At 41.3% G+C, this 115,343-nt stretch carries 103 protein-coding genes, 3 tRNA genes and 1 other RNA gene; 37 read left to right on the top strand and 70 right to left on the bottom strand.

Annotated elements, in window-relative coordinates:
- Nucleotides 1-336: 336 nt before the first annotated feature.
- The gene (locus tag MTN96_RS25890) at nt 337-1,194 is read right to left on the bottom strand and encodes a tetratricopeptide repeat protein (RefSeq protein ID WP_248533135.1); all 858 of its coding nucleotides are present in this window, start codon (nt 1,192-1,194) and stop codon (nt 337-339) included.
- A gap of 94 nt (nt 1,195-1,288) precedes the next feature.
- On the opposite strand from MTN96_RS25890, the gene MTN96_RS25885 reads away from it, so the two are divergent.
- Nucleotides 1,289-2,602, top strand: coding sequence for a M20 family metallopeptidase (locus MTN96_RS25885; RefSeq protein WP_248533133.1), 1,314 nt, complete (start codon nt 1,289-1,291; stop codon nt 2,600-2,602).
- 22 nt (nt 2,603-2,624) lie between these two features.
- Here MTN96_RS25885 and MTN96_RS25880 read toward each other — a convergent pair whose 3' ends face one another.
- The 4 genes from MTN96_RS25880 to pomA form a co-directional block, all read right to left on the bottom strand.
- Nucleotides 2,625-4,565 carry a DNA topoisomerase III gene (locus tag MTN96_RS25880; protein WP_248533131.1) on the bottom strand — a complete coding sequence of 647 codons (1,941 nt, stop codon included), beginning with the start codon at nt 4,563-4,565 and terminating at the stop codon, nt 2,625-2,627.
- 51 nt (nt 4,566-4,616) lie between these two features.
- Nucleotides 4,617-5,126 (bottom strand): hypothetical protein, encoded by a 510-nt coding sequence (locus MTN96_RS25875; RefSeq protein ID WP_096042163.1) that lies wholly within the window; start codon nt 5,124-5,126, stop codon nt 4,617-4,619.
- Between the two features lie 202 nt (nt 5,127-5,328).
- Complete coding sequence (locus MTN96_RS25870) at nt 5,329-6,249, bottom strand: flagellar motor protein MotB (RefSeq protein WP_004586875.1); 921 nt, start codon at nt 6,247-6,249, stop codon at nt 5,329-5,331.
- Between the two features lie 2 nt (nt 6,250-6,251).
- Entirely contained in the window at nt 6,252-7,019 is a 768-nt protein-coding gene (pomA, locus tag MTN96_RS25865; protein ID WP_004586874.1) for a flagellar motor protein PomA, read from the bottom strand.
- 315 nt (nt 7,020-7,334) lie between these two features.
- Here pomA and MTN96_RS25860 point away from each other — a divergent pair, with 315 nt between their 5' ends.
- The 4 genes from MTN96_RS25860 (at nt 7,335) to MTN96_RS25845 (ending at nt 12,737) form a co-directional block, all read left to right on the top strand.
- Nucleotides 7,335-7,577, top strand: a complete 243-nt coding sequence (locus MTN96_RS25860; protein WP_004586873.1) for an exodeoxyribonuclease VII small subunit — start codon at nt 7,335-7,337, stop codon at nt 7,575-7,577.
- 2 nt (nt 7,578-7,579) lie between these two features.
- The gene (gene ispA, locus MTN96_RS25855; RefSeq protein WP_248533129.1) at nt 7,580-8,467 is read left to right on the top strand and encodes a (2E,6E)-farnesyl diphosphate synthase; all 888 of its coding nucleotides are present in this window, start codon (nt 7,580-7,582) and stop codon (nt 8,465-8,467) included.
- Nucleotides 8,468-8,569: 102 nt separating this feature from the next.
- Entirely contained in the window at nt 8,570-10,432 is a 1,863-nt protein-coding gene (gene dxs, locus MTN96_RS25850) for a 1-deoxy-D-xylulose-5-phosphate synthase (RefSeq protein ID WP_096042164.1), read from the top strand.
- A 193-nt stretch (nt 10,433-10,625) separates the two neighbouring features.
- Nucleotides 10,626-12,737, top strand: a complete 2,112-nt coding sequence (locus MTN96_RS25845) for a hypothetical protein (protein WP_248533137.1) — start codon at nt 10,626-10,628, stop codon at nt 12,735-12,737.
- Nucleotides 12,738-12,787: 50 nt separating this feature from the next.
- Here the strand turns inward: MTN96_RS25845 and MTN96_RS25840 are convergent, their stop codons facing one another.
- The 14 genes from MTN96_RS25840 to MTN96_RS25775 all read right to left on the bottom strand — a co-directional run bounded on the left by MTN96_RS25840 (nt 12,788) and on the right by MTN96_RS25775 (nt 29,000).
- Nucleotides 12,788-15,874, bottom strand: a complete 3,087-nt coding sequence (locus MTN96_RS25840) for a ligand-binding sensor domain-containing diguanylate cyclase (RefSeq protein WP_029773767.1) — start codon at nt 15,872-15,874, stop codon at nt 12,788-12,790.
- A gap of 37 nt (nt 15,875-15,911) precedes the next feature.
- A complete protein-coding gene (locus MTN96_RS25835) occupies nt 15,912-16,397 on the bottom strand; it encodes a phosphatidylglycerophosphatase A (protein WP_054983487.1) in 486 nt (161 codons plus the stop codon).
- Complete coding sequence (thiL, locus tag MTN96_RS25830; protein ID WP_054983488.1) at nt 16,394-17,368, bottom strand: thiamine-phosphate kinase; 975 nt, start codon at nt 17,366-17,368, stop codon at nt 16,394-16,396. Before thiL ends, MTN96_RS25835 begins: the two co-directional genes overlap by 4 nt.
- A 94-nt stretch (nt 17,369-17,462) precedes the next feature.
- Nucleotides 17,463-17,873 (bottom strand): transcription antitermination factor NusB, encoded by a 411-nt coding sequence (gene nusB / locus MTN96_RS25825; protein WP_004586866.1) that lies wholly within the window; start codon nt 17,871-17,873, stop codon nt 17,463-17,465.
- A 15-nt stretch (nt 17,874-17,888) separates the two neighbouring features.
- Nucleotides 17,889-18,353, bottom strand: a complete 465-nt coding sequence (gene ribE / locus MTN96_RS25820) for a 6,7-dimethyl-8-ribityllumazine synthase (RefSeq protein ID WP_004586865.1) — start codon at nt 18,351-18,353, stop codon at nt 17,889-17,891.
- Between the two features lie 101 nt (nt 18,354-18,454).
- Nucleotides 18,455-19,567, bottom strand: a complete 1,113-nt coding sequence (ribBA, locus tag MTN96_RS25815; RefSeq protein WP_055254705.1) for a bifunctional 3,4-dihydroxy-2-butanone-4-phosphate synthase/GTP cyclohydrolase II — start codon at nt 19,565-19,567, stop codon at nt 18,455-18,457.
- 29 nt (nt 19,568-19,596) lie between these two features.
- The gene (locus tag MTN96_RS25810) at nt 19,597-20,250 is read right to left on the bottom strand and encodes a riboflavin synthase (protein ID WP_054983490.1); all 654 of its coding nucleotides are present in this window, start codon (nt 20,248-20,250) and stop codon (nt 19,597-19,599) included.
- 16 nt (nt 20,251-20,266) lie between these two features.
- Entirely contained in the window at nt 20,267-21,400 is a 1,134-nt protein-coding gene (ribD, locus tag MTN96_RS25805) for a bifunctional diaminohydroxyphosphoribosylaminopyrimidine deaminase/5-amino-6-(5-phosphoribosylamino)uracil reductase RibD (protein ID WP_004586862.1), read from the bottom strand.
- 2 nt (nt 21,401-21,402) lie between these two features.
- Complete coding sequence (nrdR, locus tag MTN96_RS25800) at nt 21,403-21,852, bottom strand: transcriptional regulator NrdR (protein WP_004586861.1); 450 nt, start codon at nt 21,850-21,852, stop codon at nt 21,403-21,405.
- 365 nt (nt 21,853-22,217) lie between these two features.
- Nucleotides 22,218-23,474: a serine hydroxymethyltransferase gene (gene glyA, locus MTN96_RS25795; RefSeq protein ID WP_024031685.1), complete on the bottom strand. Its 1,257-nt coding sequence runs from the start codon at nt 23,472-23,474 to the stop codon at nt 22,218-22,220.
- Between the two features lie 270 nt (nt 23,475-23,744).
- Nucleotides 23,745-25,028, bottom strand: coding sequence for a threonine synthase (thrC, locus tag MTN96_RS25790; RefSeq protein WP_004586859.1), 1,284 nt, complete (start codon nt 25,026-25,028; stop codon nt 23,745-23,747).
- An 11-nt stretch (nt 25,029-25,039) separates the two neighbouring features.
- Nucleotides 25,040-25,975: a homoserine kinase gene (gene thrB / locus MTN96_RS25785; RefSeq protein WP_029773773.1), complete on the bottom strand. Its 936-nt coding sequence runs from the start codon at nt 25,973-25,975 to the stop codon at nt 25,040-25,042.
- 9 nt (nt 25,976-25,984) lie between these two features.
- A complete protein-coding gene (thrA, locus tag MTN96_RS25780) occupies nt 25,985-28,402 on the bottom strand; it encodes a bifunctional aspartate kinase/homoserine dehydrogenase I (RefSeq protein WP_004586857.1) in 2,418 nt (805 codons plus the stop codon).
- A 229-nt stretch (nt 28,403-28,631) separates the two neighbouring features.
- Nucleotides 28,632-29,000: a response regulator gene (locus MTN96_RS25775; RefSeq protein ID WP_024031682.1), complete on the bottom strand. Its 369-nt coding sequence runs from the start codon at nt 28,998-29,000 to the stop codon at nt 28,632-28,634.
- A gap of 371 nt (nt 29,001-29,371) precedes the next feature.
- Between MTN96_RS25775 and MTN96_RS25770 the strand changes: the two genes are divergently transcribed.
- Both MTN96_RS25770 and rdgC read left to right on the top strand, forming a co-directional pair.
- On the top strand, nt 29,372-31,129 hold the full coding sequence (locus MTN96_RS25770; RefSeq protein WP_029773775.1) for a HAMP domain-containing sensor histidine kinase: 1,758 nt from the start codon (nt 29,372-29,374) through the stop codon (nt 31,127-31,129).
- A gap of 83 nt (nt 31,130-31,212) precedes the next feature.
- On the top strand, nt 31,213-32,121 hold the full coding sequence (rdgC, locus tag MTN96_RS25765) for a recombination-associated protein RdgC (RefSeq protein WP_004586854.1): 909 nt from the start codon (nt 31,213-31,215) through the stop codon (nt 32,119-32,121).
- A gap of 81 nt (nt 32,122-32,202) precedes the next feature.
- Here the strand turns inward: rdgC and MTN96_RS25760 are convergent, their stop codons facing one another.
- A complete protein-coding gene (locus tag MTN96_RS25760) occupies nt 32,203-33,042 on the bottom strand; it encodes an HDOD domain-containing protein (protein ID WP_004586853.1) in 840 nt (279 codons plus the stop codon).
- A gap of 275 nt (nt 33,043-33,317) precedes the next feature.
- On the opposite strand from MTN96_RS25760, the gene MTN96_RS25755 reads away from it, so the two are divergent.
- Complete coding sequence (locus MTN96_RS25755; RefSeq protein WP_029773776.1) at nt 33,318-35,018, top strand: hypothetical protein; 1,701 nt, start codon at nt 33,318-33,320, stop codon at nt 35,016-35,018.
- A gap of 44 nt (nt 35,019-35,062) precedes the next feature.
- Here the strand turns inward: MTN96_RS25755 and MTN96_RS25750 are convergent, their stop codons facing one another.
- The gene (locus MTN96_RS25750; protein ID WP_004586851.1) at nt 35,063-35,467 is read right to left on the bottom strand and encodes an HIT domain-containing protein; all 405 of its coding nucleotides are present in this window, start codon (nt 35,465-35,467) and stop codon (nt 35,063-35,065) included.
- A gap of 112 nt (nt 35,468-35,579) precedes the next feature.
- On the opposite strand from MTN96_RS25750, the gene MTN96_RS25745 reads away from it, so the two are divergent.
- Nucleotides 35,580-37,805: a S9 family peptidase gene (locus tag MTN96_RS25745; RefSeq protein ID WP_248533127.1), complete on the top strand. Its 2,226-nt coding sequence runs from the start codon at nt 35,580-35,582 to the stop codon at nt 37,803-37,805.
- A 143-nt stretch (nt 37,806-37,948) separates the two neighbouring features.
- Nucleotides 37,949-39,586 (top strand): methyl-accepting chemotaxis protein, encoded by a 1,638-nt coding sequence (locus MTN96_RS25740; protein ID WP_248533125.1) that lies wholly within the window; start codon nt 37,949-37,951, stop codon nt 39,584-39,586.
- A gap of 220 nt (nt 39,587-39,806) precedes the next feature.
- Here the strand turns inward: MTN96_RS25740 and MTN96_RS25735 are convergent, their stop codons facing one another.
- Both MTN96_RS25735 and dinB read right to left on the bottom strand, forming a co-directional pair.
- Nucleotides 39,807-41,342: a leucyl aminopeptidase family protein gene (locus tag MTN96_RS25735; RefSeq protein ID WP_248533123.1), complete on the bottom strand. Its 1,536-nt coding sequence runs from the start codon at nt 41,340-41,342 to the stop codon at nt 39,807-39,809.
- Between the two features lie 239 nt (nt 41,343-41,581).
- Nucleotides 41,582-42,634, bottom strand: a complete 1,053-nt coding sequence (gene dinB, locus MTN96_RS25730) for a DNA polymerase IV (protein WP_024031675.1) — start codon at nt 42,632-42,634, stop codon at nt 41,582-41,584.
- Between the two features lie 473 nt (nt 42,635-43,107).
- Here dinB and MTN96_RS25725 point away from each other — a divergent pair, with 473 nt between their 5' ends.
- The 3 genes from MTN96_RS25725 (at nt 43,108) to MTN96_RS25715 (ending at nt 45,681) form a co-directional block, all read left to right on the top strand.
- Entirely contained in the window at nt 43,108-43,530 is a 423-nt protein-coding gene (locus MTN96_RS25725; RefSeq protein ID WP_004588512.1) for a thioesterase family protein, read from the top strand.
- Nucleotides 43,531-43,596: 66 nt separating this feature from the next.
- On the top strand, nt 43,597-44,649 hold the full coding sequence (locus MTN96_RS25720) for an aldo/keto reductase (protein ID WP_248444290.1): 1,053 nt from the start codon (nt 43,597-43,599) through the stop codon (nt 44,647-44,649).
- A 108-nt stretch (nt 44,650-44,757) separates the two neighbouring features.
- Nucleotides 44,758-45,681: an ABC transporter substrate-binding protein gene (locus tag MTN96_RS25715; protein ID WP_374275937.1), complete on the top strand. Its 924-nt coding sequence runs from the start codon at nt 44,758-44,760 to the stop codon at nt 45,679-45,681.
- Here the strand turns inward: MTN96_RS25715 and MTN96_RS25710 are convergent.
- The 6 genes from MTN96_RS25710 to MTN96_RS25685 form a co-directional block, all read right to left on the bottom strand.
- Nucleotides 45,638-46,252 carry a fumarylacetoacetate hydrolase family protein gene (locus MTN96_RS25710; RefSeq protein WP_055254728.1) on the bottom strand — a complete coding sequence of 205 codons (615 nt, stop codon included), beginning with the start codon at nt 46,250-46,252 and terminating at the stop codon, nt 45,638-45,640. The two genes, MTN96_RS25715 and MTN96_RS25710, sit on opposite strands and share 44 nt — an antisense overlap.
- A 15-nt stretch (nt 46,253-46,267) precedes the next feature.
- Entirely contained in the window at nt 46,268-48,238 is a 1,971-nt protein-coding gene (locus MTN96_RS25705; protein WP_029774157.1) for a response regulator, read from the bottom strand.
- Nucleotides 48,239-48,299: 61 nt separating this feature from the next.
- Complete coding sequence (locus MTN96_RS25700; RefSeq protein WP_024031669.1) at nt 48,300-48,761, bottom strand: response regulator; 462 nt, start codon at nt 48,759-48,761, stop codon at nt 48,300-48,302.
- On the bottom strand, nt 48,762-50,246 hold the full coding sequence (locus MTN96_RS25695) for an ATP-binding protein (protein WP_138577593.1): 1,485 nt from the start codon (nt 50,244-50,246) through the stop codon (nt 48,762-48,764).
- A 27-nt stretch (nt 50,247-50,273) separates the two neighbouring features.
- A complete protein-coding gene (locus MTN96_RS25690; protein WP_004588505.1) occupies nt 50,274-50,489 on the bottom strand; it encodes a hypothetical protein in 216 nt (71 codons plus the stop codon).
- A 212-nt stretch (nt 50,490-50,701) separates the two neighbouring features.
- The gene (locus tag MTN96_RS25685; protein WP_024031667.1) at nt 50,702-52,042 is read right to left on the bottom strand and encodes a sigma-54 dependent transcriptional regulator; all 1,341 of its coding nucleotides are present in this window, start codon (nt 52,040-52,042) and stop codon (nt 50,702-50,704) included.
- A 238-nt stretch (nt 52,043-52,280) separates the two neighbouring features.
- Here MTN96_RS25685 and MTN96_RS25680 point away from each other — a divergent pair, with 238 nt between their 5' ends.
- Nucleotides 52,281-52,799 (top strand): NUDIX hydrolase, encoded by a 519-nt coding sequence (locus MTN96_RS25680; protein WP_054983507.1) that lies wholly within the window; start codon nt 52,281-52,283, stop codon nt 52,797-52,799.
- 182 nt (nt 52,800-52,981) lie between these two features.
- Entirely contained in the window at nt 52,982-54,358 is a 1,377-nt protein-coding gene (locus MTN96_RS25675) for an NAD-dependent succinate-semialdehyde dehydrogenase (protein ID WP_248533121.1), read from the top strand.
- A gap of 155 nt (nt 54,359-54,513) precedes the next feature.
- Here MTN96_RS25675 and MTN96_RS25670 read toward each other — a convergent pair whose 3' ends face one another.
- On the bottom strand, nt 54,514-54,846 hold the full coding sequence (locus MTN96_RS25670) for a hypothetical protein (protein ID WP_248533119.1): 333 nt from the start codon (nt 54,844-54,846) through the stop codon (nt 54,514-54,516).
- Nucleotides 54,847-55,225: 379 nt separating this feature from the next.
- Between MTN96_RS25670 and MTN96_RS25665 the strand changes: the two genes are divergently transcribed.
- Nucleotides 55,226-55,846, top strand: coding sequence for a hypothetical protein (locus tag MTN96_RS25665; RefSeq protein ID WP_248533117.1), 621 nt, complete (start codon nt 55,226-55,228; stop codon nt 55,844-55,846).
- 166 nt (nt 55,847-56,012) lie between these two features.
- On the opposite strand, the gene MTN96_RS25660 is transcribed toward MTN96_RS25665, so the two are convergent.
- The 3 genes from MTN96_RS25660 to MTN96_RS25650 form a co-directional block, all read right to left on the bottom strand.
- The gene (locus MTN96_RS25660; RefSeq protein ID WP_248533115.1) at nt 56,013-57,092 is read right to left on the bottom strand and encodes an endonuclease/exonuclease/phosphatase family protein; all 1,080 of its coding nucleotides are present in this window, start codon (nt 57,090-57,092) and stop codon (nt 56,013-56,015) included.
- A 23-nt stretch (nt 57,093-57,115) separates the two neighbouring features.
- Nucleotides 57,116-57,478 carry a hypothetical protein gene (locus MTN96_RS25655; protein ID WP_248533113.1) on the bottom strand — a complete coding sequence of 121 codons (363 nt, stop codon included), beginning with the start codon at nt 57,476-57,478 and terminating at the stop codon, nt 57,116-57,118.
- Nucleotides 57,479-57,554: 76 nt separating this feature from the next.
- Nucleotides 57,555-57,803: a TIGR03643 family protein gene (locus tag MTN96_RS25650; RefSeq protein ID WP_054983514.1), complete on the bottom strand. Its 249-nt coding sequence runs from the start codon at nt 57,801-57,803 to the stop codon at nt 57,555-57,557.
- Nucleotides 57,804-57,921: 118 nt separating this feature from the next.
- Between MTN96_RS25650 and MTN96_RS25645 the strand changes: the two genes are divergently transcribed.
- The 3 genes from MTN96_RS25645 (at nt 57,922) to MTN96_RS25635 (ending at nt 61,417) form a co-directional block, all read left to right on the top strand.
- The gene (locus tag MTN96_RS25645) at nt 57,922-58,614 is read left to right on the top strand and encodes an ABC transporter substrate-binding protein (protein ID WP_248533111.1); all 693 of its coding nucleotides are present in this window, start codon (nt 57,922-57,924) and stop codon (nt 58,612-58,614) included.
- An 11-nt stretch (nt 58,615-58,625) separates the two neighbouring features.
- The gene (locus tag MTN96_RS25640) at nt 58,626-59,282 is read left to right on the top strand and encodes a YoaK family protein (RefSeq protein ID WP_055254741.1); all 657 of its coding nucleotides are present in this window, start codon (nt 58,626-58,628) and stop codon (nt 59,280-59,282) included.
- Between the two features lie 74 nt (nt 59,283-59,356).
- Nucleotides 59,357-61,417, top strand: a complete 2,061-nt coding sequence (locus MTN96_RS25635) for a TonB-dependent receptor (protein ID WP_248533110.1) — start codon at nt 59,357-59,359, stop codon at nt 61,415-61,417.
- Nucleotides 61,418-61,432: 15 nt separating this feature from the next.
- Here MTN96_RS25635 and MTN96_RS25630 read toward each other — a convergent pair whose 3' ends face one another.
- The gene (locus MTN96_RS25630; protein ID WP_248533108.1) at nt 61,433-62,215 is read right to left on the bottom strand and encodes a helix-turn-helix domain-containing protein; all 783 of its coding nucleotides are present in this window, start codon (nt 62,213-62,215) and stop codon (nt 61,433-61,435) included.
- A 101-nt stretch (nt 62,216-62,316) separates the two neighbouring features.
- On the opposite strand from MTN96_RS25630, the gene MTN96_RS25625 reads away from it, so the two are divergent.
- A complete protein-coding gene (locus MTN96_RS25625; RefSeq protein ID WP_248533106.1) occupies nt 62,317-63,519 on the top strand; it encodes an MFS transporter in 1,203 nt (400 codons plus the stop codon).
- Here the strand turns inward: MTN96_RS25625 and MTN96_RS25620 are convergent.
- The 6 genes from MTN96_RS25620 to MTN96_RS25595 form a co-directional block, all read right to left on the bottom strand.
- Nucleotides 63,516-63,740: a hypothetical protein gene (locus MTN96_RS25620; protein ID WP_096740073.1), complete on the bottom strand. Its 225-nt coding sequence runs from the start codon at nt 63,738-63,740 to the stop codon at nt 63,516-63,518. The two genes, MTN96_RS25625 and MTN96_RS25620, sit on opposite strands and share 4 nt — an antisense overlap.
- A 273-nt stretch (nt 63,741-64,013) precedes the next feature.
- Nucleotides 64,014-64,460: a RidA family protein gene (locus MTN96_RS25615; RefSeq protein ID WP_064386364.1), complete on the bottom strand. Its 447-nt coding sequence runs from the start codon at nt 64,458-64,460 to the stop codon at nt 64,014-64,016.
- Between the two features lie 15 nt (nt 64,461-64,475).
- Nucleotides 64,476-64,886, bottom strand: coding sequence for a GFA family protein (locus MTN96_RS25610; protein WP_029771733.1), 411 nt, complete (start codon nt 64,884-64,886; stop codon nt 64,476-64,478).
- 30 nt (nt 64,887-64,916) lie between these two features.
- Nucleotides 64,917-65,528, bottom strand: a complete 612-nt coding sequence (locus MTN96_RS25605; protein WP_248533104.1) for a TetR/AcrR family transcriptional regulator — start codon at nt 65,526-65,528, stop codon at nt 64,917-64,919.
- Nucleotides 65,529-65,630: 102 nt separating this feature from the next.
- The gene (locus MTN96_RS25600) at nt 65,631-66,920 is read right to left on the bottom strand and encodes a M20 family metallopeptidase (RefSeq protein ID WP_248533102.1); all 1,290 of its coding nucleotides are present in this window, start codon (nt 66,918-66,920) and stop codon (nt 65,631-65,633) included.
- A gap of 19 nt (nt 66,921-66,939) precedes the next feature.
- Nucleotides 66,940-68,373 carry an amidohydrolase family protein gene (locus MTN96_RS25595; RefSeq protein ID WP_248533100.1) on the bottom strand — a complete coding sequence of 478 codons (1,434 nt, stop codon included), beginning with the start codon at nt 68,371-68,373 and terminating at the stop codon, nt 66,940-66,942.
- Between the two features lie 135 nt (nt 68,374-68,508).
- Here MTN96_RS25595 and MTN96_RS25590 point away from each other — a divergent pair, with 135 nt between their 5' ends.
- Entirely contained in the window at nt 68,509-70,578 is a 2,070-nt protein-coding gene (locus MTN96_RS25590) for a bifunctional 2',3'-cyclic-nucleotide 2'-phosphodiesterase/3'-nucleotidase (RefSeq protein ID WP_248533098.1), read from the top strand.
- 59 nt (nt 70,579-70,637) lie between these two features.
- Here the strand turns inward: MTN96_RS25590 and MTN96_RS25585 are convergent, their stop codons facing one another.
- Together MTN96_RS25585 and MTN96_RS25580 are read right to left on the bottom strand one after the other, a co-directional pair.
- The gene (locus MTN96_RS25585; RefSeq protein WP_248533096.1) at nt 70,638-72,377 is read right to left on the bottom strand and encodes an alpha-amylase family glycosyl hydrolase; all 1,740 of its coding nucleotides are present in this window, start codon (nt 72,375-72,377) and stop codon (nt 70,638-70,640) included.
- Nucleotides 72,378-72,397: 20 nt separating this feature from the next.
- Nucleotides 72,398-73,366: an aldo/keto reductase family oxidoreductase gene (locus MTN96_RS25580; protein WP_248533094.1), complete on the bottom strand. Its 969-nt coding sequence runs from the start codon at nt 73,364-73,366 to the stop codon at nt 72,398-72,400.
- Nucleotides 73,367-73,521: 155 nt separating this feature from the next.
- On the opposite strand from MTN96_RS25580, the gene MTN96_RS25575 reads away from it, so the two are divergent.
- On the top strand, nt 73,522-74,361 hold the full coding sequence (locus MTN96_RS25575) for a LysR family transcriptional regulator (protein ID WP_308200735.1): 840 nt from the start codon (nt 73,522-73,524) through the stop codon (nt 74,359-74,361).
- Nucleotides 74,362-74,365: 4 nt separating this feature from the next.
- Here MTN96_RS25575 and MTN96_RS25570 read toward each other — a convergent pair whose 3' ends face one another.
- The gene (locus tag MTN96_RS25570; RefSeq protein ID WP_248533090.1) at nt 74,366-74,686 is read right to left on the bottom strand and encodes a LysR substrate-binding domain-containing protein; all 321 of its coding nucleotides are present in this window, start codon (nt 74,684-74,686) and stop codon (nt 74,366-74,368) included.
- Nucleotides 74,687-74,829: 143 nt separating this feature from the next.
- Between MTN96_RS25570 and MTN96_RS25565 the strand changes: the two genes are divergently transcribed.
- From MTN96_RS25565 to MTN96_RS25540, 6 genes are all read left to right on the top strand, one after another.
- Nucleotides 74,830-75,744 (top strand): LysR family transcriptional regulator, encoded by a 915-nt coding sequence (locus MTN96_RS25565; RefSeq protein ID WP_138577623.1) that lies wholly within the window; start codon nt 74,830-74,832, stop codon nt 75,742-75,744.
- A 108-nt stretch (nt 75,745-75,852) separates the two neighbouring features.
- The gene (locus MTN96_RS25560; RefSeq protein ID WP_248533088.1) at nt 75,853-77,808 is read left to right on the top strand and encodes a TonB-dependent receptor domain-containing protein; all 1,956 of its coding nucleotides are present in this window, start codon (nt 75,853-75,855) and stop codon (nt 77,806-77,808) included.
- A 322-nt stretch (nt 77,809-78,130) separates the two neighbouring features.
- Nucleotides 78,131-78,598 (top strand): DUF4405 domain-containing protein, encoded by a 468-nt coding sequence (locus MTN96_RS25555; protein WP_248533086.1) that lies wholly within the window; start codon nt 78,131-78,133, stop codon nt 78,596-78,598.
- Nucleotides 78,598-78,891 (top strand): hypothetical protein, encoded by a 294-nt coding sequence (locus MTN96_RS25550; protein WP_138577629.1) that lies wholly within the window; start codon nt 78,598-78,600, stop codon nt 78,889-78,891. Before MTN96_RS25555 ends, MTN96_RS25550 begins: the two co-directional genes overlap by 1 nt.
- A gap of 78 nt (nt 78,892-78,969) precedes the next feature.
- Nucleotides 78,970-79,689 (top strand): GDSL-type esterase/lipase family protein, encoded by a 720-nt coding sequence (locus MTN96_RS25545; RefSeq protein ID WP_248533084.1) that lies wholly within the window; start codon nt 78,970-78,972, stop codon nt 79,687-79,689.
- Entirely contained in the window at nt 79,686-80,459 is a 774-nt protein-coding gene (locus MTN96_RS25540; RefSeq protein ID WP_248533082.1) for a polysaccharide deacetylase family protein, read from the top strand. The genes MTN96_RS25545 and MTN96_RS25540 overlap by 4 nt, the downstream gene beginning before the upstream one ends.
- A 254-nt stretch (nt 80,460-80,713) precedes the next feature.
- On the opposite strand, the gene MTN96_RS25535 is transcribed toward MTN96_RS25540, so the two are convergent.
- A tRNA-Leu gene (locus MTN96_RS25535) sits at nt 80,714-80,798 on the bottom strand.
- Nucleotides 80,799-81,104: 306 nt separating this feature from the next.
- On the opposite strand from MTN96_RS25535, the gene MTN96_RS25530 reads away from it, so the two are divergent.
- Nucleotides 81,105-81,605: an RDD family protein gene (locus MTN96_RS25530; protein WP_004588476.1), complete on the top strand. Its 501-nt coding sequence runs from the start codon at nt 81,105-81,107 to the stop codon at nt 81,603-81,605.
- A 297-nt stretch (nt 81,606-81,902) separates the two neighbouring features.
- Here the strand turns inward: MTN96_RS25530 and lptG are convergent, their stop codons facing one another.
- A complete protein-coding gene (lptG, locus tag MTN96_RS25525; protein ID WP_031289389.1) occupies nt 81,903-82,970 on the bottom strand; it encodes an LPS export ABC transporter permease LptG in 1,068 nt (355 codons plus the stop codon).
- Nucleotides 82,967-84,079 (bottom strand): LPS export ABC transporter permease LptF, encoded by a 1,113-nt coding sequence (gene lptF / locus MTN96_RS25520; RefSeq protein ID WP_024031637.1) that lies wholly within the window; start codon nt 84,077-84,079, stop codon nt 82,967-82,969. Before lptF ends, lptG begins: the two co-directional genes overlap by 4 nt.
- A gap of 308 nt (nt 84,080-84,387) precedes the next feature.
- On the opposite strand from lptF, the gene pepA reads away from it, so the two are divergent.
- From pepA to MTN96_RS25505, 3 genes are all read left to right on the top strand, one after another.
- Nucleotides 84,388-85,899 carry a leucyl aminopeptidase gene (pepA, locus tag MTN96_RS25515; RefSeq protein WP_029772475.1) on the top strand — a complete coding sequence of 504 codons (1,512 nt, stop codon included), beginning with the start codon at nt 84,388-84,390 and terminating at the stop codon, nt 85,897-85,899.
- Between the two features lie 268 nt (nt 85,900-86,167).
- Nucleotides 86,168-86,614, top strand: coding sequence for a DNA polymerase III subunit chi (locus tag MTN96_RS25510; RefSeq protein ID WP_248533080.1), 447 nt, complete (start codon nt 86,168-86,170; stop codon nt 86,612-86,614).
- Nucleotides 86,615-86,669: 55 nt separating this feature from the next.
- Nucleotides 86,670-89,522, top strand: coding sequence for a valine--tRNA ligase (locus tag MTN96_RS25505; protein ID WP_121637037.1), 2,853 nt, complete (start codon nt 86,670-86,672; stop codon nt 89,520-89,522).
- 105 nt (nt 89,523-89,627) lie between these two features.
- Here the strand turns inward: MTN96_RS25505 and MTN96_RS25500 are convergent, their stop codons facing one another.
- Nucleotides 89,628-90,869 carry an outer membrane protein transport protein gene (locus MTN96_RS25500; RefSeq protein WP_248533078.1) on the bottom strand — a complete coding sequence of 414 codons (1,242 nt, stop codon included), beginning with the start codon at nt 90,867-90,869 and terminating at the stop codon, nt 89,628-89,630.
- A 281-nt stretch (nt 90,870-91,150) separates the two neighbouring features.
- Here MTN96_RS25500 and MTN96_RS25495 point away from each other — a divergent pair, with 281 nt between their 5' ends.
- Entirely contained in the window at nt 91,151-91,474 is a 324-nt protein-coding gene (locus MTN96_RS25495) for a hypothetical protein (protein WP_029772472.1), read from the top strand.
- On the opposite strand, the gene MTN96_RS25490 is transcribed toward MTN96_RS25495, so the two are convergent.
- Both MTN96_RS25490 and MTN96_RS25485 read right to left on the bottom strand, forming a co-directional pair.
- Nucleotides 91,434-92,660 (bottom strand): HD domain-containing phosphohydrolase, encoded by a 1,227-nt coding sequence (locus tag MTN96_RS25490; RefSeq protein ID WP_248533076.1) that lies wholly within the window; start codon nt 92,658-92,660, stop codon nt 91,434-91,436. The two genes, MTN96_RS25495 and MTN96_RS25490, sit on opposite strands and share 41 nt — an antisense overlap.
- A gap of 151 nt (nt 92,661-92,811) precedes the next feature.
- Nucleotides 92,812-92,886: transfer RNA gene (locus tag MTN96_RS25485), tRNA-Arg, on the bottom strand.
- Between the two features lie 234 nt (nt 92,887-93,120).
- Between MTN96_RS25485 and MTN96_RS25480 the strand changes: the two genes are divergently transcribed.
- The gene (locus tag MTN96_RS25480) at nt 93,121-93,303 is read left to right on the top strand and encodes a hypothetical protein (protein WP_024031630.1); all 183 of its coding nucleotides are present in this window, start codon (nt 93,121-93,123) and stop codon (nt 93,301-93,303) included.
- Here MTN96_RS25480 and MTN96_RS25475 read toward each other — a convergent pair.
- From MTN96_RS25475 to MTN96_RS25465, 3 genes are read right to left on the bottom strand one after another with little or no spacing between them, the layout of a single operon-like run.
- Nucleotides 93,300-94,106: a phosphotransferase gene (locus tag MTN96_RS25475; RefSeq protein WP_248533074.1), complete on the bottom strand. Its 807-nt coding sequence runs from the start codon at nt 94,104-94,106 to the stop codon at nt 93,300-93,302. The two genes, MTN96_RS25480 and MTN96_RS25475, sit on opposite strands and share 4 nt — an antisense overlap.
- A 3-nt stretch (nt 94,107-94,109) precedes the next feature.
- A complete protein-coding gene (gene pnuC, locus MTN96_RS25470; protein WP_004588465.1) occupies nt 94,110-94,727 on the bottom strand; it encodes a nicotinamide riboside transporter PnuC in 618 nt (205 codons plus the stop codon).
- Between the two features lie 41 nt (nt 94,728-94,768).
- On the bottom strand, nt 94,769-95,020 hold the full coding sequence (locus MTN96_RS25465) for a hypothetical protein (protein WP_004588464.1): 252 nt from the start codon (nt 95,018-95,020) through the stop codon (nt 94,769-94,771).
- Between the two features lie 98 nt (nt 95,021-95,118).
- Between MTN96_RS25465 and MTN96_RS25460 the strand changes: the two genes are divergently transcribed.
- A complete protein-coding gene (locus MTN96_RS25460) occupies nt 95,119-95,358 on the top strand; it encodes a DUF2960 domain-containing protein (RefSeq protein ID WP_004588463.1) in 240 nt (79 codons plus the stop codon).
- Between the two features lie 14 nt (nt 95,359-95,372).
- Here the strand turns inward: MTN96_RS25460 and alr are convergent, their stop codons facing one another.
- The 9 genes from alr to rpsF form a co-directional block, all read right to left on the bottom strand.
- Complete coding sequence (gene alr, locus MTN96_RS25455; RefSeq protein WP_024031627.1) at nt 95,373-96,452, bottom strand: alanine racemase; 1,080 nt, start codon at nt 96,450-96,452, stop codon at nt 95,373-95,375.
- A complete protein-coding gene (dnaB, locus tag MTN96_RS25450; protein ID WP_004588461.1) occupies nt 96,452-97,831 on the bottom strand; it encodes a replicative DNA helicase in 1,380 nt (459 codons plus the stop codon). The genes alr and dnaB overlap by 1 nt, the downstream gene beginning before the upstream one ends.
- 113 nt (nt 97,832-97,944) lie before the next feature.
- Nucleotides 97,945-98,883 carry a DUF4097 family beta strand repeat-containing protein gene (locus tag MTN96_RS25445; RefSeq protein WP_248463210.1) on the bottom strand — a complete coding sequence of 313 codons (939 nt, stop codon included), beginning with the start codon at nt 98,881-98,883 and terminating at the stop codon, nt 97,945-97,947.
- Between the two features lie 9 nt (nt 98,884-98,892).
- Nucleotides 98,893-99,369 carry a hypothetical protein gene (locus MTN96_RS25440; RefSeq protein ID WP_248444372.1) on the bottom strand — a complete coding sequence of 159 codons (477 nt, stop codon included), beginning with the start codon at nt 99,367-99,369 and terminating at the stop codon, nt 98,893-98,895.
- Entirely contained in the window at nt 99,362-99,910 is a 549-nt protein-coding gene (locus tag MTN96_RS25435; RefSeq protein WP_248533072.1) for an RNA polymerase sigma factor, read from the bottom strand. The genes MTN96_RS25440 and MTN96_RS25435 overlap by 8 nt, the downstream gene beginning before the upstream one ends.
- Before the next feature lie 210 nt (nt 99,911-100,120).
- Complete coding sequence (rplI, locus tag MTN96_RS25430; RefSeq protein WP_004588457.1) at nt 100,121-100,573, bottom strand: 50S ribosomal protein L9; 453 nt, start codon at nt 100,571-100,573, stop codon at nt 100,121-100,123.
- 35 nt (nt 100,574-100,608) lie between these two features.
- Nucleotides 100,609-100,836, bottom strand: a complete 228-nt coding sequence (gene rpsR, locus MTN96_RS25425; protein WP_002962753.1) for a 30S ribosomal protein S18 — start codon at nt 100,834-100,836, stop codon at nt 100,609-100,611.
- Nucleotides 100,837-100,848: 12 nt separating this feature from the next.
- Complete coding sequence (gene priB, locus MTN96_RS25420; protein WP_004588456.1) at nt 100,849-101,166, bottom strand: primosomal replication protein N; 318 nt, start codon at nt 101,164-101,166, stop codon at nt 100,849-100,851.
- Between the two features lie 43 nt (nt 101,167-101,209).
- Complete coding sequence (gene rpsF, locus MTN96_RS25415) at nt 101,210-101,551, bottom strand: 30S ribosomal protein S6 (protein WP_004588455.1); 342 nt, start codon at nt 101,549-101,551, stop codon at nt 101,210-101,212.
- 395 nt (nt 101,552-101,946) lie between these two features.
- Here rpsF and MTN96_RS25410 point away from each other — a divergent pair, with 395 nt between their 5' ends.
- Entirely contained in the window at nt 101,947-103,146 is a 1,200-nt protein-coding gene (locus MTN96_RS25410; protein WP_248533070.1) for an alpha/beta hydrolase-fold protein, read from the top strand.
- A 283-nt stretch (nt 103,147-103,429) separates the two neighbouring features.
- On the opposite strand, the gene MTN96_RS25405 is transcribed toward MTN96_RS25410, so the two are convergent.
- Genes MTN96_RS25405 through MTN96_RS25390 form a run of 4 tightly spaced genes read right to left on the bottom strand, consistent with a single transcriptional unit; the run spans nt 103,430 to nt 107,698 of the window.
- Complete coding sequence (locus tag MTN96_RS25405; protein WP_248533068.1) at nt 103,430-104,596, bottom strand: FAD-dependent monooxygenase; 1,167 nt, start codon at nt 104,594-104,596, stop codon at nt 103,430-103,432.
- Nucleotides 104,593-105,780 (bottom strand): 2-octaprenyl-6-methoxyphenyl hydroxylase, encoded by a 1,188-nt coding sequence (ubiH, locus tag MTN96_RS25400; RefSeq protein ID WP_248533066.1) that lies wholly within the window; start codon nt 105,778-105,780, stop codon nt 104,593-104,595. The genes MTN96_RS25405 and ubiH overlap by 4 nt, the downstream gene beginning before the upstream one ends.
- Nucleotides 105,781-105,795: 15 nt before the next feature.
- Entirely contained in the window at nt 105,796-107,118 is a 1,323-nt protein-coding gene (pepP, locus tag MTN96_RS25395; RefSeq protein WP_248533064.1) for a Xaa-Pro aminopeptidase, read from the bottom strand.
- Between the two features lie 25 nt (nt 107,119-107,143).
- Nucleotides 107,144-107,698, bottom strand: coding sequence for a UPF0149 family protein (locus MTN96_RS25390; protein WP_004589599.1), 555 nt, complete (start codon nt 107,696-107,698; stop codon nt 107,144-107,146).
- Nucleotides 107,699-107,891: 193 nt separating this feature from the next.
- On the opposite strand from MTN96_RS25390, the gene ssrS reads away from it, so the two are divergent.
- Nucleotides 107,892-108,075, top strand: a non-coding RNA gene (ssrS, locus tag MTN96_RS25385) — 6S RNA.
- Nucleotides 108,076-108,204: 129 nt separating this feature from the next.
- On the opposite strand, the gene MTN96_RS25380 is transcribed toward ssrS, so the two are convergent.
- From MTN96_RS25380 to MTN96_RS25360, 5 genes are all read right to left on the bottom strand, one after another.
- Entirely contained in the window at nt 108,205-111,288 is a 3,084-nt protein-coding gene (locus MTN96_RS25380; protein WP_004589597.1) for an efflux RND transporter permease subunit, read from the bottom strand.
- Nucleotides 111,285-112,601, bottom strand: a complete 1,317-nt coding sequence (locus MTN96_RS25375) for an efflux RND transporter periplasmic adaptor subunit (protein ID WP_248452333.1) — start codon at nt 112,599-112,601, stop codon at nt 111,285-111,287. Before MTN96_RS25375 ends, MTN96_RS25380 begins: the two co-directional genes overlap by 4 nt.
- On the bottom strand, nt 112,591-114,006 hold the full coding sequence (locus MTN96_RS25370; RefSeq protein WP_248533062.1) for a TolC family protein: 1,416 nt from the start codon (nt 114,004-114,006) through the stop codon (nt 112,591-112,593). The genes MTN96_RS25375 and MTN96_RS25370 overlap by 11 nt, the downstream gene beginning before the upstream one ends.
- 222 nt (nt 114,007-114,228) lie before the next feature.
- Nucleotides 114,229-114,861, bottom strand: a complete 633-nt coding sequence (locus MTN96_RS25365) for a putative quinol monooxygenase (protein ID WP_248533060.1) — start codon at nt 114,859-114,861, stop codon at nt 114,229-114,231.
- A 411-nt stretch (nt 114,862-115,272) separates the two neighbouring features.
- A tRNA-Phe gene (locus MTN96_RS25360) sits at nt 115,273-115,342 on the bottom strand.
- Between the last annotated feature and the right edge of the window lies 1 nt (nt 115,343).

The following is a 115,343-nucleotide window of genomic DNA, read 5'->3' as shown; positions in this document are numbered from 1 at the left end:
ATTTTTTTGTCAACACTTAATTTTGTTAAACTTGAAAGTTTTTAAAACTAAGTTTTACTCGACTCACTAAGTGGTTTGCTTGCCTCGCTTAGCGTTGACTGCTCTGCCGTCTCAGTGGGGTCGCATTATAGGGAGAACGGATTTTTACGCAAGCGTTTTTTGATAAAAACTATAAATAAAAGCTCTTTCGTGCATTTTTCACTCTAAAGAGCCAAAAGCAGTACAAAAAACAAACTAAACCTATACACAAAGGCCAGTTTGTTTTAAATATAGCGATGTATAAAACGCAAAAAGCACCTATAAGGTGCTTTTAAGTTAATTTATTAACTGCGCGTATTAATACAAAATACTATAAAGCTTTCTTCTGTATTTCGCTGCAAGTGCATCGCCATCTGGTAGAGAAGCGATAATTGCTAAAAAGCTTGCTTTAGCGTCATTAAAATTAAGATCCTTTTTAAGTACGCTGAACAGTGTTTCGAGTGCTTCTTCTTTTCGTCCTGCATCATTTAGCAATTGGCTTAGCTCTATTTTCAGGTCTAAGTCATTTGGGTACTTTTCTACTTGAGATTGCTTTTCTTTTATCTCTGGCGAGTCGGTAGCTTCTAGAGCCGCTTCGCATTTAGCTTTTATATTATGAAAATAAGCATCTCGCTCTTGGGCGTCAATGGTATCAATGAGTGCTTGCGCATCATCTAACTTGTGTATTTGAATGCATATATCGGCTAACACAAGCTTTATACGTGCGTTTGCACTGTCTATTTCATACGCTTGCTTTGCGTAATTAAATGCAGCATTTAGGTCTGACTTTAATAATGCTTGTTTTGCTTGTTCAAGAAGTAGGTCCTGTTGCGCTGGTAAATGCTTACTCAGGGCTTCGCGAATTTGCGCGTCTGTTTGTGCACCCGCTAATAAATCTACTGGAGCTGAATCTTTTAACAATACAAGTGTAGGTAATGTTTGCAAGCCAACCTGCTGCGCTAATTGCGAGGCGAGTGCTTGTTCTGCGTCACAATCAAGATTAGCCACTACAATATGGTCTTTATATTGCGTAGCTAAATTTTCTAATATACCGATTTGGCTAATACACTCAGGGCTTTGTGGGGAGTGGAAGTTAAGCAGCACCAACTTTTGTTGTGATGTTTCACCGAGTACTTGCTGAAGGTTTTGTGCGTTGATACTAACTATGTTGCTCATTGAATTAATTGCCATATTCATTTATTTAGGTTTTTATATGGAGACGAACATAATAAATACAAGTATTAAATACTTTCAAATAATGAGGGAAAACATGAAAATCACCTATCTAGCCGCAGCATTTATGATAGCAAGCCCACTTACTTACGCTAAGTCACTAAGCTTAGATTTAACTAAGAGTATGCCAGCTATTGAAAAGTTTTACCTCGACTTACACCAATCTCCAGAGCTTTCATATCACGAACAAGAAACTGGCAAAAAAATAGCATCGCAATTAACAAACCTTGGGTTTGACGTAACAGATAATGTGGGCGGCTACGGTGTGGTAGGGATTTATAAAAATGGCACCGGCCCTACAATAATGATTCGTACTGATACTGATGGCCTACCAATCACAGAGCAAACCGGTAAACCTTATGCATCTAAAGTACAAGTGACCAACGAGCATGGGAATAAAGTAGGTGTAATGCATGGCTGTGGCCACGATATACATATGAGCTCGTTTATTGGTACTGCTGAGCAACTTATTGCCCATAAAAATAAGTGGCAAGGAACGTTAATGATGGTTGCTCAACCTGCAGAAGAAGTTGGCGGTGGAGCAAAAGCCATGTTAAGTGAAGGCTTATTTAGTAAATATGCTAAACCTGATCATGTTATTGCGCTGCATGTTAGTGCCAGCGTGCCTGCGGGTAAGGTATCAATGAAAAATGAATACACCATGGCAAGTGTTGATTCAGTAGATATAACTATAAAAGGTAAAGGCGGACACGGCGCCTACCCACACACTACCGTAGACCCTGTAGTTATTGCGGCGCGTACGGTATTAGCATTACAAACAATCACAAGCCGCGAGCTTTCTCCACTTGAGCCTTCCGTTGTGACTGTGGGCTCTATTCATGGTGGCTCAAAGCATAATGTGATTTCCGATGAAGTAAAACTACAGCTTACGCTTAGAAGCTACAACCCAGAGGTACGGACGGCGCAAATAGCAGCAATAAAACGTATTACAGCGGGTATTGCTCAAAGTGCTGGCCTTACTGAGTCACACTACCCTGTTGTTCATGTTCATGAAGATGAATCTATTCCATCTACTTACAATAACCCTCAGCAAACTAATCTTGTTAGGAGTGCTATTGCTGATGCAATTGGCGAAACTAATGTACTTGAGACAAAAGCGGTTATGGCTGGTGAAGATTTTGGGCTGTACGGTAGAACTGATGAAAACGTTCCTATTACGTTATTTTGGTTAGGTGGAGTAAACCAGCAGCAATATATAAATGCGATGAAAAGTAACCAAACACTTCCCTCATTACACTCAAGTAAATTTGCGCCAGATTATAAAGTAGCATTACCGACCGGTATAAAAGCCATGAGTAACGCTGCAGTCGCGTTATTTAATAAAAAATAAGCCATATTTGAGAGCTCAGCGATTAAGTGGTTGCTGAGCTCTTTTTATAATTTGATTTTTTAAATGGTGCTTTTTTACCACCCTTAGCAAAGCGCTTTTTAGGCGGTGTTTTAGGCAGCTTTGAAAATACATGGCTATCACAACTAGCTGCTTGCTGTACAAAACCTTCAAGCTCCACCAGCAGTGGTTGTAAAAATTGTTGGTAGCTCATTGCTTGTTGAGCAATGTTGCCTAAACTCGCCTCCCATTTAGCGGTCAAATCGGGGCTAGCTAAACCCTCTGGTAAAACACTAATAAGTGCCAAGCCTGTTTGTGTAGCTTTAATTGATTTACCTTCGCGCTTTAAAAAACGACGCCTAAATAATAATTCAATAATGCCTGCGCGGGTTGCCTCTGTTCCTAGCCCATCGGTCTCTTTGAGTATTTTTTTAATTTGTGAGTCTTTTACATAACGACTAATGCCGGTCATGGCACTTAGCAATGTTGCATCAGTAAAATGAGACGGTGGCGTAGTGTGTTTTTCTACCACTTCACCTTTAGTGCAGTTAAGCGCCATGCCTTTTGTTAAATGAGGCAAGGTTGCTTCATCTTTTAGCTCGGCTTTGCCCATTAATACCTTAAACCCTAAGCTTACATCTTGCTTTGCATTGGCTTTAAATAAACCTCCCGCAATTGTTACCTCTACTTTAGTTTCGTTATAAATGTAATCGGGGTAAAACTGAATTAGGTAATGCCTGCTAATAAGTTGATATACTTTTGCTTCATCAGCCGCCAAAGTCGCTGTTTTTAGTTGTTTAGCGGTAGGTACAATTGCATGGTGTGCAGCCACTTTTGCATCGTTAAAACATTTGCTGCGTTTTTTAGCGTCTGCCCCATTCACAAACTCAGTATTTTGACCGCCATTAGCTGCAATTGCTTTTAAAATTGCAGGCGCATCTAAATGATGCTCTTTAGGCAAATAACGATTATCAGAACGAGGGTAAGTAATTAACTTATGACGCTCATAGAGCGTTTGGCAAATATCGAGTACTTGCTGAGCTGCCATACCAAATGCCTTAGCAGCATCTATTTGCAGTGCTGATAAATTATAAGGCAGCGGCGCGCTTTGTTTTTTTTGTTTTTGTTCAAGTGCTGTAACCTCGCCTGGTTGATTGGCTATTCGCGAGGCGACGTTTTCGGCTAATGCATTATTTAAAACGCGGCCCTCTTCATCTTGGTACGGCTCGCAGGCTTTGCTTGGTACCCATTTGGCCACAAAGCTTAGCTGCTCTGGGGTTATTAAATGCGCCAACACTTCATAAAATGGTTTTGACACAAAGTTAGCTATTTCGTTATCCCGGTTAACCACTAAACCTAAAATTGGAGTTTGTACGCGACCCACCGACAACACATTGCCAAAGCCTGCTTTTTGTCCCGCCAGCGTATAAGCACGCGTAAGGTTCATACCAAATAGCCAATCTGCACGTGAACGCGCAAGCGCCGATACACTAAGCGGAATAAATTCACGATTTGAACGCATAGTAGTAAGCGCTTTTTTTACCGCCGCTAAATTTAAATCACTTATAAGTAAACGTTGAATGCTTTGCTTTTTGGTTTTACTTATTTTGGCTTGCTCTATGACTTCATCAACCAACAATTGGCCTTCGCGATCGGGATCCCCCGCATGCACGAGTACTGATGCCTGCTTAATTAGCTTTTTTAAAATAGTTAATTGCTTACGCGTTTTCGTTTTTGCCTTGAGCTGCCATTGCTGTGGCACTATGGGAAGGTGTTCAAATTGCCACTTTTTAAAACGCGCATCATAATCATCAGGCTCAGCTTGCTCAAGTAAGTGCCCTATACACCACGAGACACAGTCACCATTAGCCACTTCTATATAACCATCGTGTTTTTTATGTGGTTTTGGCAATGCATCAGCAATAGCTCTGCCAAGTGATGGCTTTTCTGCGATATAGAGTTTCATTGGGAGTTGCTCACTAACTGTTTATATGAACAGTAGTTTAGCACAGCTATTTTAGGGGGAGGGAGTTTTATATTTACTACTAATCTGGTCTTCTTTGTTTTTAACTAAAATATAAATAAGAGGGAGGTAACATACTACTACAGTAGAAATATTAATCAGAGGTAAAAGAGTTTTATACATTAAAGTACTATAGGATAAATCCCATAAATGGCGATCTACAACTCTGAACAACTGTAAAGTTGGGGCCATTACAACCACAAGTTGCCCTAATACACATTGCCATAAATAAACTTTATCTTTTAAGCCTAGATAAGCAATTAATGCCATCCAAGCAATATCATTAAAAGCCCAAATGACGTACCTGTAAATGTTAATATCTTTATCAAACGTTTTTAAAGGCTCATATATAAAAGCACCAAATAAGAAAAAAGCACTCGTGATACAAACAAACCTGAGTGCTAAATAATCTTTTCGTAGAAAAAAAATAACTATAGCTGGAAGTAAAAACAAAACCCAGCTGAGCTCAATAAATGCATATAACTCATTGAACCATCTAAACATAGTTAATCATTAGTCTTATCATCGTCACCACCAGAACCATTTCCCGGCATATAGCAATATTTATCGATTATTTTCACAGAAACACCATTACATATGTTAAAGAAATGTACTTTAAGCTAAAATAATGAACTTGCCAAGATACTTAGGCGATTAAGTACCTTAAAAAGAAACTTAATTAGAGAAATTAGCGCCCGCTACTCGCCTAGCGCACATCAATAGGGTCTGACTCTTTAGCCTTACCTTGTAAGATTGATATTTCTACTCGGCGATTTCTACGCCTATCTTCGTTTGAATCATTCGGAACAAGTGGACGAGTATCAGCACGCCCTACGACCATCATACGGTTTTTATCAAACCCTTGTACCGTTTGTAATTCGCTTGCTACTGCTACAGCACGCTTTGACGATAAGTCCCAGTTATTAATATACAACTCGTTAGAAACCTGAAAATCATCGGTGTGACCCGATACCGTAATTTCTCCAGGTACATCTTTTAATAACTCACCAATATCTTGAATTATGGGCTTAAACTTAGGTTGTAAAAAAGCACTGCCAGAGGGAAATGAGCCATTTTCACGGATACGAATAATGATTTGCTGCCCTAAAGATTCAAGCTCGATTGCACCGTCGATAATTTGTTTTTCGAGCTGTTGTGCTATTTTTTTCACTAACTCGTTAGTTTGTTCTTGATCGGCGGCTGAAGTTGCTTGCTCTGAAGATTGCTGCTGCGATGTACTACGTGACTCGCCACCACGCTTATCGCCACGTTGCTCTTGTCTACCACCAGCAGAGCTTTCATCACCCGCTTGAAACTCTAACATTTGCTGGGTCATTTCAACCGTTTGTTGCTGAATGGTTTCTATCGGGGTAGGTTCAGGCTTACCAGGGGTAAATTCCATAGCAATAACCGAGGTCCCTTTAGGGATATCTTTTACTTCTATTTTGTTTTGCACACCAAATGCAAACTTCATCGAGCCTGCTATTTGCTTAAATTTAAGTACATCCATTTCTGAAAACGCGAGCAAAAGTACAAAAAAGCACATTAAAAGCGACATTAGGTCGGCAAATGTTCCCATCCAAGCAGGCAAACCTGGGGGTGGGCATTTGCACTCTTGATCAGACATGGTTACTCCTCGGTATCTACTTTGCGCTTAGACTCAGCAAGGTAGTTTTTCAAAATACCTTCAATTACTTTCGGGTTTTGGCCATCTTGAATACCTAAAATAGCATCCAGTATTAGACGCTGATTCATGGCTTCTTCGTCTTTACGAAGCTCCAGTTTTACCTGAATAGGAATAGCCACTACATTTGCTAAAAATGCACCATATAAAGTAGTTAATAATGCCACCGCCATTGCGGGGCCAATGGCTTTAGGGTCATCCATGTTAGATAACATAGCAACTAAGCCTATTAACGTTCCTATCATACCCATTGCAGGGGCTATATCGGCAAGTGACTTAAATAAACCGGCGCCCAGTTCGTGACGAGTTGTGGTTAAAGAAATGTCTTTTTGAAGCGTGGCACGAACTACATCAGCATCGTGGCCATCAACGAGCATATCTACACCTTTGCGCATAAAAGGGTTTGGTATTTCGGCTTCTTCGAGGGCTAAAAACCCCCCTTTACGGGCTGAATCAGCAAGTTCAACTGCTTTTTCAATCAGCTCTTCTGGCGATTCGATTTTAAACATAAATGCTTTACCAACAACCTTACCTATGCCCAAAAACTGCGACAAGGTAAAGTTTGATAACACAATAAATAGTGAGCCACCAAATACAATTACACTAGAAGGCGCATCGGCAAACATCCCCATTTCACCGCTACTACTCATAAACATGGACATGACAATTAAACCAATTGCGCCAAGGATCCCAATTATGGTTGCTAAATCCACATTTCCTCCAAAGTATTATACTTTGTTATTCAAACTTTTATTATTAACTGCTTATCGGCAAGATACTGAAATACTTAAGCCATTTTTGAAAAAAGTGTAAAACACTGTGTTTGGCCTAATTTTAGATCAAGATACCCTACTCGCCTAGCGACTGATTAATTTTATTGTACACAGTGAGCACTAATACGCATCTTATACATGGTAAAAATACGATTTAAACTGATATAACTCAAAAAACAACGATCATCCTTTGACCTAGTTTAGCATTCCCCCTAAAATTGGCTCCTAAATTTATCATGCTGGCTGAAATTAAACATGGCGACTAAAAAACCTGAAAACCTAAGTTTTGAACAAGCACTCGAAGAACTATCAACCATTGTCGGTGAAATGGAACAAGGTGATTTATCGCTTGAACAGTCGTTAAAGCAATTTGAGCGTGGTATAGCCTTAGCTAACGCCTCAACGGGTAAGTTACAACAAGCAGAACAAAAAGTGTCTATTTTGATGGGTAATGACGAAAAAGCAGCGCTTACTTCATTTAACAACGATATGGAATAACCGTGAGCATACAAGAAAAAATAGAATGTGCTCAACAAGATGTCGTAAAGACCCTGCAACAGTACTTTGATCAACCCCTTGATACTGCACACACAGTAAAAGAAGCTACGCAGTACGGCTTATTTAACGGTGGCAAGCGTTTACGCCCCTTTTTAGTCTACGCAAGTGGTGAAATGCTCGGAGCTAATAAGCAAGATTTAGATATTCTTGCTGCTGCTATTGAGTGTATTCATAGCTACTCGTTGGTGCACGATGATTTACCAGCCATGGATGATGACGACCTTCGCCGTGGACGCCCAACTTGCCATATAGAGTTTGACGATGCGCATGCAATTTTAGCAGGCGATGCACTACAAACATTAGCCTTTGAACTTATCTCGGCTCACAATTTCACCTGCAGCGCATCAACACAAGTAAAAATGATCAGCGCACTGGCTAAAGCATCGGGGCTTGAAGGCATGGTAGGCGGGCAAGGGCTAGATATTGCAGCCACAGATAAAGTGATTACAGTACAACAGCTTGAACGAATTCATAAATTAAAAACGGGTGCCTTAATCAACTGTGCCATTACATTGGGTGCATTATGTAGCGAAAAAGCAGACAAACAAACCTTAGAAAACTTACGTGTTTTTGGGTATGCTATAGGGCTGGCATTTCAAGTGCACGACGACATTTTAGATGTTGAAGGTGACACATTTACTTTAGGTAAGCCACAAGGCTCTGATTTAGCTGCTAATAAAGCAACTTATCCGGCCCTATTAGGTATGCAAGGTGCCAAGCAAATGGCGCAAAATTTAATAGGACAAGCGCATCAAGCATTAAACAAAATAGATGCTGATACCTCTGTTCTAGCGGCGCTGGCAAACTACCTGATTAAACGTGACCATTGAGTGTTACATATACGTATTGCCATTTAGCACTGACATTATTACTCAACAGCGGTAACAACTAATAAGTTAGCACCGGTGTTAGCGAAGGATAAAATAAATACCATGACACTTGATAGTAGCAAGTATCCATTACTTAACTTGGTTGACGAACCAGCCCACTTACGCGATATAGCGCAAGATAAACTCCCTGCGTTTAGCAACGAGTTACGAGACTATTTACTCAACTCTGTTTCGCAAAGTAGCGGCCATTTAGCGTCTGGTTTAGGAACTGTTGAGCTTACCGTTGCTCTACATTATGTGTATAACACACCAGAAGATCGCCTTGTATGGGATGTAGGCCATCAAGCATACCCGCATAAAATTTTAACCGGTCGACGCGATTTAATGCATACAATTCGTCAAAAAGACGGATTACATCCATTCCCTTTTCGTGAAGAAAGCCAATACGATACCTTTAGCGTAGGCCATTCAAGCACCTCTATTTCGGCAGCACTTGGTATGTCTATTGCGGCTCAAAAAGAAGGCAAAGGCCGCAAAACTGTTGCCGTTATAGGCGATGGTGCCATTACAGCAGGTATGGCATTTGAAGCCATGAACCACTTAGGCGATGTAAAATCTGACATGTTAATCATTTTAAATGATAACGAAATGTCGATTTCTGAAAACGTCGGTGCGTTAACTAATCACTTTGCGCGTATTTTATCTGGCAGCTTTTACACAAATATTCGCGAAGGCAGTAAAAAGTTACTCTCTGGCGTGCCTCCTGTTAAAGAGCTTGCCAGTAAAGTAGAAGAGCACCTAAAAGGAATGGTTATTCCAGGTACCTTTTTTGAAGAACTAGGTCTTAATTACATTGGCCCAATTGATGGCCACGATGTAAATATGCTCGTAGATACACTGCGTAATATGCGTAATTTAAAAGGGCCTCAGCTTTTACATATAAAAACCCAAAAAGGAAAAGGCTATAAACCCGCAGAAGCTGATCCTATTGGCTATCACGGTGTGCCAAAGTTTGACCCTAATACATCAAGCTTACCTAAATCTAAACCTGGTGCCGCCACTTTCTCTAAGGTGTTTGGTGATTGGTTGTGTGATATGGCCGAGCAAGATAAAAAATTAATGGCTATTACCCCGGCAATGCGTGAAGGCTCAGGTATGGTGCGTTTTTCAAAAGAGCACCCAGAGCAGTATTTCGATGTAGCCATAGCAGAGCAGCACGCTGTCACATTGGCCGCCGGTTTTGCCTGTGAAGGGTTAAAGCCCGTTGTAGCTATTTACTCGAGCTTTTTACAACGTGCGTATGATCAACTTATCCATGATGTTGCACTGCAAAACTTACCTGTGCTTTTTGCTATAGACCGCGCTGGTATTGTAGGCGCCGACGGCGAAACACACCAAGGTGCGTACGACTTAAGCTTTATGCGCTGTATTCCCAACATGGTTATTATGGCCCCAAGTGATACTAACGAGTGCCGCCATATGCTTTATACCGGTTATAAGGCTAATTGCCCTGTAGCAGTTCGCTACCCTCGTGGTAGTGCCGGTACTGCCGATATTCAAAGCGAAATGACGCTACTAGAAATAGGCAAAGCCAATACCATTAAACAAGGCGCTAAAATTGCTATTTTATCCTTTGGTACTTTGCTTGAAAACGCGCAACTTGCTGCAAGTGAGCTAGGTGCAACGCTAGTTAATATGCGCTTTATTAAGCCACTTGATACAAGTTTATTAGATGAGCTTAGCCAAACTCATGATGTAATAGTAACGCTTGAAGACAACGCTATTTGTGGTGGCGCAGGCTCAGCGGTTAATGAATATTTAGCAGCGCAAAAAGCCAACCTAAAGGTGCTTAACTTAGGTATTCCTGATGAATTTATTAAGCACGGCACACAAGCGCAAATGCACGATGAAATGGGCTTAGGCGAACAAGGCATTTTAAATTCAATAAAATCGTTTATCGCTTAATTATTTTTGCTAGCTAGTTTTTAAAGGGAGCCTGATGGCTCCTTTTTTGTTTTTTATTTTTTAAATTTTTGCATCCAATGTGTATTTCTACGCGTTATCCCTATGAGGTTAACACAGTAAATAGTACGTACTGAGGAGTATAAACAGGCACGTTATTTACTTTCATTTGATGGAATATTAAAAGGTAAAAATGATGAAAAAAGCTAATTTAACTCACTTTCATACACAAAACAGTTCACTTAAACGCCCCCTTTGTTTTTCAGCATTAGCGCTTGGGATAGTACTTGGTATTTCAGGGTGTAGCGGTGATGATGGAGAAAACGGTTTAGCCGGTACGCCGGGAGCAGATGGTCAAGATGGAAGCGATGGCACAAACGGTAACCCCGGCTTTAGTGCAGCCACGTTTATTTTAGCTAATAACGGCGATCAAAACGCAGGCACTGTTGATTTAATAAACCAGGACGCTGCCAAATTAAAAACCTTTAATACCACTGCAAATGAAGGCGTAGCCTTTGATAGCCTCGGTAATTTAATACAAGCAAGCGACAGCGAAAATGGTAGCATTAAAACTATATGCCAACTTGCCAATCGCGATGATGGTGCAAGCTTTAGTACTAATCAAGACCGTGAAATTACAGGCCCTGCCACTACACTGGTTAATCCTAAGGGCATAGCGATTGCAAAAAATAGCGGGCTGATATTTATAGCTGATTTTGGTGCCATGCAAATTACCACATTTGGCAGTGCTGCAGCGGGAGATGCCGCGCCGCTTGCTACCACTGTTACCGAAGCCGCCCCGTGGGATGTTGATTATGACCACGTAAACGACCGACTTTATGTAGCACTTACCAACGGTGATGTCGCGGTTTATGATAATTTTGTAAGCGGTGAATTTACCGCTATGCCAAGTCGTACTATTACACCAAGCGATGCCGGTGGTGTGCAAATATCGGTAAATATTCACGGCATTGTTTATGATGAAACCACCAATAAACTTATTTTATCGGATGTTGGTAGCGCATCAGATGCTACCGATGGCGCGCTTTTTGTTATTAATAATGCCTCTACTGCGCAAGGTAATACATCTGTTGCACGCAGTATTTCAGGCCCTGCGACTATGCTAGGCAACCTTGTAGATATTACCCTTGAGGGTAGCGATTTACGTGTGGCCGAAAAATCAAACGATGCAATTTTAGTGTTTAGTAATATATTTGCCGGTGAAAGTGGCGATATAGCGCCCGATTTAAGTACTGCGTCTACTAAGCCAGAGTCAATTACTAACACGCTAACTCAAAGCTCAATGGCTGATATATCAGATAGTACTGAGCCTAATATGGCGCTATTAGGCGTAGCCGTATCCAGTAATCCAAGCACTGCGGGTGATACAACAGGCCAAATTAGCCGTTTAAATACAGCATTAAGTAGCGAACTTGCAAGCTATAATGCAAGCCAAACGATAGAAAGCGTTAGCTTTGATAAAGCAGGTAATAGCTACGCAACATTCGATAATGCCAGTACAGGAATGGGCGGAATCGTCATTTCTACTAAAGTGGCTTATAACCGTGATGGCGAAACATTTAACGCCAGCCAAGATAGACTGATTTCAGGAAGCAATACAGGCCTTATTTCACCTAAAGGATTAGATATTGCCTCCGATAGTGGAATGATTTTTGTGGCTGAAAATAATGAAACCACGCCGAGCATTACTATATTTTCAAGCTGTGCCACCGGCGATGTATCACCTCTTATGACCTTAACTTTTGCCAATAATGCACGCCCGTGGGATGTTGATTACGACAGTAACACTGACCGCGCTTTTGTTGCGCTAACCAATGGCACTGTAGCGGTATTTGATCAAGTTAAAAATAAGCTACTAAGTGGCGAGACCACAATAGGTACAGAAGATAGATTAATTACACCTGCCAATAATTCACAAGCACTAGCAGGACCTACCAATATTCATGGAATAGATTACGACTCATTAAGTGGTGCGTTAATACTTTCTGATGTAGGCAGCGCAGCTGTTGCTGACGATGGCAAAATTTATGTATTAAATAATACCGCAAATGCCTCGGGACTAGTTAATATAAGCGCGACGATTAGCGGGCCCAATACATTATTAGGAAACCCTGTTGATATTATGTATAGCGGAACCGATTTATACGTTGCCGAAAAGTCTAACAACGTAGTTATGCGCTTTAATAATATTTTAAGTACCGCAGGGGGAGATATAAGTGCCGATGCAAGTATGGCATTTAGTGCACCTGAGTCAGTGGCTATTTTACCAGCGTGGCTAAACCAGTAATTAAATAGCGTTACCCTCACCATGCCTAACCTACTTTTGTAGGTTGGGCATTATCGCATCCACACTTTAATATCTGCTAAGCCATTACTTTGTAAAATACCCAGCTGCTGATCTACATTCGAATTTTGCTCAAACTCAAACGCATCCAACTGTTTATCAAACGTAATATTTGCCACACCGTCACCACCACGTTTTTTAACCTGATGAAGCGCTATATCGGCTAAGTTTATCGACGTTTCCCAGCTTATTACTTGCCCACCTAAAAGCGGCAGTGGGTAAAAAGACCACCCCAATGAAGCCGTAATATTGGTTGTTTTACCGTTTGGTAATTGAAACGAATTTAAAGCGATTGCTTGGCATAAATCAGAGGCATAGCTGTCAATCATGTTGCACTTAAAATCGCGCAGCAATAATAAAAACTCATCCCCACTCCAGCGTGCTACATAGTCAGAGCCTTGGGTACGCGAATTAAGTAACGCTGCCATTTGTTGTAAGCAGCTATCTCCTGCTATTGGGCCATATGCATCGTTTATACGGCTAAAGTTATCAAAGTTGATAATAAGCAGTACAAGTGACTTTCCTTGCGCTTGTAAAGACTGTGCATTACGTTGGAAGTGCTCAATATCTTTAGGGAGCTGATCAAACAAAAAGCGGCGGCTACGTAGCCCTGTAAGCTCATCTGAGTGACTAACTAGTTTAAGCTGTGAGTTTACTTGGCCTAATTTATCGTTAGCTTGGCGCAGCTCTAATGTACGCTCTGTAACCAGGGCTTCGAGTACTTCTTGCTTACGGCGCTCTTGCGCTCTAAATACCCAAAAAATAAAGTAAAACAGTAAAATAAACCCACTAACAATTAGCAATCTAAAGTAAATAGTTTCGTCAAAGCGCTGCGGTACTACAAATGCATACTCGACAGTTTGCGCTCTGTCCCAATCTTCGCCTTGGCGTTTTGCCTCAAGCTCAAATAAAAATGACCCCGCCGGTAAGTTTGTATAAATGGCTTCTCGGCGTGCATTAGCATAGCGCCAATCACTATCTAACCCACTTAACTTATATCTAAACTCAATACTATTTGGCGCGTAATAATCGATGGCTGTGTACTTTAACGTTATGTCGCGCTCATCAGTATCTAGTAAAGGCTTTTCGCCCAATGCTGCGGTAGTTAACGCGCGCAGTGGTGTGGTTAGTGTTTCTACTTTAGGCTTTAATACATTTAGGCCAAATAGCTCGGTATTTTTAGGTATTTCTACAATGCCTTGTAAGCTTGGGTACCAAATTGAATAATCTGTCATGGCAACGGCATCGTGTCCTAAACCGTTACAACACTGGCTTGCTTTACCATCGAGCTGCCTATCAAAAGAAGAAATAACCTCTTCCACTTTTAAGCTCGACACCTCTGATTTAAATTGCGCTACTGGCATACGGTAAACACCTTTCATGGTACTTACCCATACACGCTTATAGGTTTCGTCATACTCTAGGCTAAAAATAGAGCCATAGGGTAAGCCGTTGGCTGCATCTAACTGTCGCCAATGCCCTTGCAAACTTCTGTAAAATAAGCCGTCATTAAGCGAGCCAATTAAAATACCTACACCATCTATGTGTAATACGCTGGTGATGTATGCACTTTCGAGCGAAGTTTGGTCACCTATTTTTTCAATGCCACGGTCAGTAAAGTAATACGCCCCTTTACTGGTCCCTATTACACCAAAGTTTGCTTTATCGAGCACATACGTTATAAATTTACTGCCTAAAAAGGCATTGTATGCAAAGGGTGTTAACCCGCCATAACTTAGCCTATACAAGCCACGCCCTGTACCTATCCAAAAACCACCTTTGCTTGATGGGCTAATAGCAAATACAGGGTTGTCACGCAGGGCTCTGCCAGGAAAACTGTATAGTTTATCTTGCTCGTAAAAAAACAGCCCTCGTCCGGTGGCTATATATAAACGCGAGCCATCAAACTGTAAGTCGTGTACTGTTGCACGGCCAAATTGCGCACTGGGTATTTTATTGACAAAGTTTTTATTTAAATCGAAATAACCAATACCACTTTTATTTGCCACCCATAAATTACCATCGGGCGCTTGGCTGATTGCCATAACGGCCTCTGTCATTTGCGATAAAGCAGAGTGGCGTTCTATACGCCCTTCGTGTGCAAGCCATAAGCCTTCGCTAAAACTTGCAAGCCAAATATTATTTTGGCTATCGCGGTAAATATCGGCAAACCAAATACTTTGATCTAGCTGACTTGGCTCAACCCATTGCCACTCACCCGACTTAGCTCTAAAAAGCAGTCGTCCATACGTAGAAACCCATAAGCCACCATTGGTGTCGCTCATAAATTTATACACAGCTGAGTTATTCGCATTCGGTAGCGGAAAAGGTCTTAGCTCATCGTCTAAATCTAAAAAGTAGGCACCCAGTTCAGAGGCTAAATATAAATTACCATTTAAAAAAGACAGATCATGAACAATGGTTTGTGCTAACCGCTCAGGCAACGACACCTTAGCTGTTAACTCCAACCTGAGTTTTGAAAAATCTGAGGCGCTTTTAGTTAAGCGTAGTAAATGACGATCGTTGACAAGCCAAATCCCCTCTGGAGAAAGCGCCATTTGACTAACCGACCCCACTATTTGGGTGATCACAGTGGCATTTACAATAGGAACGAGTTCGTTCGCTTTATCACGTAAATCAACTTGGTTGCGGTCTACATAATAAAGCCCATTAGCTGCAATCCAAATGCTGCCCTTGGCATCTTCTAATATGTCTCTAACTGGGCCTTTAATATTAAATTCTTGTGCGGCAAGCGTTTGTGGGTTTATGACCACCAAGCCACTTTTAGTGCCCACCCACAGATAGCCATTACTATCTATGAGCAGTTTATTAATACCATTGCTTGGCAAAAAAGGACTATTTTGTGTGTTGTAATTAGTAAAAGTTGTGCCGTCAAAGCGGCTAAGGCCAAATTGCGTTCCGACCCACATATAGCCTTGCTGATCTTGCACAACACTTTTTAGCGATTGCGAGGGCAAGCCATCTTTGATATTCCATTGCTTAACAACGTAATCAGTAATAGAAGCCCAACTTGGCATGGCACACAACATAAGTACACATACCAGTAAAAATCGCATCATTTCGCTGCCACCTAGTTAAACAAATAAAACACAAAAATTAAAAGGGTAGTAAACCTGCTTTTATTAACGCTTGCAAACAAATAAGCGAAAAAATACCGGCAAGTACATCATCTGCCATTATACCCACGCCACCATCCATTCGCTTATCGAGCGTTTTGATCGGGCCAGGTTTGGCAATATCAAAAAATCTAAATAATAAAAAGCCTACAAGTAAGGTTTGCCAACTAAGCGCTGCACCAATCATCGTAATGTAATAACCCGCAACTTCATCCCACACTATGGCTGGATGGTCGTGCACACCTAAATCATCGGCGGTTTTGCCACACGCCCAAATACCAAAAACACTAATAACCACGGCAAACACGATTTGTAGCCAAAGCGGAAAATACATGGTCATAAAAATAAATGGTAAAGCAGCAAATGTACCAAAGGTGCCTGGCGCAACAGGCGCAAGGCCAGTGCCAAACCCTAGGCCAAATAACTGGTGCGGGCGCTTTAAATTAAACTGTTTTTTGCTAGTCAAACCTGCTCCTTGGCAAAGTGCTCAAAGCCCTGTTGCTCAAAATTAAATTTTTCACCGTGGTGTAAAAGCTCAATGTGCCCTTCGCCACTTTTTATTTGCCCTATGCACGTTGCTTCTACGCCGTATTGACGTAATTTAAGCTCCAACATGCTTTTATTATCTTCAGAGACAGTAAAAAGTAATTCGTAGTCATCGCCATAGCCTAAAATATACGGCAATTGCGCCTCAAAGCTCAGGCTTGAACGCATAGCGTCTGAGGTTGGGATGTTTTCAATATTTATACTGGCGCTGACTTGTGACATATCAAGTATGTGGCTTAAATCTGCCATAAGGCCATCAGACACATCAATAGCTGATGAAGCAAGGCCACGTAATACTTGCCCTGCAGCCACCCGTGGAGTGGGGTAATCAAAGCGGCTATTTATGTACTTTAAGTGCTCAGGCTCAATACTTAGGCCACGCTTTCGAGATTCAATAGCCAAGCCGGCATCACCTAGCGTGCCGGTCACACATACCCAATCGCCCACTTTAGCACCTGCACGGCGTAAAGCTTTGCCCTCTGGCACAGTGCCTTTAGCGCATATAGTAACTGTTAAAGGGCCCTGCGTAGTATCGCCACCAATTATTTGTACATTAAAGTACTCAGCAATTTCGTGCATTCCCTCAGTAAATTCTTCAATCCACTGCTGGTTAATATTTGGTAGGGTTAATGCCACCGACACCCAAGTAGGCTCAGCCCCCATGGCTGCTAAATCACTTAGATTTACGGCCAGTGCTCGGTGTCCTAATGCTCGGGGAGAAATGTCATCAAAAAAATGAACACCCGATACAAGCGTATCAGTTGTTACTGCAAGTTGGCAGTTTTGCGGAACGGTAACTAATGCACAGTCGTCCCCTATTCCTAGGCTTACATCACGACGAGTTATACCACGACCTTTAAAGTAGCGGTTTATTAATTCAAATTCCTTCATACACAAAAAAGCCGACCTATGCCGGCTCTCCTTTTTAACGTGTACTAACTGTTAAAGCTAAGCTCTTTAGCAGAGCGCTTTAGCAAGGTTAGTATTACTTGCGTAAATGCTTAACAGCTTTATCAAGTACACCGTTTACAAATTTATGGCTGTCTTCAGCGCCAAATATTTTAGCAAGCTCAATGCCTTCATTGATTGCTACTTTGTATGGCACATCTTCACGGAATTTAAGCTCATACGCGCTTAAACGTAAAATTGCACGCTCTACCATATCTAAATCATCAAATGGACGTGTTAAATGCGGAGATACAGCTTCATCTAGTTGCTTATAATTAACGGCAACGCCACGCGCTAAATCTTTAAAGTATTCAACATCAATTTTAGTCACGTCGTTTTCGATCAACATTTGTTGTTCGATATCGGCAATTAAATTGCCACTTAATTGCCAAGAATAAACGGCTTGAAGTGCTAAGATACGTGCTTTACGTCTTGCTGCTGGTTTCACAAAAATTCCTTAAACTTAAATTTTATCTAACACATTAACCATTTCAAGCGCGCCTAATGCCGCTTCGCCGCCTTTGTTACCCATTTTGGTACCAGCGCGTTCAATTGCTTGTTCAATGCTTTCTGTGGTTAATACGCCAAATGCAACCGGGATATCATACTCAAGCGATACATTTGCAAGGCCTTTGTTAGATTCGCCAGCAACGAGGTCAAAGTGTGGTGTACCACCTCTGATCACTACGCCTAATGCGATGATTGCATCATACTCTTTTTTTGCCGCAATGCGTTTTGCCGCTAAAGGTAACTCTACTGCACCGGGTACATACACAACGGTAATGTCATCATCGGCTACGCCACCAGTACGCTTTAGCTCATCAACAGCACCTTCTAGTAGGCTGCTACCAATAAAATCGTTAAAACGAGAAATAACAATAGCGAATTTTTTGCCTGGAGCGTACTTATTACCTTCAATAATTTTCATTTGATAACCCTAAAAATATGTTCAAGCGGTTGCGATTGCGCAAAAATTGCTGCGCATCATACCATAAAAATAAAAAAATAGACTAGTTAAAAGCTGAGCCCTTATTGTGGCTCAACGTAATCAACCACTTCTAAATGAAAGCCCGAAAGTGCATGGTACTTTTTAGGGCGACTCATTAAGCGCATTTGCTTAATACCTAAATCAGCCAGTATTTGCGAGCCCACACCAACAGTGCGTGATGTGCCTTTAAATTTACGCGGCGTAACATTCTCGCCAGCATCGGCAGCAGCAAACGCTTTTACTGTGGCCTCTAGCTCTTCGGTGCTTTCTTGTTTACCTAAAATAACCAGTGCACCGTTATTTTCTGCAATGTAAGCCATCGCATCAGAAAGCCCCCAACTACGGTCCGCACTTCTGTCTGAAAGCAAAATATCGTTAAAGGTGCTTTGTAAGTGCACGCGCACAAGCGTTGGTTCTTGCTCTTTAATTTCGCCTTTTAGCAATACGTAGTGCAGTTGGCCGTCAATCGTATCTTTGTAGGTTACTAAATCAAACTCACCGTGCTCAGTGGGTAATTTACACTTAGCCACTTGCTCTATGGTGGTTTCGTTAAGGTTTCGGTATTCAATTAAATCTGCAATTGTGCCAATTTTAATACCATGCTCTTTAGCAAATACTTCTAAATCAGGGCGGCGCGCCATAGTGCCATCGGCATTGAGGATTTCTACAATAACTGATGAGGCTTCAAGGCCGGCTAAACGTGCTAAATCACACCCGGCTTCGGTGTGGCCTGCGCGCGTTAACACGCCACCTGGCTGTGCCATAATAGGAAAAATATGTCCAGGTTGTACGATATCGCTTGGTACGGCGCCTTTTGCAATTGCCGCTTGAACTGTACGCGCTCTATCGGCTGCAGATATACCCGTTGTTACGCCTTTGGCAGCTTCAATCGACATAGTAAAGTTAGTAGAAAACGCTGCGCCATTGTTTTTTACCATTAACGGTAAATCAAGCTGCTCACAACGCTCTTGCGTCATAGTTAAACAAATTAAGCCACGGCCATGAGTGGCCATAAAGTTAATTGCTTCGGCGCTAATGTGCTCTGCTGCAATGATTAAATCACCTTCGTTTTCTCTGTCTTCGTCATCCATTAAAATCACCATTTTACCGGCTTTAATGTCGTCGATGATTTCTTGTGCGCTGTGTAAATTCATAAATTTGCTCGTGTAAGTTATCAGTGTCGTTATTTAACAAAACCAGCTTTAGCTAGTAAGCTCATTGAAATATCTGAGCCAGTCGGCTGCTCAGCCCCTTTAATAAGGCGCTCTAAATAACGTGCAATTTGGTCGACTTCTAAATTAACGCGTGTGCCCACTTTAAAATCAGCGATGGTGGTTTGCTCGCTTGTGTGCGGCACTATGGTTAATTTAAATGTATTACCTTGTACAGCGTTTACTGTCAGGCTTATACCATCTATACATACAGACCCTTTGTAAGGAATGTACTTCATTAAGTTTTCATCGGTGCTTAGCCAATATTCTGTGGCGCGCGCATTACTAGTAATGGCTGTAATGGTTGCAATGCCATCAACATGACCTGACACTAAATGCCCGCCTAAACGTGAAACCGGCTGCATGGCTTTTTCAAGGTTAACTGTTTGGCCAATATTATAATTTGCAAACCCAGTTAAGCTGATAGTTTCGTTTGATAAGTCGGCACTAAAGCCATCAATGTGCTTATCAACTACCGTTAAACATACGCCATTAGTGGCAATACTATCGCCAAGCTTTACATCGCTCATATCAAGATTAGCGCTTTGAATGCGAATGGCTAAATCGCCTTGTTTTTTTTGTAATAGCGCAATTTTGCCTGTGGCTTCAATTATTCCAGTAAACATAGCCCTACTCTTTTAATTAAGTGATTGGAATGTGTTTTGTAGCGGTTATACGTAAATCATCGCCTATTTTCACACACTCTTTAAACGTCAAATTAACGGTGTTTTGCATATCTGTTAGCGGTGCAAAATTAACTAAGCTTTTTGCATCGCACCCCATTAGTTTAGGCGCTAAATAAAATATATATTCGTCTATTAAATTAAGCTCTGTCATTTTACCGGCAAGTGTAGCACCCGCTTCTAAATAAACATGATTAAATTGCAGCTTAGCAAGGTGCGCTAAAACAGACGTTAAATTAACTTTGTTATTTTGCTGTGGCACTTCTATATGCCTTACAAAATGCGGCCACTGCGTTGATTTATCAACCTTGGTAGTAAAAATTATTATTTCACTTTCAATATTAAATACTGCCAGCTCTGGTGTAAGCCTATTTTGTGAGTCAATTATAACACGCACCGGTTGGCGTAGGGGTAATTCAGTAGGCAGAGCCTGTGGCAACTCGCTTAACCTCACATTGAGCTTAGCATCATCGGTAATAACCGTATCAGCGCCCGTTAAAATAGCGCAGCTTTGTGCTCGGTGTAATTGTACATCTTGTCGCGCAGCGCTGCCGGTGATCCACTTACTTTGGCCATTTTTTAGCGCGGTTTTACCATCTATGCTGGCCGCCATTTTACACGTAACATACGGAAGTCCCTGCTCCATACGCTTAAAAAAACCTAAATTAAGTGCGCGCGCTTGCTGCTCTAAAAGCCCAAATGCAACCTCAATACCGGCATCGCTGAGTATTTTAAGCCCTTTACCTGCTACTTGTGGGTTGGTGTCGACCATAGCTGCAATAACTTTTACTACACCTGCGGCTTTTAAACCCTCTGCACACGGCGGAGTGCGTCCGTAATGGCTACACGGTTCAAGCGTAACATACGCAGTCGCACCTTTTGCGTTTTCACCTGCTACAGCAAGGGCATTAACCTCAGCATGCCCCTGCCCAGCTAATTGATGAAACCCTTCACCAATTATGTGGTTATCTTTAACTAAAACACACCCTACATTAGGATTGGGGGTGGTTGTAAATCGCCCTTTTTTTGCAAGCTCGATGGCACGTGCCATGTACATTTCATCTTGCGCAGTAAAGGTTATTTGGTTTTGCATTATTACTCCCCTAAACGGGCAATTTCTTCACCAAATTCGCGTATATCTTCAAACGAGCGATACACAGAGGCAAACCGCACATAGGCTACTTTATCCAGTTTTTTTAGCGCCTCCATTATGCACTCACCCACAAGGTGACTTGATATTTCTCGCTCGCCGGTAGCACGCAACTGCGATTTAATAATATTAACCACTTCATCCACTTGCTCTGTACTAACAGGGCGTTTTTCTAGGGCACGATTAAGGCCATTGAGTAGTTTATCTTCATTAAAGGGCTCTCGGCTGCCATCTTGTTTAATTACACGTGGCATGACTAACTCGGCGCCTTCAAAGGTAGTAAATCGCTCGTGACACTCGTTACATTCACGACGACGGCGAACTTGGTGGCCTCCGCCGACTAGGCGAGAATCAATAACTTTAGTATCTTTTGCGGTACAAAATGGGCAATGCATAACTCGGTACTTCCGTTTTAAAACAAAAAAGGCCGCTATTTAGCGGCCTTTTATCTTAGCAAAAAAATAGGGCCTGTTGGCCTTTCAGGATTAAATTTGTTCTATCTAGGGGTGATTTGATCGCGGCGCGAGGTTTGTAACCTAGTGGGCTAAGTAAAAACCGAGCAACAAAGAGTAAATCGCCCCTAGGACGAACCCGAGGGCAGTGCATGTTTGGCATTTATGCTGCGTTATCGCCTATTTGTGTGGAGTAACCACACTACATAGACTCTGCCTTGCCTAAAAACCAAACATACTACTGCAAATTAAACCTCGAAAGGTAAACAAGCCCCTTGTTGTGATCTAAATTACTGCTGCTTATGCAATTAAGCGTATACAGGTAGTTTTGCACAAATTGCTTTAACTTTTTCTTTAACTTGCGCTTGTACTGACTCATCGTTGATGTTGTCTAATACGTCACAAATCCAGCCAGCAAGTTCTTTCGATTCAGCTTCTTTAAAGCCACGACGCGTAATTGCAGGTGAACCAATACGTAAACCAGAAGTAACAAACGGTGAGCGAGGATCGTTTGGTACAGAGTTTTTGTTCACAGTAATATTTGCATTACCAAGCGCTGCGTCGGCATCTTTACCTGTGATATCTTTATCGATTAAATCAAGTAAGAATAAGTGGTTTTCTGTTTTATCAGATACGATTTTGTAACCGCGCTCTTGCATAACAGCAACCATAGCTTGAGCATTTTTAACTACTTGTGCTTGGTATGTTTTAAATTCTGGTTGTAGAGCTTCTTTAAATGCCACTGCTTTTGCAGCAATAATGTGACATAAAGGACCACCCTGGCCACCTGGGAACACAGCGCTGTTAAGCTTTTTGTAAATTGCTTCGTCGCCACAAGCAGAAATAATTAAACCACCACGAGGGCCTGCTAAAGTTTTGTGTGTTGTTGTTGTTACAACATGCGCGTGAGGTACTGGGCTTGGGTAAACACCCGCCGCAATTAAACCGGCAACGTGAGCCATATCAACAAATAAGTAAGCACCTACTTTATCAGCAATCTCACGGAATTTAGCCCAATCAACAATACCTGAGTACGCAGAAAAACCACCAATAATCATTTTTGGTTTGTGCTCAAGTGCTAGCGCTTCTACCTGTGCGTAGTCAATTTCGCCAGTTGCTTCATCTAGCCCGTACTGGATTGCATTGTATAGCTTACCTGAGAAGCTTACGTGTGAACCGTGCGTTAAGTGACCACCATGAGCTAAGCTCATACCAAGGACAGTGTCGCCCGCTTCTAATAATGCTAAGAAAACAGCTGCATTTGCTTGAGAACCCGCATGTGGCTGAACGTTTGCGTAGTCAGAACCAAATAGCTCGTTAGCACGATCAATTGCAAGTTGTTCAACAACGTCTACGTGCTCACAACCGCCATAGTAACGTTTGCCCGGGTAACCTTCTGCGTATTTGTTTGTAAGCTGTGAACCCTGTGCTTCTAGTACGCGTGGGCTACAGTAGTTTTCTGATGCGATTAATTCAATGTGCTCTTCTTGGCGAGCAGTTTCTTTGTTTATCGCGTCAAATAACTCTGGATCAAAATCCGAAATATTCATGCTACGTTCTAACATTGGGGTCTCCTAGGGCAACGTGTATGGTGTTTTTTAGAGGCTTTATTGTACGCTTTAAACGACTCTTTGCCTACGCTCTTAAGTTGAGGATATTTAAACAGGGATTGAATCTATTTCACAGCGTTTTTAAGATGATATTTTTTTATAAATGCATTAATAATTTAAATGATTTTTATTTTTTACATTTAATTACTTAATGATAAATACTTTATTTAGCGCGTTCAAAATACAAAAAAAGCGGCCAAAGCCGCTTTTTTAACGCTAAGTTAGTTAGCCTAACTTAGCGAGTATTTCAGTGCGTAACGCTTCATAATCAGGGTTAATGTCGCTTGCTAAGCAAGGTTTAGCAAGTGCGTCGCTAAGTGGTTTTGGCATATCAAGTTCAATATTTAGGATCTCTTCTACGCTATCTTTAAACTTAGCAGGGTGAGCAGTTGCTAAAAAGATACCTGCTGCGCCGGGTGCTTTATTCTCTACAAGACCTTGGTATGCAATGGCGGTATGCGGCTCTGCAACATAACCAGTTTGTTGAATATTTTTCATCACTGCTTGCGTATTTTCTTCGCTCACGCTGGTTGAGTAAAAATTATCGTAGCTAAACCAGTTATTATCTAACATTGTTTGCACACGTGGCCAGTTATTTGGCTTGCTTACATCCATCGCATTTGAAAGCGACTCAAGTGTGGCATTTGGCGCCCAATTTTTATCAAGCATGTAACGTGGCACGGTGTCGTTTTGATTTGTAGTCGCGCTTAGTTTACCCACCGGCAAACCAATTACAGCACCAATCATGGCGGCACATACATTGCCAAAGTTACCACTAGGGACCGAAATATGCGCTGTAGCACGCTTTTCTTTTGGTAGCTGAGCAATGGCTTCAAAGTAATAACATACTTGTGCCACTAGGCGGCTAATGTTGATTGAGTTAGCTGAATTAAGGCCAAGTGTAGATTTAACTTCGTCATCTAAAAACGACTTTTTAACCAGCTCTTGGCAATCATCAAAACTGCCATCAACCGCGTAACAATGAATGTTGTTCCCAAGCGTAGTAAATAACTTTTGCTGAGCAAGCGAAATTTTGCCTTTAGGGTATAGAATAACCACATCTATGTTTGGCTTGTTGTAAAATGCATGCGCTACAGCAGCGCCGGTATCGCCAGAGGTTGCCGTTAAAATCGTGACTTTTTCGCCTTGATTAAACTGTGCTAAACACTCAGCCATAAAGCGCCCGCCAAAGTCTTTAAACGCAAGCGTAGGGCCATGAAAAAGCTCTAAACAATAGTTATTGTCTTCAACCTCTACCAATTTTACGGGGAAGTTAAACGCATTTTTAACCATTTGAGCAACGGTATCAGCGGGTAATTCATCGCCAATAAGGTGCGATAAAATTTTGCTACTGCGGGTAACAAAGTCCATATCTAATAACGCATCTACATCGGCGAGTGGCGCTAAGCTTTCAGGGAAAAATACCCCCTGATTACGCCCAAGGCCTGTTTTTACCGCTTCAACAAACGACACTTTTTGAGAATTTTCTTTTAAATTATGTAATTGCATAAATGCCTATCCTATAAAACTGTTAATTGACGCGTGCCGTCGTTATCTAATTTACAAATGTGGCAAAAGCCCTGCTCATTTATATAGTTTTGCGCTAACCACTGCGCACATTTTTCGGCAGCTTCTAATGTTTTACACACTGTAAATAACGTAGGGCCCGCACCTGAAATACTGACAATTTCTGCACCAAGCGCTGGCAAATTTGCTTTCGCTTCGCTAAACCCTGTTATTAACGGCGCTCGGTAAGGCTCTGCTATATCATCTTGCATAATGCTCAGTGCATCATCAAAACGCTGCGTTAATAACAAACTGCTAAATGCCGATAAACGCTGTGCAAACTCAACCCCTGCATGCATGCTTAGCTCTTTAGGTAATACCGAGCGTGCCTTTGCGGTATTAAGCGAAAACCCAGGAAACGCCGCTACGTAGTACCAGTTTTCATCAACTGGTAGAGCAATTGACTTATCAGGAATTAAATCGCCTGTAAGCTGTAAGCCCCCTAAATAACACGGGGTGATGTTGTCATAATGACGCCCGCCACTGACTATCGCTTCAAAATCAGCCATTAATTCAATCAGCTCAACTTGGCTTAAATTGGTTTGAGCAAACTTATCAAGCGCAGCAAAGGTTGCTACCACCGAGCACGCACTCGAACCTAGCCCTGAGCCAATTGGTAAGTTCTTTTTAAGCTCTAATTTTACACTTGGCATATCTGGCGCAACGTGCGCTCTAAAATGTACTAAACATTGATATGCTAGGTTTTCGCTCGCATCGCTTGGTAACTTATGCGCATATTCGCCAGAGCAAACAAACTCATCACTTGCTGCGGCGCTTACTACGGCTACATCACCTAATAAGCTGCCATCAATAGGCGCAAGCGCTGCGCCAAGTGCATCAAAGCCCACTGCAAAATTACCTATAGACGCCGGAGCATATACTTCTATCATAATGCTCTCCTAGCGCGATAATGTTTTTAATACGTCGGCAAATACGCCTGCAGCGGTTACTGCAGAGCCAGCGCCATAACCACGAATTACAAACGGGCGTGGTTGATAATATTGGCTTAAAATAGCTAATGCGTTTTCACCATCACGAATTACATTTAATGCATGCGATGAATCGACCGCTTCAATACCTACTTTACAGTGGCCTTCTTTAATTGTACCTACATAACGCAGTACCTTGCCCTCTGCTGCCGCACTTTGAATACGGTCGTTAAACTCAGCATCTAAACTTGGCAGTTTAGCCATAAATTCATCTACGCTGTCGCCTTGTGCAAAACCTTGTGGCAATACTGACTCTACTTCTATATCGCTAAGCTCTAATTTCATGCCGGCTTCGCGTGCAATAATAAGTAATTTACGTGCTACATCGGTACCCGATAAATCATCGCGTGGGTCTGGCTCTGTAAAACCGCTTTCTTTTGCTTTAATGGTTGCCTCAGAAAGTGATAAACCATCTTCTAGTGCACCAAACATGTACGACAATGAGCCTGATAAAATACCGCTAAACTCAAGTAACTCATCACCTGCACCAAATAACGACTGTAGGTTATCGATTACCGGTAAGCCTGCACCTACGTTTGTTTCGTATAAAAACTTGCGGTTATTTTTTTGTGTTGCTGCAATTAAGTCTTGGTAATAATCGTACGAGCTGGTTGTTGCTTTTTTATTAGCGGCAACCACATGGAAGCCCGCATTTAAAAAATCCACATACTGAGCAGCTAGCGCATCAGAAGACGTACAATCTACAAGCACGGGGTTTACTAAGTGATTTTGTTTTACAAACTGCTCAACTAAATTTAAATCAAACGCTTGCTCTGATACTGCAAGCTTTTGCTGCCAGTCATCAAATGCAATACCTTCGCTGTCTAAATGCAATTGACGAGAATTAGCAACGCCATATAGGTTTAACTTAATATTACGTTTTTCAAGCCACGCTTGCTGGCGCTCTAACTGAGAAATAAGCTCTTGGCCTACTAAGCCACAGCCAAGTAAAAATACGTCAATTGAAGGGACGTGGGTAAAAAAGTTTTCATGGCATATTTTCACTGCATCGTTACACAGCTCGCCATCAATAACCGCCGAAATAGCACTTTCTGTAGAATCCTGCGCAATGGCTACAATGTTTACTTGGGCCTGTGCAAGAGAAGCAAAAAACTGTGCTGCTAAACCTTTGTGTGCGCGCATGTTATCGCCCACTAAAGTAACAATGGCAAGATTACGTTGTACTTGTACCGGCTCAATTAAGCCTGCTTGTAATTCAAGTTCAAATGCACTTTGTAAGGCTTCTAGCGCGAGCGCTAAATCGCTTTCGTGCACACAAAAGCTAATGCTAAATTCACACGATGATTGAGTAATTAATACTATCGATACGTTATCGTGCGCAAGGGCATTAAATACCTTAGAGGCCATGCCCACTTTACCTTTCATGCCTGGGCCTGACACGGTAAGCATTGCTAAGTCTTGTAAGCTAGAAAGCGCTTTTACTGGCTCATCCGATGAATAGTCGTTACCAATTAATGACCCTTGAGCATCTGGGTTATGGGTATTTTTAATTTCGCACGGTACGCCCGCTTTCGCGCACGGTAAAATGGTTTTAGGATGAAGTACTTTAGCGCCAAAGTAAGAAAGCTCCATCGCTTCTTTATAAGATAAGAAATCAACTTTAGTCGCTTTTTTGATGTAGCGCGGATCAGCACTGTACACACCATCAACGTCAGTCCAAATTTGGCAAATTTCAGCATCTAAACATGCCGCTGCAATAGCTGCAGAGTAATCAGAGCCATTACGACCAAGTGTAGTAAGTTCGCCTTGCTCGTTGCTTGCTGTAAAGCCTGGCATAATGTAAATGGTGGCTGGGTTTTCTTTAAGTACTGCTTGAAAGCGTGCTTTACTCGTTACTAAGTCGGCCTCAGCATCAATGTAGCCACCAGTAGAGGCAACACAACGCGTTGCTTCAAGGTATTGTGCATTGTGCGAGCTTAATAAACTTTGCATTAGCGATACGCTAACACGCTCACCAAAACTAATTACAAAAGCACGAATTTGATCTGGGCAGCACTTAATAAGCGCCACACCATCTAGCTTATTTTTAAGCTCATTAAAATCTGGCCAGTTTGTTACTTCGCCACTGCTTTTTTCTACTTCTGCTTTTAATGTCTCGCATCGGCTTAGTAAAGCTTGCCATTGCTGAGAAAAATCTTGACCTTGCTCAGCGGCACTTGCCAGCGCAACTAATGAATCAGTCATACCACCGGGTGCAGAAAGTACCAGTAACATTTCATCTTTTAACTGTGCTTTTACCAGCAAAGCTACTTGTTGCAAACAGGCAAAGTCGGCAAGCGAAGAGCCTCCAAATTTTAAAACGCGCATTATTTATGTTCCTCATCCCATAAAACGAAAAAAGGCCTGTGTTCTTAGTGAACACAGGCCTTTAAATTTGTTGCACCGACCTATGCCACTATCCAGTAAGAATGGTGGTTGTAATAATAATGGTCAGTGCGCGATTAATTGTTTTCATAGAGCTAAGACTGCCTTAACAAAGGCTATGCTGTCAACCCCAAATTAAAAGATAAAACAGCCTTTTTAAACATGAAAAAACCTAATGAATGCCAAATTTATGCAAAACTTCACTTAAAGCCGATTTATTAATAGGTTTATTTATAAAGTCGATAGCACCAAGCTGCGCGACTTTTTGCTTCATTTGTTGTTGTATATCAGCGGAGATCACCAGTACAAAACACTCTATTTTTTCTGCTTTAATGCGCTCCAGCACTTGTACGCCGTCAACTTCTGGCATGGTTAAGTCTAAACACAAAAGATCAAATTGCTGCAAGCGTAAAAGCGCCAGCGCATCGGCCCCGTTTGCGGCTTGTTGAATGTCGGCACTCACGCACTCATTTAAACAACGCACAACTTGTTTGCGTGCAACAGTGGAGTCATCACACACTAATATAGAAAATTTCATCATGTTAACTACTAAAATAACCTTTTAAAATTATAAAAACGAGCCGTCCGTTGGTTTTTGCTATTCTAACACGTTCCTAAAACTCTAACACTTTGCTTGTTCGCATAATGTAGTACTGTAACCTTACAATAAAACGTTAAATATTATTAATAATTGCCTTAGCTGCCTATTAAAAATCATCGTTTTTGAAATCTCAGTAGCCATTAAAATTAATTTAAATCAGTTTAGTGCACTATTATTAAAACAAAACGACTCAATAGCTGGGCTATCTCTTTAAAATATAAATTTTTTATTTATTTTTAAGGTTTTATTGACTAACTTTTAAGTTAGAAATTGCAACTTAGATATAATTACACCGGATGAGTAAATCCCATATGTTACAAAAAAGCCTTTCTAAGAAATTGTTAACTAATGTTTTATCAGTGTATTTTTTGCTTACCTTTGTGGTGACATGTGGACAGGTGCTTGCAGAATTTGTAAATACTAAAGACTACATTCGTGATGAGCTAAGTACGCTGCAAAAAACCTTTAGCCGAAGCTTAACACGCGCAATTTGGGAACTAAACACAAAGCAAACAATTACAACCGCAGAAGGCTTACTTGCTATACCTATGGTGGAGGGCATTATAGTGCGCGACGACAGCGGTGAAATTATTTCGCAGCTGGGGCGCTCTTTGGATATACACAAACTTTATAACCAACAACTCGTACAAGAGGAAGTCATTATAGAGGACACCAAATCGGGTCTCTTTGGTTATACCTTCCCCCTAATTTTTGAATTTTCGGGACGCGCTACTCAAGTAGGTGATGTGACCTTGTTCTCTAGCCGCGATGTGGTATTTAGCCGAATAATGGTATCTATTTACTTTTTAATTGGTAACGCCATGATCAAAACCACCTTTTTGATCATTCTGTTTTTAATGGCATTTAGAAAGCTGCTCACCGACCCTTTAAACGAGTTAACCGATCAAATAGAAAACTTAGAGCTTGATGACTTAGAAGGTCAACACATAGACATTGAGACCGAAGAGCATAACGAGCTAAACGTTATGGAGCAGTCTTTTAATAACTTAATAGATAAAGTAGTTCAATACAGAAAAGAGCTTGAGCATACCCAACGTGAGTTGATTGTTAGTAACGAAAAGCTCGACCAGCACAATATACAGCTTGAACAAGATGTTGCCCGTAAAACGTCAAACTTAAGCCAAGCTATGATGGATTTACAACAGCAAAAGTACGAACTAGAAAAACAAAAGCTGGTACTAACCGAAGAAGTTGATTTACGCAGACACACCGAAGAAGAATTATTAACTAAACAAAAAGAGCTTGAACGCTACCTAGACGAGCTAAGCCTTGCTCAAGAGCGCTTAGTAGGCACCGAAAAAATGGCTGCACTAGGCGGATTAGTCGCGGGTATTACACACGACATAAACACACCTATTGGGATTGGTGTAACTGCTATATCGTTTTTACAAGAGCGTTTAAACACGTTAGAAAATGCCTACAAAGAAAAAAAGTTATCGCCCAAAGCATTAGAAGAATTTATAAACGAAGCCAAGCAAAGCACGAGCTTGCTTACAACCAACCTTGATAGAGCCTCTGAGCTTATTGCCAGCTTTAAACAAATAGCGGTAGACCAAGCCAGTGAAGCTGTAAGAACAATTAACTTTAAAGATTATTTAAACGAAGTAATTTTATCGCTCCACCCTAAACTTAAAAAAACCAAGCACACCATAAATTTACAGTGCCCGGATGATTTAGTTCTTAACCTGCCTGCAGGGGCAATTAGCCAAATTTTTACTAACTTAATTATGAACTCAATTATTCATGGTTTTGATAATATTGCGCAGGGCAATATTGATATAAATATTAGCGCCGATGACACACTCCTTATTATTGACTACACCGATAACGGCAATGGTGTAACAAAGGAGCAATTAGCCAAATTGTTTGACCCATTTTTTACGACAAAACGCGACCAAGGCGGCAGTGGGTTAGGCACACACATAACCTTTAACTTAGTTAAGCAAACACTTAGCGGCTCAATAGAAGCAAGCAGTGAGCCTGGCAAAGGGCTTCATTACCATATTGAATTTCCTAAAAACATGCCAAAGCCATTATTTAATCAATAACGGCTTTGCTTAAAATCAGCCATTTCGAGAACCCCATTTTATTGCTATGATTGAGCAAATTTAAAAGATGGAAAAGTTACCTTATGTGGTTTAGTAACCTGATTTGTTATCGCTTTAAGCAAGATGTTTCGTACACTCAAGAAGAGTTTGAAAAAGCGTTAGAACAAGATGTATTTCGCCCTTGTGGCTCTCAAGACCTTTCTACATTTGGTTGGACAAAAGCATTTGGTAAGCATGGTGACTCGCTGGCGCATTTTTCACAAAAAAGCATTTTAGTGTGTGCCAAACGTGAAGAAAAAGTGCTGCCTGCATCTGTTGTTAATGAAATGGTTGCCGAAAAAGTAGATCAAATAGAAGCGGAAGAAAACCGTCCTGTTAAAAAGAAAGAAAAAGACGAGTTAAAAGAAAACATTTTAACTACCTTATTACCTCAAGCGTTTAAAAAATCGAGCCTACAGTTTGCTTTTATTGACCAAGAAAACGGCTGGGTTGTAGTTAACAGCGGCAGTTTTAATAAAGCAGAAGAGCTACTTGCATTGCTGCGTAAGTCTCTGGGCACATTACCGGTAGTACCTGCTTTTGCAAACTACGACCTAGATGTATTTTTAACTGATTGGTTAACTAACTTCAGCACCCCTGAAAACTTTGCTATAGGTTTTGATGCTGAGCTAGAAGAAGCCGACGACAGTGGCGCACAGGTTAAACTAAAAGGTCATGATTTATCGTGTGATGAAGTTAAATCGCACCTAGAAAATGGTAAACGCGTGACCAAACTTGCACTTGACTGGCAAGAACGCCTTAAGTTTATGCTGCAAAACGATGGCTCTATCAAGCGTTTAAGCTACTCAGAAACTTTAAAAGAAGAAAACGCCGATATTCCTAAAGAAGATATGGCGGTTAAATTAGATGCTGACTTTATTTTAGCCTCAGAAGAAATCAAGCTACTGCTTGAAGAGCTGACGGCCGGTTTAGGTGATGCAGAAGATTTATAAACGCTAAAATTATAAGCGCTATTAAAACCAAAAAAAGCACGACTTAGTCGTGCTTTTTGCTTTTACCTTTATAACTGCTAATTAGCTAAATGTGTCTTTTACATTTTCGAGCATGTCGTTGTATTCGTCACTTGAAAATAGCTGCATAGAAGGAATAACGCCTTTATCTATGTAAGTTTGTAAAGCCGCTGATTTATCAGAAACCTGTAAAGTCCCCTCTAAAATAGCGCCAATACGAATAAAATCAACATAACCAATCTCTTCAGGGCGATACGTAGGGTCGGCCCAATGCCTAGCAACATTTACAAATTCAGGTGGAAACTCCCACGCTCCCATAATTGAGCCACCAATTTTACCACTGAGCTTTTGAATTGCATGTGCTAAAAAGCTTGGGTTAGCAAACACCTCTGGGTGGCGCTCAGCTTCGGTTAAAATAGGCAATACACCAATGTTATATACCAACGACGCCAACGTAATAGCGTCACTATTTAACGATGTACGTTTATTATTTTGTAAATAAAACGCCATAAGCGTTATTGAGTGCCCCGCCACATTTAGCGTTTTTTGCCACGCTTTACTCATGTAGCCTTTTATTAGCTCATTATTAGAAACAAACAGCTGCTCCATTGCCATTGCGGTTGCTATATTTTTAATTTGGCGTAAACCAATGCGCGTAACCGCTTGCTGTAAGTTAGACACTTTAACCGCTCGGCCCATAATTGCACTGTTAGCCACTTTGATCATGCGCGCTGAAAGAGCCGGGTCTTGCCCAATCACATCTGACATTTGCATTAGGTTTACATCAGGGTTATCGGCCGCTTGGCGCACTTTAATTGCAACTTCAGGTAACGTAGGTAAAACCAAAGTGTCGTTATTGATTCTATCAACCAAAATCGTTAATAGTGCATTTTCTGTAGACATAGAACTGTCATCCTTTTGTTTCTGGGCCGCAATGCAACTGCTAACCTCGGATAAAATGAGTAATACAATGAGTATTATCTAACTTACCGATAAAGTTAAGAAAATTATATAAATTAATTGTTATTATCGCCTGCAGACGCGGTACAACGCCAAACACTTGCTATTTACCATTTAGTTTTGCTTTAATGCAGTCACTATAAGGAAACGTTTGTACGCGCTAGCAATTAAATTTAAGCGTACAAATAATTAAACTTACTTTTTTAACAGGCAATCAAATGATCTTAAACAAAATTAGCCAAGCAATTTTACTCTCAGGCGTCGTTTTTCTTAGTGCATGCTCAGAGCAAGCCCCCTCTTCGACCGAAGCCACAGGTGTAGAACTTGCTCAAAAAAGTGCCGCGCAAGCTGGCCCAGATTTAATTAATATTGATAAACAACGTTTAGATATTTACACCGACTTTAGCCTAGAAGCCGACCTATCTCATTTAAGTGAGAATCAAAAAGCCATGGTTGCTAAGCTTATCGATGCCTCTAAAATTATGGACGAGCTATTTTGGAAGCAGGCTTTTGGCGATAATAAAGACGCTTTTTTAGCAAAACTAAGTGATGAAAAAGTACGTAAATTTGCTGATATTAACTACGGCCCTTGGGATCGTTTAAATGGTGACGAACCGTTTTTATCAGGTTACAAAGAAAAAGCCCTTGGCGCACAATTCTACCCAGCCGACATAACAAAAGAAGAGCTAAATAACGCCGACGTAGAAGATAAAAAAGGCCTTTATTCATTAATTAAACGTGATGAGCAAGGTAACCTTTACAGCGTGCCTTACTCAAAAGAATATGCTGAGGAGTTAGCTAAAGCAGCAGATTTATTACGTGAAGCCAGTAAGCTTGCCGATGACAAAGAATTTGCTAATTACTTAAACCTACGTGCTGATGCACTACAAAAAGATGATTTTCAGGGTTCTGACTTTGCCTGGATGGACATGAAAAATAACCCAGTTGATGTGGTTATTGGCCCAATTGAAACCTATGAAGATCAACTCTTTGGCTACCGCTCTGCTTATGAGTCGTATGTACTAATTAAAGATTTAAAATGGAGCGAGCGCCTAGCTAAATTTGCGGCCTTTTTACCAGAGCTTCAAAAAGGTCTACCGGTAGATGCTAAATATAAACAAGAAGTGCCAGGCTCAGACGCTGACTTAAATGCTTACGATGTGGTTTACTATGCAGGTCACTCAAATGCGGGCAGCAAAACGATTGCCATTAACTTACCAAACGATGAGCAAGTACAGCTTGAAAAAGGCACTCGTCGTCTGCAGCTTAAAAACGCAATGCGTGCAAAATTTGATAAAATTTTAGTGCCAATTGCTGAGCAGTTAATTGTACCTGAGCAACGTAAGCATATTACCTTTAACGCCTTTTTTGCCAATACCATGTTTCACGAAGTGGCTCATGGCCTAGGTATTAAAAACACCATTACAAATAAAGGCACTGTGCGCCAATCATTACAAGAGCACGCAAGTGCACTCGAAGAAGGTAAAGCCGATATTTTAGGTTTATACATGGTTGAGCAGTTACTTAAAAAAGGCGAAATTACCGAAGGCACATTAGAAGATTACTACACCACCTTTATGGCGGGTATTTTCCGCTCAGTACGTTTTGGTGCATCAAGCGCACATGGTAAAGCCAACATGATCCGCTTTAACTTTTTTGCTCAAGAAGGCGCTTTTTCTAAAAATGAAGAGGGTTTATACCGTGTAAATATGGAAAAAATGGGCGTGGCTATGGCTAAGCTGTCGCGCTTAATTTTAACATTACAAGGTGACGGCGATTACGAAAAAGTAGATCAACTAATTACCACTCATGGCGATATTAAAGAAGAGCTTGCTAAAGACTTAGAAAAACTAAGCCAAGCGAATATTCCGGTTGATGTAACCTTTAAACAAGGTAAAGACGTGTTAGGCCTTAACTAACCCAACACGTAATACTTTGTAATAGTTTAATAAGGCGCTGTAGTTTATAACTGCAGCGCTTTTTTTAGCGCTATTATTTGCTCATCTGTATATGGTTTTGCAGGAAACTTACCCCACACCGGTGCAGGCCACGCAGCATCAGTTGTAAAACGTGCAATATGATGAATATGTAATTGCGGCACCATATTACCCAAAGCGGCCACGTTTAATTTATCAGGGCTAAACACTTGCATAATAAGCTTGCTGAGTTTGGCCGACTCTTTTAAATATACAATTTGATCGGCATCAGATAAATCGATGATCTCTTTTAAATTAGGTTTTCTGGGCACCAATACAAACCAAGGGTATTGGCTATCGTTAAGTAATAACACCTTACATAAAGGCCAATCTGCCAGTTCTATACAATCGCGCTTAAGCTCTGGGGCGAGTTCAAAAGTGTGGTTCGTCATCGTCACATCCTAGTTAGTCTTTAATAATGGCCACTTTATAGCATTTATTTGCAGTTGCACACGCTTAGCTTTACCATTTAATACAATATTTATAATAAGCTAAGGCAACCTTGTGCTAAAAAAAATAAAACACTTAACCCTCGCACTACCGCTAGCTGTTGGCGCACTAAGCGTACAAGCAAAACCATTATCGCTAGAGCGTATTTTTGATGATCCGAGCTTGTCGGGTAAAGCTCCCGTACAACTTAAGTTTTCACCAGACGGTAGCCGCGTAACTTACCTGCAAGGTAAAACCGATGACTACAACCGTTATGATTTATGGGAATACAACTTAAAAGATAACACCAACAGAATACTGGTTGATTCTGCAAAGCTGTTTTCAGGCCCAGAAAACCTCTCTGATGAGGAAAAAGCACGCCGCGAACGTCAACGTATTTTTGGTAAAGGTATTTTAGAGTATAAATGGTCTAAAGACGGCAAAGCCCTGTTATTCCCACTCAATGGTGACCTGTATTATTACGAGCTTGCATCTGGTAAAAGTAAAAAACTTACCAATACAGAAGCGTTTGAAACCGATGCCCGTTTTTCTCCTAAAGGTAACTATGTATCGTTTATTCGCGAGCAAAACCTTTACGCTTTAGCACTTGATTCAGGTAAAGAAATACAACTGAGCAAAGATGGCGGTGGCGTTATTAAAAACGGCATGGCCGAATTTGTAGCGCAAGAAGAAATGAGCCGTATGACTGGCTACTGGTGGGCAGGCGATGAATCTAAAATTGCATTCACTCGCGTAGATGAAACCCCAGTAAAAGAAGCTATCCGTAACGAAATTTATGCAGACGAAGTAAAGCTATTTAATCAGCGTTACCCATTTACAGGCACCGACAACGTTGAAATACAACTTGGCGTTGTGTCTTTAAATAATCAAAACGTTGACTGGGTTGATTTAGGTGACGATAAAGACATTTACATTGCACGTGCTAAATGGCTAAAAGACAGCACTACCCTTTCGTATCAATGGCAAAATCGCTCACAACATAAGTTAGAACTACGTTTTTACAATAGCGATACTAAAACGCAAAAAGTAGCGTTAACAGAAAACAGCGATACGTGGATCAATTTAAACTTTGATCTGCATTTCTTAAAAGACAAAAAGCATTTTGTATGGGCTTCTGAGCGCGATGGTTTTAAACACCTTTATTTGTACCGCACTAATGGCCAGCTAATTCGACAAATCACTTCAGGAGACTGGGTTGTTGATAGCTTAAAAGGCGTGGATGAGAAAAAAGGCATAGTGTACTTTGCAGGACGTAAAGACACCCCGCTTGAAAGCCATTTATACAGCGCACCACTGTTTAAAAAAGGCAATATTAAGCGCATTACCGAACAAGGCCAATACCACAAAGTGGTAATGGCTAAAGACAGCAAAACGTTTATTGATAATAGCTCATCGGTAAACAAGCCTAACTCGGCGGCACTACGTAAAGTAAATGGCGAATTTATCACATGGCTTGAACAAAATAAGCTTGATGATAGCCACCCATTAACACCTTATTTAAGTGATTTAGCAACTCCAGAGTACGGCACAATTAAAGCTGAAGATGGCCAAGTAATGCATTACCGCTTGTTTAAACCAAGTAATATTGCAGACGGTAAAAAGCACCCAGTAATTGTTAATGTATATGGCGGCCCGCATGCACAACGCGTTACAAATAGCTGGCGCAGCAAAAACTTGTACTTTCAATACATGGCGCAACAAGGCTATGTTATTTTTCAGCTCGATAACCGAGGCTCATACAACCGTGGTAAAAAGTTTGAAGATGCTATTTACAAACACTTAGGTATTGTAGAAGTAGCTGATCAAATTAAAGGGGTTGAGTTTTTACGCACGCTTGATTACGTAGACCCACAACGCATTGGTATTTATGGCCACAGTTATGGCGGATACATGGCCCTAATGACCATGTTTAAAGCGGGCGATTACTTTCAAGCCGGTGTTTCAGGTGCACCAGTTACTGACTGGGCACTTTACGACACCCATTACACTGAGCGCTACCTTGGTCATCCAAAAACCAATGCCAAAGGCTACGAAGACAGCGCTGTATTCCCATACGCTGATGGCTTAAAAGGCCCATTAATGATTTACCATGGCATGGCCGATGACAACGTGTTGTTTACCCACGCCACTAAATTATTTAAACAACTACAAGATAACGAAAAACAGTTTGAAATGATGACCTACCCAGGCTCAAAACACAGCTTACGCGGTAAACAGGTGCAAACACATTTACACCAAACCATTACAAACTTCTTTAATCGACATTTTGATGTTAAATAATCATATGACGACTAAATAGACTAAAGGCTGATTGAAAAATCAGCCTTTTTTTTGTCTTAATAAGTTAGTGAGCCTAGATTAAACGCTTTTTTTAGCTACGCTTATTCTATGCGCTAAGGCGTACACTAATTGAGGACAAATTAATGCTTAACCTACGTAGTTTCAGTATTTTCCAGCGTTTTTTACTGTTAATAGCCATTGTTGTATTTGGCTTAATAGTACTTAGTATATCTAGCTTAACTCATCAATATAGCTCACTCAAAAACGAGCAATATCTAAAAACCCAAAATGTAGTAGAAACGGCATACAGTGTTATTGAGCATTACCACCAGCTTGAACAAAACAATACACTCACACAAGCGCAGGCTCAAACACAAGCACTGGCCGCTATAAAAGCGCTGCGCTATGACAAAACAAATTACTTTTGGGTAAACAACTACCAGCCCCAAATGGTAATGCACCCAATAAAGCCTGCGCTTAACGGTAAAGACTTAAGTAATAATAAAGACCCCGACGGCAAAGCACTTTTTGTAGAAATGGTGAACATTGTAAAACAACAAAAAGAAGGTTTTATACCTTATAAATGGCCAAAACCAGGAAAAGACCAGCCGGTAGATAAAGTCGCATTTGTAAAAGGCTTTAGCCCGTGGCAATGGATTATTGGCTCAGGCGTATACCTAGATTCAATAGATGAAGCATTTAGCGAGCAGCGTAATCTCATCATAATTAGCGCTTTAGTTATGATTATTGCTGTCATTTTATTAAGTTACTTTATTGGTAAAAGTATACTCACGCCTACTCGTCTTGCCGCAGACATGATGAAAAACATATCGCAAGGTGAAGGTGACTTAACACGTACGCTAAACGAATCGGGCAATGATGAAATATCAGAGCTATCACGCTCTTTTAATTTATTTGTTTTAAAAATGCGCGAGTCGTTAGTGCATGTATCGCACAGTGCAGATGATGTAAGCAGACACGCTCACACGGTGGATGAGTCAAGTAGAACAAGCCACTCCTTCATTGAACTACAAAACGACAGTTCCACACAAGTAGCCGCCGCCATGGAGCAAATGACGCACCAAATTCATGATGTGAGTCGTAATGCCGACGCCGCAGAACAAGCAGCCAATGATGCAGCGCACAATGCCTCAACCGGTAAAAACGTGGTAGCGAATACCATTACCGCCATAGAAACACTCTCAAGTAATATAGAAACAGTGAGCCAAGTAACTGAAGATTTAGCAAACGAAAGTAACAATATAGGCTCTGTGCTTGATGTGATCAGAAGTATATCGGAGCAAACAAACTTACTTGCACTCAACGCTGCTATAGAAGCGGCTCGTGCAGGCGAGCACGGCAGAGGGTTTGCAGTTGTTGCCGATGAAGTGCGCACATTAGCCAGTAGAACCGGGCAAAGCACAGATGAAATTCAAGCCATGATCACTAAATTACAAGAAGGCGCTAAAGCGGCAGTAGAGGCGGTAAAATCAAGCCAAGCACTGTCGGTGACCACGGTAGAGCAGGTTTCATCTGCCGATACATCGCTCAATGAAATAGAAAGGCTGGTATCTATAATTACCGACATGAACAGCCAAATAGCCCGTGCCACCGAGCAGCAAACACAAGCTGCTGACGAGGTTAATTTACGTATTAACGAGCTATCTCAATCAACCGAGCAATCACTAAATAATACAAAGCAACTTACCGATGCCAGCGATAACCTTAAACAAAGTAGCCAAGGGCTTTCGAGCGTGGTTAATCGCTTTAAATTAAAATAATTAAAAAACAGAAGCCCTGAATTAACAGGGCTTTTTTATTGTATAAGCGTTTTTAGCTTATACCATTTCGCATAATTAAGTGATCTATTTTTAGGATGGAAAAACGTGTTGATGGCTAGGCAAAAAATTTGCTATTTAGTTGTTCTAAATGAGAATTTTTTAACACAGATAGCGACACGTTTAGCCCCGAAAAATGATTAAGTATTATTGCGGATTGGTATTACATACAGTAGCGTGCAAATAAGCTGGTTACTGATGCTGCGGTTGGCTTGCCGTGCTGCCAATCACCGCCTTCAACACCACTACCAGCAATGTCCATATGTACATAAGGAAGCGGCTGCTCAGAGTCGTTACCGTGTTTATCAAGCCCACCAACAACGGCTAAAAACGCCATAGGGAATTGATGCCCACGGGCTGTAACAGCAGAGGCCGCATTATTGCTTGATAAAACATCATCAGCGAGGGTACGCGGTTTGATAAAGTCGTAATCTTCACGGCGAGAGCGAGAAACCTCAGCCGCATCTGCCCATAAATCACCACAATCCGCTATTTGACGAGAGATATTAGCACTACGTGCAGGTCCGTTTTCAACATACGCTCCGTAAGGACCCATAGCACGTGCCGCATGGCCTGTAAGGGTTGCTACGGTGAATAATGTTGGGTTAACTTCACCTTTGGCTACATCTTTCATTTCGCTAAGTAGGTCACCCATAGCTAAACGCCCTTCTGCATCGGTGTTACCAATGCGTACACGCACGCCTTCACGGCTAGTGATAATTTCATCTGGTACAAAACAATCTGAGCCAATTGAATTACGAACCACAGCTAAGTAAGAAATAACTTTAACGCCTTTAGGTTGGTAATCTGCCACGGCTTTCATAAAGCCCGCAACGGATGCAGCCCCGCCTTTATCACGGCTCATACCCGCCATGTAACCGCCTACTTTTAAATCGGCGCCGCCGGTATCGTAAACTAAGCCTTTACCAACAAACATTAGCGTGCGCGATACTTCACCTTCTGGCACGTATTCTAGCTTAACAACACGTGGGTGGTGGCGCTCAACCGCATAAGATGCGCGAGCAACGGTGCTAAGCATAGGGTAGTTTTTATCTATAGTGTTAATATCGTCAATCACATCAACCGCTACTTTAGAGCCTTTAAAAAGCTCAACACAGTAATCAGCAAAACGTGGTGGCGCCATACGTTCAGGCTCAGTACCACATAAATCACGTGCAGCATATTGCCCTGCTGCAATTGCATTTACAGCTTTAACTGTTTGCTCATTTGCATCTATTAAACCTATTTGCGTAATAGGCTCAATGCTTTCGCCGTGGTATTCGCGCGCCTCTAAAGGTTGCCATAATGCTTGGCATGCGCCTAAATACGCCACTTCTAATGCATGCTGGTAACGCGCATCTGTATGTAATTTTGGTAAGTAAATAGCAGGGTTTACACTACCCGCGGCTTTTGCTTCGTTAATCGCTAGCTTAGCGGCATCAAAGTAGCGTCTTACATCATCGTAATCGCGGTTAAGCGGCCCCGTAGGTGCTAAAACAATGCGTACATTATCAACCACTAAAAACGTAACTTGTTTACCAATACGAGAATCTACTTTAGCGTGTGATTCGATAGCATCACTTAATGAGTTATTGGCTAATTGAGAAAAGTCATCACTAATTATAATAAGTGCATCGTGAGAAAATGAGTCAAAGCTTGCACTAAGTGATTGTGCAGCTATCGCTTGAGGATATGCCATAAGTAAAACTCCTGTTAGAAAACATAAGGGGCTATTATCGTTGATATAAAAACACAAAACCAGCCAACTGCGATCAGCTCATTTTAATCTGGCAACTTGGTTTTACAGCTAACTAAAGTGACTCAGTGTTTTAAGAAGAAACTAACAACCACTATATAGCTTTTAGTAAAGGCAGCCCCTGCTTGCTCCACGTTTAAATTACTTTGCTAAAGCACTCTAAATTGCAAAAAAGCGTGTAGTTAATCAAGAATACTCAGTTGCAAATTTAAATTAGGTTCATTTTTAACACCCACTCCAATACCTAATAAACGCACTGGTTGCTGCATCCCGCGTTGATACGCCTTAGAGAGTAATTCAGTAAAAATAGCAGTATTTAATTGATGATGAGCTTGATCAGCTGAGGTAACAACAAAGTTTGCAAACTTCACTTTTACACTTAGCTTATTAATACGGTTTTGTAGCTGTTGCTTATTAAGGCGCGCTGTTAGCTCTTCCAGTAATTTAGGTAACTGATCTAAACATTCTTGTAAGCTGTTTTTGTTGTATTCATAGGTGTGTTCAACACTAAGGGATTTACGGACTCGCTCAGTGGTTACTTTACCAATATATTCGCCAGCACATTTTTGATAAAGCGATACACCAAAATTCCCCACATGCTGCTGCATCCAATTAACGCCTTTCTCGCGAACGTCTTTACCTGTGTATAACCCCTTTAAATTAAGCTTTTCGAGGGTTACTTTGCCCACACCAGGGATTTTACCCAGCGGTAAATTATTTAAAAACGCATCAACTTCATCCGGTAAAACCACAAATTGGCCATTGGGTTTATTTTCGTCACTGGCTATTTTGGCAATAAACTTAATGGGGGCAACCCCGGCAGAGGCAGTAAGGCCGGTATCGTTATAAATATCTGCTCTAATTTGCTGAGCAATAAGCGTTGCGCTGCCTTTGCATGCGGTGCTGTTGGTTACATCTAGGTAAGCTTCATCAAGCGACAGCGGCTCTATTTGGTCGGTATAGCGTTTAAATACAGCGCGTATTTGGTTAGAAATTTCTTTATAAACCGCCATGCGCCCAGGCACAATAACTAAATCGGGACATAATTGCTTAGCGTGGTAGTTAGACATAGCCGAGCGAACACCATATTCGCGCGCTATATAATTTGCTGTAGAGAGCACACCACGACGGCTATTACCACCAATCGCTAAAGGCACACTGGCAAGTTTGGGGTTATCGCGCATTTCAACCGCTGCATAAAAGCAGTCCATGTCGATATGAATAAACTTTTTCATTACCACATAACAACTGTTTATTTATACAGCCATTATTAAGGATTCACTTTCATTAATCAAGTCCATTAAAGCCTGTTTAGCTTGCTAAAGTTAAAGCGCGACTAGGTGTAGCGCGTTAAACCGTGCAAGCTTTAAACAGCTTTTTTAAAACGGCTGCTTAAAGCGCTTTGATTTTTTAAAGCAATGTAGCCAAAAAACAAACTCCAATAAAAACCCCGCAGCTAAAAGCATTATGCCGCCGGAGGCATTACCCATTGCATAGCAAGCAAAAGACGCTATAAAAACTAAACTGGCTAAAGCCCAATTAATTATATTTTGCATGTGTGTTCTCGTGTGTGTTGTCTGTGTTATTTAACTGTAGTCCTAAAAATAAATAGGTACAATCATCTTATAAAAAAACATGGCATTTATTGTCTTGAGCTACAAACACCATATTGATAACCTCATTCATTTAAAACTAAGAGTACACATACATGCAAAGGTTCAAAGATCAGCACCCTATTCATACCGATATCACCGTAGCATGGGCCGATATGGACGCCCTACAACATGTTAACAACGTGGTGTACTTGCGTTATTTTGAAATTGCGCGTATCGATTTTCTAAATAAAATAAATCAGTTTGATACGATTAAACCTGGTGGAATAGGCCCGGTCATTAGTGAAAACAATATTCGCTATAAACGTCCAGTGACCTTCCCTGATACCTTAACCGTAGGTATTACTATTTCAGATATAAAAAGCGACCGTTTTATGATGAATTACTCTGTATTTAGCCATGCTCAGCAAGCTATTACTACCACAGGCTATTCTCAAGTTGTTATGTTTGACTTTAAAACAGGACAAAAAGCGGCGATTTCAGAGCCATTACTATCGGCACTACACCAATTCGCTTAAGTAGGTTTATTGCGAATTGATATTAATTATCCACTCTCAAGATCTTACATAATTTAAGGATTTTAAATGCAATACAGTCCGTTAGGCAGCAGCGGTGTTGATGTTTCTAGAGTATGCTTAGGCAGCATGACTTGGGGTAAACAAAATACCCAACAAGACGCCGATGAGCAAATAGCTTATGCCTTGGCACAAGGCGTTAATTTTATCGATACTGCCGAAATGTATGCCGTTCCTCCTTCACCAGAGACCTACGGTAAAACAGAGCAAATTATAGGTAACTGGCTAAGTCGTAATGCGCAAAAGCGCGGTGATATTGTATTGGCGAGTAAAATTGCAGGCAATGGCTTGTCGTGGGTACGAGATGGCGGCGATATAACACGCAGCGCTGTCATTGAGGCCGTAGATAACTCGCTGAAACGCCTACAAACCGACTACATAGATTTATACCAATTGCATTGGCCTAATCGCTCTACCCCACATTTTGGCAGGCAGTGGCCAGGTAAACTCACTTTTAGTGACGTAGATACTGAGCAACAACAGGCGGGTATGCTTGATATTTTAGAGGGCCTTGATGAGTGTGTTAAAGCTGGGAAAATAAAATATTGTGGCCTATCAGATGACACCCCATGGGGCATTAGCCAATTTTTAAATTTAGCAAAAGCGCATAACTTACCGCGTATGGTGTCTATTCAGAACGAGTTTAGCCTAGCGCACGCTAAAGATTGGCCCTACTTAATTGAGCAGTGTATCCATGAAGACATTGCTTATTTACCTTGGTCGCCGCTTGCTGCTGGCCTGCTAACGGGTAAATACCTAAACGGCGCGCGCCCAGCGGGCTCGCGTTGGACATTTATGCAGCGCAATGGCATTTTTAGAGATACCCCTAACGCGCAAAAAGCCACGCAGCGTTATGTAGAGCTTGCACACGCAAGCGGCATAACCCCAGCCCAATTGGCACTTGCTTGGTGTAATCAAGTCGATGGCGTTACCTCATCAATTATTGGTGCGACCAGCATGGCCCAATTAAAAGAAGACATTGAGGCTTTTAGCATAACTTTAAGCGACGACACGCTAACTGAAATTGGCACTATTTTTAAAGATTACCCGCAGCCGTATTAAACCAAAATAATAGGCAGTTTTTTTACTGCCTTTTTCTCTCTTACATTTGAACATATACAAAGTAAAACTATACTAAAGTTACCTTAAAATGATTGTTTTTAGTGAGTTATGCTTAGAAATGTAATTTTATTCTTTGGTGTACTAGGTGGTTTAATGCGTTACGGGTACGCTGACAATACTCATCCAATTAAAGAAATTGTATGGTTACAAAGTTACACGCCCCCGTTTCATATGGATAAAGATTCGCATGCGCCGCAAGGTGGTATTTGTGACAACCTCACCGAGCAACTAATTAACAGCATTGATGATGTAAAACATACACGACTAATCGTGCCGCAAGAGCGAATTAATAAGCACTTAAATGAAGGCGATAATGTATGCTTTCCGTGTGTTATTCATAAAAAAACAGCCAATGGGGTGTTACAGTTTTCTACCCCCACCACGGTTTACCCGCCTTTTTCGGTTTTAACCACTCAAAAACTTGCTCCAGAAATACACGCTAAGCATGGCAGCCCTATTAAACTTATACATTTATTGTCAGACGAGCAATATGTATATGGTCAAGCCGCGGCGCGCAAGTTTACTTCAAAAATTAATAAAATAATCGAAAACACCACGGTGTATCATAAAGCATCGCTAAGCTGGAGCAGCGAAAATGAAAGCCAAGCTGTTATTGCTCGCTTAAGTCGCGGCTTTTTAGATTACACAATAGACTACCCGTTTATGGGGGATTATTTTGTCAATCACAGTAAGTTTAAAAATATAGTCAGTTTGCCAATTGAAGAAGACCCCAGAGAGTTTGTTTTAGGGGCTATAGGGTGTGCAGTAAGGGCACCGAATGATTTTGCTACCAAGGCGCTTAATAAAATAAATAAAGCGCTACATAAGCAGGTATTGCAATCGCCTGCTTATATAAATAGTCAGCGCTTTTGGTTAGAGCAAAGTTTTCCGCAGTTTACTAAGCATTACCAACAGCAAATACTTAACCCTATTGCGCCTGCCAGCTCTGCGATAACAAGCAGGTCGAATTAGCATACAAGCTTACTGTAAATACGCTGTTTGCAGGCACTTCCCCTACGCCTGCAGGCGTTCCTGTCATTATTACATCGCCATTTTCTAAGTGCATAAACTCATTAATTTCACTTAAAATATCTTTAGGCTTATGTATCATAAATTGCGTATCGCCTTGTTGAATAACGTTATCGTTAATTTTAAGCTCAAACGTAAACACCTGCTCAGCATCCGCTATAGCGACAAAGGGCGTTAATAATACCGAGCCGTTAAACGCCTTGGCGCGCTCCCACGGTAGCCCTTTATTTTTAAGCTTACTTTGCACGGTACGTTTAGTTAAATCCAACCCTAAACCTACGCCTGCCAACTCATTATTTTTAATAACAAAACACAGCTCGGCTTCATAGTGCAGTGTGTCGTTATTGTGCGTAGCAAATAAGGTATCCGTTATGGCACTGTTCGGTTTATTAAACAATACCATTTGATCTGGTAGCTCATTATTAAGCTCGGCAATATGCGCGGTGTAATTACGCCCAACGCATACTACTTTAGAGGGCGTTAATATCTCACTTTCTAGTTTTATCGACTGCATAAAATAACTTCTAAATTACGAGCTTATCAAGGTTTCTAATAAGCTCAGGTTAATCGGTTTCAAAAGTACATGATTAATATTTAAATCTTTGATCTGCTTAGGATCGGGCTCTGCACCACTAACAATCACTAAGCTTAAGTCAGGGTAACGTTCGTTAATTTGCTTCCCTAAATCTACACCACGCCCGTCAGGTAAGTGCATATCTAGCAATACCTTATTAAATTGTTGGTCATGATTGAGGGTTTGTAAACACTGTGCACACGTTGAGGTAATAACGGTTTCTACCCCTAAACTTTCTAGCAACAACTGCGTAATTTGCGCTGCATCTTGGTCGTCCTCAACCAATAAAAAGCGCTGTTTTTTCTCTATTACAGCTTTGTCGCTGTGAATGTTTTTAGCTTGAGGCGCATGCTCTGGCGATACTAAGTAATCTTGTAAGCATTGATACAAAGAAGAGCTATCAACGGGCTTTGGTATTACATCGTTAAAGCCAAGGGCTGCCAGCTCTTCATGTATGCCTTTCATAGTGGCGGCAGTAAGCGCAATAATTGGGCCTGTGTAGCCCATTTTTCTAAGCTCTATTGTCGCTTCTTTACCACCCATTACAGGCATATGTATATCAATAAAAATAATATCATAAGGCGAGCGATACGCCTCGGCAATTCTTACTTTTTCAAGCGCTTGCTGGCCATGTTCGGCGTAGTCTACGCGTGCGCCACAGGTACTGATCATATGACCTACTAGCATGCGTAAATCGCGCAAATCATCAACCACTAATACGCGGCCGGTCACTTTGCATGGTGCTGATTTTGTCTGTAGTTGCGAGCCACTACTAAAGTTTAATACTTGGCGTTCTACTTCGCTTATATCACCTGGGTACACCGAAATAGTAAAGGTAGAGCCTTCGCCCATTCTAGAGGTTAAATCAATACTGCCGTGCATACGCGCTAATAGCTCGGCACAAATAGCAAGGCCTAGGCCTGCTCCGCCAACAGAGCGCGATTCTACATCGGCTATTTGCTCAAAGGGTTTAAAAATTAATGCTTGTTTTTCAGGGGCAATCCCCATGCCTGAATCTTTAATACTAAAAAATAGCATTTCTTGGCCTTCAACCCACTCGGTCCAGGCACTAACCACTATTTCGCCCTTTTCGGTAAATTTAACCGCATTATTGATTAAGTTAATGAGTATTTGGCGTACGCGGGTGGCATCTACTCTAACAATAAGAGGTAAGGGCTGTAGAGACTCAAAGCGAAGGTTTAAGCCTTTATCAAGCACAGATACACGCATTAAGGTGTAAACATCAGCCAGCATGCTATCTAAGTTTACTTCACTTAAGGTGAGCTCTAATTTGTCGGCAGCAATTTTAGATAAATCGAGCACGTCGTTTAACAAGCTCAGCAAGTGCTTACCGTTTCGGTAAATAACCCCTAATTCGTTTTCGGCCTGTTTGCTAAAGTCGCTTTGCAGCAGTAACTCTGTGTAACCTAATATAGATGAAAGCGGGGTACGTAATTCGTGGCTTAAGTGGGCTAAAAATCTGTCTTTTGAGCGGTTCTCTGCCTCGGCTTTTAAACGCTCTACTCGCTCGCCTTCAACATCTTTACGCGCTAAAGCATAACGTATAGCGCGAGCAAACCGGCTCGAACTCATTTCTGTTTTTATAAGGTAATCTACCGCGCCGGCATCTAGTGCTGCAGAGTCTAATTCATCATTAGATTGCCCTGTAAGCATAATAATTGGCCCGCTAAACCCATTAGCAATGGCCTTTTTTAATACACTTAGCCCATTTGAGGCGCCTAATCGATAATCAAGCAAACAAATATCGTGATCGTTTTTACTTAAAATGCTTATTGCTTGCTCAGGAGAGCTTATCCATTCTATGTCAAATGTATGTGAATCTAACTGATCTAAGTAGTCGCAAGTGAGAATGTAATCATCTTCATCGTCTTCTACTAAAAGTAAGCGAGTCACTTTATCTAACATACTACCTCCTTTTAATTGCATTTAATAAGCCCCTAATTAGGGGCTTAATGTTGCTACTTATTTAGTCGTTAAACGTTGTCGGCAGCTCTACAAATTCTACCCAGTATTTTCCTAGGGTTTTCATTAAATCAACCAAGCCATCAAACGTTACCGGTTTAGTAATATAAGAGGCCGCTCCTAAGTTATAGCCTTTAACCATGTCTTCTTCTTGCTTAGAGGTGGTTAAAATAACAACCGGTATGCCTTTAAGGTTTGGGTTTGCCTTAATGGCCTCAAGTGCTTCACGGCCATCCATACGTGGCATATTTAAATCAAGCAAAATCAACCCTGGGCGTGGCGATGAATTTTTATCTTCAAACTTACCCTTGCGCTCTAAGTACTCTAATAATTCAACCCCATCTTCCACAAAATGCAGCTCGTTTAATACACGGCTTTCGGCTAGCGCATCTTGCGTGAGTAGGCGATCATCCTCGTCATCATCTGCCATTAATATTGTAATAGGTTTCACTTTTGAATACGGCATCTAAGCCTCTCCTTGAAGTGTGAAAAGCGTTGTTTCCACAGGTAATTTTATTATGAAGGTTGCCCCTTCACCGTCTTTACTATGAGCAGTAATTATCCCACCATGCCGCTCAACTATACGCCTACAAACTGAAAGCCCAATCCCTGTGCCTTTATATTCCGAACGCCCATGCAGGCGCTGAAATGGTACAAATATTTTATCAGCATACTCTTGTGAGAAACCAATACCATTATCTTTTATGGTAATAATTTGCCAACCCACTTTTTCGTTATGCTCTTCACTAAACTCGTCTTTGTGCTCGTACATTACGCTTATGTGTGGCTCAACACCTGGCTTTCTAAACTTAACAGCGTTAGACAGTAAGTTTAAAAACAACTGCTGCATTTGGCTTTTATCGGCTTGTATAACCGGTAGTTCGCCCACCTCTACGTGCGCATTGCTTTCTTTAATGGCAACTTCTAAATCACTTAAAATGTCGTTAACTACGCCTTTTAAGTCAGTGTCATCAAAGTCTCTACCTCGCGTTGTTACCCGCGAAAACTCTAGCAAGTCGTTAATAAGGTTAGACATACGTTGCGCTGCATTTTTCATACGGCCTATATAATCTATGCCTTTTTCACCCAGTTCATCTTTAAACATGGTTTCTAGGCGGTCACTAAATGCTTGAATTTTTCGTAGTGGTTCTTGTAAGTCATGGCTGGCAACAAACGCAAACTCTTCAAGCTCACGGTTTGAGCGGCTAAGCTCATCTGAATATAAGGTCAGCTCTTGCGTGCGCTCAGACACTTTTGTTGCAAGTGTTTCGTTTTGTATTTCAAGCTCCTCACGGTATTTAGCCGCGTTTCTTAAGTTTAGGCGTGTTAATAAAAACATACCTATTATTAAAAGCGCACTGGTTACCGCTGTAATAGCAAAGGTGATTTTTGCTTCATTTTTTATTTGTGCCAGCTTAGAAAAATGGCTCACCTTAAACAGTAATTCTCGGTCTTGAATATCATTAACTTTAACGCGAATATCTTTGTACAGCTCTCGCCCTCTGTGCGTATTTAATACATATAACGCACGGCGCTCTTTGTCATTAGTAGCCAACTTAACCGTTTGTTTAAGCTCTTTAATTTTAGCTTCTGTTAACACTAATAGCTCAGCAATTCGCTCAGCTTGGCCATCAATTTCAGAGTGTAGAGACTTTACATGCTCCATTTGCGATTCTATTTGCCCTATCGCATCGTAATAAGGCATTAAGTAGTCTTCTTCTTCGGTGAGTAAGTAGCCGCGCTGGCCAGACTCTGCCTGCACAATTGATAAGTGAAGACGCTCAATAGCATCGGCTAATAAGCTGGTGTTATCCAAGCTTTTTTGCGTTTGCGTTAATCCCTGAATAGTACTTAATGCCAAAACTGCATTGCCAACAACAATACACAGTACTATTGCGATAAAAGCGGCCCACGTTATATTCGTTTTACCCTGCTGCTTTTGCTTACTCATTATGTGTAAATACCTAATTTTAAATGACTACTTATTATTAAAATCAGTAATGTTTTGCAAGCTTTCGCTACATTGCTGACAGTTTGAAATTATTTTATCGAGTGCTGCTAACGCTTTGTCTTTTGGCATATCGTTTTCTAATACCAGTTTAATGAGCTCTGCATTCATAGAAATTCTATTCAGTGGAGCTCTTGCATCATGTACCAATTTATTTAGCGTATTAACTTCTTTTTCATCACTCATATTACTTCCTATACTTATTCAACCTGAACTCTGGTTAAGAGACTTACTAAAATATTAAATTATAGTGATAACCAAATTCTTTTCTCTAGCCAGAGATTTTCAATGAAAACAAGGCGAATTTACGCGTCAATAGCTGGCCTATTGCAAGCAAATTTAACGCAGTTAACGTTGAAAATAGCTGCTAGAGATAGGTTTATTATTCAGAGTTCAGGTTATTTATATTCTCCAATTCCGCCGTATGCGTTTAATCGGTTATACAATGTTTTTGTACTGATCCCTAGCATTTGCGCAGCTAGCGTTTTATTACCTTGCACCTTATCTAGCGTGGCGTGGATTAACTCTTTTTCGACTTCTTCAATGGTTTGCCCTGCCGAAACGTGGTTGTCGGCCACTTGCGTATTTACACGCGAAAACGGCGACTCTAAGTTATCCGGAAGTGTAATTTCGCTCGATTGTGGGTCGCTCATAATAAAGGCGCGATGGATAGCGTGGCGAAGTTCACGCACATTGCCTGGCCACTCGTATTGCTGTAGTTCTTTTAGCTGCTCATTGTGCCAATAAAACGAAGTGCCATTTTCATCATTAAGTTGCTCTAAAAAGGCTTTCGCAAGCAGTGGAATATCTTCTTTTCGCTCTCGCAGCGCAGGAATATCAATGGGGAAAACCGCAAGTCTAAAGTAAATATCTTCACGAATAATATTGTTTTGCGCTAAGTCGGTCAGCGAACGGTTAGTCGCAGAAATAACGCGGCAGTTTATAGGTAATTCACGATTGCCGCCTACACGTGTTACTTTTTTAGTTTCAAGCACACGCAGTAAGTTTGGCTGCATATCTATAGGCATTTCGGTTACTTCATCTAAAAATAACGTACCGCCGTCTGCTTGCTCAAATACCCCTTCTTTACGGGCAATTGCACCTGTAAAAGCCCCTTTTTCATGGCCAAATAACTCACTACCTATTAGCTCTTTAGACAAAGCACCACAGTTGCTCGCCACTAAAGGGCCTTCGCATTGGCTAGCGTTATGAATTGCTTGGGCGACCACTTCTTTACCTGCACCGCTTTCCCCCATGAGCATCACGTTAGCATTGGTTTTAGCTACGCGCTCTATCATGGTGTAAAGCTTTTGCATTGGCTCTGATTCACCAATTAAGCTATTAAAATGGCGAGTAATAGCCGGAACTTTAGCTTTTTTAGCTGTTTTTTTAGGGCCGTTTAATACCAGCTCTAGGTCTTCGCGTTGCAGCGGCTTTAATAAATGCCCAACATCTTGCTCACACATGTCTGCCAAAATCCCTTTTACTGAAGGGTGGCCAGAAATAAGCGTCACTTTTGGAGACTGCCCAATCATTTTTAAATGGTCGAGTAAATGAAGACCACTGCCATCTGGCAGCATAAAATCGAGTAATACGTGATCAAAGGTATTATTTTCAAACCATTGATGTGCTTCTTTTAAGCTAGTTGCAGTACAAATGTTGTGCCCGAGGAATTCGACAATGTGGCAAACAACGTCACTAAATTCAACGTCATCATCGACTAAAAGTATGTTTAACATGATAAATCCCTATGCTTTTCTTCTTATTCTACGCACCCTATTTTGCAAATAAAAGGGGCTACTAGAATCTCTTAAAAATGATTAAACTATTGAGTCTTTTAACGTTTAATTTTAACAACCCAGTATGTACGTAAACTTAAGCCATACCGATCATAATTTTTAAAAATAATTAGAATTATTTTTACTACTCGCCTAAGTATACCAGCTGATATAATTTTGCTTTTAAAAAGGAGACAAAATGCAATTATTAAAAACAATGGTCCACCCTGGCATAAATTTAAACCAAGGCACTCAATTTACCCGCCGCACAGGCCGCGCCATTGTGATTAAAGATGCACACATTTTATTAATGTATACCAATCGCTACGAAGACTACAGTTTACCCGGCGGCGGTGTAGATGAAGGTGAAACCCTAGAGCAAGGGTTAATAAGAGAGCTTAGCGAGGAAACTGGCGCGCAAAATATACAGGTTATTAAACCCTTTGGGTTATACGAAGAGTACCGCCCTTGGTACAAAGACGACTTTGATATTATACATATACAGTCGTATTGCTATTTATGCGATACAGACAAAGAGCTTGGCAAAGCACAGCTTGAACATTACGAGCAACAAAATGGTATGACGCCTAAATGGGTCAATATATACGACGCCATTGCACACAACGAGCGCACAATGAGCCTTAGTGAAAAGCAAGGGCTGTCTATCATTCGTGAAACTTACCTACTAAAACAAATAGCACAGCAACTATTTAACTAAGGCTGTAAAATTTGCATAAAGCAGTATTTTTTACTGCTTGCTCATCACTCGCTTTTTATTTACATCCCACAATTAAATTTAAAGCGACTACTATTCAATAACTTAAGCTCTATTTTACTTTATAAAACAAACTGGCTTTGTGTTTGCACCCTTACTGATAACTAATTTGTAAGGAGATAAAAATGAGTAACACAGTTAAAACAATCAACCCCGCAACTGAACAAACCATTGATACCTACACGCTGCTTTCTCAAGAGGAAGCTGAGCAGGTAGTCGAAAAATCTCACGAAACATATTTAAAATGGCGCCAAACCTCATTTACCGAGCGTGCTAAGTATTTAAATAAACTAGCCTCTTTATTTGAAGATCAAAAAGAAGCCATTGCTAAGCTAATGACCGAAGAAATGGGTAAAGTGTACGAGCAAGGTTTTCAAGAAATTGAACTGTGCGCTGGTATTTGTCGTTACACAGCCGAAAACGGCCCACAAGTACTTGGCGATGAAGAGCGCGATATGGATGGCGGCCGCGCTATTGTTAGCTACCAACCAACGGGCGTTTTATTAGGTATTCAGCCTTGGAACTTTCCGTTATACCAAGTAATTCGTTACAGTGCTGCTAACATTATGGCCGGTAACACCACCGTACTTAAACATGCCGGTAATGTATTTGGTATGGCAGAGAAAATCGATACCCTGTTTAAACAAGCGGGCTTCCCTGAATATTGCTTTAGCAACTTACTTATTGATGGCAAAACTGCCAGCGCGCTTATTTCACACAAAGCAATCAGCGGCGTAACATTTACAGGCAGTGACGTTACCGGTAAAAAAGTAGCTGAAGAAGCAGGTAAATACGTTAAAAAAACAGTGCTTGAGCTTGGTAGTAACGATGCCTACTTAGTACTTGATGATGCAGATTTAGACCTTGCTGTTGAAACCTGTGTTACAGGGCGCATGATCAACAACGGCGAAACCTGTGTATCGGCAAAACGCTTTGTGGTTGTAGAGTCATTATATGATGACTTTAAAGAAAAAATTAAAGCGCAATTTGAAGCATTAAAAATGGGCGACCCAATGGCCGAAGATACCGATCTAGGCCCAATGGCACGTGAAGATTTACGTGATAAAATTCACGACCAAGTAATGCAATCTGTTGAAGCAGGTGCAAATGTTGTAACAGGCGGTGAAGTACCATCGCAAACAGGTTACTACTACCCACCGACTATTCTTGATAATTTATCGCCGGGCATGCCAGCATACGATGACGAGTTATTTGGCCCTGTAGCCTCGCTCATAAAAGCAAAAGACAACGACGATGCAATGCGTATCGCCAACGACTCTCGCTATGGTTTAGGCGGTGGTATTTTCTCTAAAGATGAGAAAAAAGCCATTGAACTAGCTAAAAAACACTTTGACACAGGTATGATCAACATTAACGGTTACGGCCTTGCCCAACCCAACCTACCGTTTGGTGGTGTTAAAGAAAGTGGTTACGGCCGAGAGCACGGCGGCTTTGGTATGCGCGAATTTGTGAATATCAAATGTATTATGATCAATAGCTAATATAGCTTTAAATTCCAATACATAAAAAACCTAAAAGTGGGTAACCGCTTTTAGGTTTTTTTCTTTAAAAATTAGATTACAGCAGAGCTCACCCTTATTAAGCCCAAACTACTGCGCAACCACACGCTAATAGCTGAAAATATGCATGTTTCTTCTTAATCATTATCAACATTAAAAAATAATATAATAAATTCTGAGGCACTAATTGCAGCTAGTTGCATTATCAGCAAAAACATAATACCCACTCCAGCTTGAGGATCAGACTTTATACCAAAAATGAGAACTGGCGCTAAAATAATAGTAAATAATGCAGCTATAATTCTGATAAGAAAGAGTCGTTTATTTTGGTAGTTATTAGCGTTCGCTAAAAAATACAAAACCAAATAAGGTAATAGCATAAACGCAAAGCCAATGTCAGTTGGCATCCAGTACTTAATAGCAACTGCAACTAAAGATAAAACAGCAAGCGCCTTAACTGGGTAGTACATTTTTTATAATTTACACGCTTTCCTTTGCACGCAGTGCTTTATTACCACCATAACAAAATATTGCCGATAAATATAAAAACGTTAATTATCCAACGCAATCTATTTATTAGACTTAAGCTGACAGGCAATAATGAGCGATATATAGTCATTATGGGGGCTTTAGCTCAGTTATAATAAGAAGATACTTTCTCCTTTTTCACATATTGAAATAAGCTATATTAATCATAATATTTGTATCTGGTAATAACTTACAGCATTTGTTACTAATATACGTTAATAAAATAAGGATGTTTTCGCGCTAAATAGGTAAAGTTTCCTCTGATAAAGTGTTAACGCTCTTATTTATTTGCCTTAACTCATAAAGGAGAGAAATATAAACATGATTGAAAGTAAAAAAGTATGGAATTGGACAGCAGGTACTTTAGGTATCATTATACTTGGAGCTATAGGAAGTGGAGTATGGCAGATTATTGGTGAACCGTTAGTTACCAGTTCATTAAAATTTATTATTGATTCAATGGATCTCTTGTTTTCTTCTTATAAAGATTCAATCTATATAAAAGCATCCAAAGGGCTTCATGAAAGCTCCGCTAATAGTACTTATACACTTATAATTTTATTGTTTTCTACATTACCTGTAGCATTCATCGCTGGTAAGAAACTTGGAAAAAGGTCAAGTGATAAGGCTTTTAGTGATATTGATAAAGGTGATGTTAAAACCTTAACTGTAGTGAAAATAGCAATGGTTTTAAACTTTGTGCTAATGATCTCTTTGGCTTTAAATATTGTAACATCTGTTTCTTACGCTAATAGAATTGTTGTATATGTAGATACCTCTTTAGATAGGCTTGCTCCACATGTTGAGCCTATTAAAGTTTTAGAGCTTCGAGCTCGCTTTAGAGAAGTTAAATCTGCAGAAGATTACTATGCACTTTATGAGCAAATTGAATCGTTATTAAAGGTTAACAAATTAGAGTCATTAGCGGTAGAGCCTTTATAAAAGCACTAACAACCTAGGGGTAAAACTTGACTTTGCAATCAAGGTTTATGGATATTCGCTTTTGCCCCTCTTCTGCCACTCGACAACATAAATATTGATTATAACTGGTAAGGTATTTTACTGTGTCGGATGGCGCTTCGCTTATCCGACCTACACAAGCTAACAGCTAGCCCTCCTCAAACCTTGGCACTTTTCGCTTATCGGCTTTGCTCATAGCAAGCTCTTGAATTTCTTCTTGCTTTAGCTCTTTTGGCTTATCTTCTAATGAATGCTGCCTGGCGTTTTCATACACTAGCTCGGTAAGTAGTGCAAAGTGGTCTGAGCCATATTTAGCAAGGCGCTTAATGCGTTTTACTTTAAAGCCTTGGCTGTGAAATAAATGATCGAGCGGCCAACGCATAAAAAAGTAACTTGCGTGAAAGGTGTTATAAAAGCCACGGCCTTTACGTGGGTCTAAAAAACCACTTATTTGCATAAATAAACGGGTGCTGCGCGACCATGCCACATCGTTTAAATCACCGGCTACAATGGTCGGGCGTGTTGGCTTTTTAAGTGCTTTAGCGACCATTATTAGCTCTGAGTCGCGTGGGCGCGATGAGTCTTCTTCTGTTGGGCTTGGTGGCGCGGGGTGTATAAAGTGCCCTTGCATTTCAAGGCCTTCATTGTTTTCGAACAGGATATGAATTGAAGGAATATCATCTTCAATGAGCTCACATATTTGCGCATCAAGAATTTTAAATTTACTGTATAAATGCATGCCGTAGCGATTGTCTTTAGGGCATTCAATATAATAGGGGTAGTTTTTTTTAAGAACAGCTAATTTGTTTTCCCACCAGCTGTCGCTTTCAAGGGTAATTAATAAATCGGGCTGGTGTTTATCAACCAGTGAGATTAGTTGCTCACTATTGTGGTTTGACATAAGCACATTAGCCGACATGATTCTAACACTGTGATCTTCGCTCACTGAGGCCGTTTTAACTTCTTTTTTAGCAAGCCAAGTGTAAGGAAATATCCACTTACCTTGTAATGCCATGGTTAGTAATGCGGTTAAAGCAGTATACAAATACCCGCTATTGCCGCTTTGCCACAGTAAATAAAACGATATAATTGCAACAGCGCTGGCTATATAAAATACCTGTAGTCGAACAAAGTCGCAGCTGCGCACTAAGTAGTGCTGACTGTATGACATAGGTAATAAGGTCACTAATAAAAAAAAGCCAATGATTATAGCCAGTGCAATAAGCATTTAAATATCCTTATAAATTGTACTTAACGAGTTAAAATTGAAAGTATTTCTCGGGTATCGTGCACCATGTGTATAACTGTACTGTCTATTTTTATACTTACTGTACCATTATCTCTAGAACGTTCAATAACGCGGCCTTGTTTATATACGTTGCGGTCTAGGTAATCGCCTCTATGGTAACGCTTACTTAACCCTGGTGGCGTCCACCCAGCACGCACTAACTTTTTTTGCTGCTTTTTAGATAGTTTCTTACTGCTTTTATAGCTGTGCTGCTGATGTTTATGGTGACCATTTTTATGGCCGTGATTGTCTTTGTCGGGCTTTGCCTGTGCATTAACGCTAACCAAGGCACCCGCTAAAAAAACCGTATATAAAAACGCTTTCATAAATAATCTCTAATAATGTTAATAGCTAAAGATTATCAAACACGCCTGAACATCATATGAAACTGCAAGCAGCTATTTATCTCGGCTTATACTGTGTTTTGCAATGGCTGCGCATTATGGCTGGGTCTCGCAGTTTTAAATGCTTGGTTTTACGCCCTGCGTGGCGTTTGCGCCACACTTTAAAACTCCCCTTTGAAATATGCTCTCGCATAAACACGACCAGCTGTGAATAATTAAGCCCGTATAACTGCTCTATAGCCTCAAAGGGGGTTCTGTCTTCCCACGCCATTTCTATAATTCGCGATTGCTGCTCTGCGTTAAACATGGTTATCTCTTAAAATTTAAACTTATACGAGAAGAAAAAATACATAGATCATCACCTCAAAACCGAATATCGCTGTATAATAAACACACTAACATAAGAAAAAATCGGATTTACATTTATGCGCACATTATTGCTGCTTTTGGCTTTTAGTTTTTCTTCGCTTTTATTAGCAGCGCCTAATAAAACATTGCGCTGTGCAACTACTCATTACCCGCCTTTTACAATTTATGACGATGAAACACATACCTTTACGGGCATAGACATAGACTATTTAACTTTTATAGAGCGTAATTTGGAGGTAACCATTGAGTTGGTGCATTTACCGTGGGCACGCATTAAAAAAGAAATGACGTTAGGTTACTACGATTGTTACTTTGCGCTGGCAAATAATACCGAGCGTGCGCAATATTTAGAATTTACCACTGAGCCACTACACACCACCCAATTTGGTTTATTTAGCACAGAAAAAGCAAACCTTAATAATGACTTATCAAATTCACGCATTGCTATGCTAAGAGGCGTTAAATTACCCAATGTACTGGCAAAAGAATACAATATTAAACAAAGCAACTTTATGCATTCACTCTCCACTAAAGCCACATTTGATTTGCTTAATAAACAGCGTGTTGACTACGCAATTACTAATTATCAAGCCGGCTTATGGTACTCAAAAGGCTATAAAAACATACATGCTAAGCAGCTTGAAGGCTATGCCCTACCTGTTTATATTGCTTTTAAGCATGGCGTGGTCAACACCGCAATCGTTGATGAGCAAATAAAACGCTATAAAGCGCAATTCGGTGTGCATTAATAAGGTAGGCAATGTTAACTAAATTACCAAATTGGGTTGAGTACGGCGCGTTTACACTCGCCTTTATTGCTGGCATTGTGAATGCTGTAGGGTTATTAGGGTTTGAGCATCAGGCTATTTCTCACCTTTCCGGTAGTGTTACTTTACTTGGTATAAAACTAATGAGCAGTACCTCTGCTGCGTTACTACTAATGAGTATAATTTTAAGCTTTATGCTTGGCTCTGCCCTTTCTGGTTTTTTACTTACCGGCGGCTCGTTAAAGCTGGGACGCCATTACGACACCCTATTATTTATTGAAGGCCTATTACTGCTTTTAAGCACCTATTTACTCAGCCGCGCCCATGTTTATGGCATTACGCTTGCCTCTGCCGCCTGTGGTTTACAAAACGCCCTTGCCACTAACTACAGCGGCGCAGTAGTGCGCACCACTCATTTAACCGGTATTTTTACCGACCTAGGTTTAATGATAGGCAAAGCGCTAAAAGGTGAACCCTTTGATACCCGCAAAGGCGTAATATTTATACTTATTATTGCCGGCTTTTTATTAGGTGGAGTGTGCGGGTTTATGCTTTATGAGCACTTAGCCCTACTTGCTTTAACCGTGCCCGCTGGGGCTTGCTTTATATTATCGCTAACTTATCGGGTATATAGAATACGCGCACTTTAACGCAACCGGTTTAAAAACCGTTTAAAACACCTTACCATGGCGTTAATAAAGCGTTACTCACCTTAAAGGAATGTATGAAACCTTATATTTTGCCGCTGTTATTGCCTCTCAGCCACGTTGCACTTGCTGATAAGAAAAACGATGATGCAATAGAAACCATAACAACCACCGCATCACGTACAGAAGCACTGGCTACCCCCTATCCACTTACTATTAGTACCTTATCTGAAGCGCAGTTAAATAGCATTGCGCCTACTCATGTTGAAGAGTCGTTACAGCGTATTGCAGGTGCTAACGTACAGCGCGGAAATGGGCAAGAATACCTACCGGCACTTCGCTCGCCTGTGCTCTCGGGCGCGGCAGCCTGTGGCGGCATACTAACCCTTGAAGATGGCATTGCACTGCGTGCTGCAGGCTTTTGTAATATTAACGAGCTTTTTGAAGCGCATAGTGAAATGGCGCAGCGCATAGAAGTACTCAAAGGCCCCGGCTCTGCACTTTATGGCTCAAATGCTGTGCATGGTGTTATTAATGTAATAACGCCCGATACCACGCAAGGCGGTGGATTAGTCGGGCTTGATTATGGCTCATACGGATATGCCCGTTATAAGCTTCGCGCTGGGCAAGACTACGGCAACAGTGGTATTGGCATAAACGCCAGTGTTACCGACGATACCGGTTACCGTGATGATGAAAGCGTTAAACAGCAAAAAATAAATATTCGCCACCGCTTTGAGCACTCAAACCTATTGCTTACCTCTGGCCTTACATACACAAATTTAGATCAGCACACTGCGGGCTTTATTACGGGTTTTGAAAGCTATAAAAACGAAGACATAGCACAGCAAAACTTTGACCCCGATGCATTTAGAAAAGCCCGCTCATTTAGAGCGTGGAGCAACGCCCAGTGGCAATTAAAAAACGGCAATGTGCTTTCTATTACGCCTTATGTGCGCGACCAAAGCATGGACTTTTTTAAGCACTTTTTACCTGGCACCCCGCTTGAAACCAACAGTCAAACAGGCATAGGTGTGCAATCGCTTTATCAACATAACTTGCAAAGTAATGTAAAAGTAAACCTAGGGCTTGATGGCGAATACACCCGCAGCGATTTTACTCAAAGTCAAAACGAGCCAACTCAAGGCTCTGCATTTTTAGTAGCCACAGTACCGCAAGGCAAACACTACGATTACGATGTAAACGCAACCCTGTATGCGCCGTTTGCATCAATTGAGTGGCAATTAAATAAATGGTTTATTAGCGCCGGCCTCAGGTATGAGCATATGCAGTACGATTACACTAATAATATGCTCACAGGGCGCACAACAGAAGACGGCACAGAATGTGGTTTTGGCGGTTGTCGTTATAGCCGCCCAGCCAGTGGTAAAAATAGATTTAGCAATACCTCACCTAAATTTGGCGTGAGCTACAAGGCCAACAATAACAATACGCTATACGCTAACTTTTCCCGTGGCTACCGAGCGCCGCAAGCGGCAGAGCTTTACCAATTACAACGCGAGCAAACCACCGCCGATTTAAACCCCGAAATAGCCAATAATGCCGAGCTTGGCTTAAAAGGATATTACAGCAATATAAGTTACGCATTGGCTGTGTATGCTATGAGCAAACACAATACTATTTATCGCGATAGCGACTTCTTTAACGTTAATGATGGCAGTTCACGTCACAGAGGTATTGAGCTTGAAGTAGATTATGCATTAAGCAAAACGCTTAACTTACAATTTGCAGGTACGCATGCAAAGCACACGTATACCAATAATCAGTTAATTAATGGGCTAAATATAAACGGTAACAACGTAGACACCGCGCCTCGCAATGTGGCTAACCTTGATTTAACTTGGCAAGCCTTTAATAACCTAGCGCTTGCACTGCAATGGCATAGCGTAAGTAGTTACTATACCGACCCAGAAAACCTACATAGCTACGAGGGGCATGATATTTTAAGCTTGCGTGCAAAGTGGCAAGTTACCAATAATTTAGAAGTGCTTGCACGTATAATTAACCTTACCGATGAAGCTTATGCTGAGCGTGCTGATTACACCAGCTTTACTGGCGATAGGTACTTCCCTGGTAAACCGCGTAACGCCATGCTTTCGGCTACGTACACGTGGTAAAACCATGTATAAAGGTTAATTTAAATCGCCCATATATTTAGTGGGCGATTTTCCCATTACCTTTTTAAACATAGTTATAAACGCACTCACCGATTCGTACCCCAATAACGCCGACACTTGCTGTACACTTTGCCCATCTGATAGTGCCTGCAGCGCTGTAATTATATGTAATTGCATTCGCCACTTACCAAAGGTCATACCGGTTTGCTTTTTTATAAGCCGTGCCAACGTACGTTCGGTTAAAGCAAAATCGTGTGCCCATTGCGCAAGGGTTTTACGATTATTTGGCTGTGCGAGTAACTGCTGCCCCATTGCTTGAATAACCGTATGCTTAGATAACACAAAGTCAAGCGGCTGGGCGGGCATTTCAATTAATAAATCAAACAGTACCTGAGCTAAGCGTGCTGTTTTAGAGTCTTCATTATAGGCTTGGTGTTCGCTTGCTAGTTTTAGCATTAAACTTTTTACCAGCCCCGTTATTGCTAATGTACAGGTATGCTGTGGCATGCCGTGCTTATTAGCATCAATAAATACAAAACATAATTTGGCGTTATCAGATGCGCGATTGCTGTGTAAGGTATTTGCAGGTACCCAAATAGCACTGTGCGTTGGCACCATCCACATTTTGTTAGCCGCTTCGCAGGTAACATAACCATCAAGCGCTAAAATTAGCTGCCCCTTAGGGTGAGTGTGTAACGGGTATTCTTTGCTGCCTTGCGCGGTATCTACTTTGGCAATTATAGGCTGTGCCATGTGCTCGTAGTTTTGTAGGTATCCCCACCCTTTAGGCTCAAACATATTTTGTCAGTTTTTAGTTATTTAATGTCAGTATAGCTAAATTATAATACTGCTGATTTGTTTATACTAGCGCCAATAATTAGCTAACTTATTTTGTAATAATGACTCAAACACCTCACAGTAATGCTGGTATGTCGCGCTTTTCAAGCGTATTACTTGTTATAGGTATTTTACTTATTGCTGCCAATTTACGTGCGCCTTTTACAGGGGTTGCCCCTGTGCTTGAACAAATAATTGCGCATTTTAATTTAACCGCTTCGCAAGCAGGCTTTATTACCACCTTACCGCTAATTGCCTTTGCCATTATATCGCCTATGGCTGCAAGCCTGGCTAAACGCCAAGGGCTTGAGCGCACATTGTTTTTTGCTGTATTTTTAATATTACTGGGTATTGCCGCACGGGTGGTTAACTCATCCATTATGCTCTTTGTAGGCACAGCCATAATAGGCGCAGGTATTGCCATAGCTAACGTATTGCTACCAAGTATAATAAAACGCGACTTTGCGGCAAAAGTGGCGGTAATGACCTCTGCTTATGTACTCACTATGGGCATTGCCTCGGGTGGTTTTTCAGCATTAGTTTATCCGCTTAGCCAATATGAAGGGTTAGGCTGGCAGTTTGCATTAGGGGCAAGTGCACTGATTACAATTACCACTTTAATTGTGTGGATGGCGCAATTAAATAAACACACAAAACCGGTACAAACAGCACAGGCCTCAACACTTAACAAAAGCGTATGGCGCTACCTACTTGCTTGGCAAATTACCTTGTTACTGGGGCTAAATTCATTTTTAAATTACATCATTATTACTTGGCTGCCTAGCATACTCACCGAAGCGGGCCAAAGCGCAACGCAAGCAGGCGCGTATCATGGTGCTTTTCAAATTGCGACTGCCATACCTGGGCTTGTGCTTATACCTTTGCTAGGAAAATTAAAAGATCAAAGTGCGCTTAGCTTTATACTTGCATCACTGAGTGCGTGCTGTGCGCTAGGGCTACTTTATATGCCAAGCTTTGCATTAGTGTGGACGCTACTACTTGGCTTTAGCTCGGGGGCGTGCTTTATTTTAGGGCTGTCGTTTATTAGCCTACGTACCGATAACTCCACGCAAGCGGCTTCCCTTTCAGGTATGTCACAAAGTATTGGCTATTTGTTGGCGGCTATTGGCCCTATGGTAGCTGGGGCGCTACATACAAGTACCGGCAGCTGGAGTGCGCCGCTTTGGTTATGTGCGGGTGCAGGTGTGTTATGTGCTACATGTGGATGGTTTAGCGGCAAAAACACCACGCTTAATAATAGTTAACTTACTAGCTGCTGTAACCATGAAAACAAGCCCGTTGCTGGCTTTTTTGCAGGGTGATGCTTTTGCTCAAAGCGCTTATTAGCAGCTTGTCGCTGTTCGCGGCGCAGCTGTGCTAAATTAGCTTTTGCAGCAAAACGCAAACGCTGCTCTTGGGTTAGTTCGTCATTAAAGTTAATGGCTGACTTTTTAACTGCTCGGCTGCTTTTAGGTGAACTGCACATATTTTTCTCCAAATGACTGTCTTATAAATAGACAGTCATTTGGTTAAAAAAATTTCACACAAATTTAAAGCGCAACGTTATCTTTATAAAATTACGCAACCTAAAATTACTTACACCAATAGTGTTAAGTTATTAGGCATTTATAGCGACAGATAAATAGCGTGATAACAAGGCATGAATATCGACATGCAGTTGTTCTACATAAGAAATTTACAACGCTGTTAGCGCTCTATTTAGCACGTTAGAATGATTAAATATTTAAGTCGATTGGTGTTATACAGCACCAATACACTCTACTTCTACTAACGAATCAAGGGCTAACGCGTTTACTGCAAATGCACTACGTGCAGGATACGGCGCACTAAAATATTGCGTATAAATAGCGTTAAACGCTTTAAAATCGTTAATATTGGTAAGCATAACAGTGCACTTTACAATATTGCTCATGCTGTAGTTATGCTGCTCTAAAGTGCGCTTAATGTTTTCAAGGGTTTGCTTAGCTTCACCTTCAAAACCACCCGCTGCTAACTTACCGGTTGCAGGGTTAATCCCTATTTGCCCCGACATATAAAGCGTATTACCGGCTTTTACTATTTGCGAAAATGGTAAGTTAGGATTAGCTTTGCCTGTATTTAAAAAGTCGACATTACTGGGTTTTGCCTGGGCAAAACTCGTCAGTAGTACACTTGCTAATAAGGCTGTTTTTGTCAGTGTTTTCATTAATAGCCTACCTGTTTATTTAGGTGTAGTTTCAAAAGCCGGCACTTGGTGTAAATCGTTTAGCCATGTAAGCGTTGACTGCGACCAAATTTGCGCAGCTGGGGTAAATTCATCGCGCTGATCAACGGCCCCTATGCGCAGGCCGTACACTCTATCGGCTTTTGCTTCGTTCGTTGCGTAAAGTGTAGTGCCGCACGTACCACAAAAACCTTGTGCGCGTTTATTACCGCTTTGTGCTGTTTTAACATACTCTTTTGGCTCGCCTTTAGTAAATACAACCGAGTTTGGCTCAGCCATAATTACCGCTCTAAATGGCCCACTCGACATGCGTTGGCAATCGCTACAATGACATACAAGTACGTTATTATTTTGCGACTGAGCTTGGTATTTAATTTCACCACAATAGCAGCTTCCAGTAATTTTCATTTTACTCTCCTTGAGCATGTTTAAAGGTGTTTAACCTAAATAAGCTAAAATAATTTTAGGTAGTTCTTGCGCGTATTGCTGCGCCGATAAATCACAGGCTATCGCAGGGGTTAAATCGTGATACAGCACTTTATCAAGCAATGAGCTGACAATTAAAAATACTGCCGTACCTGCAGCCGCCTCGCTCACTTTGGTATCTGTTTGGCTAATTAGTTGCGCTAACCGCTGATAAATTACTCGCCTGTTTATGTGTTTATCACTGCCTAATAACTCACTGTGTAAACGCGAATTTAAATGCAGGGTTCTAAATACCCCCTGCTGTGATGATAAAAACACATAGGTTTTATGGCATAAAGTGTTAACTACATCGTCTAAGTTTTTATAGTGCTGCGCCTCAAGCTCACTTACCCAGTTATCTAATGCAATACCAAAGTCTTGATACAGCATAGGCAGCAGCGACTCTTTATTTTTAAAGCGACGGTAAAACGTACCTACCGACACCTCGGCGTAATCGGCCAGCTCTTTTATACTTATGTGCTCAAAAAACTTACTTTTTAAACTGTGATGCAGCGCTTTTAATAGTTTTTCTTGGGTTTGTTGACTGCGTTGTTGCTTAGGTGCCAAAAAGGGTTGATCAGACATAAATTTAAACGTGTTAGGTTAAAGTGCACACATAGTGCAGCTTGTTAATATAAACAACAATACCCAGCTAGCAATTACTTTACTCGCTGGGTAGTTATGTCGTTATTTTTGGCTATTTAAGTAATCTACCGCTAATTGGCTAAGTGTTTTTGTGCCCACTTTAAATGATGACTCATCGGCGTAAAAATAAGGTGAGTGGTTACTTGCTACCGTTTTTAAGTCTTGTTCTGCAGGCGTTCCACCTAAAAATACAAATACACTGGGTATTTCTAGGGCATAAAACGAAAAGTCTTCTGCGCCGGTTATTTTACCCATTTCTTGCACGTTTTGTTTACCGGCTGCTTTTTCAAGGCTAGGTAACATTTGCGCAGTAAGCTCAGGGTTATTAACCGTTACAGGGTAACCTTCGTGAATATGCACATCGGCCGTTGCCCCCGATGATTTAGCAATATGTGTAGCGGTTGTTTTAATATTTTCAAAGATTTGCGCGCGGTTATCCATATCAAAATTACGAATAGTGCCAACCATTTCAACTTCTTCAGGAATAATATTATTACGCACACCACCGGCAATTTTACCAAACGACACAATAGCGGGCTCTTTGGTTATATTAACTTGGCGGCTAACAATATGGTTAACGCCCGTTACAATTTGCGCAGCGGCAGCAATAGGGTCAACGCCTGTCCATGGTGCTGAGCCATGTGCTTGGCGACCGTGTACGGTTATTTCAAAGCGATCGGCACTGGCCATAAACGGCCCACTTCGATAGCCAATTTTACCCGTATGTAGGCTCGATGTAATATGCAGGCCAAATGCTACGTCAGGTTTGTATTTTTTAAATATACCTTCTTTAAGCATTAGCTCTGCACCGCCCTCTTCGCCTAAAGGTGCGCCCTCTTCAGCAGGCTGAAACACAAACATGATGTTGCCATGCAATTCATCTTTCATATTTGCTAATACTTCGGCTGCGCCCATTAGCATAGCTACGTGCGTGTCGTGGCCACAAGCGTGCATTATGCCTACATCAACGCCACGGAAATTTGTGGTTTTGGTTGATTTAAATGGCACATCTGTTTTTTCTGTTACCGGTAGTGCATCCATATCGGCGCGTAGCATTACTGTAGGGCCAGGCTTTGCGCCTTTTAAAATACCAACAACACCTGTGTAAGCAATATCGGTTTGTACTTGCATACCTAACGACTTTAAATGTTTAGCCACAATGCCTGCGGTACGCGTTTCGCGGTTACCAAGCTCAGGGTTTTGGTGAAAGTCGCGTCGCCATTCAATTACCTGCTGCTCTACATTTTTAACGTGTTGATCAAGGTTTGCCTGCGCGTTAAACGCACCAAGTGCAGCAAAACCTAATGCCACCGAAAGTAGTGATTTTTTCATCCTGATTTCCTTTATTATTTTAATGAAGCCCAACAACCGATTTAGTGTTATCGAAAAGTGCTGTTGAGTTATAGCCTACACCATTTTTAAATACAGTTTCCATATTACGGATAGCCGACGCATCTTTAGCAAAGTCGCCATTAACAATAACCAAGTCGGCATGTTTACCTACTTCAATACTACCTATTGTATTTTGCTTATTTAAATACTGCGCTGCATTTAACGTAGCTATTTTTATTGCTTGTGGCTGCATAAACCCAGCCTCTACGAGTAATTCAATTGCACGCTGGTTGGAAAAGCCAGCAATAACGCCGCCATAACCTGTTGGGTCGGTGCCCACCATTAATTTACCACCAGCGGCTACAAACATTTTTTCTAGCTGCACCATTTTTTTAAATACTAAAGGCCAACTAGATTCGCTCTGCTTTGCTATTTTTTCAAAGCGCGACTCGTACTGATCACGTACTTGCGGTATTAATGCATCAAGTGCTTTTGGGTAGGCTTTAGGGCGACCTTTAGTAAAGGTTTCAAATACAGTAAGTGTAGAGGTAAGTACTACATTTTTAGCCACTAAGTAATTTATTAGGCTCGTTACTTCTGGCGAGTTTATATCTAACTCAACAAACGATTGCTGTACGTCTTTATTACTTGGACATACATCTTTTTGTTTGTTTTTAACAAAGTCGGTGGCGGCAAAAAAGCCATGTTCTAGGTTATCAATACCTAAAGCGGCTGCTTCGCGGTATGTAACTGAACATAAATGAGCCGTTACTTTGTTATTTTGCTCGTGCGCTTTTTTAATAACAACATCAAGCTCATTTTGATTAATATGCATATACGCTTTATATGAGGTAACCCCCTCTAAGCCCCAGTAGTCCATCATTTTTTTAGCATCGTCTGCATCGCGTAGCGACTTTATTTTTAAAATAGGTAAACCGGGGCCATTTAAATACGGCGCCGTTACATCTATATCTGGGCCTAAACTTTTACCTGCGTTTATATCATCTCTTAATTTTAAATCAGCATATGGTGCAGTGGTGCCTGCAGTACGAATTGTGGTTGCACCGCCTGCTAAATATAGGCGAGGAAAGCTGTAAAGCATTTCGGTGTAATGAGCCTTGCCAGTTGGATAAAACATGTGCTCATGCATCATCACCAATCCCGGAATTAATGTTTTTCCACTACCGTCAATAATATTCACACCTTTAGCGACGCCTACTTCTGCTGTGGCGCCTATATTCACAATTTTATTTTTATTTATTACAACCGTTTGATTAGTTTGTGCCGGTTTGCCGGTGCCATCGATTAACGTGATATTTTTAATTGCATAACGCCCCGCTTGATAACGTACAAATTGCTCATCAACTGCATAACTTGTAAAGCTAGTTAAAGCGCAAGCAATTAATAATAAAGATTTTTTAATTTTTTTAAATGCGTACATAGATATACTCATAGTGTGTGCTCATCTTGGTAGAAGACATTACTATAAATGCACCACTTAAAAATGTAAATCATGATTCACATTTTAATTCATCATACTTTAATAAATCTTTTTTACTGTACTCTTTTTAAATTACACGGAATGACTATGAAAAATCGAATCGCTAAAAAGCACGCTTTAAAATCAACATTGGCACTGACTATTGCACTCGCATTGAGTGGCTGCGACATTGATGATGACGATAATAACGACCCTGTCGTTGTAGAAACACCAGAGCCTGCACCGGTTACTTTGCGCGTAATGGAAACAACCGACATACACATGTATTTATCTAACTACGATTACTTTGCACAAGCCCCCTCAGAAACCTTAGGGTTTGTTAACACCGCTACCCTTATAAAAGAAGCCCGCAATGAAGTACAAAACAGTGTACTTGTTGATAATGGTGATTTAATTCAAAACAGCCCGCTTGGCGATTACGAAGCGATTGTACGTAAAGACGATATTTTAAATGGCGCAACCCATGTGGCCTTTAAAGCAATGAACTTGCTTGATTACGATGTTGCTAACTTAGGAAACCATGAGTTTAATTTTGGCTTAGAGTTTTTAGATGCCACATTAAGTGGTGCCGACTTCCCGTATATTAATGCCAATGTATACGTTGATGATGGTGATGATGACGACAGCAACGATGAAAACCGTTACACCCCGTACTACCTTCAAGATAAAACCGTATTTGATATAAACGGCAACGAACAAACAATTAAAATTGGTTACTTAGGCCTTACCCCACCGCAAATTATGCAATGGGATAGCGCTCACTTACAAGGTAAGGTAATTGCAAAAGATATTGTTGCTACTGCTGAAAAGTTCATTCCACAAATGAAAGCACAGGGCGCCGATATTATTATTGCCATTCCACACTCTGGGTTAACAGCCAGCGCCCAAGAAGACCTCGCTGAAAATACGGCCCTTTACCTGTCTAAAGTAGATGACGTAGATGCCATATTGTTTGGTCATAACCACCGTTTGTTTCCGGGTGATTCGTCGTACGATGGCTATGAATCGGCAGGTATTGATAACGTAAACGGTAAACTTAATGGCGTACCGGCTGTTATGCCTGGCTTTTTTGGCAATAACTTAGGGGTTATTGATTTAATTGTTGAGCCAAACGATGAAGGCGGCTGGGAAGTAACCAGCTCAAAAGTAGAAACCCGCGCTATTAGTGGTACAGATGAAAACGGCGACTTTGTTGATTTAGCTGCTGTAGATACCGATGTAGCTGCCGCAATTGAGCTTGAACACCAAGCAACGATTGATTGGGTGAGCGAACCATTTGCTGAAATTTCAAACCCAATTTATAGCTTTTTTGCTTTGGTGCAAGACGACCCGTCAATTCAAATAGTATCAGATGCACAAATAGCGTGGGGTAAAGCATTTATTCAAGGCACTGAGCTTGATGGCTTACCTGTGCTTTCGGCAGCTGCCCCTTTTAGAGCTGGCCGCAATGGTATTGAAGATTACACCAATGTAAAAGCAGGCGATATTACCTTACTAGATACCGTTAGTTTATATGTGTTTCCAAACACTATCCGTATGGTAAAAGTAACAGGTAGCGATGTTAAAGAGTGGCTTGAACGCTCTGCGGGTCAGTTTAATCAAATTGATGTAAACAGCAGCGCTGAGCAAAACCTACTCGATACCACTTTTCCTACTTTTAACTTTGACATTATTGACGGCGTCACCTTTGAAATTGACGTCACTCAGCCAAAACGATACGACAACGATGGGGTGTTAATAAGTGAAAACAATTCGCGCATTACTAACTTGCAATACCAAGGTGAAGCGATAGATTTAGAGGCAGAGTTTTTAATTGTAACTAATAACTATCGTGCATCGGGCGGCGGTAACTTCCCGGCGATTGACGGTACTAGCCGTGAAACATTTGAAGGCCCAGATGAAAACCGCGGTGTGCTGCGTAGTTACATTATTAGCGAAGCCGCTAAAAGTAGCACGGGCAGTATTGACCCTTCGGCCGATAATAACTGGCGCTTTAGCACCGTGACCACCAGCACAGAGCTAAACGTTGTGTTTAGAACATCACCGCTTGATGAAGTAGCTACTATTGCACAAACACTCCCTGCAGTTGCGCCTACCTCACCACTTAAAACAGACGAAAATGGTTTTGCGCTATACACCATAGATTTAAAGCAATAACCTTTAAGGCATAAAAAAGCCAGCTTAGCAGCTGGCTTTTACTTAACCTAAACCCTTAATTATTTAGCAATATACACATTATAGCTTAGCCCTTTTAAAGTGACCGTTAACTTGCCATTTTGTTGCTCAAGTTGCTCGGCAGCTACAAGAGGCGAAAAGTGTTTATACGGGCTATTAAACTCTATTGTTTGTGGCGTTTTTTCGCTATTAAACACAATAATATACGCCTGCTCTGCACCTTTTACTGTGCGTGAAAACGCAAACATGCCAGTGTTTTTAGCAAAAAATAAGTCGTTGTATTCACCGCGGCGAAGCCCTTCGTGATTTTTTCGTAACTTACTTAATTGCGCAATAGTTTTAAATAATGGGTGCTGCTGGTTAAAGTTATTATCGGCCGTTGTTTGCGTGGTGCCTATAAGGTTATTGTCGTTATAGCTTGCAACATTTGATGCAAACATATCTTCGCGTGCATCAATATCGTGGCCATCGCCTGTAAAACCTTGTTCATCGCCATAATAAATAACCGGTATACCGCGAGATAAAAACATAAATGCATGCGCTAATTGGCTGCGCTTTAATTTAAGCTCATCACTTTCGTGATCAAATGTTTGGTTTATAAATAAGCCAGGTCTGCCCATGTCGTGGTTCCCTAAAAAGGTCATAAGTAAATCGGCTTGGCTGTCTTCATCTTGGTATAGTGAGTCTTGTGCAAATAGCTCGCTAATGACGCTTGGGTTCTGTCCTTTAAAAAACACATCGGCCGCTATTTTTTGAAATGCAAAATCAAGCACCGATGGAATTTTACCTTCTGTAGTAAATACACTTAGGTTTTTAGGATTAGGGTCGTACACCTCACCAAACACATGAAAATTTGGAATCCCTTGCGCTTTAGCGTAATCAATAATAGCGGGTGTAAATGTTTGCCAAAACTCGAGATTAACATGGCGTACAGTATCGATTCTGAAGCCGTCGGGCTTAAACTCTTTTATTAAATTTTGATAAATATCGACCATGCCGCTCACCACCTGCGGATGCTCTGTTTTTAAATCGTCTAGGCCGTTAAAATCACCATTAAGTGAGCTTTCACCACTAAAGGTGCTGTCGCCTTGGTTGTGATAATAATCGACATTGTTTAGCCACTGTGGGTACTTAACATTTTTTAAGTGCTCAGGAATAAATGGGCTATACGGCTTAGGGTTATTTAGCGCTTTATACTCACAGTGCGTTAAACCTGCTTTAAATTGACCGTTTGGCATGTGGCATTCGTCGTAACGAATAATATCGGCTGTGTGGTTAGTAATAATGTCAAAAAATACTTTAATGCCTTTTTTATGAGCTGCATCAATTAGCTTTTTTAAAGAAGCATTCCCACCAAAGTGCGGGTCTATTTCGCTAAAATCGACAATCCAATAACCATGGTGCGCAACACCATCTGATTGAATCGCTTGGTTGCGTAATAAAGGCGTCATCCAAATTGCTGTAACCCCTAGCGCTTCTAAGTAGTCGAGCTTTTGTTCAATGCCTGTTATATCTCCACCATGAAAACCACTGGTGGTTGTTAAATTTAACCCACCAGCCGAAATAGCATGCTCATTGCTGCCATTATCGTTTTGCGGATCGCCATTACTAAAACGATCAGGTAATACAAAATAAAATATATCGTCGCGTACATCGCGCTGTAAATAATTATCAGTGCTTGCAGTGTTTGCGTTATCGGCCGCTGGTGGCTGATTACTTTTACAGGCCGTTAATGCCACTACAGTGCTTAGTAAAAATGTTGTTAGTGTGTTTTTTATCATTTTAGTGCTCCTTTACTAAACTATGGCAGCTCGCAACCTTTTACACTTTCGTAAAGTGCATACCAATGAGCGGCCGTTAATTGTATTTTGTTTACTTGTGCACACGCTTTAATACGCGCAGTGTTAGTAGTCCCTATAACAGATTGAATGTCTGCAGGGTGCCTGTTTAACCATGCCAGTACAATGGCTTCTGCACTTGTTTCGTACTGCGCAGCTAAGCTTTGTACTAATTGGTACGTGTTTTTAATACGGGTTTCAGCGCCGGTTATATCAGCACCCGAAAACAACCCTTGGCATAAACTTCCCCACGCCTGCAGCTGTATATTCTCGTGCTGGCAAAACTCGATTAAGCCCGGCGTAAAGTTAATATTTGCGCCTTGCGCGTTACCAGCATATATGCCCTCTTCAACCCAGTCATTTTTTAATAAGCTCATTTCTACTTGATTCAAAATAAGTGGCTCTGACAGGGCTTGTTGAATGGCTTTTATTTGATGTTGCTGCATATTAGACACCCCTAAAAAACGTACCTTGCCTTGGCTTTTTAGTTTTTTATAAGTGCTAGCAATTTCCTGAGGGCACATGAGTGGGTCGGGTCTGTGCAGAATAAGTACATCTAAGTAGTCTGTTTTTAGCTGCGCTAAACTTTTATTTACACTTTGCTCTATCCACTGTCCTGAAAGGTCATAACGCTTTGGGCCATGCTCATCTTCAAAGCGAATACCGCATTTAGATTGAATAATTAACTTATCACGGTCGGTGCGCGTTTTTAAAACTTCACCAAATACCTGCTCTGCTTTACCAAAAGTATAAATATCAGCATGGTCAAAGTAATTAATGTTATTTTCAAGCGCTGCCTCTACTACTGTATGTGCTTGGTTTATATCGGCTTTGGTTATTGGGTTGTTATTCCAGCCACCACCCAAGCCCATACAGCCATAAATAAGTTCGCTAGCATTGGGTATAAATTGAGAAATAGTTTTATTGGTCATGAGTTATCGGTATTAAAAAAGAGTGACTTGTAGTTTACCGATTAAATTATTCAACTAAATACTAAAAATAAAACTCATTATTTGCTATAACAAACAATAAAAACACAGTGCTCATTTATATGCTGAGAGAACATAAAAAATTTGAACGGTTATTTTTGTTTAACGAAGTAGCCAAACACTTAAGCTTTTCAAAGGCAGCTTTAGCGCTTGGGATCTCCCGAGGGTATTTGTCTGAGCAAATAAAAGCGCTCGAAAAAGAATACCAAAGAGCCCTACTTATTCGCACAACCCGCAGTGTAAAGCTCACCCCGCAGGGAAAGCATGTGCTTAGTTGTATGGGAAATATTAAAAGCACATTATTAGAGCTTGAACGAACCTTAGCCCATGAACACGAGGCTATTGCCGGCAACATTAGAATTACCGCGCCGAGCCAATTTACCAATAGATACCTGCTAACTATTTGCGAGCAATTTAACCAAGAGTACCCTGATGTTAAATTTAATATAGACTGCAGCTACACCCCTCACAATTTGATTCAAAGCAATTACGATATTGCATTTAGATCAACCCTTAATCCGCCCCAAAACATGATTGCCAAAAAGCTATTTAGTTATAAACAGGTGTGCTGTGCCTCGCCTAGTTATATTGCTAAAAATGGTGAGCCAAGCGACGTTGAAGATTTATTAAAGCATAGCTGTTTAACCAGCACGCAATTTAGCCTGTGGCATTTTTCCGATAGGGCCATTGAGCTTGAAGGAAAACTAAGCATTAACGATAACCACATGCTTAAAAACCTTGCACTGCAAGGTCTAGGAATTATATACACCCCGGAGTATTTAGTAGATTTAGAAATTAACGCGCACACTTTGAAGCCGCTATTAACGCAGTTACAGTATCCGCAATCTGATGTGTATTTAATTCACCCTCAGCTAATTAACGAATCAGCACGTATTAGCCATTTTATTAAATTTACCACCAACTGGTTTAGAAACTAGCTTATCAATTACTTTTATATTGTGATAAGTGGTTTACTAAATAATCTACTAAAGCTTTAACAGTTGGGCTTAACAAACGTTGAGACGGATAAAGTAAATTAATAGGCAGTGGGCTTGGCGCGTATTCACTTAGCACCTCTACCAGCTCACCGCTTTTAAGTGCTTGGTTAACGTAAAAATTAGGTAGTTGCGCTATACCTTGGCTTGCTAAAGCAAACGCTTTTAAACTTTGTGAGTCGTTAACCTCTAAACTACCTGAGACTTTTACAATGGTATTCTTACCATCAAGCCTATAACTCCAACGCTTTGCGTTAGCGACAACCATGTTTATAAGGCAATTAAAATTTTTTAGATCATATTAAAACAATTAAGCCTATTTCAGCACCTGAAAAATAAACATCTTTACCTACCTAACTAATTAAGTGCTAGGATAATGGCTTGAAATACTGATAACTTGCAAACCTAACTATGAATTTAAATCAGCTCGATCTAAACCTTCTTATTATTTTAAAGCAGCTTTTAAACGAAAAACATATTAGCAATACCGCCTTAACTTTAGGCATGAGCCAACCTTCTATAAGCCGCTCGTTAAGTAAATTGCGCTCCTTATTTGACGATCAATTATTAATAAGAATGGCTGGAGGGTATGAGCTAACACCAAAAGCGCAATCAATTCAGCAAGACCTAAATTCTATTTTAAATATGGTAGAAACACTGGTTAATAAGCAAACCTTCGACCCTAAAACCAGCACAGCCACCATTAAACTGTTTGGCCTACCGCCGCAAATGCATTTATTTATAAAAACAATAATTAAAGATGTTCGCGAGCAAGCGCCTAATATCACCCTTGAAATAGACACCCTGCCTAAGCCGCAGTTTTCTGATTTGCTTAAAGGCGATACGCACTTTGTGATTACTGGCCACAAGCCCGCTAATTCAGAGGGTAAGTTATATCAACAACCGTTGTTTGAGCGCGAGTTTAAATTAGTAATGGCTCGCTCCCACAGGCTGGCTAAACAAGAATTAAGCGTTGATTTATTGCGTGATTGTAATTTTGGGCAAATATCAATTCAGGGTGAAAAAGCATTAACTATTGCACAAAACTTTGCCGCGCTAGGCATTGATAATATAGCGACGCCAATACGCTTAAAAAACTTTTACAGTATTGGCAGCATTGCTGAAAACACTGATTTAATATTTTATGTGCCCAATCATTTTGCTGCAGATGTGTGCCAACAGCATGACGTAGTTGCCAGAACCCCGCCCCAAGAGCTTAGCTCAGAGTATGCACAAGTTGCTTTATACTGGCATCAACGCCACCATAATGACCCTGTATGTCAATGGTTTAGAGAGCTTGTAAAAAATAAAGTATTTGAAGTTTAAATAACTGTTATTCATGTAGGGTATGTATTTTAAATTGCCATTTAAGGCAGTGAACGCTTTAATACGAATCATTCTTAATAATATTAAAATTAGATAAACATACTCACCATGAAAAACACGCTCCCATTTAATAAGCACGCGCTTAACGTTGTTATTGGTACTTTGTGTACTGGTATGTCATTCATAAGCTTAGCAGATCAAGCTCCCGATACCTCAGAAACCATTGAAGTATGGGGCACAACAATTACTAATGACTCGCTACTACAAGACGATATTGAAAGAAAACAAGCCAACCATTTAAGTGATTTACTCCGTGACCAAGCTGGTATTGACGTAGGTGGCTCGCACTCTATTGTACAAGGTATTAATATTCGTGGTGTTGACGATTTAGACCTTAACATTACTGTTGATGGTATTAGCCAAAACAATAATATGTTCCACCACTCAGGAAACTTACTTATTAATGCTGATATTTTAAAAGCAGTAGATATAAAAGTAGGGACTAACTCGGTGCTAACTGGCGGCCTTTCTGGTGGTGTAGCCTTTGAAACCAAAGACGCTAAAGACTTACTAGAGCCAGGTGAAGATTTTGGCGCACGCTTATACACAAACTTAGGTACCAATGATTACGCAGGTGGCTCTGCAGCGGTATATGGTCAGCTAACCGACAACATAGACGCCCTTGCCTACTACACCTACACCGACAGAAATAACTTTGAAAACGGCAATGGTAAAGAAGTTACAGGTAACGAAGGCCGCACGGTAGATGGCATCTTCAAGCTCGGCTGGGATGTAAACGAGAGTAACCGTTTAGTGTTCTCATACGACAGATATAACGATGAAGGCGATTACTACGTAAAAACCAACTTTGGTGCTGGCTTTGCGGAAGATTCAGACGCGCAAACAGAAGATATTGACTACACACGTACCAGCACTTCACTTGCCTACGAGCTAGATAAAGGCGATGCCATTACCCTACGCGCTAGCGTTTACCGCAACGAACTAAGCTATATTGCACTAGGAACTGAGGGTAATTCTGAGCATACGGGCTACACTGCCCTTGCAACATCTAAAATTGCACTTGCTGGGTTTAACCATACATTACGCTACGGCGGCGAAGGGTATGAGCAGGTATCAAAACGTATCGAAAACCACGTACAAACCAATAAAGACACTGCCGACTCTCACGCTATTTATATTGAAGACGAAATCGCTGTAACCGATCAGTTATTTGTAACCCCTGGCGTGCGTTACAACTACTTTAAAGTAGATATGTACTCAGCCGGTACTAACGATTCGTTAGATAAATCGTGGAACGAGTTAACGTTTGGTTTAGCGGCTAAATACTTAATTAATGAAAATTGGAGCATTAACGCAAGCTCTACCGAGCTTTTTCAAGGTCCTGGCCTGCGCGAAAGCTACGTTGATTACAGTACTAACTTTGATAAAGACCTAAAAGCAGAAACCGGTGTTAATAACGCCATTGGTTTTGCCTTTAAAGATCAAAATATTATGGGCTTAGACTCATTTGGTTTTTCATTAAACCTGTTTAAAACCCGTATTGAAGATTACATAGACAACTGGGCAATTGGTAAAGGTCGCCCAATTGGTACCTATGAAAACTCGGGTGATTACGATATAGATGGTTTTGAATCAACGCTTTCACTGCGTAAAGCGCTATTTAGTGCGCGTTTAAGTTACTCTAAGTCAGACTCTGAACAACTAGAGACAGGCGAGCAACTACGTTATGAAGTAGGTGATAGCATTTCACTAAACCTTGGCTACGAAGTACCAAAATACGACTTGAAATTTAACTGGACCAGCCTAGTTAACAGAACTGATGACTCGGTATCAAGCGGTGCTGATATTCATAAAGTGGGTTATCAGGTTCATAACATCAGCATGCAGTGGCTACCAAGCCAACTTGAAGCATTAAGCATGACCTTAGGTGTTGAGAATATTTTTGATAAAACGTATTACTCTCACGCTTCATACTCAAGCGACACAGTGCAAGATTACGAAGCGGGTCGTAATGTTAAATTAAGCGCGTCTTACGTTTTTTAATTTAATAATTTGCGCATGATTTAAGGCTCAATATTTTATTGAGCCTTTTGCTGTTTAAGGGGGGCGTACCTTAAATAGCGTCAACCATACCAATCCGCAATAATACTTAATCATTTTTAGGGGCTAAACGTGTCGCTATCTGCGTTAAAAAACTCTCATTTACGACTGCATGGATGCAGAAGATAGAGCAATGCAGGAGCAATTGCCGAGAACAACTAAATAGCGAATTTTTTGCCTTGCTATCAACACGTTTTTCCATCCTCAAAATAGTTCACTTAATTATGCGGATTGGTATTATAAATAAATTATTTCAGGGTCAATAATGTCTGATTGGAAACAAAACTTACAAAAGTTCCGTTATGTAATGGACACCTTACTGCTTACTAGCTTTATGCTAGTAAGTGCACCTCAAGCCACTGGCATCCCTTTACACGAATGGTTTAGCCTATTTTTTATTATCCCTTTTGTTATTCACTTACTACTGCACTGGGATTGGGTAACACGCAGTTTTGGCCGTTTATTTGCCAATATAACAGCACGTGAGCGCTTTAATATAGTGTGGGATTACCTACTTTATTTAATGATGTTATTAGTATTTGTAAGCGGCTTTTTAGTGTCGGTGGCTCTACTACCCGCACTTAATATTAGTTTAAACATTCAAGACTTTTGGTCGAAAATACATCACGATTCAGCCACCTTTATTATGCCCATGCTAGGTGTGCATTTAGCGCTTAATTTTTCTTGGATAGTAAAATTGACTAAACGCATGTTTGCCAAGGAGGCTAAATAATGAAGCACCTAAAACAACAGTGGAAAACCCGCACCAGCATTGTGTTAGTTGTATCTGTTTTAGTGAGCCTTTTACTGGTTAGTTTAGAGCTCACCGACTGGGCCGCACAAATAAATCAACAGGGATACTCCCACGGTGCAGCTGAGGGTGAAAAGCCGAAAATAGCCCCTATTTTGATGTACATTTTACCCTTTGTAAAAGAGCTTATTTTAATAGGCGTACCTATGTTACTTACTTTAGGGATTGCTAAACTATTAGGCTTAATAAAAAGGGTGGTTAAAAACAAAGTCTGAATACGAATGCAACACGTATCAAAAACCGGCGTTTATAGATACATTGCTAAGTTAGTATGTCTATAAGCGCAGGTTTTTATGAGTTATAAACCAAGTAATTACACACTCCAACACATCACTTTTCTACTTGGCACATTAATTATAGGTGCTGTATTAATAAGCTTTAAAGCTAATGCCGAAAAGGCAATTCCTTTTCAATCGCAATGGCTAAAAAACCACTATGCTGAGCGTATAGCCCATTTTAAGCTACAACCTTTACGCAAAGGCGATATTGTATTTATTGGCGATAGCATTACTGAGCAAGGGCTAAATTGGAGCATTCGGTTTAACGACCTACGCGTAAGAAACCGCGGTATTAGTGGCGATATGACCTACGGTGTTTTAGCGCGTTTAAACGAATTAAAAGCAGCCCCACCTAAAGCTATATTTTTAAAAATTGGTGTAAACGATATTTTTAATTACCATTATATAAAGCAAGTTAAAAACTTAGCGTCGGTGAGTGAAAATATCGAAAAAATAGTGACTCAGCTCAATAACTCACTCCCAAATACACAAATTTATGTACAAAGTATTTTGCCCGATCATCGCAATTTTATTACGCAAATGGCGCAAACAGTTAACCAACAAATTAAAGCAATTGAGCACGCAAATTTTACCTATATAGACTTACACCCCTCATTTTTAAGCCCTCATGGCACGCTTAAAAAATCGCTCACGACCGATGGCACCCATTTGAATCAGGCAGGCTACGCCCTTTGGGCTAAACAACTTGCTCCAATAATGAAAACCTTAAAATGAAGAGTTTATTAATTGCTATATTAATGGCGGCAAGCTTTACGTGTGCAGCCAGTAAAGCACCTTTAAAAAGCTACCCTAACGGCGCGACTAAAGCTGTTATTTTTAGCTACGATGATGGCGTTATACAAGACAAAAAGCTGGTGGAACTACTTAATAAGTACCAGGTTGTTGGTACGTTTAACTTAAACTCAGGTTTATTTGCTAAAAAGCTACCGTGGATGAAAGCCTTTACCGGTAAAGCAGGCGAATATATAAAACAAAGTGAAGTAAAAACACTTTATAAAGGCCATGAAATAGCAAGCCACAGTTACTCACATCCGGGCTTTGCGGGCTTAGATACAGCAGAATTAAAATTACAATTAGCCCGCGATAAGCACATTTTATCGCCCATAAAAGGCAGCCCCTTACACTCTTTTGCATACCCTTTAGGCTCTTACGATAAAACCGCTATGAAATTAGTAAAGCAAGCGGGCTTTACTAATGCCCGAACAGTAAACGACACCCTTAATTTTGAGCTCCCTACCAACTACATGGCATGGAACCCAACCGCTCACAACTCAAACGCAATGCCATTAATAGAACAATATATTGCGCTCAAAAGCAATAAGCTCACTGTAATGATGATTTGGGGTCATTCGTGGGAATTTGATAAAAACACAGTAAATAACAACTGGGATTACGCCGAAAAGCTCGTTCAAACAATCTCAAATAAAGATGATATTTGGTATGTATCGGCTGGAGAGTTCATCGCGTTTTTAGAAGGTAAATAAGCGTGCGCAGTGCTAAATAAAGCTCATATAAGCCCATTTAAATGTAGTAAGCGTAATTAATTCATCCTGAAGCAGTATCCATCCTCATCTATTAACTCACTTCGAGTAACTGCGAAACTTCGTTTCGGTTCACTCTCACCCGGCGGGCGGACTATAACTGATATTAGCGCCACTCTGAGTGGCGCTCGAGTCCGTCCCAACACAAATTTTAGGCATAAAAAAACCCTAACCAATTTGGTTAGGGTCATAAAAAGTGGTACCAGCGGCCGGGCTCGAACCGGCACGCCTTTCGGCAGGGGATTTTGAATCCCCCATGTATACCAATTTCATCACGCTGGCGTCATTTTTCTTTAACCTTCTAAACACGAGAAGATAAAGAAAAACCACTTTAGAGCTCAGGATTATTTATGTGCCTTCGTCTCTATGCCAAGCATTATACAAACAATAGGGGTGGCAGCAAGCGTTTTATGACATTAGCCTGATCAACCGCTTAACATTTAGACAGCCTGTGCAAAATGTCATTTACTGGTTGAAGTATTAAATACAGCTAATAATAACGCCAAGGTATATCACTGAACTATAGCGCTTAGTATTTGTGAGCTTTTTTGCTAAACTAGCGCGCATATTAACAGTGAGAGTGTATTTATGTCGGGTGAGTTTCCACGAGCTGGTTTTTGGCGTCGTTTTGCGTCGTTAGTTTATGATACGTTAGCTATTATTGCGTTTGCTATGTTAACGGTTGTGCTCTATTTGTTTGCCGTACAAGGGCTTATTTCACTTGATGTTATTAGTTTAAATGGTGCTGAAGATGTATCGGCACTTATTCAAGAGTCACTGCTGCTGTCGAGTATTCGAAGTGCCTTACTTGTTATTGTTACTTTAGTATTTTTTGGCTATTTTTGGACTAAAAGCGGGCAAACTATTGGCATGCGCGCATGGCGTTTAAAAGTACAAACTAGTGAAGGAAACTTAATTAGTTGGCCGCAGTCTATTGTTCGCAGCCTTAGTGCCTTGCTTGGTTTAGGTAATCTTGTGGTATTAATTGATTTTAAAAACAAAAAAGCGCTGCAAGACTATGTCTCAAAAACTGAGGTAATTACTCTTACAAAAGAAGAAAACAAACGTATTTACCGCGAGCTAGATTAATACCTATTTATACCAATGCGCAATAATACTTAATCATTTTGCCGGGCTAACTTGTCACTACCTGCGTAAAAAATTCTCATTTACGACTACATGGATGCAGAAGGTAGAGCAATGCAGGAGCAATTGCCGAGAACAACTAAATAGCGGTTTTTTTGCCTAGCTATCAACAGGTTTTTCCAGCCTCAAAATTGATCACTTAATTAAGCTGATTAGTATTAGTTTTTGAATAACGCGTTATAAAAACAAAAAAGGTGACCATAGGTCACCTTTTTAGTATCAAATAAGCGCTTATAACGGCTATACCCGTTTATTCATCATGTACGTAGCAAAGCCTATAAATAGTATACTTGGCAGTACCGCGCCTATAATAGCGGGTATTTGATAAACCATTACCACAGGGCCAAATATCTCATTTATTAAGTGAAATACAATTCCCGTTACTACACCCATAATGATACGCGCACCCATAGTAACGGTACGTAACGGGCCAAATATAAACGACAGTGCAACCAGTAGCATTACGGCAACAGACACAGGCTGCATTAACTTACGCCACAAGGCCAGCTCATAGGTGCTGGTATCTTGCTCATTTTGCTGTAAATACCCTAAGTACGACCAAAGCCCTGTAAAGGAAAGCGACTCAGGCTTTACCGATACAACACCAAGCTTTTCGCCCGTTAATTGCGAAGGGTAAAACTCTTCATCAATGTGTTCACTACTTATTTGCTCATCACTAATATGAACCTTGTTTACATCACGTAATAGCCAACCTTCATCACGACCAATGGCCACTTTAGCTTTGGTTATTTGAGTTAAATCGAGTGACTTATCAAATTGATACATGTGCACACCGTTTAAACGGCCGTTTTGATCTACATCTTCAATATTAATAAAGTTGTTGCCATCTTTAGCCCATACGCCTTTTTGTGCATTGAATACATCGCCGCCATAAATTGCCTGATTACGCATTTCTTTGGCGTGTTGTTGCGCCTCTGGTGCGCCCCACTCACCAAGAGCCATCATACACACAGCCATAAACACGGCAGTTTTCATTACCGAGCCTATAATTTGCAAGCGCGACATACCCGCAGCTTGCATTACCACCAGCTCACTGTTTGAAGCCAGTGCACCTAAGCCTGTTAAGCCACCAATAAGCGCGGCCATCGGGAAGAATATAACCAAATCGCCCGGCATACTGTAAAAAGTGTAAAGCGTTGCGGTCATTAAATCGTAACTGCCACGGCCAACCGACTTTAGCTGATCAATAAACTTAATTAATGTACTAATCCCTACTAGCACCAATAAAGCAAATCCGGTGGTTTGTAAAATGCTGCGGCCTAAGTACCAATCGAGTGTTTTCATCATGCGCTTAACTCTCGTTTTGTTACAACGGCTTTAAGCCAGGCGCCCAATGGGCGACCTTTTATAATTAATAAACTACCTATAAATAAAGCGCTTAAGTGAATCCACCACAAACCAATTGAAGGCGGTATTTTGCCATCTTCTACGGCAAATTTTGCAGCATTGAGTAAGATAAAATAACCTAAGTACAAGCTAATGGCTGGCACTAATTTAGCAAACTTACCTTGGCGCGGATTAACCACACTTAGCGGTACTGCTATTAACGTTAGTAACGGAATAGAAAGCGGTATTGCAATACGCCACTGCCACTGGGCTATAGATTCAGAGGTATTGAGTGGCAATAGTTGATTAGTAGGTATTGCTTCTAATTTACGGCGCTGATGCTCTATTTCTTGCTCGCGTATTTGTACGCTGTAGCCATCAAACTGCGTTAAATTAAGAGCCGGTGTTTTGCCATCGGTTTCGTAGCGTTTGCCATCGGTTAGCACTAATTGTTGCTCGCCGTTTATTGCCTCTACCACCACACCTTGTTCGGCATACACTAAACGTGCAAGGTCATCTTTTTCGGTATCTGGCAGCTGCGCTACAAATACTTTGTTTAGCTCTTTACCACCGTTTTCAATGTTATGAATAAACACCACGGCTTTTTCATTACCGGTTTGTTGAAACCGCCCAGCCCTTAACGCAGATAAACCCGCATCGGCTTTGGCTTGCTCTTTTAATTGGTACTCTTGCTCACTCGCCCACGGCGCAAGGTACATGGTGAGAGAGGCTGCTAATATAGCCAAACCCACACTCGAAATTAAAGTAACGCGTACCACATACCATTCACTCACCCCACAGGCTTTAAGAACGGTCATTTCGCTGTCGGCGTAAATGCGGCTGTAGGCTAAAATAATGCCCAAAAATATACTCAATGGCAGGATCAGCGAAGCTAATTGCGGCAGTTTAAGCGCAATCATCGATAATACTAACTTGGCAGGAATGCTCCCTTCAGAGGCATCTCCTAAAATAACCACAAACTTTTGTGACACAAAAATGGTCATTAAAGTTAAAAATACGGCGACCTGCGATTTTAAAACCTCAGCGGTCAAATAACGAAAAATAAGCAATGCTCGCCCCTGTTAAACATAGAATTTCACTACAATAGTGATAATTTGATAATAAAGTAGCTATTTTACCCAGTTTTATCTGGTAAATAAGTCGTTATTATAAGCTAACAAAATTAATTATCCTACCTAAGTGCACGATATATTGTTGCATTAGTAGCCCTTAAACATATAAAGTTCAATTACACAGTAAGAGTCAGAAAAAATCAGCTAAAATTAAGATTATCCCTACATAAGTTACGTAGCGAAGACTAGATTTTATTTTTTTAGCCCCAATTAATAACGTATATGACTCACAACCAGGAGTAACAATGGAATTTAACGTAAAAAGTGGTAGCCCAGAAAAACAACGCAGCGCGTGTATTGTCGTTGGCGTTTACGAACCACGTAGGTTATCCCCCATTGGTGAACAACTCGATAAAATCAGCGATGGTTATATCTCAAATTTACTACGCCGTGGCGACCTAGAAGGTAAGCCGGGGCAAGTGTTATTATTGCATCATGTACCTAACGTTTTAAGCGAGCGCGTATTGCTTGTTGGCTGTGGTAAAGAGCGCGAGCTTGATGATAAGCAATATAAGCAAATAATTTCTAAAACAATTAATACCTTAAACGAAACCGGCTCAATGGAAGCGGTGTGCTTTTTAACAGAGCAACACGTTAAAGGTCGTGATACCTACTGGAAGGTTCGCCAAGCGGTAGAAACAACACAAGATTGCCTATACACATTTAACCAGCTAAAAAGCAAAAAAGTAGACCCTCGTCGTCCACTTCGTAAAATTGTGTTTAACGTACCAACACGTCGCGAGCTGACCATTGGTGAAAGCGCTATTGAGCATGGCTTAGCCATTGCCGCAGGTAGTAAGCTATGTAAAGACGTAGCCAACATGCCACCTAATATTTGTAACCCTGCTTATCTAGGCGAACAAGCGCAAGAGCTGGCTAGCAATTTTGACAACATCACCGTTGATATTATTGGCGAAGAAAAAATGGCCGAACTAGGTATGAACTCGTACTTAGCAGTTGGTCGCGGCAGTGATAACGAATCGGTTATGTCGGTTATTAACTACAAAGGTGCAAGCGATGAGCAAGCGCCTATTGTGCTAGTAGGTAAAGGTTTAACGTTTGACTCAGGCGGTATTTCAATTAAGCCAGGCGAAGCCATGGATGAAATGAAATACGACATGGGCGGCGCAGCCGGTGTAATTGGCGCTATGCGCGCACTGGCACAAATGCAGCTGCCTATTAACGTAATTGGCGTTTTAGCCGGCTGTGAAAACATGCCAAGCTCTAACGCGTATCGCCCTGGCGATATTTTAACAACCATGTCGGGGCAAACCGTAGAAGTGCTTAATACTGATGCTGAAGGCCGATTAGTATTATGTGATGCGTTAACTTACGTTGAGCGTTTTGACCCAGATACAGTAATTGACGTAGCAACACTAACAGGCGCATGTATTGTTGCCCTTGGTGCACACGCAACAGGTTTACTGTCAAACCACAACCCACTTGCGCATGATTTATTAAAAGCGTCTGAGCAAAGTGGCGACCGTGCATGGCAGTTACCACTGTGGGATGACTATCAAGATCAACTCGATAGCCCATTTGCTGATTTTACAAACTTAGGTGGGCGCTCTGCTGGTACTATTACCGCAGCGTGTTTCTTATCTAAGTTTACTAAAAAGTATAACTGGGCTCACTTAGACGTAGCCGGTACCGCGTGGCGCAGTGGCGCTAAAAAAGGCGCAACGGGTCGCCCTGTTCCTATGCTTACTCAGTATTTATTAAACCGAGCGGGTGTAAGCGAAGCTACGCACGACTAATAATCTAATTAACCTGAGCCTTATTTAGAAAAGCCACTCAGCAGGTATTTTTAGCGCTAACAGCGTTAAATATATTTGCCATAGGGCAAATATATTTAACCAGAGCTTAGGTTATTTAACTTGTATCAAGGCGCCATTTGGCGCCTTTTTTATTGCTGTAATTATCTGTGTATTAATTGAAGCAAACCCCGTTATATGGCAAAATCTGCCTCTTAATTTATGTGTATCAACTATGTGCACATTCAATGTCATGGGAAACCCCGATACAATGAACATGAATGCTCAATTTTTCGTTCTAAAGCAACAAGATGAATCTAAAGCGCAGGCTGATGATCATTTTGCTTTAGCAGCTCAAATTGCCGCAGAGCAGTATCGATCGGGGCATCGTGTATTTATTTTTGTAGATAACGAACACACCGCCTATGCCATTGACGAAACCATTTGGGCATTTGATCCCGACAGTTTTGTGCCGCATAACCTGCAAGGCGAAGGCCCTAAAGCCGGCGCACCAGTAGAAATAGGCACCACGCCTCCTGTTGGCAAACGTAACGTTTTAATTAACTTAGCTACTAACCTACCTGATTTTATTAGGCGTTTTAGCCAAGTTTTTGATTTTGTACCAGTAGAGTCTGTAGCTAAACAAGCCGCTCGTGAGCGCTTTAAAAAGCTGCGCCAACTTGGTGCCAATATCAGCACGCAAGAGATTAATAGCTAGCCGTTTAGGATAAAGCTAACCAACTAATTTAAGTACTTATTTAAGGTTCTGTGTAATGGATAAAACCTACAATCCGCAAGATATTGAACAGTCGCTATACCAAGACTGGGAACAAAAAGGCTACTTTAAGCCATCTGGCCAAGGCGTACCGTATTCGATCATGATCCCGCCGCCAAATGTCACCGGTAGCTTGCACATGGGCCACGCCTTCCAAGATACAATAATGGATACCCTTACGCGTTTTAAGCGTATGCAAGGTAACAACACATTATGGCAAGTAGGTACTGACCACGCGGGTATTGCAACGCAAATGTTGGTTGAGCGTAAACTACACGCTGAAGAAGGTAAAACACGTCACGATTTAGGCCGCGAAGATTTTATTAATAAAATTTGGGAATGGAAAAACGAATCTGGCGGTACTATCACTAAACAGCTTCGCCGTCTTGGCGCATCGGTTGATTGGGACCGTGAACGCTTTACGATGGATGATGGCTTATCTGAAGCGGTTAAAGAAGTCTTTGTACGCCTTCACAAAGAAAACCTAATTTACCGCGGTAAGCGCCTAGTAAACTGGGATCCAAAATTACACACAGCTATTTCAGACCTTGAAGTTGAAAACAAAGACAAACAAGGCCACATGTGGAATTTGCGCTACCCACTTGCTGATGGCGTTAAAACACAAGACGGCAAAGACTACATTGTCGTAGCAACAACACGCCCAGAAACCATGCTAGGTGATTCAGGTGTTGCGGTTAATCCAGATGACGAGCGCTACACAGATTTAATTGGTAAAGAGATTTTACTGCCAATCGTAAATCGTCGTATCACAATTGTTGCAGATGAACACGCTGATAAAGACAAAGGCACGGGTTGTGTAAAAATCACCCCTGCACACGACTTTAACGATAACGAAGTTGGCAAGCGTCATAAAATGCCAATGATCAATATTTTCGATAAAAACGCTGCTATTCTAAGCCAAGGTGAAACATACACCTTTGACGGTAAAGAACTTGAGTTTGATGCGCCAATTCCTGAGCGCTTACACGGCCTAGACCGTTTTGCTGCGCGTAAAGCGATTATCGCAGAATTTGAAGAACTTGGTTTACTCGAAAAAATCGAAGACCATGCGTTAACTGTACCTTACGGCGACCGCTCTGGTGTGGTCATTGAGCCACTCCTTACCGACCAATGGTATGTACGTGTTGCACCACTTGCAGAACCTGCAAAAGATGCCGTTAAAAATGGCGACATTCAGTTTGTGCCTAAACAGTACGAGAACATGTACTTCTCGTGGATGAACGACGTACAAGATTGGTGTATTTCACGCCAGCTTTGGTGGGGTCACCGTATTCCAGCTTGGTACGACAGCGAAGGCAACGTTTACGTTGGCCGCGATGAAGCTGAAGTACGCCGCGACAACAACATTGCCGATGATGTTGCGCTAAGCCAAGACGAAGACGTACTTGATACCTGGTTCTCATCTGCGCTGTGGACGTTCTCAACGCAAGGTTGGCCAGAGAACACGGATGATTTAAAAACCTTCCACCCGTCTGACGTGTTAGTAACGGGTTTTGATATTATTTTCTTCTGGGTTGCGCGTATGATCATGATGACGCTGCACTTTATAAAAGATGAAAATGGTAAGCCACAAGTGCCGTTTAAAACAGTGTATGTTACCGGCCTAATACGTGATGACAACGGCGATAAAATGTCTAAGTCAAAAGGTAACGTACTTGACCCACTAGATATGATTGACGGCATCGAGCTTGAAGATTTAGTACAAAAGCGTACTGGCAACATGATGCAGCCTAAACTTGCCGCTAAAATTGAAAAAGACACGCGCAAAGTATTTGCAAATGGTATTGAGGCACACGGTACCGATGCGCTTCGCTTTACCCTTGCAGCAATGGCATCAACCGGTCGTGATATCAACTGGGATATGAACCGCCTAGAAGGTTACCGTAACTTCTGTAATAAACTATGGAACGCGAGCCGTTACGTATTAATGAACACAGAAGAGCAAGATTGTGGCTTCAACGATGCACAAAAAGAGTTCTCGTTAGCAGATCGTTGGATATTAGGTCAATTTGAAGCAACGGTTAAAACCTACACTGAGCACCTTGATAACTACCGCTTTGATTTAGCCGCTAACACGCTTTACGAATTCACTTGGAACCAGTTCTGTGATTGGTACTTAGAGCTGACTAAGCCGGTATTATTTAAAGGTAATGAAGCACAGCAACGCGGTACACGTAATACACTCATTACGGTACTAGAAAGCCTACTGCGCTTAATGCACCCAATGATGCCATACATTACCGAAACTATTTGGCAGCGCGTTGCACCACTGGCAGGGCTTGAAACTAAAGGCACCAGCATCATGGTACAGGGCTTCCCTGTTTATAATGAAGCAAACGTTGATGCCCAAGCTATGGACGACTTAGAGTGGGTTAAACAGTTTATTTTAGCAATTCGTGTTATTCGTGGTGAGATGGACATCAGCCCGAGTAAGCCACTTAACGTGTTGCTAGCTAACGCGTCAAGCGATGATGTGCGCCGTATCAACGAGAACGAGTCATTTATTGCCTCGCTTGCTAAACTTGAATCGTTCACCCTGCTTGAAAACAAAGACGATGCACCAGCGTGTGCAACATCCTATGTTGGCAACCTTGAAATTATGATCCCTATGGCGGGCTTAATTGACGTTGAAGCAGAGCTTGCACGTATTAACAAGCAACTCGAAAAAGCAGAAAAAGGCCTAGCCCAAGTGCAAAACAAGCTGGCTAACGAAAAGTTTGTAAATAACGCACCAGAAGCCGTACTTGCAAAAGAGAACGCGAAGCTTGCTGAATTCACTGATGCTAAAACCAAGCTACTTGAGCAAAAAACTAAAATAGAAAGCTTATAATTTTAGTTGCCTGCTAAAGCAATTTAGCAGGCATTAAAAAAGCCGCTCACTGTTAAAGTGAGCGGCTTTTTTGTGCCCTGCGATTAACCACAAGGCACAGCTACATTAGAACTTATAGTTGTACTGTGCGCCAACAAGTACAGCGTGACCTTTAGATTCGAAGCCCCATTCGCTGCCTGAATCATCAGTTTCAGTAAAGTTTTGTGTTTTACCACGGATAATACTTACACCTAAATCAACGTTAGAATTTTGGTCTATTGTGTAGTTACCACCAAACGAGAACCAAAAACGGTCTGTATCAGGGATAGAGATTGATAAATGGTTTTTTGAAACTGGCGATTCATCAAACGCTACACCTGCACGAAGCAGTAAACTTTCATTTAGCTGGTAGTCTGTTCCGATTGAATAACGAAAAGAGTCAGAAAAATCTTCTGTTTTTTCAAAACCTTGCTCTGGTGGTAAATTAACGTCAGCTTCTAACTTGTCAAAGCTGCTCCAACCTGTCCATAAAACGCTGTAGTGTAAGCCTAGCTTTTCATCTAGTTGGTGTGAGCCAGAAAGCTCAGCTATTGCAGGTAGCGTAATTTCAACAGATCCAGAACGCTCAGCAATACCTCGAGCGGTGCTTGAATAAGTCCCTTCAAATGTGATGTCAGTTTCTGTTCTGTAATTAAAACCAAAACGGCTATTCTCATCTAATTGGTACATTAAGCCAACATTTAAACCATAACCAGTATCATCACCTTCAAGATTCACAACCTCTGTCTCAGCAGGGTAAGGTAATGGAGTAACGCCTAGATGACGAACTATTTCAGCTTCTGCATAAACCACATTTAAGCCAATACCGTAACTAAACTTCTCAGTAACTTTGTATGCAACACTTGCATTAAGGTTTACAGTAAATATTTCTGTGTTACCAGCAATTTGACCTGCTGAGTAATCATCTTCAAAGTCTGTAGATAAACCAAAGTTAGAAAACGCACCAAAACCAAGTGATACTTTATCGTTGTAAGGCATAGTAAAGTAAGCAGCTGGCACCACTGCACTTGGTGCAATGCTGTCGTCGTCTAATGATGACTCATCAATACCTGTTGGCGCACTTTCACCTTCTAAGCTCACATCTGGAATTACGCCAATAGCAGCAACACTTAGCTGCTTGTCTTTAAATAAAGTCATTAATGCTGGGTTGCGAGCAACAACAGACGCATCATCTGCTATAGATGCTTCACCAGCATATGCACGGCCTAAACCCGATGCATTTTGCTCTGATAATTGAAACGCGGCTGCAAAACTATCAGCCGAAACAAATGCAAGCGAAGCTGCAATAAGAGTTTTAGAAAATTTCATTGTTGTGTCCTTAACCAAACAAGCGTTTGGGTATCTATGTGTTGTTATTAGGATTTTAAACTTGGCTACACTACCTTAATTTTTTATAAAAAACTGTAACAAAGCGACAAAAAACACCAAAAAACACGTTTTTTAACTACATTTTAACAACTATTTAAAACTCATCGGAGCAGAAATGTGCTATTAGAGCTTATACTCTAATTGTAATTAATTATCATTTAGATTGACTTGTAATTCCCTGCATTTTAAACTCATTACAAAATCACAAAGGAAGCAAATAGGTGATCATTTTACTTATTATTGCAGGGCTCATTTTTTGTGGCGCCAGTGTGTTTTGTTTTTATAAAGCAAACTATTGTGCCTGCACACAAGCCGGCCAATGCGATAACCCCGTAAACCATTACTGGTTAGGGGCCATGCTAAATGCATTAGTGTCGTTAGCTTTTTGCTGTATTGCACTGCATGTACAGCAAGGAACATTATTATGGCTAACGTTAATGGCGAGTTGTTTTTTAGGCGCTTATATTTCTGCTAAACGCGAAAAACTTAAGCGCTGTAAAAAAGCTAATTCAACAAGTGCTCTTTTAACAAACGAGCCAAATTAATTTGATAGTCGAGTGGCTTGATACTCGACACTATTTTAATACTTTGATCAGGCTCATTTAAGTCTAAGTCTTTAGGGGTGACGTGGTGCCCGTGTTTAGCATTATAAAATAGCTTAACTTTAGGCTTGATAGGATTTAATTTATTGCCCTCGAGCACGAGAGCTAATCGCTCATTAGTTAATTTAACAATAGTGCCTACTGGGTGCACACCTAAACATTTAATAAAGTGCTGTACTAGCTCTGCATCAAATAGCTCTTTGTTAGCCAACAAATAACGCAGCGCATTAATGGGTTCATCCCCTTCTTGATGGGGCCTATCGGCTGTTAGCGCATCGTACACATCAACAATTGCCATGATGCGCGCTGGGCGGCTAAGCTTTTCAGCTGTAATACCACGCGGATAGCCTGAGCCATCTAATCGCTCATGATGGTTAACTATCATGTCGAGTATAAGGGGGGTAATGCCTTTTTCACCTTTAACCAAGCCTAAACCTTGAGCCACATGGCGTTTAATAATATCCATTTCGCTGCTAGTGAGTTTACTTGGCCTAGAAATAATCCCCTGCGGGAGTTTAGCTTGGCCTAAGTCGTGAAGTAACGCGCCCATAGCAAGCTGCTGCACGGCTTCTTCTTTATATCCTAAATATTTAGCAAATACGGCGGTAAAAATAGCGCAGTTAATCATGTGGCGCCAATTGTAGCTATGTTTGTCTTTTATGCGGGTTAAAATAGTCATTGCGCTGGTATTTCTAAATACCGAGCTGACTATATCGTTAGCCATTTCATCAATCACCTTTAAATTAACCGACAACCCTGTGGTTACATCACCATACAAAGCTTGCAGCTTGCGATTATGCTGCTCAAAGTTAATGCTGGCTTTGGCAAATTCTTGCTCAAGGGTAATCGCAGGTTTTACAGCGGGTGGTTTTGTTTTACTGCTTGAAGTGGTGCTCTTTTGTGGGGACGCACTCTTAGGTTTGTACTTATCGGGTATGGCGGCATCGCCTTTGGTAAAGTCGATAAGCAGCTCTAAAACGCCTTCGGTTACTAAGCGTTTTATAATTGCCTGGTTTCGCACTAAGCCACTGGTTTTTATTTTTATACTGTTGAGCCCTTCATGCTGTTTGGTAACACTGTCAACAAACATACCTGGAGTGAGCTCTGAAATGGGTAACGCGATGAGCATGGCAGAAGCGTTTTCTACAATTAAATATGCCTACTAAATAGCATTATTTAACCCTAAAAGTCTACTTTTTGAGTTGAGGGTAATACCATATAACTATAAAGGACTACTAAAATGAAGGTAGACGTAAACAAGGAAAACAATAAAAAGCAAATGGCGCTCTTGCTAGGAATCGAACCTAGAACTTAGCCTCCGGAGGGCCACGTGATATCCATTTCACCACAAGAGCACATTTGTTGCTAAAACACTAACTCGCGATATCAATGCTTTAGCACTGGCAATAATAAAGAGATCTTTAAATAAATACCAGCATCATTGAGTTATATGCCTATAAATCAAACTGTTTTTGATAAAACACTTCACAACTTGCCAAAAACAAGCTATTTATTGGTATTCGATAAAAAAATAGTAACCGTTTGGCAACATGTTCTGAATGCTTACGGATTATATAGAGGATGTAATTATGAGTTTAATGTCGACTGAGCAAGTGGCTGAGTTTTTAGGTGTAAAAGCCGAGCGGGTAAAACGCCTTGCTCGTGAGAGCTTGCTTATTGCCAAGTCTGAAGATGAAAACGGTGAACCCCAATTTGATGCTGACGAAGTAGCAAAGTACAAAGAGCTTGCCGCTCGTTTTGGCGGGCTTTAACCTTTTATCTCGTTTAATAACTTATTTAGCTGCGCGCGTAATGTGCTTACCTTATTATTTATGTCGCGCTGCTCATACCACCCTATACACAACACCAAAAACACCACTTTAAAGTAACGTAGCTTGTCATAAGCGCAATAAAACTCACTGGGTATTGCTTGCTGGGCACTATATTGCTCAAGCAAAGTGTGCTCTGCGTGCGCATTTAGCTCTAAGCTGACCGCAAGTGCCGCTAAATCAAAATACACGTCGTTTGTTTGCGCATATTCAAAGTCAATCAAATACATGCCACTTGAATTTACTATTAGGTTATCTTTAACTAAATCGTTATGACAAAAGCCACTGTTGTAGGGCATGTCATTAATGGCGCTTAGCGTATATTCAATTAAGCGGCTGTGCTGTTGATATATGTTGCTATTAGCGTAACACACAAGCTCTTTTGCAATATCCATTGGCTGTGTAGCTAGAGGGTAACTATGAACGCGTGCCAACTTCTCAACTAGGTCAATACTGTAATTATTAGTAGCGATATCACCACAAATATAGCGAAATGCAGCTCGCCTGTTAGCCTTATCGAGCCAAATGGGTTTAGGGCAAACGTTATGCTGGCTAAGTGCAGTTTGGGCTTGTAGCCCTATTTTAGGCCAATGCGATTTGTAGCATTTTAATAAGTAGTTTTGCTGTGCGGTTTTTATTAGGTAATTGTCGTTACTTAAACCATTCACTAGTTTAGTGGTTTGTAGCACGTGCTCAGGTGCCAAAAACTCACTACATAACGCGGCAATATTTGGATTACGGTGCATGCGTTATAATTGCGCTAATGGCTTAGCTTGGCTTTGCTCGTACTCTTCGTACCAGGTTTTAAATCCCCACGCGGCCATAATAGTGTAAAAAATAAATAGCGCGAGCGTTGGGTAATAGCCTTTTTCGTAATACAAATACATAGAGGCCGCATCAATAACAATCCAATACAGCCAGTTTTCGAGTACTTTTTTAGCAACCAAATACGTGGTTACCACCGCAAAACAGGTTGTAAAGCTATCTAGGTAGGCAAAATCGGCGTGGGTGTAGTTTTGCATTACATAGCCAATAATAATGGCCGCTAAGCTCGTAGCGCCTATAAGAATGGCGTGGCGTTGTGTAGACCATGAGGTAATACTAATATTATCTGCTTTGCCTTTGCGCCATACCATCCAGCCAAATACAGCCATGTACATGTAATAAAAATTAAGTAGCGACTCCATAAGCAGCGCGCCATTCCAGTACATTATGGTGTAAATAAGCGTGCTAAAAAAAGCGGCAGGCCAGCACCATAGGCTCTCTTTTATTGCCAGTAATAAATAAGCAATAGACAACCCTACCGCAATATATTCCCAATGCGACATTGCTGTAAAACCACTTAAGGTTTGTGTTAAAAAATCCATGTGTGCGGTTACCGTTTTTAATACACGTTAAATAAAGGCGATTACTCTGGAGATAAATCGCCAGATAAAAACTTACAAACAAAAATAGCCTTACCAAACTCTTCGTACGAGCGTTTAATTTCGGTGTTTAGCACTTGCATTACTAAATCGTAATCGCCAAAAATTTGCGTAGAAAGCGTATTGGTGATCACTTTTAAGTTGTCGTATTCGTTCAAACGGTCAATAAAGCCCTTAATAAACGGAATGTAATCTTGATGAAGTGGGTATTTACTGATCTCTACTGATAATTTCATTTTAAACTCTACTTTTAATTATTTGATTTCAACAAATCGTTCAATGCCAGTTCAATACAGTGTAAAATTACACTCACACTCAATTAGCTGAGCTTATTATGGCACGCAGAATAACCTATACATTTAAAAACCAACCGCGCGAAATTAACTTCGCAAAAGACAAATACCACGACATGTATCAAGCTATTGCCGCTGCCGAAGGTATTGATTTAACTAACTACTTAAACATGGTACGCCAAATAGAAATGACCTCAAAAGGCTCTTCGGCTGTACGTAACTTTCGTGACCAAGAATTTGCCCGTATGGGCTTTAGTGATATTTACTTTATTAAAGAATAAATATCACTTATTAACTATCGCTGGTACTCGTAACTTACGCGCGGTGTAATATTACACAGTAATTCGTAAGGGATAGTATCGGCGCAGTGGGCTATTTCTTCAACCGGAAGCTCCGGCCCCCACATTGTAACGCTGTCGCCTACTTTAACATTGTGCTCGTTTTCGCCTATATCAATGCTTATCATATCCATAGACACACTGCCTACAATACCGTAACGCTGTCCTGCAATCATAACCGGCGTGCCTTCTTTGGCATGACGCGGATAGCCATCGCCATAACCCATAGCCACTACGGCTAATTGGGTTGGTTTATCACTTTGCCAACGGCCTCCGTACCCTACTCGCTCATGGGCGGCAACATCACGCACTGCAATCACCTTTGTGGTTAAACGCATGACAGGCTTTAAATTGTGCTCTTGCCCTGTGCAGTTTGCCATTGGCGACACCCCATAAAGCATAAGTCCTGGGCGTATCCAATCGCCGTGTCCTGCTGGCCAAGCTATAATACCGGCCGAGTTTGATAAACAATGTGCTTGGTCTATGCCCTTTACAAGCGTATCAAATAAGCTAATTTGCTGTGCCGTTTTAGTATTGTGCGTATCATCGGCACACGAAAAATGGGTCATCAAATTAATGGTGCTTTTAGCATTGGGTGTGCGCTGCAAGCGGCTATAAAATGCGTCAAACTGCTCAGGTGCTATGCCTAATCGGTGCATGCCGGTGTTTATTTTTAGCCAGCAAGTAATTGGCGCATCTAAGGTGGCATTTTCTATTGCTGCAAGCTGGTTTTCGTCGTGCACAATAGTTTGAAAATTATTAGCCAATAAAATAGGTAAGTCGGCTTTATTAAAAAAACCTTCAAGCAGTACTATTGGCTTTGTTAAACCACCGGCGCGCAGTGCGAGGGCTTCATCAATTCGGGCAACAGCAAAAGCATCAGCACTATTTAAGTGCTGGGCAATTTTTACTAAACCATGCCCATACGCATTGGCTTTTAATACCGCCATTATTTTGCTATTTGGCGCAAAACGTTTTACCTGCGATAAGTTATGCGCAAGGGCGGTTAGGTTAATTTCGGCAGTGGCTAGGCGCATTAGTATTCATCATCAACTGCTGGCCCCGCGTAATTATCAAAGCGAGAAAATTGCCCTTGGAAGGTTAAGCGCACTTTACCAATTGGGCCGTTACGCTGTTTACCTATGATAATTTCGGCGATGCCTTTTTCTGTACTGTCTTCGTTGTATACCTCATCACGGTATATAAACATGATTAAATCGGCATCTTGCTCTATTGAACCTGATTCACGTAAATCTGAGTTAATTGGGCGTTTATCGGCACGTTGCTCTAGCGTACGGTTTAGCTGCGAAAGCGCAATAACCGGGCACTGTAACTCTTTAGCGAGCGCTTTTAATGAACGCGATATTTCGGCAATCTCTAAAGTACGATTATCTGATAAACTAGGTACGCGCATTAACTGAAGGTAATCGACCATGATCATACTAATACCACCGTGGTCGCGCGCTATACGTCTTGCACGTGAACGCACATCGGTAGGTGTAAGCCCCGATGCATCATCAACATACATTTTGCCTTTTTCCATCAACAGCCCCATAGTTGATGAAAGGCGTGCCCAATCGTCATCATCTAGCTGGCCAGTACGTACCTTAGTTTGGTTAATACGACCAAGTGATGCCAACATCCTCATCATAATTTGTTCAGAGGGCATCTCTAATGAGTAAATAAGCACAGGCTTGTCTTGCGTCATTGCGGCGTGCTCAGCAAGGTTCATCGCAAAGGTGGTTTTACCCATTGAAGGACGTGCTGCAACAATAATTAAATCAGAAGGCTGCATACCTGCTGTCATTTTATCTAAATCAGCATACCCAGTGCTTACACCGGTTACACCGTCTTGCGGCGACTGGTATAGCTCTTCGATTTTATCGACGGTTTTTTCAAGAATGTTATGAATGCTTTGCGGGCCTTCGGTACTTTTTGTACGTTGCTCAGCAATTTTAAATACTTTACTCTCGGCAAAGTCTAATAAGTCGTGGCTGGTGCGCCCTTCTGGGTTAAAACCAGCTTCGGCTATTTCATTAGCTACGCCAATCATTTCGCGTACTACCGCGCGCTCACGCACAATATTGGCGTATGCATCGATATTCGCAGCACTTGGGGTGTTTTTAGCTATTTCGGCCAAATACGCAAAACCACCAATGCCTGCTAGTTGGTTATTTTTTTCAAGACTTTCTGAAATTGTGATTAAATCTATCGGATCGCCCACTTCAGCAAGCGCGGTCATGGCTTCAAAAATAAGCTTATGGGTGCGGGTATAAAAGTCCTGCGCAACAACCAGCTCTGCTACGCGGTCAAAAGCTTGGTTATCAAGCATTAAGCCACCTAAAACAGATTGTTCAGCTTCTATTGAATGGGGAGGAACTTTAAGGGTATCGACTTGCTTATCTGGTTTGGCCATAACTTCACAGTACTAAAATTGAATGGCTCTATTCTATCGACTTGGCGGGGCTGTGCAAATAGCAAAGCAGGAAATCTTTTCCTGCTTTTTGTAATCATTAACGCTAATTAGCGTTATTTAGTTCGCAGCTCAATTCGCCCGCTTATAGTATCCATTTCAACACTTGCGCTGCCACCATTGGCACTAAACTCTAAATCACTAGAAGGGCCATATTTAGCTTTAGTAACTTTATCGCTGGTAACTTTATTAATAATTTTACCGTTGGCGTGCGCTTTAATCTCAAACTGAGCCGACACGCTTTGCGGGAAGTAAAAATCAGCATCACCACTTACCGACTCATAGCGAACATCAGCCCCTTTTAGCAACTCACTGATGTGTATTTCAGCTTCGCCGTTTACAGTATTAATACGTAAGCTTTTTATGCTCGATAATGTAAAATCGATATCGCCATTTACGTTTTCTAATCGTACGTCGTTTGCGGTTGTGCTTGATTTAATATCGCCATTTACGGCACTAAAACGCAGCTCACCGCTAGATTGCTTATCATTTATTTCACCGTTTACGGTTTCAAATTGAATATTGCCGCTTAAGTTCTGTGCGTTTACATCGCCATTTACGGTGCTTAATTTAACAGTGCCGCTAATGTCATTTACCGTAATTTCACCATTAACAACATCAACCTCAGCGCCTTTTTTAAGTGTTTTTGCAGTCACTGACACATTTACGCCAGCAAATTCTAAGCGACTGCTTTTTGGCATAAATACTGTTAAGTTAGAGCCATCTCCATTGTTACCCCATCCCAAATTGCGTGGCATTTTTACTATAAATTCGGTTTTATCGCCTGTCGTTTTAAGCTCAAATCCTTCGGCCTTGTCATCAAGCTCGCCGGAGACTTTAAATTCGTTTTTATCCCAGCCGGTTATGTTTACATCGCCGCGTTGGTTTTCAATAAAAATAGTGCCGCCGCTTGGCACCTCTATTTGCTTATCTATTTTTTCGCCCGCTAAAACGCTCAGTGGTAATAGGCTTAGCCCAAGTAAAATTGCTTTCATGTTATTCCCCTATATTTGCTGCCAACGCGGTGCATGCACCTTGTTAATTAAGTCGAGTTGTTGCTGGTAAACTTGCGCCAACATGGTCAGTAATGCCTGATTTTGTGGCTCGTTTTCAAGTGCCTGTTTAATTGCCTGCTCTGCTTCTTCAAGCTCTTGTAACTGTGCTTGCCAGTTATTGGTAAGTGCATCCTGGTTTTTGTACTGCACTAATAAACTTTGCTTTTGCGCTTTAAAGTAATCGCTCATAGCAGCCACTTGGCTTGGCTCGTTATTGCTCATAAATATATTTATTGCTAATAACGCCGCTGCACTGCACGCAGCAATAGCGCTAAATTTAGGCCATAATGGCGCTTTAACAGCAGGTGGCTTAGCTGTCACTATGGCGTGTTCAATGCCCTGCCAAAGCGCTTTATTGGGCGCTATGTCTTTATTTAAATTGTTTAAAGACTCGTTTAAGTAGTCATCAAAATTTTGTTTACTCATACTCGTACCACTCTTGTAATAACTGCCTTGCACGATGATATTGCGACTTACTCGACCCCACTGCCATTCCCAATTGCTGGGCTATTTCTTCGTGGCGGTAGCCTTCAATGGCATATAAAACAAACACCATGCGGGCGCGCTCTGGTAGGCGAACAATTAATTTATCTAACCCGTTTAATCCCTTACAACTTTGCGCGCTTTGCTCATCCATACCGCTTTGTTCTATGCTCACAACTTTGTTTAACCAGCTTTTGTGTTTGCGTACATAACTAATCGCAATGTTGCTTGCTACGCTGTATAGCCAAGTAGAAAATTGTGAGCGCCCGTCAAACTGCGCTATTTTATGCCACACCTGCACAAACACCTCTTGGGCGGCATCTTCAGCGTGCGCTTCGTCGGCCAGTAAGCGCAAACATAAACCGTAAACACGCTTTATATGCAGCTCATATAATGCCTTATAAGCATTTTGATCCCCCGCTTTAACACGCTCAATGAGTGCAAGGTCGCATAGGGACGTGTGCTCGGGTTTTGTGTGTAACATCCGTGATGTCGCCTTTTAATTATTTTTATTTAAAAACGTGTATTAATGAGTGTATTGATTACTAAGACGCAAAGACAGACAAGAAAGGTTTAAACTAATAATAAAAATAGTTAAATAATTTTATATAGAGCTATTAGATGGGTATTAAAGAGGAATTTTAGATACAAAAAAGCCGCGCTAAAAGCACGGCTTTTTGGGCTTAATTAAAAATTAAGCTTCAGCAATAACGATTACTTTAATAGTAGCTGTTACGTCTGAGTGTACTGCGATTGCAACGTCGAATTCGCCAGTTTCACGGATAGTACCGTGAGGTAAACGAACTTCTGATTTAGCAACTTCAACACCAACAGCTGAGATAGCGTCAGCGATGTCACGAGTACCGATTGAACCGAATAGCTTACCTTCGTCACCAGCTTTAGATACTAAAGTAACTTCTGCTAATGCTTCTAGTTTATCAGCGCGTGCTTGTGCTGCAGTTAACTGTTCAGCGATTTTCGCTTCTAAGTCTGCGCGACGAGCATCAAACGTTTCAATGTTTGCTTTAGTTGCAGGAACTGCCTTACCTTGCGGGAAAAGGAAGTTACGTGCGAAGCCAGATTTAACAACAACCTGGTCACCTAGGCCACCTAGGTTAGCGATCTTATCTAGTAGAATAACTTGCATGTTTCTACACCTTTTAAAAACTGTTAATCCGCTGCTTACTTATGTAAGTCAGTGTATGGAAGAAGGGCTAAGTAGCGAGCACGCTTAATAGCAGTTGCTAGCTGGCGCTGGTATTTAGCGCTAGTACCTGTAATACGGCTAGGTACGATTTTGCCACTTTCTGTAACATAGTTTCTAAGAGTAGCTAGATCTTTGTAATCGATTTGTTGTACGCCTTCCGCTTTAAAGCGGCAGAACTTACGACGTCTGAAATAACGTGCCATGAGATTAATTCCTCAAATAATTCTTTCTATATGCTGAGCATGCAAAACCAATTGGCTAAGGCCGTTACGACCTTCGTGGCGATTTAAAAAACCACTCACTTGCAATGCCTGCCCAACGTGCAAATGTTGAGTCTGTTGTTGCATTTGCTTACCACTGGCAACAACCTGAAGCCTAACGTAACTATTACGGTTAAGATCTGCTTCGGTTTGCATCGATTTATGTTCTACAACAAAAATACAATGCGGTATGCCTGCAGGGCTTTGGCTAAACTTGGGTGTTTTACAAACAACCCCCGATATAACCAGCTGATTCATATATGGGCTAACCATTACACTAACTGCTGACTACGTGCCATGCTAGGACTCAAAACAATTAAGCAGCTGGTGCTTCTTTCTTCTCTTCTCTTGCAAGAGGAGACGCTTCAGTTACTGCATTTTTAGTACGCATAACTAAGTTACGAAGCACTGCATCGTTGTAGCGGAAAGTAGTTTCTAGCTCGCTGATTACTTCAGTAGGTGCTTCAACGTTCATAAGAACATAATGAGCTTTGTGAAGCTTGTTGATTGGGTAAGCCAGTTGACGACGGCCCCAGTCTTCAAGACGGTGGATAGTACCACCAGCTTCAGTGATAGAACCAGTATAACGTTCGATCATACCAGATACTTGCTCACTCTGATCAGGGTGAACCATGAATACGATTTCGTAATGACGCATGGATATTCCTTACGGTTAATAGAGCCTTCTACCGTTTCGGCCGGTCGGTTTAAGGCAAGGAATTAATAGTGTAAAAGCCGAAATGAGCGCGCATTTTACGCTTAGATGGATAATTAAGCAAGCAGGTTTTTTTAAGCTTTGATAGATAAGTGTTAAAGCTATCAGCTATCAGCTATCAGCTATCAGCTATCAGGGGGATATTAATATGCGTTCGCTTTATATCAACAAGCAGAATTACGATAAGTGCGTTGGGTTTGTGTAGACACAAAGCTTGCTTGCGTAAAAAGCGCAGCTTTTAATTACTTACCCCCTCCATTTGCGCCTAAAATATAAACATTTACTCAAACCTAAAGCCGTGCAATTATTAAGCAACACATTATTTAATAAGGATATTTATGAAGCTCTTACTATCACTTGTATTTGCATTTGCTTTTAGTACCTCTTTTTTATGCCACGCAGACACTGCTACAACCGACATAACCGTTGGTAAAAAAGTCATTTTACAATCAAAAATACTTAACGAAGACAGACCTATCAGAATTTTCATACCTGACACTGTAAAAGACGATCAGCCGCTTTATGTTATTTATTTACTTGATGGTATTGAGCACTTTCATACGGCGTCAGGTGTTATAAAATCCTTAGTTGATTACGAACAAATACCTAATGCCATGCTTGTTGGTATTGATACAACAAACCGCGTGCGTGATTACTTACCTAAAGTACAAGGTGAGCCTAAAACTGAGTTTCAAACCTTTGTAAAAAATAAATGGCCCGATGCTGGGCAAACCGGCAATTTTTTAAAGTTTGTGTCTGACGAGCTCATGCCCTACATAAATAGCAATTACTCAACTAACGGCTACAACACCTTAATTGGTCACTCTAATGCTGGTACATTAGCGCTTTATACTTTAGTTAATCAGCCTGAATTATTTAACAACTACATAGCTATAAGCCCAAATAGTTGGTGGAGTGATGAAGAGTTAAAAAATAATATTATTAAATACACTAAAAACCCTAAAGGTACTCAAGAGTTATTTATTAGTGTAGCGAGTGAGGGCGCACGTTTTTATACAGGCGCATTAAATACGTTAGTAAATTTAGAACAACAAATGCCCACACAGCTAAAATGGGAATATAAGCATTACCCTACATTTACTCATATGGGCACTATACTGCCAGCCCTTAGCGATAGCCTAATTCACTTATTTAGTGACCTAATTTTTAAAGTGACTGACGAGCACGGAAAATTTGCCGATGTATCACTTATCACAGGTTACTACCAAGCACTGAGCGATAAGTACGGATTTGAGCTTAAAATTCCACAAGATGTGTACGTAGAGTTTGCCCACAGGCAGCAAAAGTTTGATAACACTAAAAAAGCGATAACTACACTTAAACACTTTACTCGTGATTACCCTAATGCTGCTTACTCCCACATGCGGTTATCGCAAGGGTACACGGCTGACAAACAGTTTAAAGAAGCTGTTACTAGTATGAAACACGCACTAAAACTTGCTAAACAAAACTCGCGCGACCCACTGTTAATTGATGCACTACAAGATATGGTGAATGAAGCCCAAGCCAATTTGTAACTGATTTAACGCAAAGCGCTTTTTAACTAACGATAATTACGAGCTACGCTCGTCGCGTCAGCAAGCTAAACGTCTACAGGAAAAATTAAGCTCAGTGTTAAACTTTGCAAGGCGCAAAGCTTGCTTGCGTGAAAAGCGCAGCTTTTAATCTGTTTAAAGCCACTTAAAAACAAAAAACCGATGTTTAACCTAAACATCGGTTTTTCTTTACTGAAAGCTGATAGCTAAAAGCTAACCACTTTACTTTATACGTTGGGCTTCGCTTCGCTCTTCCCAACCTACGTTATTTGCCTATCGCTTCTTTGGCGAACAGGTGTTTTATTGGGCCTAGGTTATCAACGAGTGACAGCCCGACTCCACGTATCAGCTTTTTAACCGGGTTGGCACCTTCAAATAACTCTTTAAGCCCTTGCATCATGGCTATGTGCTTTTGCGCGTCGAGCTTGCGGGTGCGCTCGTAATCGCGAAGCGTGCAGGTACTCGCAAACTCTTTACTATCACTTGTCAGTAGCTCAATTAAATATGCGGCGTCTTTTAGGCCTAGGTTCATACCAAGCCCTGCAAGTGGGTGAATGGTGTGCGCTGCATCACCCATTAATACCACTTTGCCACTTACCCATTGCTGGGCGTAGCGCATTTTAAGTGGAAATGCTGCGCGTTTACTTTGCACTTCACACAGCCCGCATTGGCCATCTATGGCTGCCATTACAGCTTTATTAAAAGTAGTGTCGTCCATTGCTAGCAATTCATCGCAATGATTAGGGCTGGTAGACCACACAATAGAATGGGTGTTGTCATCGCTAAGGGGTAAAAATGCCAGTGGCCCAGTTGGTAAAAACACTTGGCGTGCGGTGTTTGCGTGTGGCTCTTTGGTTTTAACCGTAGCAACCAATGCATGATGGTCGTAATCTTTAAAGCTTAGCGCCATATTAAATTGTTTACGAATAGCCGAATTTGCGCCATCGGCCGCCACCAGCAGCTTAGCAATAATAGGCTCACCGCTTTTAAGGGTTATAAATACGTCGGACTCACTTTGGTGTATTTGTTGATACTCAGTATCAAACATCAGTGTGGCAGTGGGGTGTTGCTCTAGCTCTTTTATAAGTGCAAAACGAATAATATCGTTTTCAACTATATGGCCTAAGTGTTCAAGCTCAAGTTGCTCGTTATTAAAGGTTATTTTACCAAAGCTGTCGGCGTCGCGTACGTCCATATGCGTATAGGCACACGCTCGCTCTGCCATTATGTGTGGCCATACGTTTAATTGCTCAAACAGGTTTTGGCTTGCAATACTCAGCGCACTTACCCGCAAGGCGTATTCATCACTTGGCGGTAATTGCTTTGGCGCGGCGTCTAGCACCACAACACTTACATTGGCTTTAGCGAGTCCTAACGCGAGGGTTAAGCCTACGCAGCCACCACCCACTATACAAACCTGTGCTTGCTTCATAAACGTGTACCTTGTTTAACTTGCCCCATTAGCTGCTTGGCCAACGGTGCTTTTAATGCGGGAAATAAATCCATTGAGAAAAGCCCAATGCTGCGCCCAAGCGCTAATACCCGTGACGAGTTTGAAAAAAGCCTAACCAGTGCGTCGGTTAAACTCATTACGGTATTTATATCGCTGCTACGCTTTTGTGAATACTCACGGGTAAACGCATAACTGCCTAACTCGTTTTTACTTGTTGCAATTAAATTACTAAGTACTTGTACATCACGCAGGCCTAAATTAAAGCCCTGCCCTGCAATGGGGTGAATAGCATGAGCAGCGTTACCAATGACTACCGTACGATGCGCTGTTAATGATTCAGCTTGGCCATATACTAGCGGGTAGCTTGTGCGTGTGCCCACTTTTGTAAATTGCCCTGCCCGATAACCAAATGCACTTTGCAGTGCGTTTAAAAAATCATTTTCGTTTAAGGCTGTATGCTGCTCAACGTGCTGTTGCTTCATGCACCACACTAATGAATAACGGCTATTGCTCATTGGTAAAAGCGCCATAGGGCCGTGCTCGGTAAAGCGCTCATACGCATGGTTGTTATGCCCGCCTGCTACTTCAACATTGGCTATAATAGCGCCTTGTTCATAGGGCTGAGTATTAAAGCCTAAACCCAGTAAGTTACGGGTTGGAGATTGCGCACCATCGGCAATAACCAGTAGCTTAGTATTAAGTTGCTCGCCGCTTTGTAAAGTAACCTCATTACTGTTTAGGCTTTGCTTAATAGCGCTTACGCTATCGGGGCAATAAAGTGCAATACTCGCTTGCGTTAAACGCTGATACAGTGCGCGGCCAAACGGGTTTACCTCAACCACGTAACCTAATGACGGTTTAGCAAACTCGTCGCAACTAATATGTGCTTTACCAAAGTGACCACGATCCGACACGCTTACTTTTTTTATTGCTGCTGTGTATGGCGCACGTGGCTCAAATAAATTTAACTGCTGTAAATACTCAACCGACTGCTGTGCAAGGGCAATACTTCTATCGTCAAAACTTGGGTGGTAATCGCCCGTTACTTGGTTTGCTTCTACTACCGCAATAGTGAGTGAAGGGTTTGTTTTAGCAATGCTTAGCGCACAACTTGCCCCTGCAAGCCCGCCCCCAATAACAACGACATCAAACTGCTTAGCCACTTTATTTCTCCAAGCTTATGCGCTTTTTGCACTTTGCATAAGTGCTTCTATATCGTTTATGGTTTTAGGTACGCTCAGGGTGAGGTTTTCATGCCCTGACTCAGTAATAAGTAAATTATCTTCGATACGAATACCAATGCCTTTATATTGCTGCGGTGCGTTTGAATCTTCACTAATATAAAGCCCAGGCTCTATGGTTAACACCATGCCTGGCTCAAATGCGCGCTCAACGTTGTTTTGTTTGTAATCGCCTACATCGTGAACATCAAGGCCTAACCAGTGGCCAAGACCGTGCATGTAATATTCTTTACAGGCACCTTTTGCCATTAGCTCATCAAAGTCGCCGGTTAAAATACCTAAATCAAGTAAACCTTGAGTCATTACTTCCATTGCACGTTTATTGGCATGCGACATAAAGCCGCCGGGTTTAACTTCTTCAAAGGCCACTTCTTGCGCTTTAAGTACAATGTTATAAAGCGCAGCTTGAGGTTCGCTAAACTTGCCATTTACAGGAAAGGTACGCGTAATATCGGCAGCGTAACCTTGTAACTCACACCCTGAGTCAATTAATACTAGGTCGCCACCTTTTAGCACATCGCTATTTTGCGTGTAGTGCAAAATATTAGCGTTATCGCCACTACCAACAATGGTGCCGTACGCTGGGTGCGGGGCTCCGTTCATTGCATAATGATGATGCAGCTCTGCCTCTAGCTGAAACTCAGTAGCACCAGGGTGCGAATAACGCATTGCGCGCATATGCCCACGGGCACTTATTTCGCAGCCTTCACGCATAATGTTTACTTCGCTTGGCGATTTAAACAAACGCATTTCGTGAATAAGGCCACGCACATCTTTTATCGTACTCGGTGCCTGATAGCCTTTTTTAGGCGCGCTGCGAAGTGTGTTTAACAAGGTAAATACTTTAGTATCAAAACTTGGGTAAGCGCCTTGTGCATAAAATAAAATCTGCTGACCGTTAACCAAATCTAATAATTGTTCAGTTAGCTCACTTAATGCGCAAGTTTCGTCGAATAAGTACTCATTTTTAGCTTTTTCGAAGCCAATTCTGCGGCCGTGCCAAATTTCGGCCAGTTTATCTTTATCAAGACAAAATAACGTACTTGGCGTATCGCTGTTATTACACAGCACTAAAACGGCATCGGGTTCGTTAAAGCCGGTTAAGTAAAAAAAGTCGCTGTCTTGTCTAAATGCATATTCAGTATCGCGGCTACGAGTTACTTCACTGGCCGCAGGAATAATGGCCACACTATTTGCATCCATTTTCGCAAGTAAACGCTCTCTGCGTGCTTTAAATTCTGATTTTTGTATTTCAACCATGCTTTAACAACCCGTTTTATTTAGATTAATGTAGTGTTTTTTTAGGTGCTTTTTCTTTGCCAAGCTCGGCAAAACAAAGCAATGCCGATACACGTACATATTCAATCACTTCATGCAGGGCTTGGCTGTCTTCTTCGGTTTCGTCAAACATGGTATCTAGGCGTGTAATTTCGCTAAAATCGCTAATAACTTCTTTTACATCTGCCGATAACTTACCGTAATCTTTTTGCTTTAAACCAAATCCAAGCATAAACCCTGCAACCCATGATACGAGACCATTGGCTTGATCGATGAGTGTTTCATCATCGCTTGGTAAAAATAAATCGAACGCAAAAGCTTCATCGTTAAAACTTGCTACCACTTGCTTATAAATGGTGCCAAAAAACTGCTTTAGGTCGTTGCTAAACGCTTGGCCATCATTAAATACATCGCTTAATAAGCCTAAGTATTCTTTGTCATCAATACTTAAACCACACGCTAGTAATCCGCTAATTACGCCGTGCGCTTCTGCCGGTGAGACAAAAATTTCGTTTTTTTCTAAAAGCAGCTGGGCTTTTTGGTAATCTGGTAAGTCGCTCATGTTTATATCTTCGCTTTGCTAGTTAAGGCAATGCTACCACTCGATAAAAAGCAACTCCAATTAATTGTATGATCCTGCTCAAAAAGTAGCATGATAAGTAAATAGCGAGTTACCAGCGGGCAAAAACTACTCGAACGGTTCAATTTTTTACGTTTGGGGTTTAAGGAATGGATTATGTCTTATATACTGAACTTGTTCCCTGGGGTGCCGGAGTTTGGTTAAGTCCCTGAGCCGATAAATTTTATACCAGGATTTCTGTTCGTCTACTATTGTGCAAGCTCGGCATGTACCGAGAAGCCTACGGTAGACCGCAGCTTTCCGCCCTGAAACCTTCTGGTTTCAGGACTGACGCCGGACACCGCACGCTTGGGGAACACTTTTCTTACCTATCTTTTTGCTACTCCCCTGTTTTTAAATACCTTTGTTACTTCTATAAATTTTTAGCAAAAAAAAGCTGCAATTGATATTAATCAACCACAGCTTAGTCCTAGAACACATTTCGTTATTTATCTAAACCAGCTTTGAAAACGCTCCATCAGCATATAGTTTACTGGCACTAATATAAGCGTAATAAACGTAGCAAACACAATACCAAAGCCAAGGCTTACTGCCATTGGAATTAAAAACTGTGCTTGTGTCGCCTTTTCAAATAGTAGCGGCATTAAACCAATAAAGGTGGTTAAACTTGTTAGCATTACTGGGCGAAAACGTGCAGCCCCTGCAAGTTTAACCGCATCAATAATTTTGCCGCCTTCACTGCGTTTTTTATTAATAAAGTCGACCAACACAAGTGAATCGTTAACCACCACACCAATAAGTGCCAACATACCAAGTAAGCTCATAATGGTTAACTCCATCCCCATAACCCAGTGCCCTATTACAGCGCCTATCATGCCAAACGGAATAACGCTCATTACAATAATTGGCTGCATGTACGATTTAAGCGGTATCGCTAATAGTGAGTAAATAATAAAAAATACAAATAACAATGCCCAAGCAAGCGAGCCAAACGACTCTCTTTGCTCTTTAGCTTCACCTTCTAGCTTGTAATCAACACCTGGGTATTGCTGCATTAATTCATCTAAATACTCAGTTAGGTCGGCTTGCAGCGCGGTCATGTTGGTATTGCTTTTTTCTATGTCGGCAGTCACGTTAAGTGTGCGGTAGCGGTCTATTCGGTTAATCGTAGATGGGCTTTGCCCTGCAATTAATGTGGCTACATGCGAAAGTGGCACCGAGCCGCCCGTAGGCGTAGTAATAAGTATATTTTGTAAGTCGGCTACAGAGCGGCGCTCTTCAATAGGTAGGCGTACCATAACACGTACATCGTCACGCCCGCGTTGAATACGCTGCACCTGCGAGCCAAAAAACGAGTTACGTACTTGGTTTGCTACATCAACTCGGTTTAATCCCAAAGCAAAGCCTTGCTCGGTAAGCTCTATTTGCAACTCTTCTTTACCATCAGACATGCTATCGGCAATATCAAATACGGTTGGGTAAGTACTTAAGCGCGCTTTAACGCTTTCGGCAATTTTTTGTAACGTATCGAGCGATGTACCACTTAACTGCACATCTATAGGGTCCGAGCTGCGTCCTATTTCGGCCCTAAAGGTTACGCTTTCGGCGCCAGGAATAATCCCAATTAAATCGCGCCACTCACTTACCAGCTCACGTGAGCCAATGTCTGAGTCGCGGCTCTCTGCAGGGGTTATTTCAAAGCGCACACTGCCTGAGTTAGACACGCCACCACGGCCACCGGTTGAGGCTAAAATATTTAATATAACGCTTTCGCCGGTATCTTCATCGCGGTATTTGTCTTGCAATAACTGCGCTTTTTGCGACATATCCATTACATACTTATTGGTAACTTCAAACGGCGTGCCTGTTGGCAAGGTTAATGTTACTCGTACGGTTTCGCTTGGGATACGCGGAAAAAATACAAACTTAGTCCAACCACTGGTTATTAAAGTTAAAATTATAAAAAACACGCCAACAAACAAACTCACCGTCGCTAATTTATAGCGCAATGCTTTAGCTAAAATAGGCTGATAGTATTTTAAAATAGCGCTTTCAAATCCGTCTGCAAAACGCTGCTGAAGTACTTCAAGCTTTGATGATTTTGTTTTTTGATTACGTAGTTTTATGTACTTTAAATGAGCTGGCAGCACAAACTTAGACTCAATTAACGAGAACAGTAATACCGGAATAACCACCACCGGAATTTGTGCAAACAAGGCGCCCCGTGCGCCTTCAATAAACGCTAAAGGTAAAAAGGCCGCTACGGTTGTTAGTACCCCAAAGGTAACTGGTGTTGCAACTTCTTGCGTGCCTAAAATGGCAGCTTGTTCGCCCGACTCTGCGGTTTTTAAATGAGTATAAACGTTCTCCCCCGTTACTATGGCGTCATCCACCACAATACCCAGTACTAAAATAAAGCCAAATAAGCTCATAATATTAAGGGTTACACCAAAAATAGGCATTGCAATAAATGCGCCCATAAACGAAACAGGAATACCAATAAACACCCAAAATGCGATGGCTGGGCGTAAAAATAGAGTTAGCAAAGCCAGTACTAAAATGCCCCCTTGTAGGGCGCTGCTGGTTAGCGTAGCAATACGGCTTTTTACAACTTGAGAGTCGTCATCCCAGTAACTTAATTCAAAACCTTGTGGTAACGAGCTTTGCTTAGACTCTATGTAGTTTTTTACATCATCTGCGACATCTATCGCACTTTGCGGCCCTATGCGGTATACATCTATAAAGGCGGCCTGTTTACCGTTAAAACGTGTGCGTACTGGGGTCTCTTCAAAGTCATCATTAATGTTTGCTATATCACCTAAGCGTATTACTGTACCGTCGCTCTGATTTTTAACTACAATGTTTGCAAATTCATCTTTTCGGTAAGCTTGCCCTTTTGAGCTTATAAGTACATCGCCCCCTTCTGTTTTTAAATTACCAGCCGAAATATCAGAGCTCGACTTAGCCACAGCGGTAGATATTTGCGCAAGGGTTAAGTTGTATTGGCGAAGTGTATCTTGGCTTACTTCTATGGCGAGCTCGTAATCGCGTACACCACTTAGCTCAACCTGCGTAACATTAGGAAGGCGTAAAATATCGTCGCGTACTTGCTCGGCGTATTCTAAGGTTTCTTTTTCACCGTAATCGCTCGCTACAGTAACAGCTATTACTTCGCGTTTTCGTTCGGCAAGCGCCACAATAGGCTTTTCAGCATCGGCCGGAAAAGTGTTTATAGCATCTACACGGCTTTTTATATCGGCTAATAACTCGCGCGGGTCGTAGCCACTTTCTACTTCTATGGTCACCGACGCCGAGCCCTCTGATGAGCGGCTAGATATTTGCTCTATACCTTCTAAATCTTGAACGGCTTCTTCTATTCGAATGGTAACCCCTTGCTCTACATCCTCTGGGGTTGAACCACGCAAAGTAACGCTTACACTTATGCGATCTGTTTCAAACGATGGAAACACCTCAAGCGGTATTTGACTCGATAAACTAAATAAACCCGATAGCAGTAACGTAATAAGCAATAAATTGGCTGCTACATGGTTTTTTGTAAACCAAGCAATCATGGCTTATCTCCTTGTGCAGCACGGCGTTTTTGTATTAGCTCTTCAACACTAATTCCCATTTCTTGCGCTTTTTTTTCTAGCTGCTCACGCGATGGACGCTTACCTTTGCCTGCGCCATTTGGGCCTTTTGCTCGCATATTTTGCGTATCGGTCTCGCCTAAAATGCTTACTGCTGTGCCTGAACTTACTTGCCCAAGCGGTGTAATTACTAACTTATCGCCTGCATTAAGGCCTGTTTTTACCATAGCTTGTGTAGCATTTTGCCATGCAAGCGTAATGTTTTTACGCTTTAACAGCCCCTCTTCAACCACATACACGTAGCTGCCTTGGTAAATAGTACTATTAGGAATTATTAACGCATCAGGCACTGTTTTACCGCTAATTTGCGCTGTGATGTATTGCCCAATTTTAATTGGGTATTGGTTATTAGCCGTGGCTTTGTAAGGGTCATTTATCTGCGCAACAATATACAATTGCTGTGCGCCTTCATCGATAGCGCCCTCAGTGCGTATTATTTGCCCTTGCCATGTTTGCTCGCCCACTAAGTCAGATTTAAACTTAACGAGTGAGCCGGCTTGGTTTTTACTGCCATCTCTGTATTGCTCTGGCAAACTAATATACGAAAGGTCTTTATTTTTAATTGGTAAGCGCACTTCAACGCTGTCTATGGCATAAATAGTTGCAAGTTCTGTGTTTTCGCTTACCACTTGGCCAAGGTCTACATTACGACTAAGCACACGCCCAGCGTAAGGCGCAGTAATTTGGGTACGCTCTAAATCAAGCTGTGCTTTTTCAAGTGCGGCTTGTGCTGAAAGTACTTGTGCTTGTGCAGCCGCTAGTTGGGGCTCGCGAAGTACTAAGCTGCTCGCTTGCGATGAGCCACCTAAACGCTTCCAATCAGTAATTGCTTGTTGGCCGCGGGCTTTTTCTTCTAACAAACTTTGCTCTGCAGTAAGTAATGCTGCCTGCGCCGATTTAACCTCAGCCTGATGATCTCTATCGTCAAGCTGTAGCAGTACATCGCCTTTTTCAAAAAAACCGCCCTCTCTAAAATCATCACTTACTTTATTAATTTGCCCAGATGCTTGAGCAACTAACAAACTTTGAGTACGCGGCTTAACCGTGCCATAGCTATCAATAAAAATTAAGTAATCTTGTGGCTCAATCTTTTTTACCGATACGCTCACCGTGGCTTTAGGAGGTGAGCCAAAACGTTTTGCTTCAGGTGGATTACCCTTAATAAACATAACAATTAAAATGGTGGCCACCACCACTACGGCTGGGATTAAAAGTTTTGCTGATTTAGTTTTCATCGTTATTGCTCTTAGGTTCGCTTGTTGGGGCGTTAAAATCGCCGCCAAGGGCAACGTATAGGTTTATTCGGTTAGCAATTAGCTGGTTTTTTGTTTCAATGAGTGAGCTTTGCGCATCAAAAGAGCGCGACTGGGCATCAAGCACTGTAGTGTAAGTTACTAAGCCGCTTTGGTACTGCTCAAACGACAGTTGCTCTGCTGCAAGGGCGTTTTCTTGCGCCTCTAGCGTGCTTTTATAACTGGCTTGCAAGGATTGCTGCTGAGTAATTGCGTTTTCAACATCGCTGAATGCATCGTACAAGGTATCTAAATATGCTTGTTCTTGTTTTTGTGCATTTAAGCGTGCTACTTCTTCATTTGCTTTTAGCTGGCCACCATTAAATATTGGCGCAGAAATACTGCCTAATAAAGACCACGCTAAGCTTGATGGCGAGAATAAATCGCTCACTCTATCGGTGCTATCACTCACACTTGCTGATAAGTTTAAACTAGGGAAACGCTGTTTATGTGCATAGGCTAGGCCTGCATCGCTTGCTAATAACTGGTACCAGCTTGCGCGCAATTGAGGCTTGCGTGTAATTAGCTCAGAGGGAATACCGGTATTAATCGGCGAAAGAAAAACAGGCAGTTCAACCTCTGCTGATATATCGCCTTTGGGGTAGCCGCCTAATAAGCGCTCTAAAGAACGCGACGCGCTTACAAGCGTGGCTTGTTGATTAGCAATACGAGTACGCTCGTTATTAAGCTCATTACGGGCTAAATATACATCGAGTGCTTCATTAATACCTTGGCGGTAGCCTGATTCAATAATATCTAAGTTTTGCTGTGCGTTTTCTTCTCGGCGTTTATATAAATCGAGTAACTGCTGGGCGGTTACTAAATCAAACCAGCCGGTGACAACATCGGCCACCAATTGCTGCTTAGCTTGCTCAAAACTAGCTTGTTGCGCTAAGTAGTTTAGGTTGGCTTGGCGTTTAGCATCAGATAACTTACCCCACACATCTACTTCATAGCTTAGCTCTAAAGTGACGGAGCTGGCATTATCATAACTTACAGGTCTATTGTCTTTACTGCGCCTAGTTTGCGCAGATAAATCAAGATCGGGCCAAAGCGCAGAGCCTGAAATTATTAATTGCTGCTTTTGTATTTGTACATCGTAGGCACTTTGCAGCAAAGCCTGATTATTATTAAGTGCTTTATTAACAAGGTCTTCAATGTAAGGGTTTTCTAACGTTTGCAGCCATTGCTGATCTACTGCAAGTGTATTTTGTGCTAAACCATGTTGCCATGTCGCTGCAATGTCGCTGGGTGCTTGCTCGCGCTGCTGAGGGTTTAGCGTACCCGCACAGCCGCTCAACAATATCAAGCTAAGAGCCAATAAAGTTGGCTTAGTTTGCCAAATCATAGTTAACCTAAATTACTGCCATTTATGAATGTAATTCAAGCACTTTGGCAAATTTTGCTCAACTTACTTTACATAACATTACATACGTTGCGATGAATTAACATAATAGTCAGTTATTATAAAAACCGGCAGGGAATTTGAAGGGTATTTATACAAAAAAGCAAATAGCGTGTAATACACTATTTGCTAAATTGGGTAAGTAATGCTGTTAAACACAAGCCTTTAAATTTCTTTAACGAAGCTCATATATTGCTGCATATCGCCAACAACTGCTTGCGCTAATAATTCGCTTGTTTTTACTGCGTACGGCTGTTTAAAGTGAATATCCCACAACGCAGATTCACTGCGCCAATGTTCATAAACAACTAATGTATCGTCGTTATTTTCAATACTATATAAATCAAACACTAAGTTACCAGGCTCCTGGCTGCGCGTTTGCGTTAAATGAGTTGCGAAACGCTCAATGACTTTATTTTTAAAACTTGGCTTAATCTTAAAAATAAAAAACACAATACATATATCATCTTCAGGGTTAACAACTTTTGTATTACGCTCATGCAGCGGAGCTGGCACTGTATCTTCTAATAACATGACCTGTGGCGCCGATTGGCTGATTTCAGGCAGCGCATTTAATAACGTTTGTGTGTAATCCTGTGCGCCATGGTAATCAACTGCATTTTGATCTTCAAAACGCTCATAAGCAAAAAAGACGCCTGGCTCGTTTTTATCCTGATATAAACGCATCTCTATAAGACCTGTTTCGGCTTTAGCACCTTGCTTGTCTTCTTCTAGTAGCGCTTTAAATTGTGCGATGTGCTCGTCTTTAATTTCAAACTTAACAATTTGCGTGATCATAATTAGCTCCAGCTTTAAATTACTGATACCAATACGCTTAATTAAGTGATCTATTTTGAGGCTTGAAAAACATGTTGATAGCTAGGCAAAAAAAATCGCTATTTAGTTGTTCTAAATAAGAATTTTTAGCGCCGGTAGCGACACGTTTAGCCCCGCAAAATGATTAAGTATTATTACGGATTGGCATTATTAAGGCTAAAGGTACCCTGCACTTTATTACTTAAATCAATCATATTGAGTGATTAAATGGAGTGAGTAATAACAGCACCTAACCTTTTGATGAGGTAATTATGCGCATGCAAACAAGGGAGAAAAAGAGAGGATATACCCAATTAATATGGACTGTTTTGTCCATAATAAATTTAAAGCAAAAAAAAAGCCCTGCATGTGTATGCAGGGCTTTAATATAAATGGTGCCTCGACCCGGAATCGAACCAGGGACACGAGGATTTTCAATCCTCTGCTCTACCAACTGAGCTATC

The sequence above is a fragment of the Pseudoalteromonas sp. 2CM28B genome (assembly GCF_023161935.1).
Note: the sequence above shows the minus strand (reverse complement) of the source record. Positions and strands in the feature narration are given on the sequence as shown.

Coding starts and splice junctions, on each gene's coding strand:
- MTN96_RS25680 (WP_054983507.1), top strand. CDS start 52,281: ATGCAATTATTAAAAACAATGGTCCACCCTGGCATAAATTTAAACCAA.
- nrdR (WP_004586861.1), bottom strand. CDS start 21,852: ATGCATTGCCCATTTTGTACCGCAAAAGATACTAAAGTTATTGATTCT.
- glyA (WP_024031685.1), bottom strand. CDS start 23,474: ATGTTAGAACGTAGCATGAATATTTCGGATTTTGATCCAGAGTTATTT.
- alr (WP_024031627.1), bottom strand. CDS start 96,452: ATGCGCCTAGCCACTGCCGAAATTAACCTAACCGCCCTTGCGCATAAC.
- MTN96_RS25560 (WP_248533088.1), top strand. CDS start 75,853: ATGAAAAACACGCTCCCATTTAATAAGCACGCGCTTAACGTTGTTATT.
- MTN96_RS25550 (WP_138577629.1), top strand. CDS start 78,598: ATGAAGCACCTAAAACAACAGTGGAAAACCCGCACCAGCATTGTGTTA.
- MTN96_RS25410 (WP_248533070.1), top strand. CDS start 101,947: ATGAAGCTCTTACTATCACTTGTATTTGCATTTGCTTTTAGTACCTCT.
- MTN96_RS25860 (WP_004586873.1), top strand. CDS start 7,335: ATGGCGACTAAAAAACCTGAAAACCTAAGTTTTGAACAAGCACTCGAA.
- ribD (WP_004586862.1), bottom strand. CDS start 21,400: ATGCAAAACCAAATAACCTTTACTGCGCAAGATGAAATGTACATGGCA.
- MTN96_RS25655 (WP_248533113.1), bottom strand. CDS start 57,478: ATGAAAGCGTTTTTATATACGGTTTTTTTAGCGGGTGCCTTGGTTAGC.
- rpsR (WP_002962753.1), bottom strand. CDS start 100,836: ATGGCACGTTATTTCAGACGTCGTAAGTTCTGCCGCTTTAAAGCGGAA.
- MTN96_RS25645 (WP_248533111.1), top strand. CDS start 57,922: ATGCGCACATTATTGCTGCTTTTGGCTTTTAGTTTTTCTTCGCTTTTA.
- MTN96_RS25440 (WP_248444372.1), bottom strand. CDS start 99,369: ATGAGTAAACAAAATTTTGATGACTACTTAAACGAGTCTTTAAACAAT.
- dxs (WP_096042164.1), top strand. CDS start 8,570: ATGACACTTGATAGTAGCAAGTATCCATTACTTAACTTGGTTGACGAA.
- MTN96_RS25555 (WP_248533086.1), top strand. CDS start 78,131: ATGTCTGATTGGAAACAAAACTTACAAAAGTTCCGTTATGTAATGGAC.
- MTN96_RS25500 (WP_248533078.1), bottom strand. CDS start 90,869: ATGAAATTTTCTAAAACTCTTATTGCAGCTTCGCTTGCATTTGTTTCG.
- rplI (WP_004588457.1), bottom strand. CDS start 100,573: ATGCAAGTTATTCTACTAGATAAGATCGCTAACCTAGGTGGCCTAGGT.
- MTN96_RS25740 (WP_248533125.1), top strand. CDS start 37,949: ATGCTTAACCTACGTAGTTTCAGTATTTTCCAGCGTTTTTTACTGTTA.
- MTN96_RS25610 (WP_029771733.1), bottom strand. CDS start 64,886: ATGAAAATTACTGGAAGCTGCTATTGTGGTGAAATTAAATACCAAGCT.
- MTN96_RS25705 (WP_029774157.1), bottom strand. CDS start 48,238: ATGTTAGATAAAGTGACTCGCTTACTTTTAGTAGAAGACGATGAAGAT.
- MTN96_RS25380 (WP_004589597.1), bottom strand. CDS start 111,288: ATGATTGCTTGGTTTACAAAAAACCATGTAGCAGCCAATTTATTGCTT.
- MTN96_RS25600 (WP_248533102.1), bottom strand. CDS start 66,920: ATGAAAAAATCACTACTTTCGGTGGCATTAGGTTTTGCTGCACTTGGT.
- MTN96_RS25540 (WP_248533082.1), top strand. CDS start 79,686: ATGAAGAGTTTATTAATTGCTATATTAATGGCGGCAAGCTTTACGTGT.
- pepP (WP_248533064.1), bottom strand. CDS start 107,118: ATGGTTGAAATACAAAAATCAGAATTTAAAGCACGCAGAGAGCGTTTA.
- MTN96_RS25505 (WP_121637037.1), top strand. CDS start 86,670: ATGGATAAAACCTACAATCCGCAAGATATTGAACAGTCGCTATACCAA.
- MTN96_RS25545 (WP_248533084.1), top strand. CDS start 78,970: ATGAGTTATAAACCAAGTAATTACACACTCCAACACATCACTTTTCTA.
- priB (WP_004588456.1), bottom strand. CDS start 101,166: ATGGTTAGCCCATATATGAATCAGCTGGTTATATCGGGGGTTGTTTGT.
- dnaB (WP_004588461.1), bottom strand. CDS start 97,831: ATGGCCAAACCAGATAAGCAAGTCGATACCCTTAAAGTTCCTCCCCAT.
- MTN96_RS25660 (WP_248533115.1), bottom strand. CDS start 57,092: ATGCTTATTGCACTGGCTATAATCATTGGCTTTTTTTTATTAGTGACC.
- MTN96_RS25840 (WP_029773767.1), bottom strand. CDS start 15,874: ATGATGCGATTTTTACTGGTATGTGTACTTATGTTGTGTGCCATGCCA.
- MTN96_RS25715 (WP_374275937.1), top strand. CDS start 44,758: ATGCTTAGAAATGTAATTTTATTCTTTGGTGTACTAGGTGGTTTAATG.
- MTN96_RS25650 (WP_054983514.1), bottom strand. CDS start 57,803: ATGTTTAACGCAGAGCAGCAATCGCGAATTATAGAAATGGCGTGGGAA.
- thrB (WP_029773773.1), bottom strand. CDS start 25,975: ATGATAGAAGTATATGCTCCGGCGTCTATAGGTAATTTTGCAGTGGGC.
- MTN96_RS25605 (WP_248533104.1), bottom strand. CDS start 65,528: ATGTCTGATCAACCCTTTTTGGCACCTAAGCAACAACGCAGTCAACAA.
- MTN96_RS25775 (WP_024031682.1), bottom strand. CDS start 29,000: ATGATGAAATTTTCTATATTAGTGTGTGATGACTCCACTGTTGCACGC.
- MTN96_RS25735 (WP_248533123.1), bottom strand. CDS start 41,342: ATGGCATATCCTCAAGCGATAGCTGCACAATCACTTAGTGCAAGCTTT.
- MTN96_RS25625 (WP_248533106.1), top strand. CDS start 62,317: ATGACTCAAACACCTCACAGTAATGCTGGTATGTCGCGCTTTTCAAGC.
- MTN96_RS25635 (WP_248533110.1), top strand. CDS start 59,357: ATGAAACCTTATATTTTGCCGCTGTTATTGCCTCTCAGCCACGTTGCA.
- MTN96_RS25615 (WP_064386364.1), bottom strand. CDS start 64,460: ATGAAAACACTGACAAAAACAGCCTTATTAGCAAGTGTACTACTGACG.
- thrA (WP_004586857.1), bottom strand. CDS start 28,402: ATGCGCGTTTTAAAATTTGGAGGCTCTTCGCTTGCCGACTTTGCCTGT.
- MTN96_RS25770 (WP_029773775.1), top strand. CDS start 29,372: ATGTTACAAAAAAGCCTTTCTAAGAAATTGTTAACTAATGTTTTATCA.
- MTN96_RS25530 (WP_004588476.1), top strand. CDS start 81,105: ATGTCGGGTGAGTTTCCACGAGCTGGTTTTTGGCGTCGTTTTGCGTCG.
- MTN96_RS25630 (WP_248533108.1), bottom strand. CDS start 62,215: ATGTTTGAGCCTAAAGGGTGGGGATACCTACAAAACTACGAGCACATG.
- lptG (WP_031289389.1), bottom strand. CDS start 82,970: ATGATGAAAACACTCGATTGGTACTTAGGCCGCAGCATTTTACAAACC.
- MTN96_RS25750 (WP_004586851.1), bottom strand. CDS start 35,467: ATGACGAACCACACTTTTGAACTCGCCCCAGAGCTTAAGCGCGATTGT.
- MTN96_RS25510 (WP_248533080.1), top strand. CDS start 86,168: ATGAACATGAATGCTCAATTTTTCGTTCTAAAGCAACAAGATGAATCT.
- MTN96_RS25710 (WP_055254728.1), bottom strand. CDS start 46,252: ATGCAGTCGATAAAACTAGAAAGTGAGATATTAACGCCCTCTAAAGTA.
- MTN96_RS25620 (WP_096740073.1), bottom strand. CDS start 63,740: ATGTGCAGTTCACCTAAAAGCAGCCGAGCAGTTAAAAAGTCAGCCATT.
- ribE (WP_004586865.1), bottom strand. CDS start 18,353: ATGAAAATTATTGAAGGTAATAAGTACGCTCCAGGCAAAAAATTCGCT.
- rpsF (WP_004588455.1), bottom strand. CDS start 101,551: ATGCGTCATTACGAAATCGTATTCATGGTTCACCCTGATCAGAGTGAG.
- MTN96_RS25365 (WP_248533060.1), bottom strand. CDS start 114,861: ATGATCACGCAAATTGTTAAGTTTGAAATTAAAGACGAGCACATCGCA.
- ribBA (WP_055254705.1), bottom strand. CDS start 19,567: ATGAATTTACACAGCGCACAAGAAATCATCGACGACATTAAAGCCGGT.
- MTN96_RS25375 (WP_248452333.1), bottom strand. CDS start 112,601: ATGAAAACTAAATCAGCAAAACTTTTAATCCCAGCCGTAGTGGTGGTG.
- MTN96_RS25870 (WP_004586875.1), bottom strand. CDS start 6,249: ATGTCTGATCAAGAGTGCAAATGCCCACCCCCAGGTTTGCCTGCTTGG.
- MTN96_RS25725 (WP_004588512.1), top strand. CDS start 43,108: ATGCAAAGGTTCAAAGATCAGCACCCTATTCATACCGATATCACCGTA.
- MTN96_RS25465 (WP_004588464.1), bottom strand. CDS start 95,020: ATGAAATTATCAGTAGAGATCAGTAAATACCCACTTCATCAAGATTAC.
- MTN96_RS25580 (WP_248533094.1), bottom strand. CDS start 73,366: ATGACCAATAAAACTATTTCTCAATTTATACCCAATGCTAGCGAACTT.
- MTN96_RS25475 (WP_248533074.1), bottom strand. CDS start 94,106: ATGCACCGTAATCCAAATATTGCCGCGTTATGTAGTGAGTTTTTGGCA.
- MTN96_RS25875 (WP_096042163.1), bottom strand. CDS start 5,126: ATGTTTAGATGGTTCAATGAGTTATATGCATTTATTGAGCTCAGCTGG.
- MTN96_RS25585 (WP_248533096.1), bottom strand. CDS start 72,377: ATGATAAAAAACACACTAACAACATTTTTACTAAGCACTGTAGTGGCA.
- MTN96_RS25670 (WP_248533119.1), bottom strand. CDS start 54,846: ATGTACTACCCAGTTAAGGCGCTTGCTGTTTTATCTTTAGTTGCAGTT.
- MTN96_RS25640 (WP_055254741.1), top strand. CDS start 58,626: ATGTTAACTAAATTACCAAATTGGGTTGAGTACGGCGCGTTTACACTC.
- MTN96_RS25890 (WP_248533135.1), bottom strand. CDS start 1,194: ATGAGCAACATAGTTAGTATCAACGCACAAAACCTTCAGCAAGTACTC.
- dinB (WP_024031675.1), bottom strand. CDS start 42,634: ATGAAAAAGTTTATTCATATCGACATGGACTGCTTTTATGCAGCGGTT.
- MTN96_RS25565 (WP_138577623.1), top strand. CDS start 74,830: ATGAATTTAAATCAGCTCGATCTAAACCTTCTTATTATTTTAAAGCAG.
- MTN96_RS25480 (WP_024031630.1), top strand. CDS start 93,121: ATGAGTTTAATGTCGACTGAGCAAGTGGCTGAGTTTTTAGGTGTAAAA.
- MTN96_RS25460 (WP_004588463.1), top strand. CDS start 95,119: ATGGCACGCAGAATAACCTATACATTTAAAAACCAACCGCGCGAAATT.
- MTN96_RS25760 (WP_004586853.1), bottom strand. CDS start 33,042: ATGTCTACAGAAAATGCACTATTAACGATTTTGGTTGATAGAATCAAT.
- MTN96_RS25435 (WP_248533072.1), bottom strand. CDS start 99,910: ATGTTACACACAAAACCCGAGCACACGTCCCTATGCGACCTTGCACTC.
- MTN96_RS25390 (WP_004589599.1), bottom strand. CDS start 107,698: ATGAGCGACTTACCAGATTACCAAAAAGCCCAGCTGCTTTTAGAAAAA.
- rdgC (WP_004586854.1), top strand. CDS start 31,213: ATGTGGTTTAGTAACCTGATTTGTTATCGCTTTAAGCAAGATGTTTCG.
- MTN96_RS25755 (WP_029773776.1), top strand. CDS start 33,318: ATGATCTTAAACAAAATTAGCCAAGCAATTTTACTCTCAGGCGTCGTT.
- MTN96_RS25595 (WP_248533100.1), bottom strand. CDS start 68,373: ATGAGTATATCTATGTACGCATTTAAAAAAATTAAAAAATCTTTATTA.
- MTN96_RS25405 (WP_248533068.1), bottom strand. CDS start 104,596: ATGAAGCAAGCACAGGTTTGTATAGTGGGTGGTGGCTGCGTAGGCTTA.
- MTN96_RS25720 (WP_248444290.1), top strand. CDS start 43,597: ATGCAATACAGTCCGTTAGGCAGCAGCGGTGTTGATGTTTCTAGAGTA.
- MTN96_RS25700 (WP_024031669.1), bottom strand. CDS start 48,761: ATGCCGTATTCAAAAGTGAAACCTATTACAATATTAATGGCAGATGAT.
- MTN96_RS25665 (WP_248533117.1), top strand. CDS start 55,226: ATGATTGAAAGTAAAAAAGTATGGAATTGGACAGCAGGTACTTTAGGT.
- MTN96_RS25370 (WP_248533062.1), bottom strand. CDS start 114,006: ATGATTTGGCAAACTAAGCCAACTTTATTGGCTCTTAGCTTGATATTG.
- MTN96_RS25845 (WP_248533137.1), top strand. CDS start 10,626: ATGAAAAAAGCTAATTTAACTCACTTTCATACACAAAACAGTTCACTT.
- MTN96_RS25810 (WP_054983490.1), bottom strand. CDS start 20,250: ATGTTTACTGGAATAATTGAAGCCACAGGCAAAATTGCGCTATTACAA.
- MTN96_RS25690 (WP_004588505.1), bottom strand. CDS start 50,489: ATGAGTGATGAAAAAGAAGTTAATACGCTAAATAAATTGGTACATGAT.
- MTN96_RS25675 (WP_248533121.1), top strand. CDS start 52,982: ATGAGTAACACAGTTAAAACAATCAACCCCGCAACTGAACAAACCATT.
- MTN96_RS25490 (WP_248533076.1), bottom strand. CDS start 92,660: ATGCTCATCGCGTTACCCATTTCAGAGCTCACTCCAGGTATGTTTGTT.
- thrC (WP_004586859.1), bottom strand. CDS start 25,028: ATGCAATTACATAATTTAAAAGAAAATTCTCAAAAAGTGTCGTTTGTT.
- MTN96_RS25570 (WP_248533090.1), bottom strand. CDS start 74,686: ATGGTTGTCGCTAACGCAAAGCGTTGGAGTTATAGGCTTGATGGTAAG.
- thiL (WP_054983488.1), bottom strand. CDS start 17,368: ATGAAGGAATTTGAATTAATAAACCGCTACTTTAAAGGTCGTGGTATA.
- pepA (WP_029772475.1), top strand. CDS start 84,388: ATGGAATTTAACGTAAAAAGTGGTAGCCCAGAAAAACAACGCAGCGCG.
- MTN96_RS25685 (WP_024031667.1), bottom strand. CDS start 52,042: ATGTTAAACATACTTTTAGTCGATGATGACGTTGAATTTAGTGACGTT.
- MTN96_RS25885 (WP_248533133.1), top strand. CDS start 1,289: ATGAAAATCACCTATCTAGCCGCAGCATTTATGATAGCAAGCCCACTT.
- MTN96_RS25880 (WP_248533131.1), bottom strand. CDS start 4,565: ATGAAACTCTATATCGCAGAAAAGCCATCACTTGGCAGAGCTATTGCT.
- MTN96_RS25445 (WP_248463210.1), bottom strand. CDS start 98,883: ATGAAAGCAATTTTACTTGGGCTAAGCCTATTACCACTGAGCGTTTTA.
- MTN96_RS25695 (WP_138577593.1), bottom strand. CDS start 50,246: ATGAGTAAGCAAAAGCAGCAGGGTAAAACGAATATAACGTGGGCCGCT.
- pnuC (WP_004588465.1), bottom strand. CDS start 94,727: ATGGATTTTTTAACACAAACCTTAAGTGGTTTTACAGCAATGTCGCAT.
- MTN96_RS25590 (WP_248533098.1), top strand. CDS start 68,509: ATGAAAAATCGAATCGCTAAAAAGCACGCTTTAAAATCAACATTGGCA.